Source organism: Streptomyces sp. NPDC051322 (assembly GCF_040689485.1).
GTDB lineage: Bacteria > Actinomycetota > Actinomycetes > Streptomycetales > Streptomycetaceae > Streptomyces.
In genome coordinates this window covers 111,052-225,502 of sequence record NZ_JBFBAK010000002.1, presented here as the reverse complement: position 1 = coordinate 225,502, position 114,451 = coordinate 111,052, and the positions used below count along the sequence as shown (strand labels likewise).

98 protein-coding genes, 1 tRNA gene and 5 pseudogenes (1 of these 104 cut by a window edge) are annotated in these 114,451 nt (G+C 69.3%); 59 read left to right on the top strand and 45 right to left on the bottom strand.

The genetic code is table 11. From position 1 onward, the window contains the following. Window positions 1-56 precede the first annotated feature (56 nt). The 6 genes from AB0436_RS05255 to AB0436_RS05230 all read left to right on the top strand — a co-directional run bounded on the left by AB0436_RS05255 (window position 57) and on the right by AB0436_RS05230 (window position 10,286). On the top strand, window positions 57-1,298 hold the full coding sequence (locus AB0436_RS05255) for an FAD-binding protein (protein WP_366466356.1): 1,242 nt from the start codon (window positions 57-59) through the stop codon (window positions 1,296-1,298). A gap of 139 nt (window positions 1,299-1,437) precedes the next feature. Further along, entirely contained in the window at window positions 1,438-2,685 is a 1,248-nt protein-coding gene (locus AB0436_RS05250; RefSeq protein WP_366466355.1) for an ROK family protein, read from the top strand. 39 nt (window positions 2,686-2,724) lie between these two features. Beyond that, complete coding sequence (locus AB0436_RS05245; protein ID WP_366466354.1) at window positions 2,725-5,574, top strand: glycoside hydrolase family 2 TIM barrel-domain containing protein; 2,850 nt, start codon at window positions 2,725-2,727, stop codon at window positions 5,572-5,574. Further along, a complete protein-coding gene (locus AB0436_RS05240) occupies window positions 5,571-6,791 on the top strand; it encodes an MFS transporter (protein WP_366466353.1) in 1,221 nt (406 codons plus the stop codon). The genes AB0436_RS05245 and AB0436_RS05240 overlap by 4 nt, the downstream gene beginning before the upstream one ends. A gap of 238 nt (window positions 6,792-7,029) precedes the next feature. Next, window positions 7,030-8,520, top strand: coding sequence for a cellulose binding domain-containing protein (locus AB0436_RS05235; RefSeq protein WP_366466352.1), 1,491 nt, complete (start codon window positions 7,030-7,032; stop codon window positions 8,518-8,520). 14 nt (window positions 8,521-8,534) lie between these two features. Continuing rightward, window positions 8,535-10,286: a glycoside hydrolase family 6 protein gene (locus AB0436_RS05230; protein ID WP_366466351.1), complete on the top strand. Its 1,752-nt coding sequence runs from the start codon at window positions 8,535-8,537 to the stop codon at window positions 10,284-10,286. A 334-nt stretch (window positions 10,287-10,620) separates the two neighbouring features. Here the strand turns inward: AB0436_RS05230 and AB0436_RS05225 are convergent, their stop codons facing one another. Together AB0436_RS05225 and AB0436_RS05220 are read right to left on the bottom strand one after the other, a co-directional pair. Next, window positions 10,621-12,255, bottom strand: a complete 1,635-nt coding sequence (locus AB0436_RS05225) for a fucose isomerase (protein WP_366466350.1) — start codon at window positions 12,253-12,255, stop codon at window positions 10,621-10,623. Window positions 12,256-12,326: 71 nt separating this feature from the next. Continuing rightward, on the bottom strand, window positions 12,327-13,805 hold the full coding sequence (locus tag AB0436_RS05220; protein ID WP_366466349.1) for an FGGY family carbohydrate kinase: 1,479 nt from the start codon (window positions 13,803-13,805) through the stop codon (window positions 12,327-12,329). A gap of 168 nt (window positions 13,806-13,973) precedes the next feature. Between AB0436_RS05220 and AB0436_RS05215 the strand changes: the two genes are divergently transcribed. Continuing rightward, window positions 13,974-14,288 carry a hypothetical protein gene (locus tag AB0436_RS05215; protein WP_366466347.1) on the top strand — a complete coding sequence of 105 codons (315 nt, stop codon included), beginning with the start codon at window positions 13,974-13,976 and terminating at the stop codon, window positions 14,286-14,288. 61 nt (window positions 14,289-14,349) lie between these two features. Here the strand turns inward: AB0436_RS05215 and AB0436_RS05210 are convergent, their stop codons facing one another. The 4 genes from AB0436_RS05210 to tdh all read right to left on the bottom strand — a co-directional run bounded on the left by AB0436_RS05210 (window position 14,350) and on the right by tdh (window position 18,703). Then, a complete protein-coding gene (locus AB0436_RS05210) occupies window positions 14,350-15,375 on the bottom strand; it encodes a LacI family DNA-binding transcriptional regulator (RefSeq protein WP_366466345.1) in 1,026 nt (341 codons plus the stop codon). 174 nt (window positions 15,376-15,549) lie between these two features. Continuing rightward, the gene (locus AB0436_RS05205; protein WP_366466344.1) at window positions 15,550-16,464 is read right to left on the bottom strand and encodes a LysR family transcriptional regulator; all 915 of its coding nucleotides are present in this window, start codon (window positions 16,462-16,464) and stop codon (window positions 15,550-15,552) included. After that, window positions 16,461-17,648, bottom strand: a complete 1,188-nt coding sequence (locus AB0436_RS05200) for a glycine C-acetyltransferase (protein WP_366466343.1) — start codon at window positions 17,646-17,648, stop codon at window positions 16,461-16,463. The genes AB0436_RS05205 and AB0436_RS05200 overlap by 4 nt, the downstream gene beginning before the upstream one ends. Before the next feature lie 26 nt (window positions 17,649-17,674). Then, on the bottom strand, window positions 17,675-18,703 hold the full coding sequence (tdh, locus tag AB0436_RS05195; RefSeq protein WP_366466342.1) for an L-threonine 3-dehydrogenase: 1,029 nt from the start codon (window positions 18,701-18,703) through the stop codon (window positions 17,675-17,677). Window positions 18,704-18,981: 278 nt separating this feature from the next. Here tdh and AB0436_RS05190 point away from each other — a divergent pair, with 278 nt between their 5' ends. Further along, complete coding sequence (locus AB0436_RS05190) at window positions 18,982-19,860, top strand: RNase H family protein (protein WP_366466341.1); 879 nt, start codon at window positions 18,982-18,984, stop codon at window positions 19,858-19,860. A 17-nt stretch (window positions 19,861-19,877) separates the two neighbouring features. Here AB0436_RS05190 and AB0436_RS05185 read toward each other — a convergent pair whose 3' ends face one another. Further along, entirely contained in the window at window positions 19,878-20,339 is a 462-nt protein-coding gene (locus AB0436_RS05185) for a YchJ family metal-binding protein (RefSeq protein WP_366466339.1), read from the bottom strand. Window positions 20,340-20,456: 117 nt separating this feature from the next. Here AB0436_RS05185 and AB0436_RS05180 point away from each other — a divergent pair, with 117 nt between their 5' ends. The 4 genes from AB0436_RS05180 to AB0436_RS05165 are packed head-to-tail and all read left to right on the top strand — an operon-like array spanning window position 20,457 to window position 25,523. Continuing rightward, entirely contained in the window at window positions 20,457-22,319 is a 1,863-nt protein-coding gene (locus tag AB0436_RS05180) for a sugar-binding domain-containing protein (RefSeq protein ID WP_366466338.1), read from the top strand. After that, window positions 22,316-23,614, top strand: a complete 1,299-nt coding sequence (locus AB0436_RS05175; protein WP_366466337.1) for an extracellular solute-binding protein — start codon at window positions 22,316-22,318, stop codon at window positions 23,612-23,614. Before AB0436_RS05180 ends, AB0436_RS05175 begins: the two co-directional genes overlap by 4 nt. 25 nt (window positions 23,615-23,639) lie before the next feature. Next, window positions 23,640-24,581 (top strand): sugar ABC transporter permease, encoded by a 942-nt coding sequence (locus AB0436_RS05170; protein WP_366466336.1) that lies wholly within the window; start codon window positions 23,640-23,642, stop codon window positions 24,579-24,581. A gap of 6 nt (window positions 24,582-24,587) precedes the next feature. Beyond that, complete coding sequence (locus AB0436_RS05165) at window positions 24,588-25,523, top strand: carbohydrate ABC transporter permease (protein WP_366466335.1); 936 nt, start codon at window positions 24,588-24,590, stop codon at window positions 25,521-25,523. A 155-nt stretch (window positions 25,524-25,678) separates the two neighbouring features. Here the strand turns inward: AB0436_RS05165 and AB0436_RS05160 are convergent, their stop codons facing one another. From AB0436_RS05160 to AB0436_RS05145, 4 genes are all read right to left on the bottom strand, one after another. Then, window positions 25,679-26,755, bottom strand: a complete 1,077-nt coding sequence (locus AB0436_RS05160) for a LacI family DNA-binding transcriptional regulator (RefSeq protein WP_366466334.1) — start codon at window positions 26,753-26,755, stop codon at window positions 25,679-25,681. Window positions 26,756-26,838: 83 nt separating this feature from the next. Beyond that, window positions 26,839-27,921: a Gfo/Idh/MocA family oxidoreductase gene (locus AB0436_RS05155; RefSeq protein WP_366466333.1), complete on the bottom strand. Its 1,083-nt coding sequence runs from the start codon at window positions 27,919-27,921 to the stop codon at window positions 26,839-26,841. Next, window positions 27,906-28,574 carry a ThuA domain-containing protein gene (locus tag AB0436_RS05150; protein ID WP_366466332.1) on the bottom strand — a complete coding sequence of 223 codons (669 nt, stop codon included), beginning with the start codon at window positions 28,572-28,574 and terminating at the stop codon, window positions 27,906-27,908. Before AB0436_RS05150 ends, AB0436_RS05155 begins: the two co-directional genes overlap by 16 nt. A gap of 267 nt (window positions 28,575-28,841) precedes the next feature. Further along, on the bottom strand, window positions 28,842-29,447 hold the full coding sequence (locus AB0436_RS05145) for a TetR/AcrR family transcriptional regulator (RefSeq protein ID WP_366466331.1): 606 nt from the start codon (window positions 29,445-29,447) through the stop codon (window positions 28,842-28,844). Window positions 29,448-29,646: 199 nt separating this feature from the next. Here AB0436_RS05145 and AB0436_RS05140 point away from each other — a divergent pair, with 199 nt between their 5' ends. Together AB0436_RS05140 and AB0436_RS05135 are read left to right on the top strand one after the other, a co-directional pair. Next, complete coding sequence (locus AB0436_RS05140) at window positions 29,647-30,504, top strand: phosphatase PAP2 family protein (RefSeq protein ID WP_366466330.1); 858 nt, start codon at window positions 29,647-29,649, stop codon at window positions 30,502-30,504. After that, complete coding sequence (locus AB0436_RS05135) at window positions 30,501-31,451, top strand: DMT family transporter (RefSeq protein WP_366466328.1); 951 nt, start codon at window positions 30,501-30,503, stop codon at window positions 31,449-31,451. Before AB0436_RS05140 ends, AB0436_RS05135 begins: the two co-directional genes overlap by 4 nt. On the opposite strand, the gene AB0436_RS05130 is transcribed toward AB0436_RS05135, so the two are convergent. The 6 genes from AB0436_RS05130 to AB0436_RS05105 all read right to left on the bottom strand — a co-directional run bounded on the left by AB0436_RS05130 (window position 31,445) and on the right by AB0436_RS05105 (window position 38,906). Then, window positions 31,445-32,971: a cytochrome P450 gene (locus AB0436_RS05130; protein WP_366466327.1), complete on the bottom strand. Its 1,527-nt coding sequence runs from the start codon at window positions 32,969-32,971 to the stop codon at window positions 31,445-31,447. The genes AB0436_RS05135 and AB0436_RS05130 overlap by 7 nt on opposite strands. Window positions 32,972-33,041: 70 nt before the next feature. Next, a complete protein-coding gene (locus AB0436_RS05125; protein ID WP_366466326.1) occupies window positions 33,042-33,656 on the bottom strand; it encodes an ATP/GTP-binding protein in 615 nt (204 codons plus the stop codon). Beyond that, window positions 33,637-34,011, bottom strand: a complete 375-nt coding sequence (locus tag AB0436_RS05120; RefSeq protein ID WP_366466325.1) for a DUF742 domain-containing protein — start codon at window positions 34,009-34,011, stop codon at window positions 33,637-33,639. Before AB0436_RS05120 ends, AB0436_RS05125 begins: the two co-directional genes overlap by 20 nt. Next, window positions 34,008-34,415, bottom strand: coding sequence for a roadblock/LC7 domain-containing protein (locus AB0436_RS05115; protein WP_365855155.1), 408 nt, complete (start codon window positions 34,413-34,415; stop codon window positions 34,008-34,010). Before AB0436_RS05115 ends, AB0436_RS05120 begins: the two co-directional genes overlap by 4 nt. Beyond that, the gene (locus AB0436_RS05110; RefSeq protein ID WP_366466324.1) at window positions 34,412-35,989 is read right to left on the bottom strand and encodes an ATP-binding protein; all 1,578 of its coding nucleotides are present in this window, start codon (window positions 35,987-35,989) and stop codon (window positions 34,412-34,414) included. The genes AB0436_RS05115 and AB0436_RS05110 overlap by 4 nt, the downstream gene beginning before the upstream one ends. 280 nt (window positions 35,990-36,269) lie before the next feature. Then, a complete protein-coding gene (locus tag AB0436_RS05105) occupies window positions 36,270-38,906 on the bottom strand; it encodes an AAA family ATPase (RefSeq protein WP_366466323.1) in 2,637 nt (878 codons plus the stop codon). A 228-nt stretch (window positions 38,907-39,134) separates the two neighbouring features. On the opposite strand from AB0436_RS05105, the gene AB0436_RS05100 reads away from it, so the two are divergent. Continuing rightward, a complete protein-coding gene (locus tag AB0436_RS05100; RefSeq protein WP_366466322.1) occupies window positions 39,135-39,908 on the top strand; it encodes a DUF2127 domain-containing protein in 774 nt (257 codons plus the stop codon). Here the strand turns inward: AB0436_RS05100 and AB0436_RS05095 are convergent. Both AB0436_RS05095 and AB0436_RS05090 read right to left on the bottom strand, forming a co-directional pair. Continuing rightward, window positions 39,898-40,518: a histidine phosphatase family protein gene (locus AB0436_RS05095; protein ID WP_366466321.1), complete on the bottom strand. Its 621-nt coding sequence runs from the start codon at window positions 40,516-40,518 to the stop codon at window positions 39,898-39,900. The two genes, AB0436_RS05100 and AB0436_RS05095, sit on opposite strands and share 11 nt — an antisense overlap. Before the next feature lie 149 nt (window positions 40,519-40,667). After that, on the bottom strand, window positions 40,668-41,006 hold the full coding sequence (locus AB0436_RS05090) for a hypothetical protein (RefSeq protein WP_366466319.1): 339 nt from the start codon (window positions 41,004-41,006) through the stop codon (window positions 40,668-40,670). Between the two features lie 159 nt (window positions 41,007-41,165). Here AB0436_RS05090 and AB0436_RS05085 point away from each other — a divergent pair, with 159 nt between their 5' ends. The 7 genes from AB0436_RS05085 to AB0436_RS05055 all read left to right on the top strand — a co-directional run bounded on the left by AB0436_RS05085 (window position 41,166) and on the right by AB0436_RS05055 (window position 49,057). After that, on the top strand, window positions 41,166-43,319 hold the full coding sequence (locus AB0436_RS05085; protein ID WP_366466317.1) for an N-6 DNA methylase: 2,154 nt from the start codon (window positions 41,166-41,168) through the stop codon (window positions 43,317-43,319). A gap of 57 nt (window positions 43,320-43,376) precedes the next feature. Further along, complete coding sequence (locus AB0436_RS05080; protein ID WP_366466316.1) at window positions 43,377-44,114, top strand: response regulator transcription factor; 738 nt, start codon at window positions 43,377-43,379, stop codon at window positions 44,112-44,114. Next, window positions 44,101-46,083, top strand: coding sequence for a HAMP domain-containing sensor histidine kinase (locus AB0436_RS05075; RefSeq protein ID WP_366466315.1), 1,983 nt, complete (start codon window positions 44,101-44,103; stop codon window positions 46,081-46,083). The genes AB0436_RS05080 and AB0436_RS05075 overlap by 14 nt, the downstream gene beginning before the upstream one ends. 125 nt (window positions 46,084-46,208) lie before the next feature. Next, window positions 46,209-46,673 carry a hypothetical protein gene (locus tag AB0436_RS05070; RefSeq protein ID WP_366466314.1) on the top strand — a complete coding sequence of 155 codons (465 nt, stop codon included), beginning with the start codon at window positions 46,209-46,211 and terminating at the stop codon, window positions 46,671-46,673. Between the two features lie 83 nt (window positions 46,674-46,756). Further along, window positions 46,757-47,425 (top strand): class F sortase, encoded by a 669-nt coding sequence (locus AB0436_RS05065; protein WP_366466313.1) that lies wholly within the window; start codon window positions 46,757-46,759, stop codon window positions 47,423-47,425. Further along, window positions 47,422-47,988: a hypothetical protein gene (locus AB0436_RS05060; protein ID WP_366466312.1), complete on the top strand. Its 567-nt coding sequence runs from the start codon at window positions 47,422-47,424 to the stop codon at window positions 47,986-47,988. The genes AB0436_RS05065 and AB0436_RS05060 overlap by 4 nt, the downstream gene beginning before the upstream one ends. 280 nt (window positions 47,989-48,268) lie before the next feature. Beyond that, complete coding sequence (locus tag AB0436_RS05055; RefSeq protein ID WP_366466311.1) at window positions 48,269-49,057, top strand: SDR family oxidoreductase; 789 nt, start codon at window positions 48,269-48,271, stop codon at window positions 49,055-49,057. 56 nt (window positions 49,058-49,113) lie between these two features. Here the strand turns inward: AB0436_RS05055 and AB0436_RS05050 are convergent, their stop codons facing one another. From AB0436_RS05050 to AB0436_RS05040, 3 genes are all read right to left on the bottom strand, one after another. Further along, on the bottom strand, window positions 49,114-49,992 hold the full coding sequence (locus tag AB0436_RS05050) for a LysR family transcriptional regulator (protein ID WP_366466310.1): 879 nt from the start codon (window positions 49,990-49,992) through the stop codon (window positions 49,114-49,116). 153 nt (window positions 49,993-50,145) lie between these two features. Then, on the bottom strand, window positions 50,146-50,403 hold the full coding sequence (locus AB0436_RS05045; protein ID WP_366466309.1) for a DUF5133 domain-containing protein: 258 nt from the start codon (window positions 50,401-50,403) through the stop codon (window positions 50,146-50,148). A gap of 66 nt (window positions 50,404-50,469) precedes the next feature. Then, entirely contained in the window at window positions 50,470-50,964 is a 495-nt protein-coding gene (locus AB0436_RS05040) for an STAS domain-containing protein (RefSeq protein WP_366466308.1), read from the bottom strand. A gap of 312 nt (window positions 50,965-51,276) precedes the next feature. Between AB0436_RS05040 and AB0436_RS05035 the strand changes: the two genes are divergently transcribed. The 3 genes and pseudogenes from AB0436_RS05035 to AB0436_RS05025 form a co-directional block, all read left to right on the top strand. Beyond that, window positions 51,277-52,020: a GAF and ANTAR domain-containing protein gene (locus AB0436_RS05035; protein ID WP_366466307.1), complete on the top strand. Its 744-nt coding sequence runs from the start codon at window positions 51,277-51,279 to the stop codon at window positions 52,018-52,020. Between the two features lie 336 nt (window positions 52,021-52,356). Then, window positions 52,357-52,857 (top strand): GNAT family N-acetyltransferase, encoded by a 501-nt coding sequence (locus AB0436_RS05030; protein WP_366466306.1) that lies wholly within the window; start codon window positions 52,357-52,359, stop codon window positions 52,855-52,857. 113 nt (window positions 52,858-52,970) lie between these two features. Further along, a pseudogene (locus AB0436_RS05025) lies at window positions 52,971-53,296 on the top strand (short-chain dehydrogenase); the annotation flags it as partial. 59 nt (window positions 53,297-53,355) lie between these two features. Here the strand turns inward: AB0436_RS05025 and AB0436_RS05020 are convergent. After that, window positions 53,356-53,712, bottom strand: a complete 357-nt coding sequence (locus AB0436_RS05020; protein ID WP_366466305.1) for an SH3 domain-containing protein — start codon at window positions 53,710-53,712, stop codon at window positions 53,356-53,358. A gap of 332 nt (window positions 53,713-54,044) precedes the next feature. Here AB0436_RS05020 and AB0436_RS05015 point away from each other — a divergent pair, with 332 nt between their 5' ends. Next, complete coding sequence (locus tag AB0436_RS05015; protein ID WP_366466304.1) at window positions 54,045-54,779, top strand: DUF4232 domain-containing protein; 735 nt, start codon at window positions 54,045-54,047, stop codon at window positions 54,777-54,779. A 119-nt stretch (window positions 54,780-54,898) separates the two neighbouring features. Here the strand turns inward: AB0436_RS05015 and AB0436_RS05010 are convergent, their stop codons facing one another. Further along, window positions 54,899-56,056, bottom strand: coding sequence for an FAD-dependent monooxygenase (locus AB0436_RS05010; protein ID WP_366466303.1), 1,158 nt, complete (start codon window positions 56,054-56,056; stop codon window positions 54,899-54,901). An 84-nt stretch (window positions 56,057-56,140) separates the two neighbouring features. On the opposite strand from AB0436_RS05010, the gene AB0436_RS05005 reads away from it, so the two are divergent. The 4 genes from AB0436_RS05005 to AB0436_RS04990 all read left to right on the top strand — a co-directional run bounded on the left by AB0436_RS05005 (window position 56,141) and on the right by AB0436_RS04990 (window position 58,000). Continuing rightward, on the top strand, window positions 56,141-56,713 hold the full coding sequence (locus tag AB0436_RS05005) for a TetR family transcriptional regulator C-terminal domain-containing protein (protein WP_366466302.1): 573 nt from the start codon (window positions 56,141-56,143) through the stop codon (window positions 56,711-56,713). Window positions 56,714-56,980: 267 nt separating this feature from the next. Continuing rightward, window positions 56,981-57,478, top strand: a complete 498-nt coding sequence (locus tag AB0436_RS05000; protein ID WP_366466301.1) for an ATPase — start codon at window positions 56,981-56,983, stop codon at window positions 57,476-57,478. Then, complete coding sequence (locus AB0436_RS04995; RefSeq protein WP_366466300.1) at window positions 57,475-57,816, top strand: metalloregulator ArsR/SmtB family transcription factor; 342 nt, start codon at window positions 57,475-57,477, stop codon at window positions 57,814-57,816. Before AB0436_RS05000 ends, AB0436_RS04995 begins: the two co-directional genes overlap by 4 nt. Before the next feature lie 10 nt (window positions 57,817-57,826). Then, window positions 57,827-58,000 carry a hypothetical protein gene (locus tag AB0436_RS04990; protein WP_366466299.1) on the top strand — a complete coding sequence of 58 codons (174 nt, stop codon included), beginning with the start codon at window positions 57,827-57,829 and terminating at the stop codon, window positions 57,998-58,000. A 219-nt stretch (window positions 58,001-58,219) separates the two neighbouring features. Here AB0436_RS04990 and AB0436_RS04985 read toward each other — a convergent pair whose 3' ends face one another. Next, on the bottom strand, window positions 58,220-58,528 hold the full coding sequence (locus AB0436_RS04985) for a hypothetical protein (RefSeq protein WP_366466297.1): 309 nt from the start codon (window positions 58,526-58,528) through the stop codon (window positions 58,220-58,222). A 902-nt stretch (window positions 58,529-59,430) separates the two neighbouring features. On the opposite strand from AB0436_RS04985, the gene AB0436_RS04980 reads away from it, so the two are divergent. From AB0436_RS04980 to AB0436_RS04965, 4 genes are all read left to right on the top strand, one after another. Further along, window positions 59,431-59,640 carry a hypothetical protein gene (locus AB0436_RS04980; RefSeq protein WP_366466296.1) on the top strand — a complete coding sequence of 70 codons (210 nt, stop codon included), beginning with the start codon at window positions 59,431-59,433 and terminating at the stop codon, window positions 59,638-59,640. An 885-nt stretch (window positions 59,641-60,525) separates the two neighbouring features. After that, the gene (locus AB0436_RS04975; protein ID WP_366466295.1) at window positions 60,526-61,476 is read left to right on the top strand and encodes an SDR family NAD(P)-dependent oxidoreductase; all 951 of its coding nucleotides are present in this window, start codon (window positions 60,526-60,528) and stop codon (window positions 61,474-61,476) included. Window positions 61,477-61,702: 226 nt separating this feature from the next. Continuing rightward, window positions 61,703-61,915, top strand: a complete 213-nt coding sequence (locus AB0436_RS04970) for a hypothetical protein (protein ID WP_366466294.1) — start codon at window positions 61,703-61,705, stop codon at window positions 61,913-61,915. Between the two features lie 52 nt (window positions 61,916-61,967). Then, on the top strand, window positions 61,968-62,489 hold the full coding sequence (locus tag AB0436_RS04965; protein WP_366466292.1) for a hypothetical protein: 522 nt from the start codon (window positions 61,968-61,970) through the stop codon (window positions 62,487-62,489). A gap of 310 nt (window positions 62,490-62,799) precedes the next feature. Here AB0436_RS04965 and AB0436_RS04960 read toward each other — a convergent pair whose 3' ends face one another. Both AB0436_RS04960 and AB0436_RS04955 read right to left on the bottom strand, forming a co-directional pair. Continuing rightward, entirely contained in the window at window positions 62,800-63,375 is a 576-nt protein-coding gene (locus tag AB0436_RS04960; RefSeq protein WP_366466291.1) for a hypothetical protein, read from the bottom strand. Window positions 63,376-63,461: 86 nt separating this feature from the next. Further along, a complete protein-coding gene (locus AB0436_RS04955) occupies window positions 63,462-64,688 on the bottom strand; it encodes a DNA sulfur modification protein DndB (protein ID WP_366466289.1) in 1,227 nt (408 codons plus the stop codon). 399 nt (window positions 64,689-65,087) lie between these two features. On the opposite strand from AB0436_RS04955, the gene AB0436_RS04950 reads away from it, so the two are divergent. Genes AB0436_RS04950 through AB0436_RS04940 form a run of 3 tightly spaced genes read left to right on the top strand, consistent with a single transcriptional unit; the run spans window position 65,088 to window position 71,703 of the window. Then, on the top strand, window positions 65,088-67,202 hold the full coding sequence (locus AB0436_RS04950; RefSeq protein ID WP_366466874.1) for a class I SAM-dependent DNA methyltransferase: 2,115 nt from the start codon (window positions 65,088-65,090) through the stop codon (window positions 67,200-67,202). Beyond that, window positions 67,199-68,527 (top strand): restriction endonuclease subunit S, encoded by a 1,329-nt coding sequence (locus AB0436_RS04945; protein WP_366466288.1) that lies wholly within the window; start codon window positions 67,199-67,201, stop codon window positions 68,525-68,527. The genes AB0436_RS04950 and AB0436_RS04945 overlap by 4 nt, the downstream gene beginning before the upstream one ends. Continuing rightward, window positions 68,524-71,703, top strand: coding sequence for a type I restriction endonuclease (locus AB0436_RS04940; protein ID WP_366466287.1), 3,180 nt, complete (start codon window positions 68,524-68,526; stop codon window positions 71,701-71,703). The genes AB0436_RS04945 and AB0436_RS04940 overlap by 4 nt, the downstream gene beginning before the upstream one ends. A gap of 72 nt (window positions 71,704-71,775) precedes the next feature. Here the strand turns inward: AB0436_RS04940 and AB0436_RS04935 are convergent, their stop codons facing one another. Next, window positions 71,776-72,030: a DUF397 domain-containing protein gene (locus tag AB0436_RS04935; protein WP_366466286.1), complete on the bottom strand. Its 255-nt coding sequence runs from the start codon at window positions 72,028-72,030 to the stop codon at window positions 71,776-71,778. Further along, window positions 72,027-72,905 (bottom strand): helix-turn-helix transcriptional regulator, encoded by an 879-nt coding sequence (locus AB0436_RS04930; RefSeq protein WP_366466285.1) that lies wholly within the window; start codon window positions 72,903-72,905, stop codon window positions 72,027-72,029. The genes AB0436_RS04935 and AB0436_RS04930 overlap by 4 nt, the downstream gene beginning before the upstream one ends. Window positions 72,906-73,018: 113 nt before the next feature. On the opposite strand from AB0436_RS04930, the gene AB0436_RS04925 reads away from it, so the two are divergent. Next, a complete protein-coding gene (locus AB0436_RS04925; RefSeq protein ID WP_366466283.1) occupies window positions 73,019-73,483 on the top strand; it encodes an ATP-binding protein in 465 nt (154 codons plus the stop codon). 75 nt (window positions 73,484-73,558) lie between these two features. Then, window positions 73,559-74,203 (top strand): annotated as a pseudogene (locus tag AB0436_RS04920) (transposase); the annotation flags it as partial. Between the two features lie 57 nt (window positions 74,204-74,260). Here the strand turns inward: AB0436_RS04920 and AB0436_RS04915 are convergent. Further along, window positions 74,261-74,806, bottom strand: a complete 546-nt coding sequence (locus tag AB0436_RS04915) for a GNAT family N-acetyltransferase (protein WP_366466282.1) — start codon at window positions 74,804-74,806, stop codon at window positions 74,261-74,263. A 656-nt stretch (window positions 74,807-75,462) separates the two neighbouring features. Between AB0436_RS04915 and AB0436_RS04910 the strand changes: the two genes are divergently transcribed. Continuing rightward, entirely contained in the window at window positions 75,463-75,924 is a 462-nt protein-coding gene (locus tag AB0436_RS04910; protein ID WP_366466281.1) for a hypothetical protein, read from the top strand. Window positions 75,925-75,946: 22 nt separating this feature from the next. On the opposite strand, the gene AB0436_RS04905 is transcribed toward AB0436_RS04910, so the two are convergent. The 3 genes and pseudogenes from AB0436_RS04905 to AB0436_RS04895 all read right to left on the bottom strand — a co-directional run. Next, window positions 75,947-76,192, bottom strand: coding sequence for a hypothetical protein (locus AB0436_RS04905; protein WP_366466280.1), 246 nt, complete (start codon window positions 76,190-76,192; stop codon window positions 75,947-75,949). Window positions 76,193-76,497: 305 nt separating this feature from the next. After that, window positions 76,498-76,926, bottom strand: a complete 429-nt coding sequence (locus tag AB0436_RS04900; RefSeq protein ID WP_366466279.1) for a VOC family protein — start codon at window positions 76,924-76,926, stop codon at window positions 76,498-76,500. Window positions 76,927-77,119: 193 nt separating this feature from the next. Beyond that, a pseudogene (locus AB0436_RS04895) lies at window positions 77,120-77,317 on the bottom strand (IS982 family transposase); the annotation flags it as partial. Window positions 77,318-77,382: 65 nt separating this feature from the next. Between AB0436_RS04895 and AB0436_RS04890 the strand changes: the two are divergent. Beyond that, window positions 77,383-78,156, top strand: coding sequence for a hypothetical protein (locus AB0436_RS04890; protein WP_366466278.1), 774 nt, complete (start codon window positions 77,383-77,385; stop codon window positions 78,154-78,156). 153 nt (window positions 78,157-78,309) lie between these two features. Here AB0436_RS04890 and AB0436_RS04885 read toward each other — a convergent pair. Then, window positions 78,310-78,760, bottom strand: a pseudogene (locus AB0436_RS04885) (GNAT family N-acetyltransferase). Between the two features lie 47 nt (window positions 78,761-78,807). Continuing rightward, window positions 78,808-79,065, bottom strand: coding sequence for a hypothetical protein (locus tag AB0436_RS04880; RefSeq protein WP_366466277.1), 258 nt, complete (start codon window positions 79,063-79,065; stop codon window positions 78,808-78,810). Between the two features lie 455 nt (window positions 79,066-79,520). Between AB0436_RS04880 and AB0436_RS04875 the strand changes: the two genes are divergently transcribed. Then, a complete protein-coding gene (locus AB0436_RS04875) occupies window positions 79,521-81,125 on the top strand; it encodes a serine/threonine-protein kinase (RefSeq protein WP_366466276.1) in 1,605 nt (534 codons plus the stop codon). Window positions 81,126-81,167: 42 nt separating this feature from the next. Continuing rightward, window positions 81,168-83,303, top strand: coding sequence for a UvrD-helicase domain-containing protein (locus tag AB0436_RS04870; protein WP_366466274.1), 2,136 nt, complete (start codon window positions 81,168-81,170; stop codon window positions 83,301-83,303). 142 nt (window positions 83,304-83,445) lie between these two features. Here AB0436_RS04870 and AB0436_RS04865 read toward each other — a convergent pair whose 3' ends face one another. Next, window positions 83,446-84,990: an FMN-binding glutamate synthase family protein gene (locus AB0436_RS04865; RefSeq protein ID WP_366466272.1), complete on the bottom strand. Its 1,545-nt coding sequence runs from the start codon at window positions 84,988-84,990 to the stop codon at window positions 83,446-83,448. A 431-nt stretch (window positions 84,991-85,421) separates the two neighbouring features. Next, window positions 85,422-86,855: a ferredoxin reductase family protein gene (locus AB0436_RS04860; protein WP_366466270.1), complete on the bottom strand. Its 1,434-nt coding sequence runs from the start codon at window positions 86,853-86,855 to the stop codon at window positions 85,422-85,424. A gap of 206 nt (window positions 86,856-87,061) precedes the next feature. Here AB0436_RS04860 and AB0436_RS04855 point away from each other — a divergent pair. The 3 genes and pseudogenes from AB0436_RS04855 to AB0436_RS04845 all read left to right on the top strand — a co-directional run. Continuing rightward, window positions 87,062-87,302: pseudogene (locus tag AB0436_RS04855) on the top strand (maleylpyruvate isomerase N-terminal domain-containing protein); the annotation flags it as partial. 85 nt (window positions 87,303-87,387) lie between these two features. After that, window positions 87,388-88,308 carry a GNAT family N-acetyltransferase gene (locus AB0436_RS04850; RefSeq protein ID WP_366466268.1) on the top strand — a complete coding sequence of 307 codons (921 nt, stop codon included), beginning with the start codon at window positions 87,388-87,390 and terminating at the stop codon, window positions 88,306-88,308. A gap of 102 nt (window positions 88,309-88,410) precedes the next feature. After that, the gene (locus tag AB0436_RS04845; RefSeq protein ID WP_366466267.1) at window positions 88,411-88,920 is read left to right on the top strand and encodes a DinB family protein; all 510 of its coding nucleotides are present in this window, start codon (window positions 88,411-88,413) and stop codon (window positions 88,918-88,920) included. 108 nt (window positions 88,921-89,028) lie between these two features. Here AB0436_RS04845 and AB0436_RS04840 read toward each other — a convergent pair whose 3' ends face one another. Continuing rightward, window positions 89,029-89,652, bottom strand: a complete 624-nt coding sequence (locus AB0436_RS04840) for a TetR family transcriptional regulator (protein ID WP_366466266.1) — start codon at window positions 89,650-89,652, stop codon at window positions 89,029-89,031. An 80-nt stretch (window positions 89,653-89,732) separates the two neighbouring features. On the opposite strand from AB0436_RS04840, the gene AB0436_RS04835 reads away from it, so the two are divergent. Continuing rightward, window positions 89,733-90,710 (top strand): oxidoreductase, encoded by a 978-nt coding sequence (locus tag AB0436_RS04835; RefSeq protein ID WP_366466265.1) that lies wholly within the window; start codon window positions 89,733-89,735, stop codon window positions 90,708-90,710. Window positions 90,711-90,737: 27 nt separating this feature from the next. Here the strand turns inward: AB0436_RS04835 and AB0436_RS04830 are convergent, their stop codons facing one another. Beyond that, entirely contained in the window at window positions 90,738-91,709 is a 972-nt protein-coding gene (locus tag AB0436_RS04830) for an aldo/keto reductase (RefSeq protein WP_366466873.1), read from the bottom strand. Window positions 91,710-92,058: 349 nt separating this feature from the next. On the opposite strand from AB0436_RS04830, the gene AB0436_RS04825 reads away from it, so the two are divergent. Both AB0436_RS04825 and AB0436_RS04820 read left to right on the top strand, forming a co-directional pair. Further along, entirely contained in the window at window positions 92,059-93,567 is a 1,509-nt protein-coding gene (locus AB0436_RS04825) for a family 43 glycosylhydrolase (RefSeq protein ID WP_366466264.1), read from the top strand. Window positions 93,568-93,833: 266 nt separating this feature from the next. After that, a complete protein-coding gene (locus AB0436_RS04820) occupies window positions 93,834-94,310 on the top strand; it encodes an SPW repeat protein (RefSeq protein WP_366466263.1) in 477 nt (158 codons plus the stop codon). 190 nt (window positions 94,311-94,500) lie between these two features. Here the strand turns inward: AB0436_RS04820 and AB0436_RS04815 are convergent. The 4 genes from AB0436_RS04815 to sucC form a co-directional block, all read right to left on the bottom strand. Then, window positions 94,501-94,588 (bottom strand) — tRNA-Leu (locus AB0436_RS04815). Window positions 94,589-94,807: 219 nt separating this feature from the next. Next, window positions 94,808-96,349, bottom strand: a complete 1,542-nt coding sequence (locus AB0436_RS04810) for an aldehyde dehydrogenase family protein (RefSeq protein WP_366466262.1) — start codon at window positions 96,347-96,349, stop codon at window positions 94,808-94,810. 149 nt (window positions 96,350-96,498) lie between these two features. Further along, a complete protein-coding gene (gene sucD, locus AB0436_RS04805; RefSeq protein WP_366466261.1) occupies window positions 96,499-97,407 on the bottom strand; it encodes a succinate--CoA ligase subunit alpha in 909 nt (302 codons plus the stop codon). 1 nt (window position 97,408) lies between these two features. Then, window positions 97,409-98,545, bottom strand: coding sequence for an ADP-forming succinate--CoA ligase subunit beta (gene sucC / locus AB0436_RS04800; RefSeq protein WP_366466260.1), 1,137 nt, complete (start codon window positions 98,543-98,545; stop codon window positions 97,409-97,411). A 152-nt stretch (window positions 98,546-98,697) separates the two neighbouring features. Here sucC and AB0436_RS04795 point away from each other — a divergent pair, with 152 nt between their 5' ends. The 4 genes from AB0436_RS04795 (at window position 98,698) to AB0436_RS04780 (ending at window position 105,245) form a co-directional block, all read left to right on the top strand. Next, window positions 98,698-100,380, top strand: a complete 1,683-nt coding sequence (locus AB0436_RS04795; protein ID WP_366466259.1) for a thiamine pyrophosphate-binding protein — start codon at window positions 98,698-98,700, stop codon at window positions 100,378-100,380. A gap of 12 nt (window positions 100,381-100,392) precedes the next feature. Next, window positions 100,393-101,640: a formyl-CoA transferase gene (gene frc, locus AB0436_RS04790; protein WP_366466258.1), complete on the top strand. Its 1,248-nt coding sequence runs from the start codon at window positions 100,393-100,395 to the stop codon at window positions 101,638-101,640. Further along, on the top strand, window positions 101,640-103,775 hold the full coding sequence (locus tag AB0436_RS04785) for an acetate--CoA ligase family protein (RefSeq protein ID WP_366466257.1): 2,136 nt from the start codon (window positions 101,640-101,642) through the stop codon (window positions 103,773-103,775). Before frc ends, AB0436_RS04785 begins: the two co-directional genes overlap by 1 nt. 72 nt (window positions 103,776-103,847) lie before the next feature. After that, on the top strand, window positions 103,848-105,245 hold the full coding sequence (locus AB0436_RS04780; RefSeq protein ID WP_366466256.1) for an OFA family MFS transporter: 1,398 nt from the start codon (window positions 103,848-103,850) through the stop codon (window positions 105,243-105,245). A 128-nt stretch (window positions 105,246-105,373) separates the two neighbouring features. Here the strand turns inward: AB0436_RS04780 and AB0436_RS04775 are convergent, their stop codons facing one another. Continuing rightward, window positions 105,374-106,051: a GntR family transcriptional regulator gene (locus AB0436_RS04775; RefSeq protein ID WP_366466255.1), complete on the bottom strand. Its 678-nt coding sequence runs from the start codon at window positions 106,049-106,051 to the stop codon at window positions 105,374-105,376. A gap of 176 nt (window positions 106,052-106,227) precedes the next feature. Further along, entirely contained in the window at window positions 106,228-107,166 is a 939-nt protein-coding gene (locus tag AB0436_RS04770) for a beta-ketoacyl-ACP synthase III (protein WP_366466254.1), read from the bottom strand. Window positions 107,167-107,475: 309 nt separating this feature from the next. On the opposite strand from AB0436_RS04770, the gene AB0436_RS04765 reads away from it, so the two are divergent. The 6 genes from AB0436_RS04765 to AB0436_RS04740 all read left to right on the top strand — a co-directional run. Next, window positions 107,476-108,453 (top strand): 2-dehydropantoate 2-reductase, encoded by a 978-nt coding sequence (locus AB0436_RS04765; protein ID WP_366466253.1) that lies wholly within the window; start codon window positions 107,476-107,478, stop codon window positions 108,451-108,453. Window positions 108,454-108,558: 105 nt separating this feature from the next. Beyond that, a complete protein-coding gene (locus AB0436_RS04760; RefSeq protein ID WP_366466252.1) occupies window positions 108,559-110,496 on the top strand; it encodes a molybdopterin-dependent oxidoreductase in 1,938 nt (645 codons plus the stop codon). A gap of 4 nt (window positions 110,497-110,500) precedes the next feature. Continuing rightward, window positions 110,501-112,540 carry an NAD(P)H-dependent oxidoreductase subunit E gene (locus AB0436_RS04755; protein ID WP_366466251.1) on the top strand — a complete coding sequence of 680 codons (2,040 nt, stop codon included), beginning with the start codon at window positions 110,501-110,503 and terminating at the stop codon, window positions 112,538-112,540. Continuing rightward, on the top strand, window positions 112,537-113,394 hold the full coding sequence (locus AB0436_RS04750) for a 2Fe-2S iron-sulfur cluster-binding protein (RefSeq protein ID WP_366466250.1): 858 nt from the start codon (window positions 112,537-112,539) through the stop codon (window positions 113,392-113,394). Before AB0436_RS04755 ends, AB0436_RS04750 begins: the two co-directional genes overlap by 4 nt. 22 nt (window positions 113,395-113,416) lie before the next feature. Then, window positions 113,417-114,256, top strand: coding sequence for a formate dehydrogenase accessory sulfurtransferase FdhD (gene fdhD / locus AB0436_RS04745; protein WP_366466249.1), 840 nt, complete (start codon window positions 113,417-113,419; stop codon window positions 114,254-114,256). Window positions 114,257-114,388: 132 nt separating this feature from the next. Next, window positions 114,389-114,451: the beginning of a hypothetical protein gene (locus tag AB0436_RS04740; RefSeq protein ID WP_366466248.1), read on the top strand. Its footprint extends 561 nt past the window's final position; the window shows 63 of its 624 coding nt (coding positions 1-63); its start codon is at window positions 114,389-114,391; the stop codon falls past the right edge of the window.

Sequence of the window (114,451 nt, the reverse complement as noted above, 5' to 3'; positions counted from 1 at the left end):
CTCGGCGGCGCCGACCGCTCCGAGTGCCGCCGGAGGCTGCGGATAGCATTCCCAGGATGTTGACGAACTGGGCGGGGAACATCGCCTTCAGAGCACAGCGGATAGACCGGCCCACCACCATCGACGAGCTGCGGCAGCTCGTCACCGCCGGGGCGCGGGTGCGAGCGCTGGGCAGCGGACACTCGTTCAACGAGATCGCCGACACGGACGGCACCCTGGTCACGGTGGCCGGCCTGCCGCCGGTGATCGAGGTGGACCGGGCCGCCTCGACGGTCAAGGTCGCGGCCGGCGTGCGGTACGCCGAACTGGCCCGCGAGGTGCACGCGCAGGGGCTGGCGCTGCACAACATGGCGTCACTGCCGCACATCTCCGTCGCCGGATCGGTCGCCACCGGCACCCATGGCTCCGGGGTGACCCACGGGAGTCTCGCCACCGCGGTGCGGGAGCTGGAACTGGTCACCTCCGACGGTGAACTGCTGACGCTGAGCCGGGACCGGGACGGTGATCGCTTCGCGGGCACGGTGGTCTCACTCGGTGCGCTGGGTGTGGTCACCACGCTCACGCTGGATCTGGTGCCCGGCTTCGAGCTGGGTCAGCGGGCCTACACCGGACTGCCGCTGGCGCTGCTCGACGAGCACTTCGACACGGTGGCCTCGGCCGCGTACAGCGTCAGCCTCTTCACCGACTGGCGCGGTCCCCGCTTCGGGCAGGTCTGGCTGAAGTACGCCGCCGGGCAGGAACCCGCGTTTCCGTGGGCTCCCGAAGCGTCCGGCCCACTGCATCCGGTACCCGGGATGTCACCCGTGCACTGCACGCAGCAGCAGGGGGTGCCCGGCCCCTGGCACGAGCGGTTGCCGCACTTCCGGGCGGAATTCACCCCGAGCGCCGGTGCGGAGCTGCAGTCCGAGTACCTGATGGACCGCCGGCACGCGGTCGCCGCACTGCATGCCGTGGACGCGATCCGGGACGCCGTCGCCCCGGTGCTGCAGGTCTGTGAGGTACGGACGGTCGCCGCCGACGACTTGTGGCTCAGCCCGTCCTACGGGCACGACTCGGTCGCGTTCCACTTCACCTGGGTCAAGGACACCGAGGCGGTGCTGCCGGTGGTACGGCTGCTCGAGCAGCAGCTCGAACCGTTCGCGGCGCGCCCGCACTGGGGCAAGGTGTACACCGTGGGGGCGGACCGGCTGCCGGATCTCTATCCGAAGCTGACGGACTTCCGAAGCCTGGCACGGGAGCTGGATCCGAAGGGCAAGTTCACCAATGCGTTCCTGGCCCCGGTGCTCGACGGCAGCTGAGGCGGTCGGCCGTCACAGGCCGGGTTGCCCCGGCCCCCGGCACAGCGGCCCGCCGCTTTTCACAACCCATTTATTAACCCTTGCGATCGCCGGGTGGGCCCTTTAGCCTGGCGTTCCGTCCCGAAGCTGGAGTGCGGTCATGCTCGGTCCTGTCAACAAACGCACGTCCCGCGACATCCGCACCGCCAACCGGTACGAGGTGCTGCGGCAGATCATCGCCGGGTCTCCGCTGTCCCGCCAGGAACTGGCGGCGGCCACCGGGCTCAGCCTGGCGACCGTGGCCTCGCTCGTCGGGGAACTGCTGGAGCTCGGCCTGCTCACCGAGGTCGGCTTCGAGGACTCGGACGGCGGCCGCCCCCGCGGGCTCGTCGCGATCGCCCCGACCCGGGGTGCCCTGATCGGCGTCGACGTGGCGGAGACCTACGTGCATGTCGAGCTCTTCGATCTGTCGCTCACCTCGCTGGCCCACACGGCGGTGGAACTGCGGCCCGGCGATCAGCAGCCGGACCGGGTGGTCGCCCACATCGCCGCCGGGGTCGCTTCGGTGGTGGAACAGTCGGGGACGGACCCGGGCCGGGTGCTGGGCGCCGGTGTCAGCATGCCCGGCCAGGTGGACCGGGCCTCCGGCTCGGTGGTGTACGCCGCCAACTGGGGCTGGCACCAGGTCCCGTTGCTGAGCCTGCTGGCCGAGCACATCCCGTATCCGCTGTACCTCGACAACCCGCTGCGCGCCTGCACGGTCACCGAACTGTGGTTCGGTGCGGCGCGTGGACGTTCCGACGCGGTCGTCATCAACCTCGGTACCGGGGTGGGCGCCGGGATCGCGCTGGGCGGTGCGCTGCACCGGGGCGCGACCAACACGGCAGGCGAGTGGGGGCACACCACCCTGGTGCTCGACGGCCGGCTCTGCCACTGCGGCAATCACGGCTGCGTCGAGGCGTACGTGGGCGCGCCGGGCATCATGCAGCAGTTGCGCGAACTCGGCGCGGAGAGTCCCCTGTTGCGCCCCGACGACCAGACGGCGACCATCCGGGCGCTGGGGTCCGCGCTGGCCGCCGGGGATCCGGTGGCGGTCCGGGTGGTGCGCGAGACGGCCCGCTACCTGGGTGCGGCCGTCGCCGATCTGATCCAGCTGCTCAATCCGGAAGTGATCGTGCTCAGCAGCTGGGTCGCCGCGACGCTCGGCAAGCCGCTGCTCGACGAGGTGCGCGAGGCGGTGGCCGCGCGAGCACCGGCCGGGCCGCTCGCCGCCACCGAGATCGTGCTGAGCCCGGTCCCCTCCGACCCGGTGAGTCTGGGCGCGGCGACCTTCGCGCTCGAAGGGGCGGTCGCATCATCCGCACAGCAGGCGGCACGGAAGAAGACCAGCAGAACGGTCCGGCGCTGACCGCGCGCCGCCCCCTACCGGACTTGCCCGAGGAGACCGATGAGCACGACGTACTACGAAGATGCGGCACCCGGCAGCGGCGCGTTGCCGCCGCGCGCCCAGTACCCGGATTCGGATGCCGCCACCCTGTCGCTGAACGGCAGTTGGCGCTTCCGGCTGTCCCCGACCGCCGACGCCGAGGACACGTCGTTCGCTGCCCAGGGGTACGACGCGGAGGCCTGGCAGGAGATCGCCGTCCCCGGCCACTGGGTCCTGCAGGGCCATGGCGCGCCGATCTACACCAACCACCTCTATCCCTTCCCGGTGGACCCGCCGCGGGTGCCGACCGAGAATCCGACCGGTGACCACCTGCGCACCTTCGATCTGCCGCAGCAGTGGCCGGCGGCCGGCGACACCGTGCTGCGCTTCGACGGAGTCGAGTCCTGCGCCCGGGTCTGGCTGAACGGCGTCGAACTCGGTGAGTTCAAGGGCAGCAGGCTGCCGCACGAGTTCGCGGTCGGCGCGCTGCTGCGGCCCGCGGGCAATGTGCTGGCCGTTCGGGTCCATCAGTGGTCGTCGGGCTCCTACCTGGAGGACCAGGACCAGTGGTGGCTGCCGGGCATCTTCCGGGACGTCACCCTGCTGCACCGCCCGGAGGGCGCGGCCGGGGACTTCTTCGTCCACGCCGGATTCGACCACCGCACCGGCGAGGGCACCCTGCGGGTCGACAGCATGGTGCCGGGCCGGGTGACCGTACCGGGGCTCGGACTCGACCTGGCCACCGGGGCCTCAGTGACCGTACCGGTCGAGGCGTGGACCGCCGAGACCCCTGTGCTGTACGAGGCCGAGCTGGCCACCGACGGTGAGCGGATACCGCTGCGCATCGGGTTCCGTACCGTCGCCGTCGAGGACGGTGTCATCAAGGTCAACGGAGAGCGGATCCTCTTCCGCGGGGTCAACCGCCACGAGTTCCATCCGGACACCGGCCGGACCGTGGACCTGGAGACCATGCGGGCCGATGTGCTGCTGATGAAGCAGCACAACATCAACGCCGTACGCACCAGCCATTACCCGCCGCACCCCGCCTTTCTGGAACTCTGCGACGAGTTCGGCCTCTGGGTGATCGACGAGTGCGATCTGGAGACCCACGGTTTCGTCGAGCAGGAGTGGCGGGACAACCCGGTCGACGACGAGCGGTGGACGCCGGCCCTGCTGGACCGCGCGGCCCGGATGGTCGAGCGCGACAAGAACCATCCGTCCGTCGTCATCTGGTCGCTGGGCAACGAATGCGGGGTCGGACGCGGTCTCACCGCGATGGCCGAGTGGATCCGTGATCGGGACCCCGACCGCCTGATCCACTACGAGGGCGACCCGTCCTGCGCCGACACCGACATGTACTCCCGGATGTACGCCTCGCACGCCGAGGTCGACACCATCGGCCGCCACGCGGACCAGGACGGCCCCCGGGAGCGGCGGCGGCTGCCCTTCATTCTCTGCGAGTACGGGCACGCCATGGGCAACGGCCCGGGCGGCCTGACCGAGTACCAGCAGCTCTTCGAGGCGCACCCGCGCAACCAGGGCGGTTTCATCTGGGAATGGATCGACCACGGCCTGGCCCATCCGACGCTCGGCTACGCCTACGGAGGCGACTTCGGCGAGGAACTGCACGACGGCAACTTCGTCTGCGACGGGCTGCTCTTCCCCGACCGCACCCCGTCCCCCGGCCTCGTCGAGTACAAGAAGGTCATCGAGCCGGTGCGGATCGAAGGCTCCGGCCGGGCCGGCACGGTCCGTGTCACCAACCAGTACGACTTCGTGGACCTGTCCCACCTGGTCTTCGAGTGGTCCTATCAGGTGGACGGCGAGACGGCCGGAGAGGGACTGCTCGATGTGCCGGCGCTGCTGCCGGGCGAGCACGCCGAGCTGAAGCTCCCGGATCCGCCGGTCGACCGGGCGGACGCCGAGTCGCAGTGGACCGTCCGGGCGCTGCTCGTCGACGGCACCCGGCACGAGGTCGCCTGGGGGCAGCTGCCGGACATGGCCGCGTCACCCGTTCCGGTGGCCGCCGGGAGCCGGCCGCACCGTGGCGAGCAGCTGATCACCCTCGGTCCGGCCTCCTTCGACGCCGGCACCGGTGACCTGCGGGCGATCGGCCGGATCGGCATCGAGCAGCTGCGGCTGGACGTCTGGCGGGCACCCACCGACAACGACGACGGAGCGGCCTGGCAGACCGACATCCGCTACGGCACCCTCTGGCGGAAGTACGGCCTGGACCGGATGCGCCACCGGCTGGACGCGGTGGAGCTGACGGACACCGGGCTGACCGTACGGACCCGGGTGGCTCCGGCTGCCCGGAACCTGGGGCTGGTGACGGCCTACCGGTGGACCGCCGACGAGAGCCGGCTCCGGCTGACCGTCTCGGTCGTGCCCGAGGGCGACTGGCAGGTACCGCTCCCCCGGCTCGGCATCCGCTTCGCCGTGCCGGGCGCCGACGACGCGGTCAGCTGGTTCGGCGGCGGCCCCGGCGAGGCGTATCCGGACACCCGGGCGGCCTCCAGGATCGGCCGGTGGAGCGCTTCGGTCACCGATCTCCAGACGCCGTACGTCCGGCCGCAGGAGAACGGCGCCCGGGCAGCCGTCCGCTGGGCCGAGGTCGGCGGTCTCCGGGTGGAGGGCGATCCGCAGTTCTGGTTGACCGCCCGGCACTGGACGACCGAGCACCTCGACGCGGCGGACCACCTGACGGACCTCGTCCCCGACGGACTGCTGCGGGTCAACCTCGACCACGCCCAGCAGGGCATCGGTTCGCAGTCCTGCGGCCCCGGGGTGCTCCCGCAGCATCAACTCCTCGCGGCTCCGGCGGAGTTCTCCTTCACCTTCTGCGCGCAGACCGCACCGGGAGCCCGGTGACGCAGCCCGAGACGCGGCGCGTGCCACCGCACCCGACGCCACGCGCCGCCGGACGGCTCTTCAGCCGTCCGGCGGCGGTCGCCTCCTGCGTGGCCTTCGTGCTCATCGGCATGCTCCAGGCGCTGTACGGACCCGCCGTGCCCGGCCTGCGCACCGAGTACGGTCTCTCTCCGTCGGCGGCGGGCCTCGGCCTCTCCCTGCACTTCACCGGCGGGGTGGCCGGGGTGCTCGTCTTCAACGCGGTGCACTCACGGATCAGCAACCGGCTGCTGCTGGGATCCGGTTACGCGCTGATGGCGGTCGGCAGTCTCGGCTTCGCGTTGTCTCCGGACTGGCCGCTCGCCCTGTCATCGGCCTTTCTGGGCGGGCTCGGCTTCGGCGGTATCGACTACGGCCTCAACCAGCTGTTCGCCGTCGGGTTCGGTGACCGTTCCACGGCGATGCTGAACATCCTCAACGCCCACTTCGGTATCGGCGCGGTGCTCGGCCCCGCGTTGATCGCGGCGCTCGGCCCGGACGGCTATCCGTACGCTTTCGGCGCCTGCGCCGTGCTGGCCGCCTCACTGATCCTCTGCACCAAGGGCGTCGGCACGGCGGAGCCCGCGCCGGTCCACACGGCCGAAACGCCCCGCCCCCGGCTGCTCTCCCGGGTGCTGGTCGGATTTCTGGCCCTGTACATCCTGAACGTCGCCGTGGAGGCCGGTGTCGGCGGCTGGGAGCCGTCGCATCTGGAGGCCATCGGCTACCCGGCCACCCTCGCGGCCTCCGCCACCTCCGCGTACTGGCTGATGATGACCGTCGGCCGCTTCCTGGTCGTACCGCTGACGCACCGTCACTCCGCCGAGCGCATTCTCACGGTCTGCGCCGCCGGGATGACGGCCTGTCTGCTGCTGGCCCTGATTCCGGGCGCCGCCCCGTACGCCTACGCCGGCGTCGGACTCTTCATCGCGCCGGTCTTCCCCACCGGTCTGCCGTGGCTGAACCGGGCGCTGCCACACGCCCGGCGGGCGGGCGCCTGGGTCATCGCCGCGTCGATGATCGGCGGTGTCGCGGCGCCGCCCTTGCTGGGCAAGGGTATTGAGACGTCAGGCATGCGCGCGGTGCCGGCGCTGCTCACCGCACTGTCGGCGGCATCGCTGCTGGCGACGCTCACGACCGGATGGTCGACACGGAACGCGCGGGCCGGAGCCAGGCGCCGTGCGCATTCGAAAGTTTGACAGGTACCGCCAGAACGACTCCTGAACCAGTGGGAGCGCTCCCAAGGTGACGGGGACATGGCAGTGCTGTCAAGAGGAGGCGCCGAATGCGGGCCGGCGGCGCTCTTTCCCGGCCGAATTGGCCCGCCGTCTTGTCATGGACAGAGAGTAGTGGTTAACCTCCCGGGCAACCAGTGGGAGCGCTTCCACTCATGACATGTGATGCATATGTCGCATGACGGACGTGAGGACGCGCTCCATGAGCCCACCACGATTGCCTGTCATCGCTGCCGCCGGCGCCTTCGCCGTCGCAGCGGCCGCCCTACTGCTTCCGCCGCTCACCGCATCCGGGGCCACCCCCGCCTGCTCGGTCGAATACACGGTCACCAACCCCTGGGACACCGGATTCCAGGGCAGCGTGAAGATCCTCAACAACGGTGCGCCCGTCACGAGTTGGTCGCTGACGTTCGACTTCCCCGGCACCCAGAAGGTGACCCAGGGCTGGAACGCCGCATGGTCCCAGTCGGGCAGGACCGTCACCGCCTCCAACGAGAGCTGGAACGGCAAGCTGGCGTCCGGCGGCAGTATCGATGCCGGCTTCATCGCCTCCTCCACGGGTTCCAATCCGGCACCCACCGCCTTCGCCCTGAACGGCGTCACCTGCGACCAGGACCCGGGCAGCTCCCCCAGCCCGAGCACCGGCCCCACCGGCCCGTCGCAGCCGCCGACCGACCCGGGGAAGGTGCCCGCGCTGCACGCGTCCGGCAACAAGCTGGTGGACGCGAACGGCACCGAACGCCATCTGTACGGGGTCAACCGCTCCGGCGCCGAGTTCATGTGCGTCCAGGGGCGCGGCATCTTCGACGGGCCGGTCGACGACGCCTCCGTGGCGGCCATCGCGAGCTGGCAGGTCAACACCGTCCGCGTTCCGCTGAACGAGGAGTGCTGGCTCGGCGCCGCCAACATCGACCCCGCCTATGCGGGCACCAACTACATCGACGCGGTCAAGGAGTACGTCGCCCGACTGGAGGCGCACGGGATCACCCCGCTGGTCGAACTGCACTGGTCCTACGGTGAGTACACCGGCAATTCGTCCGGTTGCTCCGATGTCCACGCGAGCTGCCAGAAGCCGATGCCGGACGCGCAGTACGGCCCGTCCTTCTGGAAGTCGGTGGCCGGCACCTTCAAGAACGACCCCACGGTGGCGTTCGACCTGTTCAACGAGCCCTATCCGGACCGCGCCACCAGCACGCTCGACCAGGCGTGGACCTGCTGGCGGGACGGCGGGACGTGCCCCGGCATCACCTACGAGGTCGCCGGCATGCAGGACCTGGTGGACGCGGTACGCGGGACGGGCGCCCAGAACCTCATCCTGGCCGGCGGCATCGCCTACTCCAACGACCTGCGGCAATGGCTCTCCCACGAGCCCACCGACCCGGCGGGCAACATCGCCGCCGCCTGGCACTCGTACAACTTCAACACCTGTTCATCGGCGAGCTGCTGGGACGAACAGCTGGCGCCGGTGATCTCCAAAGTTCCGTTCGTGGCAGGTGAGATCGGCGAGAACACCTGTTCGCACGGTTATGTCGACCAGGTCATGTCCTGGCTCGACGCGCACGACGCCTCGTATCTGGGCTGGACCTGGAACACCTGGGACTGCTCCACCGGCCCTTCGCTGATCAGTAGTTACGACGGCACTCCCACCCCCTACGGCACCGGACTGCGCGATCACCTGCGCTCCCTCGGATGAGAGGTTTCCCTTCGATGAGCCGCACCACTGCTCCACCCCGCCGTACGCGTACGGCCTTACTGTCCGCAGCCGCCATGGTGGCCGCAGGCCTGGCCACCGCCACCGGGATGAGCGGCACCGCCCATGCCGCATCCGTGGCCTGCAATGTCACCTACACCACCAACGACTGGGGCTCCGGGTTCACCGCGAACGTCTCGGTGGCCAACGTCGGTTCGGCAGCGCTCGACAGCTGGACCCTGACCTACTCCTACACCGGCAACCAGAAGCTGGCCAACGGGTGGAACGCCGCCTGGTCGCAGTCGGGCTCGACGGTCACCGTGAAGGGGACCGACTGGAACAAGTCGATCGCCGCGGGCGCGACGGCCAGTGCGGGCGCCCAGTTCGCCTACAGCGGCTCCAACGCCGCTCCGACCTCGTACGCCGTCAACGGCACCACCTGCAACGGCGCGACCGACCCCACGGACCCGCCGACCGACCCGCCCACCGACCCGCCGACCGATCCGCCCGCCACGGGTGATTTGGTCGACAACCCTTATGCGGGGGCCGGGGTCTACGTGAACCCCGAGTGGTCGGCGCTCGCGGCGGCCGAGCCGGGCGGCAGCAAGATATCCAGCCAGCCGACGGCGGTCTGGCTGGACCGCATCGCCGCGATCAACGGCGTGAACGGCGGCATGGGCCTGCGCGACCACCTCGACGCGGCGGTGAAGCAAGCGGCCGGCAAACCGTTCGTCGTCCAGCTCGTGATCTACGATCTGCCGGGCCGGGACTGCGCGGCGCTCGCCTCCAACGGTGAGCTCGGCCCGACCGAGATCGGCCGTTACGAGAGCGACTACATCGACCCGATCGCCACCATCCTCAAGGACCCGGCGTACGCCAACCTCAGGATCGTCACGACCATCGAGCCCGACTCGCTGCCCAACCTGGTGACCAACACCAGTGACCGCCCGACCGGCACCCCCCAGTGCGACACCATGAAGGCGAACGGCAACTACATCACCGGTGTCGGTTATGCCCTGAACAAGCTGGGCGCCGTCGGAAACGTCTACAACTATCTCGATGTCGGCCACCACGGCTGGATCGGCTGGGACGACAACTTCAACGCCACCGCCCAGGTACTGCACCAGGCGGCCACCTCGTCCGGCGCCACGGTCGCCGATGTCCAGGGCATCATCGCCAACACCGCCAACTACGGCGCCACCACGGAGCCGTACTTCACCATCAGCGACGCGGTGAACGGCACCTCGGTGCGTCAGTCCAAGTGGGTCGACTGGAACCGTTATGTCGACGAGCAGTCCTTCGCCCAGGCCTTCCGCACCGAGATGGTCAGCGTCGGCTTCGATTCCAGGATCGGCGCACTGATCGACACCTCCCGCAACGGCTGGGGCGGATCCGCCCGTCCCACCGGGCCGGCCGCCAAGACCACTCTGGACGGGTACGTCGACGGCAGCCGCACCGACAAGCGCATCCACCTCGGCAACTGGTGCAACCAGTCGGGTGCCGGCATCGGCGAGCGGCCGCAGGCGGCTCCCGCCGCCGGTATCGACGCCTACGTGTGGGTCAAGCCGCCGGGTGAGTCCGACGGCGCGAGTTCTGCCATCGACAACGACGAGGGCAAGGGCTTCGACCGGATGTGCGACCCGACGTACACCGGTAACGCACGCAACGGCAACAGCATGTCCGGTGCGCTGCCCAACGCACCGCTGGCGGGCCACTGGTTCTCCGCACAGTTCCAGCAGCTCCTGAAGAACGCCTACCCGGCGCTCTGATCTCCCCCGGCACGAACGACGGCGCGGACGCCCCTGACGGTGTCCGCGCCGTTTCGTGTCCACCACGGACGGCGGGGACCGGTGAGGTTTCGTACCTTGCTGCCTGTGAGGGCGGCGGCGCTTGCCCGCGGTGCTCCGACGGTCAGCCCGGCCACCGCTGGCGCGGTCCCGAGACCGGCCGTCAGCAGTAGTCGGCGACTGCGGCCGTCCGTCGCGGTGCCGGGCCGCGGCTTGGGTGCATCGGTCATCTGGACTGCTAGCAGACACTCGGAAACAGTGGGAAGTTCCTTGTTGTTCACTTGCCCGCGCCGCCGCCCGGCGTCTGCCGGCGCGCCTACAGCGTGACGTCTCCGCACAGGTGGACGGAAACGCCCAGCTCGGCGAAGAGCGCGGCCTTCGCGCGCAGCGCCTTGTCCGCGGTGGCCGCGTCCGGCGCGTACGCCACGTTCAGGTGGTTGGCGCGGTGCCGTGCCATGAACTGGTCGCGGCTCACGCCGTGCAGTTCGGCGTGCATGATCGGCCACTGCGGGTTGGTGGCGTCCAGCCGGCGCTGTGTCTCCTCCTGCGGCAGTTGCACCGCGGTCGCCCTGCCCAGGTCGACATGGAGTGTGCCGTCCATCAGGAACACCCTCGACCAGACGAGTTCGCCGGGCTTGGAGACACCGCTGAGGGTGCCACCGCCCAGCGGGAAGAACATCGGCGGCTGGCGCATGCTCCACGACTTGTCGTAACCACCGTGGTGCGAGGCGGGTACCGCGCCGGAAATCTCGAAGACCCAGACGAAGCGGCCTTCGTACTCCTCGCCCCAGCGGATGTCGTGCAGGGTGGTGGCGGGGTCGAGACCCATCGCCGTCCAGATGCGGTTGGTGACCAGGGAGTCGACGGCCACGCCCTCGTCCACTTCGTTGAAGTGGGGCAGCGGAGCGCCGGCGTACAGCTCGCGGGCACCGTCACGGCTGCGCACGGGCGGCCGCTGGACGTTGTTGAGCAGGCCTTCGGCCAGGTCGCTGGCCGGGACCGTGTCCTTGAGGCCCTGCTGGTACTGGATACCGACGGCATCGAGCCCGAAGTCGTCGGAGATGCGGAGCGCAGCTATGTACATCTTGAACTGGCTGTGCAGCTGGGTGTCGGTGAGCTCGGTGGCTTCGTCGGTGCCGGTGTGGAAGGTCAGGCCGGCGTCGTCGAGCCAGCTGCGCACCGCACGTGCCTCCTCGTCGGAGACCTTCGCCATCTCGGCGACCAGGGCGCTCTGCGAGAGGCGCTCCTTGTAGATGCCGAGGGGGTTGAGCAGCTCGTCGTCGATGATCGCGTTGTACATGCCCATGCAGCCCTCGTCGAAGACACCGATGATCGCCTTCTCCTCGCGCAGCTGCCGGGCCAGCGCCGTGCCCAGTTCCGTCTCGGTGTCCTGTGGCAGGGCGGGCAGATCGCGGACATGGCCGGTGTCGTGAGTCAGGGCGCCGGTCTCCAGCCAGGTACGCAGCCCGCTCCTGGCCCACTCGTCGGTGAAGTCCAGGCTCCACAGTACGGAGTAGTCCCGGCCGGCCTTGGTGAGGCTGCCTGCGAGGTTCAACAGGCCGACCAGGCCGGGGAATTCGCCGTTCCAGTTGGCGACGACGAGGATGGGCCCGCGGTGGCTGCGCAGACCGGCCAGGACGTGGTGGCTGTACTGCCAGACGCCTTCGACGACGATGAGCGGCGCGTCCTTGGGCAGGTTCTTGAACACCTCGATACCGGCCCGCTGACTGTCGATGAAGCCGTGCCCCTTCGCCGGGTCGACATCGTGGCCACGGTGGACCTTCCAGCCGAGGTCGGTGAGCGCCGCGGAGAGGTCGTTCTCCAGCTTTTCCTGGGTCGGCCAGCAGGTGGTGTTGGCTGCGGGGCGCAGGTCGCCGCTGGCGACCGTGTAGACGGTGCCGGGCTCGGCGGCGGCCGTGCGGTGAACTCCGGGCAGGACGTAGGGGGTCATGCGGGTCTCCGTTGGGTGTGCGACCGGCCCTGCTGGGCCGGGGAGGGACGCGGCGTTCGCGGGACCCGTGGTCAGCGGTCCTGTGTTGCCGCGAGGGAGTGGACGACGCTCGAGGTGTCGGGGTAGAGGCGCCGGTAGAGGGCGTACAGCTCGTCGTAACGCCGGGCGTGTTCGGTCCGGGGCGTCACCGTTTCGCGCACCGGGTTCCAGTCGTCGATGGACACGTCCGCCACCAGCTGCGCCGCGAGGAGTGCGCCGCCGTAACTGGCGCCGATGGTGGTGGATCTCAGTTCCTGGTCGCGACCGGTGATGTCGGAGACGATCCGGGTCCAGAGGGAGCCCTGGGTGCCACCGCCGACGGCCACCACCCGGCGGACGTCACCACCGGCGTTCTCGATGACCTCGATGTTGTGGCGGACCCCGAATCCGGTGGCCTCCAGCGCCGCGCGGTAGAGGTCACCGCGGGTGTGGGACAGGGTGAGACCCGCGATCACCCCCCTGGCGTCCGGGTCCATGACCGGGGTGCGCTCTCCGGAGAAGTACGGCAGCATCAGCAGGCCGTTCGCTCCGGGTCCCGACTCGTCCGCCAGACGCAGCAGTTCGGTGTGGCCGCGCTCGCCGAACAGATCGCGCAGCCAATTGGTCACCGCGCCCGTGGTGGCCATGCCGCCGGCCAGGTTGCGGGTGCCGGGCAGCGCACCGACGGTGCCCCAGAGGGATGCGCTGGTGAGCGGCTTGGGCACGGTGTGGATCAGGAACATGGTGGTGCCATACATCAGCATCAGGTCGCCGTTGTGCTGCGCGCCGACGCTCAGGGCCTCGGCCCAGGCGTCGATGGTGCCGGTGATGACGGGGATTCCGGCCGGCAGGTTCGCCTCGCGCGCCGCGTCGGCGGTGACCGCGCCCGCGGCCTCGCCCGACCAGCGCAGCGGCGGGAGGTCGATGCCGGGGGCCGCGGCCGCTGCCCAGGGGGCGTACCAGTCACGGGCTCCGGTGTCGTACAGCGGGGTGCACTGACTGGCCGAGTGGTGGTCGAGGACGTAGGCGCCGGTCAGCTTGCGGGTCAGCCAGGAACTCGGCATGTAGAGGCGGCGTGCACTGGCGTAGAGCTCGGGTTCCTCCTCCGCGATCCAGGCGATCTTCGGCCCGGCGGCCTGGGTGGTCAGCGCCGATCCGGTCCGGCTGATGATCTCTTCGGCTCCGAGCTGCCGTTCCAGCCGCTCCATCTGCCGGACGGAGCGGGTGTCGACGCCATAGAGGATGGCGGGGCGCAGCGGGGTGTCGTGTTCGTCGGTCAGCAGGACGCAGGGGCCCATTCCGCTGACGCCGACCGCCACCACGGCGGCATCGCCTGCAGCGGTCAACTCCTGTGCCAGTTCGGTGAATTCCCGCCACCAGATGGCCGCGCTCATTTCGAAGCGGCCGGGGCCCGGGCGGGATGGGGTGTGTTCACGGACGGCCGAGCGGAGCACCGCACCGTCGAGGCCGACGAGTACGCCCTTGCTGCTCGAGGTGCCGATGTCCACACCGATGACTGCGTTGCGAGGCATGCGCCCTACGCTGACAGAAATCGATTTCACGGTCAAGAGAGCGAGACCTCTGCTACGGCTCCGACTCCTGTATTCGCTGCACACAAGGTGTTTGCCTCGTCGGACTCGACGCCGGAATGTCTCATATCTTGACACCCCGACAGCACAGCCTTACGGGGCCGTGGTGAAATGGTTTTCAAGTGGCCCACTGAGCAGCGGCGCCCCACCATTCACCGCGCTCATGCCGCCGGTTCGCCGCGCGGCACGCATCCCGTTTCCGATGTCGCGTCCGGTGCTCCCCGCGCTGGCGGTGTTCTTCTTCCTCGCCAACTGGAACGCCTTCGTCTGGCCGCTGGTCGCGACCAACGACGAGAGTCTGACCGTCGCCAGTCGGGCATCGTCTCGTTCCAGACGCAGTACGGATCGAACCGGAACTACATCCTCGCCGCGGCGACGGTGGCGGCGCTGCCGATGCTTGCGCTGTTTCCAGCGGCGGATCGTTGAGCCGATCAAGACATCCGGGCCCAAGTAACAGCCTGCACGCAACAACCCGAGCACCGCGGGATCAGGCCTCGACCGGTCCCGCGGTGCTCGCACGTGCCTCGAGCTTTGTGCGCAGTACCACCGTCTGCAGCGTTGCCGTGCTGCCCGACATGCGCTGCAGCAACAGCTCGGCCGCGGTGCGGCCCAGGTCGTACGAAGGCAGCTCGACGGTCGTCAGCGCCGGCCGGGCCAGCGAAGCCCACGGCACGCCTCCGAACGAGAGGACGCCCACGCCGGGCGGCTCCTTGCCTGCCTCACGCAGCGCTTCCAGCACTCCGACCGTCATGAGGTTGTTCGCGACGAACACCGCGTCCGGCGGCTCGGACATCGCGAGCAGATCGCGCATCGCGAGCCGTCCCCCACCCACCCTGAAGTCGGCGTGCCGGACGTAGGCCTGAAGGATCGCGGGGTCGAAGCGCTCGCCCGCGCTGCGGGCCTCCGAGCTCATCGCGGAGCGGAAACCGGCGAGGCGCTCCTCGGAGGTGGAGGCACCCTCCGGCCCGGTGATACAGGCGATCCTGTGGTACCCGGCCCCCAGCAGATGGCGGGTGGCGACCTCGCCGCCGTGCTGGTTGTCCACCATGACCGCGTCCACATCGGCGTCATGCGGTCTGCGGTCGACGGCGACCACCGGGACGCCCCGCGCGATCAGCGGCTGCAGATCCGTCGAGTCCCGCGAAGCCGCGGCGACGATCACACCGGCCATCTGCTCGCCGAGTGCGATCTCCAGGTAGCGGCGCTCCTTACCGGTGTCCTCGTCGGAGTTGCACAGGACGACCGAGAGGCTGGTGCGCTGCGCCGCGTCCTCGACGCCGCGGGCGAGCGAGGTGAAGAACGGGTTCTCGATGTCGGGGATGATCAGTCCGATCACGCTCGACTGCTGCTTGCGCAGCGATCGCGCCACCCGGTTCGGCGCGAAACCCAGGGCCGCGGCTGCCTGTTGTACGGAGCGCACGCGTGCGGCCGTGACATTGCCGCCGTTGAAGACCCGGGAGACGGTTGCCGGCGATACTCCGGCGGCCTTTGCCACGTCGTGGATCGTCGCCACTGGTTCCGTATCCTTTCGTCGTCCACGCCGCTTCACTGTCCGGGCCCGGGACTCCGACAGACCACCGGCGTGTCTACCGCTCAGCCTACCTTGTGGTTGAAAAGGATTTCATACGGGTGTGACAAGGGCATCGTCATTCTTCGGCGTCGTGTTCGGTGATGCGGGCTCGGCGGCTCAGCCGGTGGGGAGTCCGGCCGCCGACCCGGCGAGCGCGTCGAGCACCGGCCGGATCAACGGGTGCCGCTCGGCCCCGCGGCGTACGGCGGCAAACACCCGCCGCGTCGCGGCCGGGCCCTCCACCGGGCGTACCACGGTGTCCTTCAGCTCCATGCCGCGCAGCGCCGACCTCGGGACCAGGGCGACTCCGGCGCCCGCCCCGGCGAGGGCCACGACCGCCCGGAAGTCGTCCGACGAGTGCACCAGGCGCGGTTCGAAACCCGCCTGTTCGCAGGCGAGCAGCACCACGTCGTGGCAGGGGTTGCCGGGGTAGGGGCCGATCCAGTCGTCGGCCGCGAGGTCGGCGAGTGCCAGGTGCGGGTCCTGGCCCAGCGGGTGCCCGCCGGGGAGTACGGCGTCGAAGGGCTCCGCGTACAGCGGCACCCTGGCCAGCCGCACGTCGTCCGCGCGGGGTGCTCCCCGGTACTCGACGGCCAGCGCCAGGTCGGCTTCGCCGTCCAGTACCAGGGTGAGACTCTCGTCGCCCTCGGAGTCCCTGACCCGTACCCGGATGCCCGGACTACGGTCCGCGAGGTCCCGGATGGCGGGGGCCAGTACCTCGGCGATGCCCGTCGCGAAGGCGGCCACGGTGACCTCGCCGGCGGCGCCGCCGGCGTAGTCCGCGAGCTCGGACTCGGCGCGCTCCAGCTGGGCGAGCACGGCGTGCGCGTGGGTGAGGAGGATCTCACCGGCAGCGGTCAGCCGAACGCCCCGGCCGCTGCGGGTCAGCAGGGAGTGCCCGGTCTCCTGCTCCAGTGCGGCGAGCTGCTGGGAGACGGCCGAGGGGGTCAGATAGAGCGCTGCGGCCGCCGCGGTCACCGTCCGGTGGTCCGCCACGGCCCGCAGAATGCGCAGACGGCGAGGGTCGATCACGCTGCCATTGTCGCCCGTGCGTCGATGAAGGCCGCCACCGCCCGCTGCACGTCGGCCGTGGAGTGCGCGGCGGAGAGCTGGACGCGGATCCGGGCCCGGCCCATCGGGACCACCGGATAGGAGAAGCCGATCACATAGACCCCGCGATCCAGGAGCAGCTCCGCCATCCGTCCCGCCTCGGCGGCGTCGCCGATCATCACAGGGGCGATGGCGTGGTCGCCGGGCAGGATCTCGAAGCCGGCCTCGGTCATCCCGGTGCGGAAGAGCCGGGTGTTCGCGTCCAGCCGCTCCCGCAGCTCGGCCGCGGACTCGATGAGGTCGAGCACCTTGAGGGAGGCGGCGGCGATCACCGGGGCGAGCGAGTTCGAAAAGAGGTACGGGCGCGAGCGCTGACGCAGCAGGGCGACGATCTCGGCGCGGGCGGCGACATAGCCGCCGGACGCGCCGCCGAGCGCCTTGCCGAGGGTGCCGGTGATGATGTCAACCCGGTCCATGACGCCGTGCAGTTCGGGGGTTCCGCGGCCGCCCGGGCCGACGAAGCCGACGGCGTGCGAGTCGTCGACCATGACCATCGCGTCGTAGCGGTCCGCCAGATCGCAGATCTCGCCGAGCGGGGCGACGTAACCGTCCATCGAGAAGACACCGTCGGTGACGATCAGCCGGCGGTGGGCGCCGGCCTCGGTGGCTTCCTTCAGCTGCCGCTCCAGGTCGGCCATGTCGCGGTTGGCGTAGCGGTACCGGCGGGCCTTGGAGAGGCGGATGCCGTCGATGATCGACGCGTGGTTGAGCGCGTCGGAGATGACCGCGTCGCCGTCGCCGAGCAGGGTCTCGAAGACGCCGCCGTTGGCGTCGAAGCAGGAGGAGTAGAGGATCGTGTCCTGCTGGCCGAGGAAGGCGGCCAGGCGCTGCTCGAGCTGCTTGTGGACGTCCTGGGTGCCGCAGATGAAGCGCACGGATGCCATGCCGTAGCCCCAGCGGTCCAGGGCGTCCTTGGCCGCGGCGACGACCTCCGGGTGGTCGGCGAGGCCGAGGTAGTTGTTGGCGCAGAAGTTCAGCACCTCGCCGGAGGTCACGCCGACGGAGGCGCTCTGCGGGGTGGAGATGACGCGCTCCGGCTTGAAGAGGCCGGCGTCGCGGATCTCGTCGAGGGTGGTGCGCAGCTCGTCACGGACGGACTCGTACATCGGGGCTCCTATGCAGGGGGTGGGGGTCAGGCCGTCCAGTCGAGGATGATCTTGCCGCAGTGCCCGCCGGCGGCTTCGTCGAAAGCGGCGTCGAAGTCCTGGTAGGCGTACTTGCCGGTGATCACCGGGGTGAGGTCCAGGCCGCCTTCGAGCAGCACCGTCATCGCGTACCAGGTCTCGAACATCTCCCGCCCGTAGATGCCCTTGACGGTGATCATCGAGGTGACGATCTTCGCCCAGTCGACGGCGAACTCCTCGGCGGGCAGGCCCAGCATGGCGATCCGGCCGCCGTGGGTCATGTTGTCCACCATGTCGCGCATGGCCTCCGGCCGGCCGGACATCTCCAGGCCGATGTCGAAGCCCTCCTTGAGGCCGAGACGGCGCTGGGCCTCGGCGATGGGCTGCTCTGCGACGTTGAGCGCGAGGGTGGCCCCCGCCTTGCGTGCCAGTTCGAGGCGGTACGGACTTACATCGGTGATCACCACGTTGCGTGCGCCCGCGTGCTTGGCCACGGCTGCCGCCATGATCCCGATCGGGCCGGCGCCGGTGATCAGTACGTCCTCGCCGACGAGCGGGAAGGAGAGCGCGGTGTGCACCGCGTTGCCGAACGGATCGAAGATCGCGGCGACGTCCGGGTCGACCTTGGCACGGTGCACCCAGACGTTCGACGCCGGCAGCGCCACATACTCGGCGAACGCGCCGTCGCGGCCCACCCCGAGCCCGACCGTGGAGCGGCACAGGTGCCGGCGACCGGCCAGACAGTTGCGGCACTTTCCGCAGACCAGGTGCCCCTCGCCGCTGACCAGGTCGCCGACCGCGATGCCGGTGACATCGGCGCCGACGGCGGCCACCTCGCCGACGAACTCGTGGCCGAGGACCAGCGGTGTGCTGATGGTCTGCTGGGCCCAGCCGTCCCAGGACCGGATGTGCAGATCGGTGCCGCAGATACCGGTGCGGGCCACCTTGATCAGCACATCGCCGGGGCCGGTCTGCGGCTCGGGTACGTCCATGAGCCACAGCCCCGGCTCGGCGTGCTGCTTGACAAGGGCCTTCATCGCGGCGGCTCCCGGTGACGGTGGTGCGCGTGGTGGTGCGTGGACAGCCCCAATCTGCCGAGCGGTGGCCGCTCAAGTCCATCGAGGATTTCTTAAGCGGGGTCGCAGCGGAGCTTCACGCGGCGTTGTGCGACGGCGGCCCTCGGCTTTCTGCTCGGGAATCCTCCTCCTCGGGAACCCTCCGCCTCGGGAACCTTTCTTCTCGGGAACCTGTGAGGCCGCTCGTACGTCAGGGAAGACAGCAAGCATTCGTGTCCGTACCGGACCGGAGGTCTGCAGTGACCGCACCCTCGCTGACCGCACTCGTCGTCGCCAAACGCTCCGGGCGCCGCGCCTGGGCGCTCGCCGAGCACACCGGTTGGAGCGCCGAAGCAGTCTGCCCGCGCGGCACGACGCACGCCCAGGCGCTGCTCGCCGCCGTGGAAGTGCTGCTGCTGCGCCCGCCTGCCGTGCAGGCGCGCCCGGTCGCGCTGCTCTGCGACGATCAGAAGCTCGCCCTGGCGCTGGGCGAACTCGGCCCGCGTCTCCCCTACCTGACGGTCTGTGCGCCGCGCAGCGTGATCGGCGGCAGCCTGCTGCACAACCGGGCATCGGAGACCGTACGCCGGATCCTCAGGGACGCCACGGGGGGCCGGCTGACGCTGACCGCGGCCAGCGACGGTTCGCACGCCTCCCACACCCGCCGGGGCAGCTGGGCCTGGCTGGCGGAGGACGGCACCTTCGGTTTCGGGCATGCCCGGTGCACCGAGCCGCTCGAGGCCGAACTGCACGGCGTCCACGAGCTGTTGAAGGGCGCGCCGACCACCCATGACCTCACGGTGCTGTGCGACAGCCGGGCTGCCATCCGGCTGGTCAACAGCCTTTTCCCAGCCCGGCCCGGCGGGCCCTGGCGTGCACCGGAGGCCCGCAGCGCCCGGGTCCACGGCACCCTGCACGCCATCCGTCAACAGCTGGCGGCGCGCCCGCCGGTACTGCTCCGCTGGGTGCGCGGCCATGACGGCCATCCGCTCAACGAGGGCGCCGACCGGCTTGCCCTGCATGCGAGGCGCGCGGTCGCGGGCCATGTCGACCCGGGCACGGCGCGGGCGACCGCGGCCGCCATCGCGACCGAAGCCGTCTCCCGCTGGCAGGTCACGGGCGCGCGCGCCCGCTCATAGCGCCGCGACCGGCGACCTCATCCGCTGATGCCGTCCACGTAGACCCAGGCACCGTCGTGGCGCTCGAAGGTGCTGCGCTCCTCGAGTTCTCCGGGCTCGCCCCGGTAGGTGTAGTGGGCGCGGAAGGTGACCGTACCCCTGGTGTGGAAGGCACTGCCGTCGGTGGTTTCGAGGATCTCCAGCCGCTGCCAGTGCTGCCCCGGATCGCATGCGACGCGGGGTGGCCGGGTGTCCGGATGCCAGCTGCGCAGCAGGTACGCCTCGTCGCCGACGGCGAAGGCGCTGAAACGGGAGCGCATCAGCGCTTCGGCCGTGGGCGCGGCGGCCCGCCCGGCGTGGAAGCGTCCACAGCACTCGCCGTAGCGGGCCGGCAGGCCGCACGGGCAAGGCGCATCCGCGGTGATCGGGCGAGGGCGCCGGTCCTGCCGAGGGTGCGGGGGCTGCTGGGGCCGTCGCGGCCGGGAAGTACGTCGGGACATGACCAGCATTGTGCCCGCAGGCCGCCACCTTGGCGGAATCCACCGCTCCCAGGGCTTTACATCGATGTAATCCAGTGCTGACATGTGACCACTCACCCCTCCCGTACCGGAGATGCGATGTCCCTGTCTTACGCCGCCCCCCTGTCCGGATCGCCGGACGGAGTCCCGCGACCCGAGTATCCGCGCCCCGGTTTCGTCCGTCAGGACTGGCTGAATCTCAACGGCACCTGGCAGTTCGCCTTCGACCCGGGCGACAGCGGGCTGGAGCGCGGGTTGGTCCACGCGGAGCTGGACCGCGAGATCCAGGTGCCCTTCTGCCCGGAGTCCGAGCTCTCGGGCATCGGCGAGACGGATTTCCACGCCGCCGTCTGGTACCGGCGTACGGTCCAGGTGCCCGCCGACTGGGCCGGACGCACTGTGCTGCTGCATTTCGGTGCCGTCGACCACGACGCGACCGTCTGGGTCAACGGCACCGAGGCAGGACGGCACAGCGGCGGCTTCACCTCCTTCGCCGTAGAACTGGGCGATCTCGCGGCGCAGCGGAACGGCGAAGCGGTGATCGTCGTACGAGCCAGGGACGCGCGGCACGGGCCGCAGGCTCGCGGCAAGCAGTCGGTCGAGTACGCCAACAGCGCCTGTCACTACACCCGGACGACCGGGATCTGGCAGACGGTCTGGATGGAGCCGGTCGCCGCGACACACCTTCGCCGGCCCCGTATCACCCCGGACCTGGGCTCGGGCAGCTTCCATCTGGAGCTCCCGCTCACCGCGAACCGTCCCGGCCACCGCATCGGCGCGCGGCTCACGGACGCCGACGGCACTGCGGTCGAGGCCTCGGTCCCGGCCGATCTCGACCTGGCACCCCGGATCGTCCTGACCGTGCCCGAGGACCGGCGCCGGCCATGGTCCCCCGAGGATCCGCACCTCTACGCCGTGGACCTGGAGCTGCGGGACGCGGCAGGCACCGTGGTCGACTCGGCGGTCTGCAGCGCGGGGCTGCGCTCGGTCGCGGTGGACGGCAAGCGGCTGCTGCTCAACGGGCGTCCGGTCTTCCAGCGCCTGGTCCTCGACCAGGGCTGGTACCCGGACGGGCTGATGACCGCCCCGGACGACGCCGCGCTGGTTCGGGACATCGAGCTGTCGATGGCCGCCGGGTTCAACGGTGCACGGCTGCACCAGAAGGTCTTCGAGGAGCGGTTTCTGCACCACGCGGACCGGCTCGGGTACCTTGTGTGGGGCGAGTTCGGCGACTGGGGATGCAGCGAGGGACGCACCACCGGGGACAATCAGCAGCCGACCGCCGGGTACACCGCGCAGTGGCTGGAAGCCGTGGAGCGCGACTACTCGCACCCGTCGATCGTCGGCTGGTGCCCGCTCAACGAGACCCACCAGGAGCTGCGCGACCGGCCCACCGTGCTGGACGAGGTCACCCGTGCGATGTTCCTGGCCACCAAGGCAGCCGACACCTCCAGGCCGGTGATCGACGCGTCCGGTTATGCGCATCGAGTGGCGGAGACGGACGTCTACGACTCGCACAACTACGAACAGGACCCGGCGGCGTTCCGGGCTCAGATGGCCGGTCTGGAGAAGAACGAGCCGTTCGTCAATCCGCAGGACCAGGGGCCGGACGCGCCGGCCTGGTCGCTGCCATACCGCGGACAGCCTTATTTCTGCAGTGAGTTCGGCGGGATCTGGTGGAACCCGGCTGAGGCGGCGGCCTCTTCGGGTGACGACCGCGGGACCTCCTGGGGATACGGGCAACGCCCGCGCACCGAGGCGGAGTTCCAGGAGCGCTTCGCCGGCCTGACCGGGGTCCTGCTCGACGACCCGGACATGTTCGGCTACTGCTACACCCAGCTCACCGACGTCTTCCAGGAGCAGAACGGCGTCTACCACTTCGACCGCACCGCCAAGCTGGACACCGGGCGGCTGCGCGCGGCCCAGCAGCGGCCCGCGGTGTACGAGGAGCCGCAGCGATGAGTCCGCTGTCGCGGCGCGCGCTGCTGCGCGGGGCCGGCGCGGGTGCGCTGCTGCCGGCGATCGGCGCCTGCGGTTCGGTGGCCGGGAGCGTGGCGAGCGCCGACGAGATCCAGTACTGGAATCTCTTCTCGGGCCCGGACGGCAACTTGATGAAGGACATGACCCGGAAGATCGAGGACCGGGTGCCCGGTCTGAAGGTCAAGACCACGGTTCTCGACTGGGGAGCGCCCTACTACACCAAGCTCGCGATGGCTTCGGTCGGCGGGCGGGCCCCCGACATCGCCGTCATGCACCTCACCCGATTGCCCGGGTACGCACCCGGCGGTCTGCTCGATCCCTGGGACATGGATCTGCTGGCCGAGTTCGGGGTGCGACGCCAGGACATCAACCCGACGGTGCTCAAGCGCTGTCAGTACGAGGGGAAGCCGTTCGCCGTACCACTCGACACGCACCCCTTCATCATGTTCTACGACCACGACATGATGGATAGATCCGGCCTGCTGAGGAGCGACGGCCGGCCCTTGCCATTCGAGTCGCCCGCACATTACCTGGAAGTGGCCGAGAAGCTCCGGAAGGACAACGGCAAACTCGGCCCGGTGTTCGGGCACGTCAACGACGGCGCCAACGCCTGGCGGATGTTCTGGACCCTGTTCAGCCAGACCGGTGGCGTCTTCGATCTCACCGGCGCGCGCGCCGACATCGACATCGACCGCTCGGTCGAGGTGGTGCGCTTCATGGCGCAAGTCATCCGCCCCGACTGCCGCACCATGGATCTCCCCACCGCCATCGCCGACTTCGCCAACGGACAGTCCCCGCTGATCTTCAACGGCGAATGGGACCTCAACACCTTCCGTACCGCGAAGAAGGACAAGCTCGGCGCCGCTCCCTTCCCGACCATCTTCGACAAGCCGGCGGGGGCGGCCGACAGTCACTCGCTGGTGCTGCCCCGGCAGAACCACGTGGACCCGGCGAAGCGGCGGCACGCGCACCGGTTCGCCGCCGAACTGCTCAAATCAAGCCTGGCCTGGGCGGGCGGCGGCCACATCCCGGCCTATCTGCCGGTCACCGCGTCGAAGGCCTACGGGCAGCTGCATCCGCAGCACGAGTACGCGGCGGCGGCGAACCATCCGGCGCTCGACCCGCAGGCGTGGTTCACCGGTTCCGGGTCCGACTTCCAGAACCGGATGTGCCAGGCCCTGCAACTGACGCTGATCTCCGGCGCGGCCCCGGAAAAAGCCGTGCAGAAGATGGTCTCCGAGATCAACGACCTGCTGTCCAAGCCGAATCCGGCCTGACCGCGCGCGACAAGGAGCGATTGCCATGAGTTCGCTGCGCACTCCGCTGCGCATCCCCCGGCGCGCCACCGCACGGTCCGGCCCGGCCGGCCGGTCCCGCCGCGGTGCCACCGGCCCCTCCGGCTGGCCGTTCGCCCTTCCCTTCCTGGCCTTCTTCCTGCTCTTCCTGGTCGTACCGATCGGCTACGGCCTGTGGATGAGCTTCACCGACTCCAGCCTGACCGGACACGGTGACGGCACCTTCGCGGGACTCAACAACTACGCCGAGGCGCTGACCGATCCGGAGGTGTGGACGAGTCTCGGGAACACCGTCTGGTTCACCGTGCTGACCTCGGTACCGCTCGTCGTGGTGGCGCTGGTGATGGCGCTGCTCGTCCACACCGGCATGCCGGGTCAGTGGGTATGGCGGCTGTCGTTCTTCGCGCCGTATCTGCTGCCGGTGGCGGTGGTCACCCAGGTGTGGTCCCTGCTGTTCCAACCGGACCTGGGTCTCTTCAACTCGATGCTCAGGGCGGTGGGCATCGACGGGATCGGGTGGCTGGTCGACGAGAAGTACGCAATGTGGTCGATCGCGCTGCTCACGCTCTGGTGGACGGTCGGTTTCAACTTCCTGCTGTATCTGGCCGCTCTCCAGGCCGTGCCGGACCATCTCTACGAAGCGGCGGCGATCGACGGGGCCGGCGCCTGGCGCCGGCTGTGGTCGATCACTCTTCCCCAGTTGCGCCGGACGACCGCGCTGATCGCGGTGCTGCAGGTGCTGGCCTCGCTGAAGGTCTTCGACCAGATCTATCTGCTCACCAAGGGCGGCCCGAACAACTCCACCAAGCCGATCCTCGAGTACATCTACGACACCGGCTTCGCCAACTACCGCCTGGGCTACGCGTCAGCGGTGTCCTATGTCTTCTTCGCGATCGTCGTCATCCTCTCGATCGCCCAACTCAAGATCTTTTCGCGCAGGGAGGACTGACGGGTCATGGCACCGGACACACTCGCACCCACGAGCGGGAAGCCACCGCGAAGCCCCATGCCGCGCGAGGTCGCCCGCCGCCGCGCCGGTGGCAGCCAGGGCTGGCATCCCACCCTGGGCACCGGGCCTGCCGCCCGCGTGCTGTCGTCGCTGGCGCTGGTCGTGATGGCAGCCGCCTGGTTGCTGCCGTTCGCCTGGACCATCGACACCTCGCTGAAGACCGAGGTCGACGCCAGCACGGACAGCGGCTGGTTCCCCGGCGGCGGCTTCAACCTGGACGCGTACCGGAAGATCTTCGATCAGGGCAACATCCCGGTCTGGGCACTGAACAGCCTGCTGATCGCCGCCGCTGTGACGGCGCTGACCGTGCTGGTTTCCGCGATGGCCGCGTATGCCTTCTCCCGCACGCTCTTCCGCGGACGGCGGGTGTTCTTCGCGGTGACGCTGGCCTCGATCATGGTTCCGCCGCAGATCCTGATCGTGCCGCTGTTCCGGCAGATGCTGTCGATGAATCTGGTCGACACCTATGCGGCGGTGATCCTCCCCCAGGTGGTGGCGCCCGCGATGGTGTACATCCTCAAGAAGTTCTTCGATTCCGTGCCGCGCGAGCTGGAGGAGGCGGCACGTATCGACGGGGCCGGGAGCTGGCGGGTGTTCGCCAATGTCGTGCTGCCGCTGTCCCGGCCGATCCTGGCGGCGGTCGCGATCTTCGTCTTCATCACCACCTGGAACAACTTCCTCTGGCCGTTCATCAGCACCAGCGACCCCGGCCTGATGACGCTGCCGGTGGGCCTCTCGACGATCAAGGACTCCTCCGGCCTGATGTACGCGCAGACGTCCGCGGCCTCGATCCTGGCAGGGATCCCGCTGCTGATCGTCTTCATGCTCTTCCAGCGGCAGATCGTGAAGTCGGTGGCGACCACCGGGCTCGGCGGTCAGTAGCACCGATATCCGGTTGCGCGCCAGCCCGGCGGCTGACCGACTTCGCCGGGCCGTCCGCCGCCTCCCGATGGAGCCACCTTGCCGCTGCACATCACCGCACTGACCGACCCCGTACGCAGCTCGATCTGGAGCCGGGCCGGCCGTGGTGTCCTGAGTCAGCGGGTGATCGCCGAGCTCTCCCGGACCCGCAGCTGATGCCCGATGACGATCTCGCGCGCGGCGGTGTCCGGCGCTTCGATGCGGTCCAGCAGCAGCTGGACCGCCTGCCGGGCGACGGCCGCCTTGTCGGGGGCGACGCTGCTCAGACTGGGGATCGCGTAACGGCCGGCGTCCACATCGTCGAAGCCCATGACCGCGATGTCCTGCGGCACCCGCACCCGCCGCTCGTACAGGGTGCGCAGCGCCCCGAGAGCCAGCGCGTCGTTGAAGCAGAACACCGCGTCCGGCGGGTCGCCCGCGTCCAGCAGCGTGCGCATCGCCTCGGCGCCGTCCGCCAGGTGGTAGCGGGCCGTCTCGATCTCCAGCCGTTCGTCGACGGGCAACCCGGCGTCGCGCAGCGCCTGGTGGTATCCGGCCATCCGCAGCAGCGGGGTGCCGACGTCGGGTTCGAGCTGGGCACCGATGGCCGCGATCCGCCGGCGGCCGCCCGCGATGAGGTGGGCCACGGCCTCCCGAGCGGCGGACACATTGTCGATCGCCACATGGTCGGTGAGTCCGCCGCTGGGACGCTCCCCGATGAGCACCAGCGGCATCGCGTCGACCCGTTCGGCGAGCGCCTGGCCGTGCAGGCCCAGCGGGCTCAGCACGATCCCGTCGACGACCTGGTCGCCGAGGCCGTCGATCACTGCCGCCTCCCGGGCGCGGTCACCCAGGGTCTGCTCGATGAGCAGAGTCCTGCCGTGTTCCTCGGCGACGGCGAGGAACTGCTCGGCCAACTCGGTGAAGTACGGAATGTTCAGTTCCGGCAGAACCAGACCGATCATCCCGGTGCGACCGCGGCGGAGATTGCGGGCGCTGACGTTGGGACGGTAGCCCAGGGTTCGGATGGCCTGCTCGACCCGCTCGCGGGTCCCCGGTGCGACATGCACGAAGCCGTTGATGACATTGGAGACGGTCTTCGGCGACACCCCCGCGAGCGCGGCCACATCTTTCATCTTGGCGTTCTTCACCGCGCCGCCGCGCCCGCCGGGCCTGTTCGCGCCGATTGCGTCGTGCTCGTTCCCCGTGACCATCGACCGATCCTAGAGCGCGACGGAACTCGGGGCGCGCCGTCCCTCCCCCCGTACCAGCGGCCGCACCCGTACCGGGGGCCGGTTCACCGCAGGCACACGGCTTCGGGACGGGCGCAGCTGCTCGCGACGGGCAGTGCGGAGCCCCGGTGCGCGGAGTCGAGCAGGGTGAGCATCACATCGAGGACGTGCCGGGAGAGCTCGGCCGATGCCCGGTGCGGCCTGCCGTCGGCCAGCGCCTCCGCCAGATCGGCGAGCCCGGTGCCGCGCCCGGCCCCTGAACGGCCCGCCGATACCGGCAGCGTCTCCCACTCCCCACCCGGCCTGTGCAGCTCCACCGGCCCCTCGAATCCATTGGGGTCGGGGACCGAGAGGGATCCCTCGGTGCCGTGCACCTCGATGCGCGGCAGTCTCGCCGCCTGGATGTCGAAGCTCATGACGAGAGTGGTGAGTGCGCCGCCCGCATGCTCCAGCACGCCGGTGACATGGGTGTCCACCTCGACCGGAAAGCGAGCCCCGGCGCGCGGCCCGCTGCCGATCAGCCGCTCGTGACGCGGCCGGGACGCCGCGCCGGTGACCCGGACGACCGGGCCGAGCAGGTGGACCAGGGCGGACAGGTAGTACGGACCCATGTCGAGCAGCGGCCCGCCGCCGGGCCGGTAGTAGAACTCCGGGTCCGGGTGCCAGCGTTCGTGCCCGGCGGTGGTCATGAAGGCGGTGGCGGCGACGGGGGTGCCGATCAGCCCGTCGTCCACGGCCTTGCGCGCGGTCTGGGTCCCGGTGCCGAGTACGGTGTCGGGCGCGCAGCCCACCCGCAGCCCGGCGGCCCGCGCGGCGGCGACGACCGCGTCAGCCTCTTCGCGGGTCGCGGCGAGTGGCTTCTCGCCGTACACGTGCTTGCCTGCGGCGAGTGCGGCCAGGGCCACCTCGGCGTGCATCGCGGGGACGGTGAGGTTGAGTACGGCGTCGACATCCGCCCTGGCGACCAGTTCGGCGGCCGAGCCGACGACCTCGGCGCCCGGTATCCGCGCGGCCGCGGTCCCGGCTCGGCGGGTGTCGAGGTCGGTGACCGCGGTCAGCCGTATGCGGTCGAGGTGTTCCAGTGTGTCCAGATAGGCGCCGCTGATCCGTCCCGCGCCGACCAGGCCGATCCTCAGCGGCTCGCCCACAGCAGCCCCCTCTCGGTGAGCGTCCGCACCTCGGGCACGTCGAAGTCGTCCGGCTTGTGCCCGATGGTGGAGACGAACACCCGGCCCGCGCCCCAGTTCCTGGTCCAGACGGCGGGCATGGTGACGGCCCGGTCGCGCTCGCCGCCTGCCGGAAAGACGGTGGTGGCCAGCACGTCGACCAGCGGGTCCGTCGACATCCAGTACTGCTCGGTGTCGACCCGGAAGTCACCGAGCCCGGCGATCACCGGGTGGTCGGACCGCTCCGGCACCGGGTTGACCGCGTGATCGACGAAGCCGGGCGGGTGCATCAGGAACTGACCCCCGGTCAGCTGGTGATAGCCGACATCGCCGCGGAAGGCATCGACGATGCCGCCGTGCCAGCCGGCCAGTCCGGTTCCGTCGCGTACGGCGGCGGCCAGCCCCTCGCTCTGCTCTCCGGTGATCTCGCCCATCGTCCAGCACTGCACCACCAGGTCGGTGGCCGCCAGCCGTTCGGCGTCGGTGTACACCTCGAGTGTCTCGCTGACATCGATGTCGAATCCGCGATCGCGGAGGAAGGGCAGGAAGAGTTCGGTGGTCTTCACCGGCTGATGGCCCTCCCAACCGCCGCGGACGACGAGGGCCTTGCGGGTGGCGGACGTCTCGGATGTCATGGTCGTCGGACACTCCCGTCGGTGGTGCGCGGCACGGTCCGGCGAGGGACCGGAGCTTCGTGAGCGCGCGAGTCCCCCGGCCAACGAGGGGCCGCGCTGCGGAGTTCCTTCCCGACGGCTGATACGTCGCCGCCCGGAGCCGGCGGGCGGGCCGGTTCCGGGCGGCGGCACGCGCCGCCCCCGTCCCCACGGTGCGGCGCGGGCGTACCGTCGTCATCCCGGGACGACGGTCGCCGGTCTTGAGATATCAGGCCGGGTGACGGGCCATCAGGTCCTGGCCAGCCCGAGGCCGGGGAGCACCGCGCCCTCGACGAAACGGACCAGGTAGTCAGCGTCGACGTACTCGCCCTCCAGCATCGGGCGTACCCGCAGCGCCCCGATCAACTGCGCTGCGACGAACTCCAGCGCCGGATGGCCGGCGGGCACCTCGCCGCGTGCCACGGCTCGGGCGATCATGGCGTCGATCGCTGCCGCGGCCGGTTCGAGAAGCCCCTCCCGGAGCGCTTCGAGCAGTTCCCGGTTCTGCAGAGCCGCGTGACTGATGGCGTGCATCAGCGGGGTGTCGCGCCCGGAGTGTGCGCCCAGCGCCTTCGCGGCCTCGCGCAGATCATCTGCGAGGTTGCCGGTGTCGATGGCGGTGAGGGCTCCGCCACGGGTCCCGCGCAAGGCGCAGGCCACCAGCTGGGGCTTGCTGCCCCACTGCCGGTAGAGCGTGGATTTGCCGCAGCGGGAGCGCGATGCGACGCCTTCCATCGTCAGCGCGTCGTAGCCGCTCTCCCGGAGGAGCTGCAGCACTGCCTGGTAGAACTCCTGCTCGCGCTCCGGCGTGATCTTGGAGCGCGAGGACGGTGTCGCGGAGTCCTGGGGCGGCATGAGCTCTCCCTTTCGGCGTGGCCGTCGGTGGTGGCCGTCGGTGTGACGAGCAACATCGGAAATCAAGTGTACCGATACGCCAGCGTACCGATACGCTGCTGTTCCGATACGTCGGCGTATCGGTACACTTTCGTTTCGATGCGCCGCGGTCGGACCACGGCACGGACCCACTGGTGACCAACGTGAAGGGGCGCGGGAGATGGATGCCCGAACCGATCCTGCCGAACGGGAGCCGGACGCTGCTGCCCGCCCGCCCCTCGTCCGTGAGCTGCTGCTCGTCGTCGGACTCTTCCTCGTGTACAAGCTCGGCCGGCAGATCGCGAACGGCCATGTCGCCGAGGCGTACCGCAACGCCGGTGACGTGTGGAACGTCGAGCGGGCGCTGCATCTGCCCGGCGAGGGCACCGTGCAGCGCGCGCTGCTGCACAGCGACACGCTCATACACATCGCGAACACCTATTACGCGGCCGTGCACTTCCCGGCCACCATCCTCTTCCTGGCCTGGATGTACTGGCGCCGGCCACGCCACTACCGGTGGGCGCGGTGGGTTCTCGCCGCAGTGACCGGCGCCGCGCTGGCGCTGCATCTGCTCCTCCCGCTGGCCCCGCCGCGGATGCTGCATGCGGCACATCTGGTGGACACCGGGCAGGTGTACGGGCCGACGGTCTACGGATCGTCGCCCGCCACCGACTCGATGGCCAACCAGTTCGCCGCGATGCCCTCGCTGCACTTCGGCTGGGCACTGATGATCGCCATCGGCCTGATCGCCGCGACCCGCTCGCGGTGGCGCTGGCTGTGGCTGCTGCACCCCTTGGTCACCCTCGGGGTGATCGTGGGCACCGCGAATCACTACTGGCTCGACTCGATCGCGGCCGGTGTGCTGCTGGCGCTCGCGCTGGCCGTCATCCGGGTGCCCGACCGGGTGGCGGCCGGGGTGGCGGCCGGTGCGCACGCCGGTCCGCCGGTCGGTCCGCCCGCTGGTCCGCCCGGTGGCCAACCCGTCGATGCCGTCGGTGAACCTGCCCGTGAACTCGCAGCGGGGGGAGCTCGCCGATGAGCGCGACCGTCCTGGCCGTCGGTCTCTCGCTGCTGTCCGCCGTCGGCTACGCCACGGCCGCCGTCGCGCAGGAACGTCTCGCCGCCCGCACCCTGCCGAAGGCCGGGCTGCTGCGGTTGCTCGGCCGCGGCGCCTGGTGGTGGTCGGTCGGTCTCAACGCCGCCGGGGCGTTGTTGCATGTGGCGGCGCTGAAGTACGGCTCGCTCACTCTGGTACAACCGCTCGGCGCGCTCACCCTGGTCGCGGCGGTGCCGCTCGGTGCCCGCCTCGCGGGACGACGGGTCGCCCGGGTCGAGTGGCGCGGCACGGTGCTCACCCTGCTGGGCCTCGGCGCCCTGCTGCTGACCACCGGCGGCTCCGCCCCGCACGAGACGCTCGCGCTGCCCGACGTCCTCGGGATCGCCGTGGTGTCACTGGTCCTGGTGGGCGTGCTGGTCCGGCGCGCGGGACGGCCGGGCGGCCGACCGGGTCTGCGGTTCGCCGCCGCGTCCGGCATCGTCTCGGGAATCGCGTCGGCGCTCACCCAGACCGTGACCGTCTCGATGACCGACCGCGCCACGGGCCCGCTGCTCGACTGGCGCACCGCCGTGGTGGCCCTGCTGGTCGCGGCCTTCGCCGTCGGCGGGCTGCTGCTCTCCCAGACCGCCTACCGGGACGGGCTCGGCGCACCCCTCGCCATGGTCACGCTCGCCAACCCGGTCGCCGCGTCGGCGATCGGCCTGGCCCTGCTCGGCGAGCGCCTGCAGGGCGGCGCGACCGGGGTGCTGCTCGCCCTGGTGGGCGCGGTCGCTGCCGCCCGCGGGGTGGTGCTGCTCACCCGGACGACCGTCACCACAGCACCGGCCACGAATCTGCCGGCGATGCCGCCGCAGGACCGGGCAGGGGCACGGACACCGGCAGCCGCACCGGCGCCCACGCCTGCACCCGTCCTGAGCTCCCGTCAGTAGCCGCGCCACCAGCTGGTCAGCGCGCCCCACAGCCGCTTGGGAGCCGAGCCCCTGCGCTGCGCGGGGATCGGGGCCGCGGTGGGCGGGGGCGGTGCCTGGACCGCGGGGGCCGGCTGCGGCGCCGGAGCGGCGTGGGGACCGGGTCCGCCGGGTGCGGGGGTGGTCACCTCCCAGTCGGCACGCGGGACCGGCATCGCCGCCGGAGACGGTGCCACCATGATGTCCTGCGGCGGCCGCGGCGCGAAATACACCGGCAGTTCCCTCAGGTGACGGGACATGAGCGAGCTGGTCCAGCGCAGCTCGTGCTCCTCGACGGCGAGCTGCACGTCCGGCAGTCGCATCAGCAGCGCGTCGACGCCCACATCGGCCATGGCCCGTCCGATGTCCTGGCCCGGGCATTCGTGGGCGCCGCCGCTGAAGGCCAGATGGGCGCGATTGCCCTGCATGGAGGCGTGCGGGTCGGGGCGTACCACCGGGTCGATGTTGCCGGGGGCGATCCCGACGATGAGTGCGTCACCGGCCTTGATCCGCTGGCCGCCGAGTTCGGTGTCGCCGACCGCCCAGCGGCCGAAGATCGTGGTGAACGGGGGCTCGTCCCAGAGGGTCTGTTCCACTGCCTCGGGCACCGTCATGTGGCCGCCGCTGAGCTGGGCCCTGAAGCGGGGGTCGGTGAGCACCATGCGGAGCACGTTGGCGATCAGGTTGGCGGTGGTCTCGTAGGCGGCGATGAGCACCAGACGCAGGTGCTGACCCACCTCGTCGTCGCTGAGCCCGGCCGGGTGCTCGATCAGGCGGGAGGCGAAGTCGTCCTGGGGCGCGGTGCGCCGCGCCGCCACCAGCCGGGTGATCGCGGACATCACGAAGGCGTTGCTCGCGATGGCGGTCTCGGTGCCCTTGATCATGTCGCGGGCCGCCTGCACCAGGTCTTCGCTGTACGCCTCCGGCATCCCGATGAGCTGGCACATCACCATCATCGGCAGGTGCTCGGCGAACCGGCTGACCAGGTCGGCCCTGCCGTCCTGGCAGAAGTCGTTCACCAGCCGGTTGCTGAAGCGGTTGATGAACCGGCGGGTGCTTCGGCTGTCGATGCGCGCGATGGCATCGGTGACCGCGCTGCGCAGCCGCTCGTGGTCGGCGCCGTCGGCGAAGGAGCAGATCGGCTGCCAGGTGAAGACCGGCGCCAGCGGGTGATCGGGGGGCGCGGTGCCGTCCTGCAGGGCCCGCCAGCGACGTGAGTCGCGGGAGAAGAGGGAGGGGGTCCGGGTCATGTACAGGTTCTCGCTGTGGCCGAGCACCAGCCAGGCCGGTACATCGCCGTGCAGCAGCACGGGCGCCACCGGGCCGTGTTCGGCGCGCAGCTTCTCGTACAGGCCCATCGGGTCGTTCTCGGCCTCGGCTCCGTACAGCCGGCGCAGCCCGCCGGCACCGATACCGCCGTTGCCGAGCGCGTGGGCCGGGCACTGCGGTGGTGGTACGGCCGCGCCGCCGGGGCCGAGCTGAGGATCGAAGGGGGATGTCACGGGTCACTCCAATTACGTACGGACAGGGGGACGGCCCGGCGTGTCCGGAGCGCCAACCCCGGACACCCGCTCAGGCACGTCGCGTGGCGAGGGAGTGCAGGTAGCGCATGAGGGTCATCAGGGTGTCGCGGCTGGACGCGCGCTGCCGGGCGTCGCAGTCCACGATCGGGACCTCCTCCGGCAGGTCGAGTGCGACCCGCAGGGCCTCGAGCCGGTGGCGGGGGGCGTCGGGGAAGGTGTTGATGGCGACGATGAACGGCACTCCGCGCTCCTCCAGGCGGCCGATGACGTCGAAGCTGACCTCGAGCCGTCGGGTGTCGACCAGCACGACGGCTCCCAGCGCACCCTCGAACAGGCCGTTCCACAGGAACCAGAAACGTTCCTGGCCGGGAGTGCCGAAGAGATAGAGCACCAGTTCTTCGCTGATGCTGATCCGGCCGAAGTCCATCGCCACGGTGGTGGCGGTCTTGCTCTCCACGCCGGAGTTGTCGTCGACGCCGACCCCCGCCTGGGTCATCGTCTCCTCGGTGGTCAGCGGACGGATCTCGCTCACCGAACGCACCATCGTCGTCTTGCCGACACCGAAGCCGCCGACGATCACGATCTTGACCGCGGCTTTGGCCGTGTCGGGCAGAACGTCTTCGCTCCGGGGGCCGGCGATCGTGTCAGAGCTTCTGGAGTCCATGCATCACCGCTTCGAGAAGGGCCCGGTCGGGAAGTGTGGCGCGGACGATGGGCGCGCGCGACTCGACCAGTTCGGCCGCGAGGAGATCGGTCAGCAGCGCGGTCACCACGCTGAACGGCAGGCGCAGGTAGGCGGAGATCTCGGCCACGGACAACGGCGACTTGCACAGCCGTACGATCGCGGCCTGCTCCGGCTGCACGGTGGGGGACGGGTCGGCGCGGGCGACCACGATGGTGACCAGGTCGAGCGCCGCCCGCTCGGTGCCGTCCGGGCCGCCGGTGAGCACGTAGAGCCGTTCGGGGTCTCCGGCATCCTGGTCGGCCGTACGGCGTTCTCGTCGGGGCGGGGACGTCATCCGGCCTTCCCGTCCTGCCGCGGCGGGCTGGCCAGATGGGCTCCGATCCGTACGACCATGTCCCGCATCTGGGCGCCGACCAGACCGGCCTCCACCCGCTCGTCGGTAAGGACCGCGAGGTACGAGCCGGGGCCCGCCGCCATGAGGTAGAAGAACCCACCGGTGATCTCGATGACGACCAGCCGCATCCTGCCGTCGCTGCCCGGGATCTCGGTGGCGACGGCGGCGGCGAGACTCTGAAGCCCGGCGCAGGCGGCCGCCAGACGGTCGGCGCCGTCCGGGTCGCCCCCGTGCCGTGCGATGCGCAGGCCGTCCGCCGAGAGCACCACGATCTGCTGGATTCCGGGGACGCTGGTGGCGAGCTCCTTGAGCATCCAGTCCATGTTGCCCAGCTGCTGAATCACGTCAGGTCCCCCTTGTCCCGCGCGTCGCCGGACTCTCCGACCGCCGAAGGCTCTTGCGGCACGCCGTTGGCCGCCTTGGTGAAGGCTTCGAGCCAGATTCCGGGCTGCGGCTCCTCCTTCTCCTCGATGTGCTCCGCTTCCGGCGCCGGGTACGGGTCGGGCTCGGGCGCCTGCGCGGGCACCAGCGGGCCCGTTTCCCCGGCCCCGAACGAGGACCGCATGCGGCTGCGCCGCTGCGGGAGCCCGTTCGCGGTCCACTCGGTCACCACCGGTACGTCGTCTTCCATCGAAAGCGCCATGGGCAGCGGCTTCTTCGGCGCCTTGGCCTTGCGCGGAGCCCGCGAAGGAAGACGGTCCGCGAAGGCGCCGATACCGGTGTCCCCGGTGCGGGGCTCGCCCGCCGCGCCGATCCCGTGGGCGATACCGGGGGCCGGGCCCGTGGTGATCACCTCGCGGGGCACGATCAGCACGGCGCGGACGCCGCCGTAGGCGGACTGGCGCAGCGCGACCTTGAGGTTGTACATCCGGCTGAGCCGGCCGACCACGGCCAGGCCCAGGCGGGGCGACTCCCCCAGGTCGTTGAGGTCGACCCCGGCCTGCGCCTTGGCGAGCATGCCCTCGGCCCGCTTGTGGGCCTCCTCGCTGAGGCTGACGCCACCGTCCTCGATCTCGATGGCGACACCGGTCTGCACCTCGACCGCGGTGACATGGACCCGGGTCTGCGGCGGCGAGTACCGGGTGGCGTTGTCGAGGAGTTCGGCGCAGGCGTGGATGAGCGGCTCGACGGCGGTCCCCACGATGGCGACCTTGGCGATGGAGTGCAGTTCCACCCGGGGGTACTCCAGGATGCGCGACATGGCGCCGCGCAACACGCTGAACAGCGGGACCGCCTTGGGCCACTGACGTCCGGGGCGGGCGCCGCCGAGCACCGAGATGCTGTCGGCGAGGCGGCCGATCAGGGCGTTGCCGTGGTCGAGGCGGAGCAGGTCGTCGAAGACCTCCGGCTGCCGGCCGTGGTCCTCCTCCATCAGCCGCAGCTCCGCGGCCTGCTGGTGGACGATGGCCTGGACCCTTCGGGCGATGCCGACGAAGGCGAACTGGGCTCCCTCACGCTGGGATTCCTCGTCGTCGACGATCTTCAGCAGGGAGGCGAGGATCTCGCGCTGCGCGGACGGCAGGTCGCGGTACACCTCACTGTTGTCGACCAGGACCCGCATGACCTCCAGCGGCGACTCACCGTGCTTGAGCCGGTGGATCGCAGCGGGCATGAGTTCCTTGGCGAGCCGTACGGTTTCCGCGTCGTGCGCGGCGAGCCGGTGTTCCAGAAACGCCAGCCGCTCGCCGTACACCCGGTGCAGGGTGCGGGACGCGGCGGCGCGGCGGACGAGTTCGGCGACGAGCAGGGCGACGACGACGGTTGCCACCGCACCGGCCCACACAAGTGGTATCCGGGCGGCTCGGTTCACCGCGACCGCGCCGACGGCGGTGGCTGCCGACGTCAATACGACGGAGAGCAGCAGCGCACGAACCAGCGGCGCTGTCCGATCGGTTGGAGGCGCCTCAACGCGAACCATGTGATCCCTCTGGCAGTTGACGGTGGGGAGAATCGAACTATCAAGACATGTGGGAACAAACGCATGAATACATGTCATCTCAACTCACAGTGAGCGAGCGTAGCCCGATCAGATCACCGCGACGGCATATTCTTCCAACCTTGTGCGGTCGGCACCCGAGAGGAATAGACTCGCCGGTTTTACACAGTCAGCTCTCGTTCAAACACGCGGAGTAGCCGAACAATTGTGGCAATGTCCGGCGAACGGTGGCGAGTTGACGCCGGAGTCACCATCGACCGGCTCAGCGGCCGCGGCCGGCCCGGGACACCAGACCGTCGGCACCGCAGGCCTCGGCGAGCGTCAGTCCGCGCTGCAGATCGGCTTCCGACCCGGTCGCCATCGCGAAGTCCACCCGAGCGAGCGCGTGTTCGTAGGCGCAGGGTGATGCCTCGAGATAGGCGACCGCACCGCCGAGCAGCTCGACCGCCCGCCGACCGGTTTCGAGCGTGGCGGCGATCCGCATCGACTCGCCGATGGCGGTGTCCGTCCCGATGCGCTCGGCCCGGTCCCGTACATAGGCGGCGAGCCGCACCGCTCTGGGGCGGTCCTCGGTGGCCAGCGCGCACACCAGATCGCCGGCCCAGGGCGCCATGATGCCGTTGTGCCGGCCCCGCAACCGCAACGCCTCCCCGACCGCCTCGAGTTCGGCCACTGCCTCCTTGACGCGTCCCTGGGCCAGCAACAGTCGGCCGCGCACCGACGGCGCGTCCGGAATCACCATCGGCGCCGGGTACGGCGGGGCGAAGCCGTAGCGGTCGGCGACCTCGACGGCCTCTTCGACATGACCCCTGGCGAGCAGGGTGTCGATGAGCATGCTGGCGGCATCCCAGTTCAGCGGCATGCCGTTGCCCACCCGCTCGGCCAGGCGCAGGCTCTCGCGGAGATAGCTCTCCGCCTCCGCCAGCCGTCCACGCCTGCGCTGTACATAGCCGATCAGCGCATGGGCGAACGACAGGTGGCCGCCGCTCCAGCCGGCCGCCTCGAAAGCGCGCAGGGCTTCGGCGAAGAGGCTCTCGGCCCGGTCGAGCCGGTCGGCGAAGGCATACGAGAGGCCGAGCAGCGCCGCAGGCTCGAAGCCCCACTCCGCGCTGGTCCAGCCGATTCCGGGCGCCAGCCGGCCGTTGATCAGGGCGCGGTCGCAGATCTCGACGACCTCCTCGGCGCTCTCGCCGCGTGCCGTGCCGTCGAACGCCCGCAGTATCAGCAGGATCCGCTCGGAGTTGTCCGAGCCGCTGAGGCCGTCGGCCATCGCAGCGAGGCGGCGGGAGCGTGCCGGGCCGTCGTCCTCGACGGCCTGCACGCCCTCCCAGAGGAACTGCGCGCTCTGCAACCGCCGCCTCGCCGGGCCCGGTTCGGTCCGCTCCGCCTCGGTGGCCGCGACCTGTGCGGCTTCGGCCGGCTGGTTGTTGTGGGTCAGGGCCTGGGAGAGCCGGAAGACGGCGTCGACCCGGGTGTCCGCGTCGAGACCCGGCTGCGCGAGCGCCTCCCGCAGATGACCGACCGTGGTGGCGGGGGATGACAGCAGCGTCGCGCAGCCCAGTTCGTACAGCACCCGGGCTCGCACCGTGGGCAGCGGCGGTTCGGCCAGTGCGCGCTCCAGGCAGCGCCTCGCCGCGTCCGGCGCGCCGACGGCGAGGTGCTCGGCGGCCGCCTCCCGTAACTGCTGAACCAGTTCGGGATCCTCGTCCGGATGGACCTCGAGGAGGTGGCGGGCGGCTGCCGCCGGTCCCCTTCCCGCCTCGGTGACCGCCCAGGCCGCCCGGCCGTGCATGGCGGTCCGGGCGGCGGCGGGCACCGCCCGGTAGACGGCTCCCGCGATCAGCGGGTGCACGAACTCCATCGGGTCGCCGCCGGTCAGGATGCGGGCCTCCCGGAGCCGAGCGGCACAGGTGGCAGCCTCGGCGGGCCCCAGGCCGGCCAGCGACGCCGCCAGCTCGAGCGAGATGTCGGTGCCCAGGATCCCGGCCGCCCAGGCGAACCGGGTGGCGGCCGTGCCCAGCCGTTCCAGCCGCGCGATCAGCCCCGATCCGCGGGCCGAGGCACCGAGCGCCCGCAGCGCGCCGGCCGAGTCCTCCACCGGCTCCAGCGCGTCGTCCCGCACCCTGGCCAGCAGCTCCACGGTTTCGTACGCGTTGCCGCCGGTGACGGCCCAGACCTCGCGGCAGAACGGGTCGTCCGCGTGTTCGCCGAGCGCCGTCCTGGAGAGCTGGGCGATGGCGTCGGGGGTGAGCGCCCGCAGCCGTACGCACGCCGTGGCAGCGGACTCCAGCCTGCGGAGGTACTCCGCGGTGTCGCCGACTGCTTCCCCGGTCCGATAGGCGAGGACGACCAGGACCGGAAGTCCGCCGGGGCGCTGAGCGAAGGCAGCCAGCCAGGCCAGCGTCTCCAGGTCGCACCAGTGTGCGTCGTCCACCAGCAGCACCAGCGGGCGGTGCAGCGCGGCGAGCCGCTCGACCAGCGAGTCCAGCCCGTCGCGCACGCCCTGCGGGTCGGTCCGGTGGGCGTTCGGCGGCGCTATGCCGAGGGCGGGTCCCACGATGTCGTAACGGTCGCCGAGCAGGTCCCTGGCCTCACCGCCGGGGACGCCCACCGTCAGCGCGGGCTGCAGGAGCCGGCGCACGGCATGGAAGGGGACGGAGGTCAGCACCTCACCGCAGCGGGCGGACCACACCGTGCAGCGGTCCGCCGCCAGCTCGCGCACCGCTTCGAGGATCGCTGTCTTGCCGAAGCCTGCCTCACCGCTGTAGATGAGGAGCCCGCCGGTGGACCCCTCCGCCGGCTCCGAGCAGAGCGCTGTCACGCCTCGCGCGGCGGCGGCCAGCTCGCTCTCCCGCTCCAGCAGCGGCGCAGCAGCCGGGCGTGCTGTCCGGGACCCCATCGTTCCTCCCCTGCCACCTACGGATTTCGAGAGTATCCCGGTGGCTCCGCACCGCGTGCGGTGCGGAGCCACCGGTTCGCCGTTCAGCGGAACTCCGTATGTCCGGCGGGAGTTCCCGATACCCTCCCTCTCCCGTCCGCCGTGCGTCGTGCGTCGTCGCGGCGCATACGATGCCTTACGGCGATGCGCCACGACCGATCAACCGAGCAGTCACAGGGGAACCGACGGATGAAGATCGACTGGGACCGGCGCACCTGCGCACGGCGCGGGCATGTCACCTACGCCCCGCAGGAGCCGGAACTGCGGGAGCGACTGCATGCCTCGACGGGGCTGGGCGAAGCCTGGCGCTGTCTGCGGTGCGGCGACTTCGCCCTGGGTGCTCCGCACGGCTCGGGGCCGGCCGACCAGGCACCGCTGGTGCCCCGGGGCAAGGTGCTGCGCGACATCTTCATCCTGCGGTTCCTCGCCGTGGAACGGGCGGTGCGCGGGGTGTTCATCGTGCTGGTCGCGGTCGCCGTGTGGAAGTTCAGCAACAGCCAGGACGCGGTGCGCCGGCTGTTCGACGAATATCTCAACGTGCTGCGCCCGGTGTTCCGCCACTTCCATTACGACCTCGACCACTCGCCGGTGGTCGGGACCATTCAGAAGACGTTCGGGTACAAGCACTCCACCCTGGTGCTGGTGGCCGTCCTGCTGCTGGTCTACGCCCTGATCGAGATCATCGAGGGCGTCGGGCTGTGGCGCGCCAAGCGCTGGGCCGAGTATCTGACCGTGGTGGCGACCGCGATCTTCCTGCCGCTGGAGATCTACGAGCTGACCGAGAAGATCAGCTGGCTGAAGATCGCCACCCTGGCGATCAACATTCTGGCGGTGCTGTACATCCTGCTCGGCAAGCGGCTTTTCGGGCTGCGCGGAGGCCATGCGGCCTTCGAGGCCGAGCGGCAGAGCGCCTCGCTGCTCGAAGTGGAGACCACGGCCGGGGTGGGCGCCCTCACGCCGTGACGGCGGGGGTCTCGTTCCAGGCGGCGATGACCGGGCGGTCGTGCTCGGTGCCGAGCCGGCTCACCGACGCGGTGTCCAGCCGGAAGAGCGCCCCGGCCGATGCCGGGAGGCCGAGTCGCCGCGCGGTCAGCACCCGCAGGAAATGCGCGTGGCCCACCAGCACCACATCGCCGCCCCGACCGTCGAGGTCGGCGTCGCGCAGTGCGGCGTCGACGGTCTTCAGCACCCGGTCTGCGCGCTCGCCGACCTCCTGAGGCGTCTCGCCCGGGTGCTCGGGCGGCCCCGGCACCACACCATCGGTCCACAGATCCCACTCCGGCCGGTCCCGGTGGATCTCCGCCGTGGTGATCCCCTCGTATCCGCCGTAGTCCCATTCGTGCAGGTCGGAGTCCAGGAACGCGGTACCGAGCCCGGCCAGCTCGGCAGTCCGCCGGGCCCGGCTGAGTCCACTGGTCAGGGTCAGCGCGACACGCCGCTCGGCCAGCAGCGGAGCGACCGCCCGGGCCTGGTCCTCGCCGAAACCGGTGAGCGGGAGATCCGTCCAGCTGGTGTGTTTCCCCGTGCGGCTCCAGCTCGTCTCTCCGTGCCGGACGAGAATCAGCTCACCCATGACCATCCTGCCCTCTGCTTCGTTCGACGCACTGCCGGCGCCTGACGCCCCGCGACGCCGTGTTGATGTTGTACGACGTCTTCAGCCTGTCACGAACAGCGATAATTCCCGCAGCGGCGACCGGACCGGCGTGATGCCGTGCGCACCGCTCAGCCGTCTTTCCACGACCGCAACGGACTCCGCACCGGCCGGACACCGTCGTACACCGTCAGGAAGAGTTCCAGGTCCTTACGCTCCGCCTCGCCCGCGCCTCCGGCGGCGAGACGGTCACGTGCTTCCGTCCACGCCCGCTCCATGTGGCCGGTGCGCTGGAGGTGGCTCCACAGCAGGCGGAAGGCCTGCTGGTGGTCGTACAGGTTCGTCTCGTACGAGCGGGTGGTGATATGCCGGGCCTGGGCCATCAGGGCCTGGAAGTTCTCCCGGTCGCCCCGGCCCAGCAGCTCCGTCAGATGACGGTCGTACACAGTCGGTTCCAGCTCATCAGTCATGGCGGCCAAGACCCTTCCCCCGTCGAGTACTTCGACTCGATCGCTGCATCCAGAAGCAATTCCAGATAATCATATAAGTGAAAGCACTGTCAATCTCCCATCGCCGCTTGACGTGCGCTGTAGTCTGTTTGCTGACCACTTCCGAGAGCCGAGGAATCCATGCCGCAGCCTTCAGCCCAGGTGACCGCAGCCGAGATCTCCCGCATCGCGGGCGTCACGCGTGCCACCGTCAGCAACTGGCGGCGCCGGCACGACGATTTCCCGGTACCGTCCGGCGGCACCGAGGCCAGCCCCCTCTACGACCTGGAAGCGGTGCGTGGCTGGCTGCAGGGGCGCGGTCACACCTCGGCGGCCACGCCCTCCGAGGAGCTGCGCACCGTGCTGCGGCTGCAGGCGTCGGAGTCCGGCGCAGCGGCTCGGCTGCTGCCCCTGGTCCTCGCCACCTCCCGGCGCGGCAAGGAGGAGTTGGCCGCCGTGGCCGACCTGCCGGACGCCGGGCTGATCGCGCATGCGGACCGGGCAGCGGCGGAGCTCGCCGATGCGGTGCCGGAGGCGGAGGCCGTGCGCTTTCGAGCCGAGGACGCGAACGCGCTGCGCAGCCTGGTCCGGTGTGTCCGGGACGAGGGCTCGGGAGCCGCGCTCGATGTCCTCGCCGAGCGAGAGCTCGACGACACCTCGTCGGGCAGCGGCACCTACCGGACACCGCGCGGACTCGCCGACCTCATGGCCCAACTCCTGCCGGGTGCGCCGTCGCGGGTGCTGGATCCGGCGTGCGGCAGCGGCACCCTCCTCGCGGCCGCGGCCCGGCACGGCGCACGTGAGCTGTACGGCCAGGACAGCCTGGTCGTACAGGCCCAGCGGAGCGCGGTGCACCTGCTGGTGTCGGCTCCTGAGGCACAGGTGACGGTGCGCGCCGGGGACACCCTGCGCGCAGACGCCTTCCCGGGGCTGACGGTCGGCGGCGTGCTGTGCAATCCGCCCTACGGCGACCGCGACTGGGGACACGACGAACTCGCCTACGACCAGCGGTGGGCCTATGGCGTACCACCCCGTATCGAATCCGAACTGGCCTGGATCCAGCACACGCTGGCACACCTGGACTCCGGTTCCTACGCTGTGCTGCTGCTCCCGCCGGCCACCGCGTCCCGTACCTCGGGGCGCCGGATCCGTGCCGAACTCGTGCGCAGTGGCGCCCTGCGTGCCGTGATCGGCCTGCCCGTCGGCGCCTCGGCGCCCCTGCACATCGGGCTCCATCTCTGGGTCCTCCAGCGCCCCGAGCCGGGCGGCGCGCCGCGCACGTCCGTACTGTTCGTGGATACCGGCGGGAACCGGCACACCGGGTCCCCGAGTTCCTCGCGTGACGCTTCCGCCCGGCCGAAGCAGCGTCGTACCGGCCTGGACTGGGACATGCTGTCCGGCGAAGTCCTCGGCGCCTGGCGGGCGTTCGCCACCGGGGCCGACTCGTTCGCCGACACGCCGGGCACCGCCCGGGCCGTACCGACCATCGACCTGGTCGACGACCTCGTGGACCTCACCCCGAGCCGTCAGGTACGCGCCGCGCCGGCCGATATGGACCCTGCCCTGGTCGCCCGCGGAGTCGACGCGCTGAGCGGGCAACTGGCGGATTCCCTGGGCGCTTTGCAGCGGGCCGCGACGTTCGGGCCCTGGCAGGCAGCCGCCGGCGCCGCCCGCGCCTGGCGCACCGCCACCGTCTCCGACCTGGCCCGCGGCGGTGCGCTCACCCTGCTGCGGGCGGCGGCTCCGGCCGGCCGCAAGGACTCCGTACCGGCAGACCCCTCCCCCGAGGCCGGCGAACGCCCGGTGCTCACCGCATCGGACATCGGCGCGGGCACCCGCCCTTCGGGCACGGCGGAGCACCTGCGCGCCGGTGCGGCACACGCCGTCGCCAGCGGCGACGTTCTGCTCCGTGGTGTGGCGGACAGCAGCGGTGCGATGACTCGCGTCGCCGACGAGGAGGACGCCGGAGCCCTGCTCGGACGGCACATCCATCTGCTGCGGCCGGACCCCGCACGCCTCGACCCGTGGTTCCTCGCCGGCTTCCTGGGTTCCGGGGACAACATCGCGGGCGCTTCCGTCGGCAGCACCATTCTGCAGGTCTCACCGGGCCGGCTCCGCGTACCGCTGCTGCCGCTGGACGAGCAACGGCGTTACGGCGAGGCGTTCCGACGCGTCCACGAACTGCGGGCTTGCGCCCGGCAGGCGGCTTCGCTCGCCGAGGAGACGGCGAACGAAGCGCTCGGCGGGCTCACCGCGGGTGCGCTGCTCCCGCCGGCCGAGGGCCCGTCGGCCTGATCCGACGCCGGTCCGCCGCCGATCGCCGCCGAGGGGAACTCCTCTACGATCGGCGGCGTGTGCGCAAACGTCATCGTCGCGGAAGACGACGCAAAGCAAGCCGAGCTGGTCCGCCGCTACCTGGAGCGTGAGGGGCACGGAGTGACGGTCGTGGGGGACGGCCTTGCCGCGCTCGAGGAGGTGCGGCAGCGGACGCCCGACCTGCTCGTGCTCGACGTGATGATGCCGCGCGCCGACGGCCTGGATGTGGTTCGTGCGCTGCGCGCCGAGGCCCGGGCCGAGTCGCGGGAACTGCCGGTGCTGATGCTGACGGCCCGTTCCACCGAGGACGATCTGCTGCTCGGCCTGGATCTCGGCGCCGACGACTACATGACCAAGCCGTACAGCCCGCGCGAGTTGATGGCCCGCGTTCGTACGCTGTTGCGCCGCACCCAGCGGTCCGCAGGCACGACGCCCGTCGCCGCACCGCTGTTGTCGGTGGGTGCGCTGGTCGTCGACGAGGCACGGCACGAGGTATCCGTCGACGGCGAGCAGGTCGACTGCACACCCGGTGAGTTCCGGGTCCTCGCCGCGATGGCGGCCGCGCCCGACCGGGTGTTCACCCGGCAGCAACTGCTGGACGAACTGCACGGCTTCGACCGGTACATCAGCGACCGCACGGTCGACGTGCACATCATGAACCTGCGCAAGAAGATCGAGGTCACCCCACGGCGGCCGGTCCGGTTGCGCACCGTCTTCGGCGTCGGCTACAAGCTGACGGATCCCGCAAAGGGTGCTTGGCTTGCTTCGTCGTAGAACCCGTGACCCCGGTGGAGCTCGGCCGTCCCGGCTGCCGCTCCGCAAGAGCCTGCTGGGCCGGCTGCTCGCGGTGTCCGCGCTGGTGGCGGCGTGTTCGGTGGCGGCGACCGCCTGGCTCGCCGTGCAGACCACCTCGGGTGCGATCAAGCAGGAACAGGGCCAGAACCTCACGGCCGACACCCGCATCTACAACACCCTGCTCGGCTACGCGGCCGGTCACCCACGCTGGGACGCTGTCGGCGACACCGTACGGGACTTGGCGCGGCAGTCCGGCCGCCGGGTCGCGCTGACCACCCAGGCCGGCCAGCCCATCGCCGATTCGGTGACCGGCGCGTCGCCGCCCGCGCTGCCGCCGCAGGCGTCCGCGGTCGTCGACCCGCTCTCGGTGGACACCACCCTCTCGGTCGGAACCACCGACTCGGCCGCGCCCGGGGCCGGTCCCGCGGCCACCACCGACCGCGTCGACCCGCGAGCTGTCGGACCGTTCAGGCTGCCCGTGGCAGAACGCCGGAGCCTGCGGAAGGCCGCGGAGCGGAGTGCGGCGTGCCTCAACGCGTCGGGGGTCGCTTCGGACGTCGTGGTGGGACCGAGCGGGCGGCCCCGCATCCAGGTGGTGGGCAATGACCCGGAGCGAACGCAGGGCACCAGATGCTCGACCGAGGCGCTGGACGACCCGACCAGCACCGAGAAGAAGGCGCTGCACGCGCTCAATCAGCTGGCCGACTCCTGCCTGAAGCGCCAGGGCCGCCCGGGTGTCGAACTGGCCCTGGACCTCTCCTGGAACCGGGGCTCCGCACCGGAGCCGAGCGCGGTACCGCAGCCCACGGCCGCCCCGAGGGCGCCTCACCCGACCGCCACGGTGGCACCGGGCGTCCTCAGCAGCGATGACGACCGCGCCATCGCCTCCTGCGTGGGCACCGCCCGCCGGGAACAGCTCAGCTCCTATGTCGCCTCCCCCGCGCTGCTGTTCATCGGCGATCCGGGTGGCGCCACCGTCCCGGGCTTCAACCTCTCACCGGCGAACACCGCCCGCATCGCGGGCGTCGCGGCCCTGGTCCTCGCCCTCACGGTGGGCGCGTCGATCCTCGCGGGCACCCGTCTCGTACGGCCGCTCCACGCGCTCACCAGCGCGGCGCAACGGATGCGGGACGGTGAGACGTCGGAGCCCGTGCAGGTCGCTTCGGACAACGAGATCGGACGGCTGGCCGCCACCTTCAACGACATGTCGGCGCACCGGGCGCGCCTTGAGCAACAGCGCAAGGCGATGGTCAGCGACGTCGCGCACGAACTGCGCACCCCGCTGAGCAATATCCGCGGCTGGCTGGAGGCCGCGCAGGACGGCCTCGCCGACCCGGACCCGGCCTTCGTCTCCTCGCTGCTCGAGGAGGCGGTGCAGCTGCAGCACATCATCGACGACCTGCAGGACCTCGCGGCGGCCGACGCGGGCGCGTTGCGGCTGCACCTGGAGCCGGTACGGATCGACGGCCTGCTGGGTCAGGTCGCCGCGGCGCACCAGGCCCGGGCCGAAACCGCGGGCGTCACGCTGACGGTGACGGGTACGCAGGCGCTCGTACTGACCGCCGACCCGGTGCGGCTGCGGCAGGCGGTCGGCAACCTGGTGTCCAACGCGCTGCGCCACACACCGGCGAACGGGCGGGTGTCCCTGCGGGCGTACGGGAGTTCGGAGCCCGGCGAGGTCATGGTGGAGATCGCCGACACCGGCACCGGCATCCCGGCCGACGCGCTGCCGTACGTCTTCGACCGCTTCTGGCGCGCCGAGAAGTCCCGCAGCCGCCGCACCGGCGGCAGCGGCCTCGGCCTGGCGATCGTCCGCAAGCTCGCGGAGGCCCACGGCGGCACGGTGAGCGCGGTGAGCACGGAGGGTCAGGGCTCCGTCTTCACGTTGCGGCTGCCCTCCGATGCGGCTCCGCCGGCGCCGAGCGGGACGACTGCGCCGCAGCCCTGATCCGATGACCACAGCGTCCTGACAGCTTCCTCATAAGTGGTTGCCAGTCTTCCGGCATGCCCGGCACGCCTGGTGCGAACCGGCACCCAGGCGTCATCAAGACCGAGCTGGAACTGGAGCCATCTATGTCCCCCCGTTCTTCCCTGCGCGCCGCTGTGCTCGCCGCTGTCGCGGTCGGCGCGGTGCTCGCGCCGACCACCGGGGCCTTCGCGTCCACCCACCCCCGGCCGACGCCCGCCGAGCGCGCAGCGTCCGCTGCCAGGGAGGCCGCTGTCGCACGCGCCAAGACTCCCCGACCGGTGCCGACAACCGCGCCCCGGGGCAGCGCACCGACCACCGCGGTGCCCCGGGGCGCAGTCGCCGCCGGCACCAAGCCCACCCCGTCGCCGGTCCCCGCAGGCACCAAGGCGCCGGCCCGCACGGCCCGCCCGGCTGCGGCCCCCCGGGGCGCCGTCGCCGCCGGTGAGAAGCCCGCCGGAAACGGCAGCGACACCGCGGCACTCATCGGTTCGGCCGCCGGTGCCGTCCTCCTGGCCGGGGCGGGCACCGTCGTACTGCGCCGCCGCTCCGCGGCACGCGGCAACAACTGACCCACCTGCTCGCCGTGGCGCCGCCTCCGTCTCACCGGGGCGGCGCCACTGCCGCTCGCACCGACCCCGACCAGGAGCCCTTCGTGTCCGGTACACCCTTTGAGACCCGTCCATCCCGCCCGACGCGGCGATCGGCCGCCTTGCTGCCGGCCCTGCTCTGCCTGGCCCTCGCCGCCCTGACCGGCTGCACGTCCGACCCGGCAAAGGCGTCCGCCTCCACCGACGGGGCCGCTGCCTCGGGCAGTTCGTCCGCGGACTCGGCCCACGCTTCATCGAAGCCGCCCGCCGGCACCGCCCCCTCGAAACACCCCGCGGCCCCGGCCCGGGTGAGTATCCCCTCGATCGGCGTGTCCAGCTCCCTCTTGCGGCTCGGCCTGAACGCAGACGGCACGGTCGAGGTGCCACCGGCCGACAAGGGCATGACCGCCGGCTGGTACACCGGGAGCACCGCACCCGGCGAGCGCGGAGCCGCCGTCATCATCGGCCACAACGACACCCGCTTCGGCAAGGCCGTCTTCCACGACCTCAAGAAGCTCGACAAGGGCGCCGACATCGCCGTCCTCAACACACTCGGAAAGAGCGTCCACTTCACCGTCACCGGGACCGACAGCGTCAGTAAGAAGGCGTTCCCCACCGACAAGGTCTACGACAAGACCCCCAACGCCACCCTGCGCCTCATCACCTGCGACGGATCCTTCGACGCCCAGGGACACCCGGTGAACAACCTGATCGTGTACGCGAGGCTGCGTTGAGGGTTCTCGCCCTCCCGGCCAACTGCAACGACCGGCCGCTCCGAACTACTTGGACTCGACCGCCCGAGCGGGTCGGCACCGGACGTCAGTGCGTCACACGCCGCCTGCCACGCTGGCGCGCCTCGCTCGCCCGGCGACTGACACTGATCGCAGCCGCCGGAGCGGCCTGCTTCGCCCTGCCCGCACTGGCTCCGTTCATCCCGGTGGCCGCCGTCGCCCTGCTGGGCGCCGGGGCGTGCGGGGACACCGTGCTGATCACCTCGTACCTGCTGGTGGACTCGATGGTCACGGGGGACACACAGATGGAGGCGGGTGCGTGGGTCAACACCGCGTACAACCTGGGTGTCGGCGCGGGTTCGGCCGTCGCAGGTGTGGTGCTGGACCGGTCGGGGGCGGCCGCGGTGTTCGCGCTCGCCGCCGGTACGGCCGGGGCCGGAACGCTGGCAGCCGTGGCGTGCGGACGGGGAATCACCCGCACGACGCCACCATCGCTGCGGGGTGGCTCAGGCGCCGACGAAGACGATCCCACCGAGCCGGAGGTCCTTCAGTGGCCCGTCAACTGATGCCGCGTCACTGCTTGATCGTCGTCCCGTCGCACCGGTGGTGGCCGCCGTGAAAACAGGGACAGCCGCGTGGAAATCGCTCACCGGCGGAGGATAGGCGCGACATAGGAGTTCCCTATAGCCGCTGCTGATAATTCGTCTTTGCCCCTCGTTCTTTTCCGGCCGTACCGTGAAACAACTCGACGAGGTGCTCACCGCGATTTCTCCGAGAATTCGCGCTCTGCGCACGCCGATCCTTATGCCGTCGAGCGGACAAACACCAATCGAGAGGACCGGTGGCATGCCCACAATCGAGAACGGATCGGAAACACGCGAACTCGCGGGAAAGCGGGCCCTGGTCACGGGCGGTTTTCGCGGGATCGGAGCGGCCGTCGTACGCCAACTCCTGGACGCGGGCGCCGAGGTGCTCACGACCGCCAGGTCGGCGACGAGCACCGTGCCGGCGGGAGCCACCTTCGTGGAGGCCGACGTGCGGACGCGGGCCGGAGCGGAGGCGCTCGCGGCAGCGGTGCAGGAGGTGCTCGGCGGGGTGGACATCGTGGTCCACAACGCGGGTGGTGCGCGACCGCACGAGGGCGTCTCGGCCATCCCCGACGAGGAGTGGCAGGACGCACTTGACCTCAACTTCCTGTCGGCGGTGCGGCTGAACTCGCTGCTGGTACCGGGGATGCGGGAACGGCGTTCGGGGATGATCGTGCACGTCTCGTCGGCCGCGGTCCTCACCCCGGTAGGACCGTTCCTGCACTACACCACGGCGAAGGCGGCGCTGGAGAATTACAGCCGAGGACTGGCCTCGGAGCTGGCCCCCCTCGGAATCCGGGTCAACACCGTGTCTCCCGGCAGAACCGCCACCCCTGGCGGCGAAGCAACGCGGGAGCAGTGGGCGGAGGTGTCCGCGCGCATGGACGCGGGGCCGGCCGAGACCAACGCCGGTGACACCCCGCCGCTGGGGCGCGATGGTCAGCCCGACGACATCGCCGACGCGGTGCTGTTCCTCGTGTCCGGCCGAGCCAGCTGGCTGACCGGGAGGAATCTCATCGTGGACGGCGGCGAATTCCCCATGGGCTGACGCCGAAGGCGTTCCCGAACGCCGGCTCCGACAGACGCCGGTTCCGGCAGAGGGAGTTAAGCGGGCTCGGACCAGTTCTCCTGACGCAGAAGTTCGAGCAGGGCCGTCTCCGCCGGGCCCGCGCTCTGCCGGATCACGGCGATGACGGGCTGGGACACGGCCGGGGATACCGGGCGAACGAGGTACTCGTGCCCGTGGGGCACCGCGGAGGCCGGGACCAGCGTCACTCCCAGTCCGTGGGCGGCCCAGCGCGCGGCCGTCGCCGTCTGGGACACGCGGGCGGCCGTGGTCGGGGTCAGATCGTTGTCCCGCAGCACGTTCAGCAGCACGCCGTCGAGTGCGCTGTCACGGTCGAACCTCATCCACGGCTCCCCCGCCAGTTCCCGCAGCTCGACCCGGTCCGCGGCGAGCAGCCGGTGCCCGGGGGCGAGGACCACGACGAACTCCTCGTCGCCGAGGTGGTGGGCGTCGGCGGGGCTGCGTTCGCACGCCGCCATCAGGGCGAGGTCGAGAACGCCCCGGCGGCACAGCCGCTCCAGCTCGGCGGAGCTCGGCTCCTCGAAGACGGTGACCTCCAGCCGCGGGTAGCGGCGGCGCAGCGCGCCCAGCGCACCCGGCAGCTGCCGGGTGCCGAAGCCCATCTGCACCGCGACCACCAGCTCGCCCACCAGCTCATCGGCGCCGGCCCGCGCCGTGGCCCTCGCCCGCCGCGAGGCGCTCACCGCGATCTCCGCCTCCCGCAGGAACGCGCGGCCGACCACGGTGGGCACCAGTCCGGTCGGCGTGCGGGCGAACAGTTCCACGCCGAGCTCCCGCTCCAGGCCGCGGATCTGCTGGGACACCGACGGTTGAGCGACGCGCAGCAGCTCCGCCGCCGCCGTCACCGAGCCCTCCTCGGCAACGGCCAGGGCGTACTCGTACTGACGCAGGCTCATCGGCTTACGTCCCCTCCTTGCGGTCCACCCCGTTGCCATCGCTGTAGCCGTAAGTAACTCAGTTCGGCGGGTTGAGATTCCCGGGGTCCCGGCCGGGGCCGGTCTGCTCCGCACACCGAGGCTGCCGAGTCCCGTAACGGCCCACCCTGGTGCTCACCCCACGCCGGCTCCCGGTCGGCACGGGCCGGAGCGACCGGGCAGGCGTGCGGCGGAGGGCGCGCTGTCCTGCGCCAGTCGACGGCGTGCGGCGGCCAGTGCGGGGCCGATGTCGCGAGTACCGGTGGAGACACACAGGGTGTAGATGACGTCTTCCATACGGCGACGGGCGTCGTCCGTGTCGCCATGATCGGCGTGCAGGGCCTCGTACTGGTCGAGGAGGTTTTCCAGCACGGCGGGGTGTGCCATCAGCATGAGCTCTCTCCTTATACGTCCGTGGTGGTCGCGGCTGTTTCTGCAGGGACGGTCTCCGTGCCAGCGTCAGGTCGCCTCGCTCGCCTGCCCCCGGTGGTCACCGGGCTGGCGCCGACCGGTGCGGACGATCTCGTGGAGGTGTGCCTTGAACCGGGTCCACGGCACCGCGGGAACAGGCGTGCGCCGTCGTGGGCAAGCCGGTATCTGCGGTGCTGCGACGCACGCAGCGGCCATGGCCTTGGCGCCGGCCAGGGTGGCGGTGACCCGCAGGATGTCCTGCATGCCGACGATGTGCAGGATCCTGGCGGCCTGGGGATGCCGGGCGGTGACGCAGAGGACGATGCCGTACTGGTCAGCGGCCTGGCGCAGGCGTAGCAGCAGACGCAGGGTCGCAGTGGTGACGATGGGCGTGTGGAGATCCACGATGACGGCACGAGCCGGGGAGCAGGCGAGGAGCAGGCACAGTTCCCGCTCGATCGGGGGCTCGTCGTCGATGTCGATGACATCGCGCAGCTCGATCACTTGATGCCGCGCGTCGAGGTGGTAGCTCGCAGAAGTCAAGACTCACTCCAGGGAGGCACGGTGACAACCGGGCCGCTTCCTGACCGCAGAGAACAGTCTGCCCCTCATCCGCCGGGGCACACAACCCGGCAGCCCGACCGCGCGTACCACGTCCCACAGGCCTCAGGACCGGAGGCTCACGCCGGCGGTCGGCAGGGTGCATAGTGGAAAGCGGCGGCTGGTCGTCTGCTCCTCCCGGGCGGAGCGCCGCCCGCGCTGGAGATGTCCCTTCGGGCTGGAGTCCGCGGTCCCTGGCGGCATATCGATGCCTGCCACACACGGGCCCTCAGGCTGCCCGGAACGGAAACCACCATGTCTTCCCAGCCCCCCGGCATGCCCCCCGCCCCCGGTATGCCCGATATTTCCTCTCTTCTGCTCGACACCGACACCCTGAACGGCTTTCTGCAGGCCCTGGCGGAAGCCGCCCTCGCCCATGCCCCGGCCGCCGACGGATGCGGCATCACCCTGGAGCGGGAACGCAGGCCTCTGACGGTGGCCAGCGCCGGCGCCAGCGCCTCGGCTCTCGATGAGGCCCAGTACGGCCAGGACGACGGTCCGTGCCTGCAGGCCCTGCGCAGCGGCGAAGAGATCAGCGTGCCGGACATGCTCAGCGAAGAACGCTGGGGCCCGTATCCCGCCTACGCCGCCGCCTGCGGAGCCCGCTCCTCGCTGTCCCTCCCGATCGCCGCTCACACCCACACCACCGGCGCCCTCAACCTCTACGCGCCCAAACCCGGCGCATTCGCCGATGCGGACCTCACCGGGCTGCGCTCCCTGGCCGCGCAGGCCACCGGCGCCATCGCGCTGGCCCAACGCATCAGCGACGCCCAGGAGTTCGCCGCCGACCTGCAGACCGCACTGCAGTCCCGGGCGGTCATCGACCAGGCCATCGGCGTCATCGTGGGCCAGCAACGGTGCACCCCGGACGCGGCCTTCCAGATCCTGCGTACCGCGTCCCAGCACCGCAACATCAAACTCCGCGACCTGTGCACCGAGCTCATCACGAACATCGCCGGACAGCCCCCCACTGAGGAACAGCTACACGCCCGCCCCTGACCTCCGACTCATCCCCCGCCCAACCGTTGGGTGCCGCGCGAAGCGCGCTTGCTTCAAGTGCACTTGAAGGTTCTAACGTGGCAGCCATGACGGCGATCGACAGCTCCCCCGTGAAGGCCCCGCCGCCCGTGGACGTCTGCGTGTCCGTAGGGCCGGCTCATCCGCGACCCGACGGCCAGGACGGCGATCGAGGCCCCGATCGGGACCGCACTGTCCGGTGACTACAAGCAGCTCGCCGAGCGGTTCGGGCACGGTGCGTTCGACGGCTACCCTCTGCCTGCACGCACCTGACGCCGGCCCGGTGGCCTCAGCGCGGCGCCTGGGTAGAGTTGGGCGGTGCCCGAGCTGAAGCGGCTGAATGCCGGCCATGCCCCGGCGGTCCTGGCCTTCGAGCTGGCGAACCGCGCCTACTTCGCGGCCTCGATCTCCGACCGCGGCGATGAGTTCTTCCGTCAGTTCGCCGACCGGCACAGCGCCTCGCTGGCTGAGCAAGAGGCCGGGATCAGCGCTTTCTACGTGCTGGTCGCTGAGGACGGCTCGGTTCTGGGCCGGTTCAACCTGTACCGCTTCGAGGACGGCGCCGCCGACCTTGGCTACCGGGTCGCGCAGCACGTCACCGGCCGCGGCGTGGCGACCGCAGCCGTCCGGGAGCTGTGCCGGCTGGCGGTGGCGCGGCACGGGCTGCGCGCACTGCGGGCGGCCACCTCCCGTAACAATGCCGCGTCCCAGAGGGTGCTGACCAAGGCCGGGTTCGTCCCGGTCGGCCCGGCAGACCCGGCCGACCTCGGCGGTAAGCCGGGCACCTGGTATCAACGCGACCTGCTGCTCCAGCCGTAGAGGAATGGCGCCCGAATGTGGGCCGGACCGCCAGGGCCGCGCACCCCTGCTTGCTCTCGGCGTTCCTCCGGCCGGCTGTCGGACGTTCGCGCTCACCCAGTGGCTGGCCCTGTGTGGTGGCCCACCCCGGCGGCGCACTGGATTGCCTCACCCCGTCCCGCCCGCCGGTACGCGTGGCAACGGCGGGCGAGCGGCTACGAGCCCTGCCCGCCGGGCTCCTGCTGCAGGGCAAGGACGCCGGAGCATGGCCCATCGTCCGTACTGTCCTCGACCCGGAGGTACCGGGCGGACAGATGTGGCGGCCGAGGGTCTTCGGCCTGCGTGGCACACCACGGTGTGAGCCCGCACCTCTCACATGGCCGACCCGGCCGTCGCCGCTCGCCTGTGGGCCGCCGGCGGTGAACTGGCCGGCACCGATCCGCACCTCGGCTTTCGGTAGGCGCGGTGCCGGGCCCGGGGCGGCCATCCGCCCCGGGCCCCTTCACAGGCTGGCGAGGATTAGGCCTTCTTCAGGTAATCAGCGCTGACCCAGCCCCACTTGCCGGAGTTGGCACCGCTCGTCACCTTGCCGTAGGTCCAGACGTTGTAGGGGACGCCGACGCCGTAGGACGTGTCGTATTTGCACGTACCGTAGAAATGGGTCCCGGTAGCGAGAATGCCCTGGGAGGTGTACCCGGCTCCCGGGCCGGTGCGCAGGTTGACCGAAGTGGTCGTCTTGTAGGTGGCGTTGGCGATGTCCACGGTGCAGGTAGAGGATCCTGCGGCACTCGCGGTAGGAGCGATGGCGACCACACCGCCGAAGGCTGCCGCGCCGGCGACGACCGTCGCTATGGCGCCCCTCTTCAACTTGTTCAATGCACTTCCCAGCACTCGGTTCGGACGTTCCGGAAGGGAATCTAGCATTTACCTTGATCGTTCAGCGGGGTCGCTGACCCCCTGGATGCGGTGACTTCGACCCCGCCTCGACCCAAGGGCGGTGAGCCGGCTCCAGGCGAGGACGTAGGCCTCGGCTCAGGGCTGCCAGGTGCAGAAGAGCGGGCGTTGCGGCAGGTGACGGGACAGGTGTTGTTACGGGTTCCGGACAATTTCCCGTGAACTCTCCCCGGACGGCGGCCATCTCACCTTCCGTAAGACGCACTCGATACGGGGAGCGCCGGGCGGAAGCCCGGCGCCGGAAAAGAGGAACCATGTCCGCCAAGCTCCACCGCGCCGTTCGCTGCGCCGCCGCCGTGCTGGCCGTCATCGCGGTCGGCGCCGGCGCCACCGCATGCGACTCGTCCGGGCCATCCTCTTCTGCCAAGGCCGCCGCACCCTCCAATGCCGCGAAGGACTCGACCTCGGACCAGGCGAAGGACTCGTCCTCGAACACCCAGGGCGGCTCGCAGGACGCGGCACAGCAGTCGGGGAACGGCGTGAAGAAAACGGCCGAGAAGGGCTCGCGCACCGACGCCGTGAACGTCGCTGCCACCACCGCCGAGGAGACCAAGCGCTGCCACACCGGCGAACTGCGCTACAGCTGGGGCGGCCCCCATGGCGGCGCCCCGGACATGGAAGCCGACTACCAGCAGATCGCCTCGATCCGGCTCACCAACAGCGGCGGACGCACCTGCACCCTGCACGGCTTCCCCGGCGTCCGCCTGATCAGCACGTCCGGCACGGCCTGGGACCTGCACCGCTCCTCGGTCAAGCCCAGCACCATCACCCTGCACCCCGGCGACGACACCGCCATGGTCGCCATGGACATCCTGCCGCTCCCCAGCACGATGAAGGGCCCCAAGCCCTTCCGGGTGAGCACGGTCCTGCTCACCCCGCCCGACGAGACCACCCACGTCACCCTCAAGTGGCCCTACGGCGGCGCCATCCTGGACCAGTCCGGCGCCACCCGCCCCGGCACCTTCATCGACCCCATCGTCATCGGCTGACCCACCCAGGCCCCGCACAACTCCTTCATCCGGGCCGTGCTGGACGTAGGGCCGGCGTAGGCCGTCGTGACGGCATGTCGCCTCAGCGTGACGTGTCGGCTCCAACTGTCACTGGCGGCTCAGCCCAGCCGTGGCGGCGCCCAGTTGGCATGGCGGAGGATCATCCGGGCCGCGGCTCGGGGCGGGGTCAGTCGAAGTGCCGTGTTGCGCAGGGTGATGGCGAGCGGGTGGGTCAGCTGCTGGCCGATCCGGCCGGCCTGGCGGGCCGCCCGGGCGACCGCCTGGCTGCGCGGGCGGCGTTCGGTGTCATAGCGGGTGAGGGCGGATTCGACGGTGGGTTCAGCGTTGAGGGCGGCAGCCAGCGTGACCGCGTCCTCCAGTGCCTGGCAGGCTCCCTGGCCGAGGTTCGGGGTCATGGCGTGGGCTGCGTCGCCGAGGAGGGCGACGCGGCCCACGGTGTAGGAGGGCAGCGGGGTGACCAGTTCGTTGACGTCGTGGTGCAGGACCGCGTCGGGCGCGGTCGCCTCCAGCAGCGCCGGGATGGGGGCGTGCCAGCCGTGGAATCTGCGATGGACCTCGGCCAGCGGGTCACGGTGGCGCACCCCGGCGGGCGAGTTGAGTACCGCATGCCACTCCGCCCGCCCGTCGGCGAAGGCGATGTGGCCGAACTCGGCTCCCGGGCCCCAGGTCAACTCGAAGTCCGTGCCCGGATCGATCGGCCGGCTGGTGATGGCGCGGAGCACGGTCGACCCGCTGTAGGCAGGGCCGGGATGATCGGGGAAGAGCAAGGTGCGCACGTGGCTACCGACGCCGTCGGCGGCCACCACCAGATCGGCATCCAGGACGGCAGCGTCACAGGTCACCCGCACCAGCGCGGGTCGGGAGCGGTCGAGGGACGTCACCTCGGCCCCGGTGACCAGGCACTCGGGAGGCAGGGCCGCCCGTAGCAACCGGTGCAGGGTGGCGCGTGGGATCCCGAGCATGGGTGTGCCCAGTGCGCGCTCCAGCGCGGTGCCGTCCATGCGGGCCAGCCAGCGGCCGTCCGGCGTTCGGGTGCCACCGCTGTACTGGCCTCGCGAGAGCTTGCGCACCGCCTCGCCGACCCCCAGGGCGTCCAAGGCGCGCATGCCGTTGGCCGCCAGGGAGATGCCCGCACCGGCGTCGTCGAGCACAGGGGCACGTTCGACGACCGTCACCTCCCAGCCGATCAGACGAAGCCCGATCGCAGCGGCCAATCCCCCGATGCCGCCGCCGACGACCACCGCAGTGCTACCCATGCCAGGCTCACCTTCTGCCACCGTATGATTTTCTACATCTGTAGAAGATCATACGGGCATCACCTCCAGGTGTAGAAAGGGATCGTGACCACAGACCGACGCGCCCTCCTCGCCGACGCGGCTATCGCGGTGCTCGCCGACGAGGGGATGCGAGGCCTGACCCACCGTGCCGTCGACCGCGCGGCCGCCGTGCCGCCCGGCACCACCTCTGCGTACCTCCGCACCAGGAAGGCCCTGCTCACGGCACTGGTCGGCCGGCTCGTCGAGCTCGACCAGGCCGAACTCCAGGCGTTGGGCGAAGCGACACCGCTGCCGCGCAGCACCGAGGAGCTGACACACCAGATCGCCGCGTTCACCCGGTTGCGGCTCACGGGAGAGGGCCGACGGCGTTCGCTCGCCCGCTATGCGTGCACGGTCGAAAGCGCCCGTGACCCGGAGCTGCGGGCGATCCTCGTACCCCGGGCGAACGCGGGACGCGACGCCGTGGAGATGTTCCTGGCCGCCCATGGGGTGGCCGATGTCGAAGGGCGCACGCTCACACTGCTGGCATGTATCGACGGTCTCGTCTTCGACCGACTGGTGGCCGGCGGGGAGGTGCCCAGGGGGGACATCCGGGGTCTGGTCACAGCGGCCCTGCGGAAACCGCCCCACGACTGAACACGGGCGCCACGTACGAGCGGCGCCGTCGAAAAACGCGTGCACGACCCCACACAGTTTTCGCTGCCTTCGTCGCCATCGCGTCAACTGCCGGGCGCAGCGCGGAAAGTGCAGGGTCCGCCCGCGGGACGCCGGCCGCCGAGGCTGGGCGCAGAACAGCTCTCGACCCGCGACGCAACACTACTGCAACCGATAGGTTGCAATAGCCGCCCTGACGTGCAACCCTTGAGTTGCAGATCGTTACGTGGGAACACCCGGGAGGATGCCATGAACGACACCACCTACACCGACACCGAACTCGCCGAGCTCGACCGGATCGCCCGGCAGATCGACATCGACGCCCCGGTCGAGCGGGTCTGGGAGCTGATCTCGCGCCCCGGCTGGTACGTCAACGACGGCGCCGTCGATGCCGACCCGGACCTGCGCTACGAAGGCGAGGTGGCCGTGGTACGCCATCCGACGCTGGGCGAGTTCCGGTTCCGGACGGTGAAGCTGGACAAGCCGCGCTATGCAGCGTTCCGCTGGATCGGCACCCCGTCCCGCAATGAGTCGACCCCCTCGACCCTCGTCGAATTCTGGGTCGACGAACGGGACGGCGGCGGGGTGACGTTGCGCGTCGTCGAGAGCGGCTTCTCCGGCCTCCACGACGACCCGGCCATGTGGCTGAAGGAGCGTGAGGGCAACGACAAGGGGTGGTTCGCCGAACTGAAGGCCGCGAAGGCGTTCGCCGAAAAGTCCGCGCCGGCCTCGACGATGCAACCGTGACCGTCGCCCTCCCCGTCGTGTGTGCCGCGCTCGGCGATCCGATGCGCTGGGAGATCCTCACCCGGCTCGGCAAGGGCCCGATGTCGGCGTCTGCTCTGGCCAGAGTGTTGCCGGTGAGCCGTCAAGCGATCGGCAAGCATCTGGAGGTGCTGCGCGAGGTCGGTCTGGTCGAGTCCGAGCAGCGTGGGCGCGAGGTCGTCTACCTCGCCGTCGGCGCCCGGCTCGGCGCGCTGGCCCGGGAACTGGACCGGATCGGCCACTCCTGGGAGACCCGTCTCTTGCGCATCAAGGAACTGGCGGAGCGTCCCGGCCCGGATGCCCCGGAGGCCTCCGACTGACGGAGTCGAGGTGGCCGACGTCCTCGAACTGACCGGGCCGGACCGGCCGGTCGCCCTGCTCGACGCGTTCGAAGGGCGTCGGCAGCCCATCCGCCTGCGAAGTAATGGGCGCACCATCCCCAGTGGTCCGGCATCGAGGCCGGGCGCTCCGACGATCTCACGCCTCGACCATGCCGAACTCTGAGCCCCGCACGGTCCTGAGACCCGAGGACCGAGTTCCGGGACCGGTCGGTTCACCCTTCCGTGGGAACGCGGAGGGGCCCCGGGCCGATGCTTGAGCTTCGGGATTCCGGCGCCGGGATCCGGGGCCCGGCGTTCGAGCGCTCTCGGTCAACCGGCAGGTAGAAAAGGGGTGGGGAAAACCTTCCCACCCCTCCCAGACCCGTCACGGCCAGCAAAATGACTAATCGTGACAGCTTGCGGCGCGGCCCGGCGGCTGCTTACGGTGCCACCAACGAATCGACCCCGACGCGGTGTTGGAAGCACCAAGCCGGGGGCCGTAGCCGCCCTTCCCCGCCCTGGCGACACCCTCCAGTCCCGACGTGTCGACGACGACCTTGACGTTGCGGGCCGGGCCGCCGGCGCCGGGCTTGACGGCGACTGGCACGACGAAGTCACTGTTCGCGGCGTCGGCGCCCTCGTCGGCGTTGTACATGCGGAAGGTCGCCGGGGCTTGGATCCGCAACGTGACCTCGTGGGATCCTTCGGCCACCGCGGCGCCGAGGCTGTGGCGAGGACGGCCGCGAGAGTTGCGGCCAGGGCGGCCGGGCGTCTGGTGATCCGTATCCGTCGGAGCATGCGGGGCACTATGCCAGCGGGCAACGGCGGCCGCCTATGGAAGCGCATGCGGCCGCGTTATCACTATCGCAACAGGCGCCCACGCATGTGCTACTTCGACGGCTTTGCGAGCGATACTCCTCCGGGTTCACCACCACAACGACATCGACGCAGCACACGAGAACGATCCCAACTATGTCCCGGACGCGCCGCCCGGGTGGGCACCGGCGGTCGTCATCGGTCGGCTCCCGGTGCTCGGTGAGCCACTGGAGCCTCCACACGCTCGGCGCGGCGGCCACCCCTGGCGCCACGGCGGCCAGCAGGCGGCCCTGGGGCCTCCACCAGCACACGGATCCGCTGTCCCGTGAGGGATGTTGGGCACTTTTCGTTCCAATTCAATATCGAGATGACGATCACACAATAACTGTTTGTGCAGAGTTCGTTGACTGTGCGTAGATGTGTAGGCCGAGACCATCCAATAGAAATCGCGGGGGTTCCATGACGAAGGCACGTACGGCAATCGTGGCGACTCTGACAGCCATTGCACTGTCGTTAGCAGTCGCGCCGTCCTGGGCAACGGACAGTTCAACCGGAGACCCGGACTCTGCAGTTGTCACCAAGGTCACGGAAAACACACAGGTTAAGGACGCCGTCAAGGGCGCCGCGTCGGCTACGACATGGCCGATCAGTAACCACACGTTCAACCCCGGCCATCCGTCTTTCACTAACAACGCGGCCTACGGGAAGTTCACAGGTCAAGTGCATTACGGGTCCCCTCAGACGTTCGCATGGGGATTGAAGCTGAAGGCGGCCACGATAGCTCCTGCCACTGGGGCTATGTCTGAGACCGCGACTGCGACCAAAAACGGGAAGAAGGTCAACTACCACGACCGGCATGTGGGTGTGTCGCCGGCCTACCTGGTGCACTCGTCGTTCAAGACGAGCACTGGCGGGCCTTACGTCCTCACGATCCGCGAGTCGTTCCCCATCAGGGGCGGGACTCGTACCATCACCACCACCTTCACTTTCACCATCACGCTGACCTGACCGAGAGTTGATCAACTCGTTGGGGCGTGAAGTTCGCTAAAATGTCATGCCCCAACGGGTCACCTGGGAGTTAGGAAATTGGATGCTTCGAGTCCAGCGGTTCGCCGAAGTCGTACTCCGCGACCTACGGGCGCAACGCCCCGACCTGAATCCCAGCGTGACCTATACGGTCATGGGCGATCCGCCGGAACGAGTGGACCTTCTTCTTACCGATGGTTCCGGGATGGGCTGTGGATTTTCAGTGGGCCTCTCGGAGGCCGACGAGGAAATCATCTATGCGCTCGCCGATCGAATCCCTACAGCATTCGTCGAACTCTTCCAGGTGGGGCTTCCGGTAGTTCCGGGAACTCAACGACCGGCTGTGCCGGTTACCGAAGGGGGTGTTGTAGCATGGCGAGATCCGAAACACCTGACGAATTGGTCATGTCCTGTGGGGCAGCTGTAGAGGCTGTCTCGTGTGGTGCGCCTTTTTAGCAGAATCGGCCTGCACGCGACGCCGAAGAAAGCAAGGAAGTGCTTCCCTGAAGAGGCAGCCTCCCGTCAACCAAGGCGGGGTCGGCCGAGATACGGCGGAATTGTGAGTCGGGTACCGGATCAAGCGTTCAGGAACGGCACTGCAGGTCGCCCACTCTGCCGACACCGAAAGGACAGCAGCGCCGTTGGCAGGGCGAACACCGCAGTGGTGCTTCACCTGTCTGCGCTCACGCTCAGTTCTGCGCCGGTCGTGGTGTAGTGGCCTCCTTGCTCTCGGCGTTTTCCGGAGAAGTCGGAAGTCTGTCGGCGGTGTCCGTGATCTGTCGGCGTTATGTCGGCGGAGGTTGAGACCTTGGGCGGGTTGGTGCTCCCCATGAGCACACTGCCCGAGAGCGCAAGGAGCCCGTCATCGTGTCTTCCGCATTCCAGAGCCGACCGTGGGACGTTCACCGGCTGCCGTCCGCCCGGGGCAGGACCTTCCTGGTCACCGGTGGCAACGCCGGGATCGGCTACTTCGCCGCGGAGCAGCTCGCCGCCGCCGGCGCCATCGTCGTACTCGGCAGCCGGGACGCCGCGAAGGCCGAGGCCGCCATTGCCTCGATCCGCTCGCGCGTCCCCGGCGCGCACGTGCGGCACCTTCAACTGGACCTTGCCGACCTGTCGTCCCTGAAGAACGCCGTGGACAGGTTGGATGTCGATCACCTCGACGCGGTGGTCCACAACGCGGGGGTCGCGCTCGACGACCCGCCGCGTCGGGAGACCGAGGACGGCCACGAGTTGATGTTCGGCACCAACCACCTCGGCCACTTCGCGCTCACCCAGTGGCTGGCTCCCCTGCTGTCCGCGGCGCCGGCGGGCCGCATCGTGACGGTGGGAAGCTTCGCGGCACGGTCCGAGCGGCTGGACCTGCGCGATCTGCAGTCGACCAGGGACTACCGGCCCAAGCGCACCTACGGCCGGTCGAAGCTGGCGCAGATGTGTTTCGGCTTCGAACTCGATCGCCACCTGCGGGCCGTCGGCAGCACGGTGCTCAGTGTGGTGGCCCATCCCGGCGGCGCACTGGACTCCCTCACCCCGTCCCGCCCGCCGGTACGCGTGACAACCCCCGGCGAGCGACTGCGAGCCCTGCCCGCCGGGCTCCTGGTGCAGGGCAAGGACGCCGGAGCATGGCCCGTCGTCCGTGCCGTTCTCGACCCGGACGTACAGGGAGGACAGCTGTGGGGGCCGAGAGTCTTCGGCCTGCGTGGCACACCACGGCGGGAGCCCGTCCCCTCCCACATGGCCGACCCGGCCGTCGCCGCTCGCCTGTGGGCCGCCAGCTGTGAACTGGCCCGCACCGATCCGCATCTCGGCTTTCGGTAGGCACGGAGCCGCGCCCGGGTTCGGCAGGCGCGGGCGGTCACCCACTTGATCACACCGTCACACATGCTCCCGCTGTATTGATCACGGGCGACGCTCACAGCCTCACCATCCGGATGACCGTCCGCGACTTCCCCGGACGGCCAACTCGGCACGCCGGCAACGCCCCACGCCCGGCCTGCGCGCTCACTCACCGTCCATGTCAGTCGCATCCACTTCAATGCCTGCCATGGACGAACAGGAAGAACTCCTCTCGGCTGTCCACCACCTGGCCTGGCCAGGCACGGGCGATCTGGAGTGTGACGAGGCAGGACACCCCACGGGACACGTACGCCTGGCGCTGTCGGAGGACAACAATCTCTCCGCGCTCCAGGAGGCACTCAGCGGACAGTACGGGCGGCCGCGCACCTCGCCATGGGCGGGTTCGCGGATCCGACCGTGAACAGCCGGACGGGGCTTCGCTCTTGGCCCCGTTCGGCGATCGGATCGTGGAGATGACGTCCTGGGTGGACGGGGTCGTCGCCGTCACGGGATGGGACACCACGCGTGCGCGTACGATCGACTGGGCGCCGATCGAGACCCGGATCGGGACCGCACTGCCCGCTGACTACAAGCGGCTCGCCGCGTTGTTCGGGCACGGCGCATTCGACGGCTACCTGCACCTACACGTAACCGATGCCGGTTTCGAGAGCGATGACATCGTCCTGCAGACCGCGTGGCTCGGCGAGTGGGCCAACACGCACGGCAGCAACCTGTGGAGGCCGTACGACGTGTACCCGGCCCCCGGCGGGCTGCCGGAGTGGGCGGGCTCCGAACAGGCCGACAGATTCTACTGGCTCACCGATCACCCGGACCCCGACAGGTGGCCCATCCTCGTGACAGAGGACATCCCCGACTCCTGGCAGCGGTTCGACGAGACGACCGCCGAGTTCATCTACCGCATGCTCACCGACCGGCAGCACCCGTTCTCAATGGCCCGCTACTTCGACGTTCACTGGTTCGACAGCTACGAGTAGGCCCGGGCCTGAACCTTGGCCCTGTGGGAGCCATCCGCCCGCCCCGGGAATCAGCGGGTCGGGCCGCGCACCAACTGCCGGCCGGCCTCGACCTGATCGCGCTCGGCGGAGACCCCGCCCGGCAAGCGGCCGGCCCGACAACGCCCGGCCCAGCCATGTGCTCGGCGCGGTGATCGCAGCCGTGGAGGAGGGCACGCCGTTCACCGCTTGGTGACCGCGCCGACCGGGCGACAGGCGTGAACGCTCGCGGTGAGCGGGCACGCGAACTGCTCGGCCAGTGGGCAGCACCGGGTTTCCCGGCTGTGGCCGGTCAGCCAACGCGCTTCCACTCCTGGCAGCGCTGCGTCTGGAAGTACTCGCCCTTGTTGAGCGTCACCCGCCCCGGGCCTGTCAGGTTGTCGTTGGCGATGATCGCGTCGAACTCACCGCTGGCATTCTTCAGCCGGGCCCAGTAGCACCCGAAGTCGTCGTCCGAGCCGGCGGACTTGTACGTACCGGCCTTGATGTCCTCGCCGACCAGGTACTCACCGTCACCGCTGAAGCTGTCGGCCGGGCCGGTCTCCGCCTTCTTCTTGGGCGCCTTCGGCTTCGCCGTCTTCGTCTTCGTCACGGTCGGCGCGGGACGGGCCTCGGCGGTCTCCGTGACGGTTACCTTCGGCTGCGGTCCTGTGGCGGCGCTTCCGTCGGCGTGAGTGTCCGCGTCGGCGTTGCCGCTGGAGCCGATACCCGTACCGATGAGCAGGGCGACGCAGGCAACAGCGCCGTGGGTGAGCAACGCCTTCTTACGTGAGGGCTTCCGCGTCGGCGAAGCGGGCGGCGGGGTGGGGAAACCGGGCTGGGGCTGGTGGTAGGGGCCGGGGTACTGGTACTGCGGGGTGTCGCTCATGGTGTGCTCCAAGTGGTCGTACTTCTGTATGAGTTCGGGGTACGGAGGGCGAGGAAGGGCCCAGACCTGATGCGTACGCGATCCAGCTACTGGCCGCGGATCTTGCGTCCCGCCTCGGTGCCCGGGTAGAGGATCGCGTCGGCGACGCGTCCGCCGGAGTCCTTGACGCCGCCGCTGAAGTTGAGGCGCCCGGAGGCGCTCGCCTTCGCTGCCACGCCGTCCCAGTAACGGGCCTCGCGCTCCCACCGGATGCCGGTGAGGAGCCGGCGCAGTTCGTCGGCGCTCAGCGCGTTCACGGATGCGGCCCACGGCATGGTGTGGTGCACGGCGATGCCCAGCCCCGCGAGCACAGCCGGTGCCGTGATGGCGCTGCGCGAGACGAAGTCCGCGCTGTGGTCGGAGATGAGGCGCGCCAGCAGCGGGACCACGTTCTGTTCCACCTGCTCGGCGCCGGTGCTGGCCGGCAGCTCGTCCTCGTGGACGGTCTCCGCCGAGCGGGACAGACCGTTCCGCCCGTAGATCGCCGTGATCACCAGGGCCCGCAGCGCGGAGAGGGTGATGACCTCGGAGTCGGTCTTCCCGACCTGCCGCTTACTGGCGTTGACGAGCTTGGTGAACGGGACGAGCTTGTCGTCGATGTCCACCTTCACCGCGTCGGCGACGCGGTGGGCGAGCCGGGTGGCGAAGTCACGCTGGTCCATGGACATGGCCAGGTTCTTCGCGACGACGACGCCCTGCACGTTCCGGTCGTAGAAGATCTGCCGCGCGTCGGCCACGGAGAGGTCCACGTACAGCTCGAACGGCACGCGCACCTGCGCGAGTTCGGTGTAGGTGAGGCCGAACCGCTCGGGGTCGTCGTACAGCTCGTGCCAGGCCGTCGTCTGCGTCTCGCCGTCGATGGCGACCACCGACGTGCCCGGAGTGATGGTCAGGGTGCGCAGCCCGGTGCCGGGGAGCAGTTCGTCGCTGAGCGCGGCGAGCGGCCCCTCGTGCCAGAAGGTGATCGGCGGGGTGGACCAGCCGGCCGCGAGCTCGCCCTGCACGCCGTCGGCGATGTACTCGGCGTACGAGCCGACGTTCTTCCCCTTCTGCGTGGACTTCAGCGCCCGCTGCACCAGCGACCGCAGCTCGGCGTGCCGCCGCACGGCGCCGGACGCGGCCTTGAGCGTCTTCGTGTCCTCCTCGCGGCGGGGCGAGGGCACGAGCTGGACCAGCGTCGGCACGGACATGGTCCCGATCACGGCGTCCGCACGGAACGGCATGACGGTGAGCTGGGTTCCTTCGATGACCGCGGTCGGCATGGTGATGCGCATGACGAATCCCCCCATGGGATCGGTGAAGCGAGTGCGGCGGCGGTGCCCGGTCCCACGTGTGGAGCCGGTCGGCGCGACGGCAGGTCGACCAGGCCGCAAGGGTGCTGCAACAACCTTTGATCGGAAGCAACAACAGATAAGCATGACAGTGAAAGCACTGTCAATCGACTTGACGCCTGCAACCTCAGCGCTAAGGTGATTGTTGTCCGCACCGAGGAAGTCGTGCCGAGGAACGCAGCCACGTCAACGCGCCCCTGAGCCGGGGTTTGTCGACCGACCTGGCCGCCTGCACGGCCCGGCAACCAACCCGTATCGGCCTGAACGGCTGCCTCGGCCTTCACACATCGACCACAATGGAACCCAGCGCCCTGGTCCGGGCGGTTCATCGAAGGGAACGTGTTGAACAGCAGCAAGCACACGGAGCTGGCGAATCACGCCTGGTCCGTCGCCGACCTTCTGCGCGGCGACTACAGGCAGTCCGACTACGGGAAGGTCATCCTTCCGTTCACGGTGTTGCGCCGCCTGGAATGTGTTCTGGAGCCGACGCGCGACAAGGTCGCCGAGACGGCGGGGCGCTTCGCGGGCCAGGACATCGACACGGACCACTTCCTGCGCCGGGCGTCGGGCCGCTCGTTCTACACCACGAGCCCGCTGACCCTGAAGATGATCGCCGCCGATCCGCAGAACGCGGCGCAGAACCTTCAGGTGTACGTCGGTTCCTTCTCGGACAACGCCCGCGAGGTCCTCGACAAGTACGAGTTCGCCCAGCAGATCCGCAAGCTCGACAGTGCGAACCTGCTCTACCAGGTCATCGGCAAGTTCACCGACCTGGACCTGCGCCCCGAGGTCGTACCCAACCACAACATGGGCTACATCTTCGAGGAACTGATCCGGCGCTTCGCCGAGCAGTCCAACGAGACGGCGGGCGAGCACTTCACGCCTCGCGAAGTCATCAAGCTGATGGTCAACCTGCTGATCGCCCCGGACGGCGACGCTCTCAGTGTCCCCGGTGTCGTACGTACGGTCATGGACCCGGCCTGCGGGACCGGCGGCATGCTCAGCGCGGCCGAGGATCACATCGCGGCCCTCAACCCGGACGCCACGGTGGAGGTGTACGGGCAGGAGCTCAACCCGGAGTCATGGGCGATCTGCCGGTCTGACCTCATGATCAAGGGGCAGGATCCGGAGAACGTTGCCTTCGGTAACTCCTTTTCCAACGACGGCCACGCTCGGGAGAAGTTCGACTACCTGCTGGCGAACCCGCCGTTCGGCGTGGAGTGGAAGAAGGTCAAGGAGGACGTCGAGTACGAGTACAAGAACCTCGGCGACTCCGGCCGCTTCGGCGCGGGCCTGCCCCGCATCAATGACGGCTCGCTGCTCTTCCTCCAGCACATGATCTCGAAGATGAAGCCGGTGGACGTGCACGGCGGGGGCGGCTCGCGCATCGCGATCGTCTTCAACGGTTCGCCGCTGTTCACGGGCGCGGCCGGCTCGGGCGAGTCGGAGATCCGTCGGTGGATCCTGGAGAACGACTGGCTGGAGGCGATCGTCGCCCTGCCGGACCAGCTCTTCTACAACACCGGCATCTCGACGTACTTCTGGATCCTGACGAACCGAAAGGATGCCCAGCACAAGGGCAAGGTTGTTCTGCTGGACGCGCGCGACCAGTGGGTGAAGATGCGAAAGTCGCTGGGCGACAAGCGCAAGGAGTTGGGCGACGGCACGAGTGGCAAGCCGAACCACATCGCCGACATCACGCGCCTGTACGGGGACGCGGTGGCGGCTGCGGCGGACGCGGAACACCCGTTGCACGGCAAGGTGAAGATGTTCGACAACTCGGCGTTCGGGTACCAGCGGATCACGGTGGAGCGGCCGTTGAAGCTGCGGTTCGAGCTGACGGAGGAGACGCTTGCGGCGCTGCTGTCGTCCAAGCCAGTGCAGAAGTGGGCGGAGGAACGGTTCCTGCCGCGTGAGCCGGAGCTGGCAGCGAAGGCGAAGGCGCGCCGGAAGCTGACGGACGAGGAGGACGCGCGGTTCCGGGAATTGGCGGAGGCCGAGACCGCGCTGCTCGCGGACGCGCTGCATCCGCTGAAGGACTCGACCTGGGCAACCAAGTCCGAGGCACAGATGGCCGTGCGGGACGCGATCGCTGAAGCCGGGCTGCAGGGGCCGACCGGAGCACCATTCGCGAAGGCGCTGCGGGACACGGTGGGTGTACGGGACCCGGAGGGCGAGGCCCAGAAGATCAAGAGCGAGTCGGAACCGGACGGCGACTTGCGGGACTACGAGAACGTGCCGCTGGGCGAGGGCGTGGACGAGTACCTGAAGCGCGAAGTACACCCGCACGTGCCGGATGCGTGGATCGACCACTCGAAGACGAAGGTGGGGTACGAGATTCCGTTCACGCGGCACTTCTACGTGTACGAGCCGCCGCGGCCGTTGGCGGAGATCGACGCGGAGTTGAAGACGCTGGAAGCGGAGATCCAGGCGTTGCTCGGAGAGGTCACGAAATGAGCGGAACTCGAATCGCCCCCTGGCTCGCCGAATCGCAATGGCCGACGGCACCCATTCGCCTCGTTGCCCGATTGGGATCTGGACATACTCCGAGCCGCAGTAAGCCCGAGTACTGGAATGACTGCACTAAGCCATGGATCACACTAGCTGATGTATGGCAATTGCGGAGCGGGCAGACGAGCGTCATCACGGAGACGAAGGAAAAGATCAGCCAGCTGGGGCTGGCGAACTCATCAGCCGTCCTTCATCCTGCTGGCACTGTAATTCTTTCTCGTACGGCATCGGTCGGATTCTCGGCCATCATGGGTTGCGATATGGCCACAAGCCAGGATTTCGCGACTTGGACTTGCGGACCCCAGTTGGACTCTCGCTACCTTCTTCACGCTCTACGGGGAATGGCCCCGGATCTCAAGCGTGTTGCTACCGGTTCGACTCACAAGACCATCTACATGCCAGAAATTGAACAACTGAGGGTTCCTTTGCCTCCGGTGGAGGAGCAGTGCCGCATCGCAGACTTCCTCGACGCTGAGACCGCCCGCATCGACACCCTGAGGCAGAGTCGGCGCCGTCAAGCGATCCTGTTGGAGGAACGCTCAAGCAGCCTGGTATACGACATCGTACGCGGCAAGGAGGAGCCGGGGCTGCGCAGAGCAAGTGGTATCGACTGGCTCGGCAGCGTTCCAGCCCACTGGCCCGTCATGCCTGTCAGCTATCAGTTCGAAGTACTCCTGGGCAAGATGCTCAATCAAGAGAACGTCCTCGGCTCGCATCCGGCGCCCTACCTCAGAAATACGAACGTGCAGTGGGACCGAATTACAACCGACGACCTACTACTTATGGACTTCCCTCCCCAGGAGCGTCAGCGCTACGCCGTGCGCCCAGGCGACCTCCTAGTGTGTGAGGGGGGCGAGCCAGGCCGTGCGGCCATCTGGGATGGGCAGGCGGACAACATCTATTACCAAAAGGCCCTGCACCGAATTCGGGCGAGGGGCTACACGTCACCACGGTGGCTCTTCTACTGTTTGCGCGCGGCCACTGCTCAGAATGTCTTCGCCGTAGAAAGCAACGCCACAACGATCTCTCACCTGACAGGTGAGCAGCTACGTGCACACAGGTTTCCCTTCCCCGAACGAGACGTCCAAGACCGTCTGGCGGCCCGCCTTGATGTGGCTTCACTCCGCCAGAAGGCCTTGGCAGACTCGCTTCGCACTCAATCTGCCGTGCTCACCGAACGTCGCCAAGCCCTCATCACCGCCGCCGTAACCGGCCAGTTCGACGTCTCCACCGCCAGCGGCCGCAACGTAACGGACGGAGTGCAGGCATGAGTCCCATCCACGACGAGGGCGCCTTCGGCGAGGCCATCGTCGCCTCCATGACCGAGCGCGGTTGGCGCGAAGCACGGCCCGAGGACTACCAGGCGGACCTCGGCCTGGACACCAACGAGTTGTTCACCTTCCTCGGCGAGAGCCAGATCCACGAGTGGAACGAACTCCTCGCCGTCTACGGCAACGACGTCAACGCCGCCCAGCGCGGCTTCGCCCAGCGCCTGGACAAGGCGATCAGCGACGACGGCCTCCTGAACGTCCTCCGTAACGGCGTGAAGGACCGGGGTGTCCGTCTCCGCGTGGCCTACTTCAAGCCGAATCTGGTCGCCGACGACGCCGTCCTCGACGGCTACCGTGCCAACCGTCTCACCGTTGTACGCGAACTCGCCTACGCCACCAAGCAGGCCGACTGGAACAACCGCCTCGACCTGACCCTGTTCATCAACGGAATCCCCGTCGCCACCGCCGAGTTGAAGAACCCACTCACCCGGCAGGGCGTCGAGCACGCCAAGGAGCAGTACCGCACCGACCGCGACCCCACCGAGCTGATCTTCACCCGCCGCGTCATCGCGAACTTCGCGGTCGACCCGGACCTCGTCTTCGTCGCGACGCAACTCCGGGGCAAGAACACCCGCTTCCTTCCCTTCAACACCGGCTCCAACGGCGCCGGCCTGCCCGGCGGGGCGGGAAACCCTGCCCCGACCGCGTACGGCAGGTACGCCACCTCCTACCTGTGGGAACAGGTCTGGGCGCGGGACAACTGGCTCGACCTGCTCCAGCGCTACGTGCACCAGCAGAAGACCAAGACCCCCGGCGGCGGCACCACGAAGTCGACGATCTTCCCGCGCTTCCACCAGTGGGACGTGGTCAAAAAGCTGACCACCCACGCCGCAACCCACGGCGTCGGCCAGAACTACCTTGTCATGGCCTCGGCCGGTTCCGGCAAGTCGAACACCATCGGCTGGCTCGCTCACCGCCTGAGCGACCTCCACGCCGACATCGACCCCCGCGCTCTCGACACCGACGCCCTGTCCGCCGGACGGATCAAGCCGGGCGCGCCGGTCTTCGACAAGGTCATCGTCATCACGGACCGCCGCAACCTCGACGCCCAGCTCCGGGAAACGGTCGGCAGCTTCTCGCTGACCGAGGGCCTGGTCGTGAAGGTGGACGAGAAGCACGGTTCGAAGAGCGAGCAGCTCGCCCGGGCGCTGTCCCGCGACACCGGCAAGATCGTCACCGTCACCTTGCACTCGTTCCCGGCGCTGCTGGACTACATCCAGCGGAACCCGACCGAGATAAAGGGCACCAGCTTCGCGATCATCGTCGACGAGGCCCACTCCTCCCAGTCCGGCGACGCTGCCACCGCCGTACGCGCGGCCCTCCGCGACCTCGGACTGGACTCCGATTCGGAAGACCAGGGCGCGACGGCCGTCACGGTCGACGAGAAGTTGAAGAAGAAGGCCGCGGAACGCTCACAGGCCGCGAACCTCTCGTACTTCGCGTTCACCGCCACCCCGAAGGCCAAGACACTCGAACTCTTCGGCACCGAAGACACCGTGGACGGCAAGGCGGCCTACCGACCCTTCCACACGTACTCCATGCGGCAGGCCATCGAGGAAGGTTTTATCCTCGACCCGCTGCGTAACTACGTCACGTACAACACGTACTGGAAGCTGGTGAACCAGAACCCGGACGAGCGTGAGGTGGACCCCTCCAAGGGAAACAGCCTGCTCGCCCGGTACGCCCTCACTCACGAGTACACCGTCTCCCAGCACGCCCAGGTGATCGTCGAGCACTTCCTCGCGCACTCCCGGGGCCGGCTCGGCGGGCGCGCCAAGTCCATGGTGGTGACGGCCTCGCGGCAGTCCGCCGTTCAGATGGCACGGGCGATCAAGAGCTACATCAAGGACCGGGAGTACGACACCAAGTACCCGGATCTCGGTGTCCTGGTCGCCTTCTCCGGCTCGCTCACCATCGACGACGAGGAGACGACCGAGCCCAAGGAGAACGCCGGGATCGCGGAGAGCGCGCTGCCGAAGGCGTTCGCGTACACCCGAGCCGACGACAAGGCGGTCAACGCAGGCGGCCGGGGTCAGCAGGAGTACAAGATCCTGGTCGTTGCGGAGAAGTACCAGACCGGCTTCGACCAGCCACTCCTGACGACCATGTACGTCAACAAGAAGCTCACCGGCATCTCCGCCGTGCAGACCCTCTCCCGCCTCAACCGCACCGCCGACCGCAAGAACCAGGCCGACCTGGCGGTCCTGGACTTCACAAACGAGGCCGAGGACATCCGGGACGCGTTCCGCCCGTACTTCGAGGAGGCCAACACCCTCCCCTCCGACCCGAACCTGCTCTACACCGCGCAGAGCGCGGTCATGTCGGCGCCGATCATCTCCGAGTCCGAGATGGACGAGTTCACCGCCGCGTACTTCGCGGCGAAGGAGAAGGCGGCCGGCTCGCAGGCCAAGTGGGAGAAACTGCACGCCGAGCTGTACCGGCTCCTCTCCCCCGCCGTTGCCCGCTTCACGCCCCTCCTGCAGAGCGAGGAGGAGGACGACGTGGAGACGGCTGAGGAGTTCCGCTCGAACCTCAACGACTACGTACGCAAGTACGGCTTCCTCGCGCAGATCGTGCCCTACCGCGACGTCGAGCTGGAACGGCTCCACCTCTACGGCCGCTACCTCCTCATCCGGCTTCCCCGCCGCGCTGACGGTGGCGTCGACATAGGGGAGATCGACCTCAGTCACCTGCGGGTGGAGAAGACGGGCGAGGTGGACATCTCCCTCTCCCCCGAGGGCGCGGCCGAGCTCCGGGGCTTCGGCGAGGGTGCGGGCGGCGCGGCCGAGGCGGAGAAGTCACTGCTGTCGGAGCTGATCGACCAGTTCAACGCCAAGTTCGGTACGGACTTCACCGAGGAAGACGTCCAGAAGCCGTTCAACAAGACCAAGGAGGACCCGAAGGTCCGGGCAGCGGCCGTCGTCAACGACGAAGCCAACTTCGGCAAGGTCTGGGACAGGGCGTTCGCCGACAACATGGCCGACCACATTGAGACGACTGCCGGCATAGGGCGCCAGTACTTCGGCCCCGACAAGAGCTTCCGGTCCAACCTGGACCGCAGTGCGCGTCGGGCGGCTTGGCGGATGATCCGCCGCGAAGAAGACGTGGACGAGTAGTCCCCGGCCATACGGAAGGGTCCCGCCGCAACGCCCGTTCGGCGCACGGCGGGACCCTCCCGTCTACGTTGCTCAGTTGGCGACGTGGCCGACAAACCCAGCCCACGCGCCGGGGCCAACGGTCATCACAGGGCCACTGACATTCTTCGAGTCGCGGATGTGCACGTGAGTGGCTGCGGCAGCGAACTCCACGCACTCACCGCCATCACCGGTGCTGTAGCTGCTCTTACGCCAGGCGACCTCGACGCACTCGCCGCCTTCAGCACCGCTGTAGCTGCTCTTGAACCAAGCCAGCTCCTGCGTGGCAGGAGCATCGGTGGTGTTCATAGCTCTCCCAGCAACTTCTCGACAAATTCCAGAGACTCCCGCGGAGTGAGAGCCTGCGAACGGATGATCCCATAGCGAGCCGCTACGGAGCGCACCTCATCGCGGTCGGTCAGCAGGATGCTGCGTCCCTGTACTTCCAAGTAGGCGATCTGCTCACCGCCCTTGCGCGTGATCATGGTGAAAGGCCCATCCAGTCCAGCATTATCTTCACGGTCTGTCGGCATGACCTGAACCTCAACACTGCGCTGACGGCCCACGAGAAGAATCTGCTCAAGCACACCTCGCAGTACGGCCCTTCCACCGAACGGTCGGCGCAGTACGGCTTCCTCGATCACGAAACTCATCAACGGAGTAGGCCACCGGTGCAAGACCTCCTGCCGAGCGATACGAGCCAACACTCGCTGTTCGATGGTGTCCTCGTCGAGAAGAGGTCGCCGCATCGCAAGCAGAGCGCGTGTGTACTCCTCCGTCTGTAGCAGTCCAGGTACAGCGCTCACTGCATATAGAAAGAGCTCCAGCGCCTCAGCCTCCAGCCGCGCAGCGTCCCGGAAGAACGCCGGGTACTGGGAGCGCGCCAACTCCTCCTTCACGGCAATCAGCAGCCCTCCGGCCTCCAGCACCTGATCCGCCTTGTCGATGAACCCCGGCTGCGGAACCCGCCTCCCCTGCTCGAACGACGCAACCGACTGCGCCGCGTACCCCACCCGCTTCCCGAACTCCGCTCGGTCCAGCCCCGCCCGCACCCGCAACAGCTTCAACTGCCGCCCGAACGCGACCGCAACCCCATTCTCCGACCTCCCGTCCGACGGTGTCTCGGATGAGGGCTCCACGCCTCCCCCCGTACCCGCGCCCGCAACCGCTTCGTCCTGCCTCATCGCCACCCCGCCTGTCCCACGTACGTACACGCCGAACGCCCGCCGCGTACAAGCAGCCCGCGACGGCGCGTCACCCCTGGTCACGCTACGCCACCAGACGTCACCGTGGAGCCATGACCAGTAAGCCACCACCCCCCGTACGTCCCATCCGCACCACCCAACCCCGCTTCCCCTGGCATCACTTCACGATGTGCTTCACCTCCACCCCACGCGGCGTCCGTCTCGCCCGCCGCCTGGCCGGCGAACGTCTCGACACCTGGGGCATCCCCTACGGCAGCGATGCCCACGACGCGTTGACGCTGGTCGTCTCGGAACTCGGCGCCAACGCCGTACGCCACGGCCTGGTCGCCGGACGTGACTTCCGCCTCCGCCTGTCCGCCGAAGGCACGACCGTACGCATTGAGGTCACCGACACCCGCGGCGAGAGCCTGCCCGCCCTGGCCGAACCGTCCGACGAACTGGAGGGAGGCCGCGGCCTGCTCCTGGTGGCCGCGCTCACGGACCGCTGGGGCTGGTATCCGTGCGAGGGCGGGCCGGGCAAGACCATCTGGGCCGTGCTGGAGGTGGGGCCGGCGTAGGTCCTCGTGACGCCAGGCATGGCGCCCGCGTGTGCCGTCCGCGCGGAAGCCCATCAGCACCAGCACGCACGACTTCGAGAGCTGATCGCCATGAACGATGGCTACCGCGAGTCCGCCGACTCCTGGGGCGACCTGCTGCGCGACTGCCGGCGGCGCGGGATGCGCGCTCCCGTCCTCGCGGTCGGCGACGGCGCACTCGGCTTCTGGAAGGCCCTGGCCGAAGTCCTCCCCGAGACCCGGCACCAGAGGTACGAGGTGCACAAGATCGCCAACGTAGCGAACGCCCTGCCGAAGTCCGCGCAGCCCGGCGCGAAGAAGGCCCTGCAGGAGATCTACAACGCCGAGGACCGCGACCACGCGCTCAAGGCCGTCGCCGCGTTCGCCAAGAGCTACGGCGCGAAGTTCCCCAGGGCTGTCAAGAAGATCACCGACGACGTCGACGAACTGCTGGCGTTCTACGACTTTCCCGCAGAGCACTGGATCCACTTGCGCACACCGAACCCGATTGAGTCGACCTTCACCACCGTCCGCTTGCGGACCAAGGTCACCCGAGGTGCCGGCGGCGCGGCCGCCGCCTTGGCCATGGTCTTCAAGATCGTCGAGTCCGCCCAGGCCCGCTGGCGGGCCGTGAACTCACCTCACCTCGTCGCCCTCGTCCGCGCCGGACCCCGCTTCGAACGCGGACAGCTCATCGAGCGCACCCAGCCTCTCTCGGCATGACAACCTTGCTGTCCCTGTCGCCGTGCCCTACCTGGGCCAAGATCAGGATGCTGGGTGTCACAAAGGCGACAACATCATGAGGACCTCATCGCGATCATCATCGGAGGCCAGCCGAAGAGCCCCGGGCCACCTGCCGATCTCCTTCCAGCCGAGTCGGCCATAGAACTCTTCGAGACCGACCCCACCGCGGGCGGCAAGGTGCAACTGCTCCAGGCCCATCTCGTCACGGGCGACCTCACGGACCCGGCTCATCAATGCTGCGCCGATCCCCTGGCCCCGGACGCCGAGACGGGTCTGCACGTGGTGAATCGTGCCCCAGTGCGCGACGGGCGGGTGGGGATCGCAGCGGATGTTCAGCCAGCCCGCGACGGTGCCATCGGCCAGGGCGATCAGAAGGCGGCTGGTCGTTGGGGCAAGCTTCTCGATGATGCGGTCAAGGGCAGCGGTGACCTCGGCGGCATTCACCGGCGGAAAGGGGAACCCGGCCGCCCCACCCGCATTACTCACCTCGGTCCAGCACTCCACGAGGGTCTGCTTCAGCTCGTCAGTGATCTCGTGCGGGTCAACGATCTGGGTGAAGCCAAGGGCGTTTCTGCTGGTCATGGGGACGAGTGTCACAAACGAGCCCCGCTCCTCGACACTCGGGGGCACCCACCCGAACTTCGCTGGCGCAGACAATGATCCACAGGATTGACAATTACTCGCGCTACTCCGTTCACCTGCCGAGTCTTGGACGGGAGGCCTCCACTCGTTGTCCGAGCCGGTCTCTAACCTGTGCACATGCGCTACTTGGCAGATAGATTCGCCCTCGACGCTCTGGGGCGCGGCCGTTCCGTCGAACAGTTCCTCGGACCGATCCGATCCATGCGGCGGAGCGGCCGGGAGTCCGCTACGTAGAGGTCAGGCCGAAGAACGGGCGATACGAGATCTTCCTGCACACAGTCGAGGATGTGGGCCACGAGACCTTCAGCGATCTGGTCGAGTTCCCACCGCTCGACCCGGATGACGAGGAGAAAGAGTGCGGCCGCCTGGTCGTAGTGGCTGGTGATCCACTCGCAGCCCTCAGTGCAGCCGAGGAGCACACCGGTGCCGTCCGCCACCGTTGGGTCAACGCAACGATGACGCAGGATGAGTACAACGACTTCGTCCAAGCCGGGCGCCCATCACACAGCTCGCCCGATGGACACCCTTGGCCGGCGCCCAGGGAGCAGCCCGAACGATGACGGCCGATGATTCACCGGCTCTGAGGAGTGCCCCGCATGTCGCACAAGCTCCCGATCAGCGCGGCCCTTCAATCCCTACGAGACGAGCTAGGAAGCAATCACCACGAGTTCGCTGAGTCGACCGCTCACGACGCCTGGCCAGCGTTTCTGCGCTTCGGACGGCAGCGCTTCGACACGCCTGCGGCCCCCGACTCCGACGGACTGCTCATCCAATACGGAACGCATGCCTTCGGCGGTCCACCGATGTTCACCCTGGACCTCTGCCGGCAGTTCGAGATCAACGATGTCGAGGGCGAGCACTACCACTACGTTCAGGTCCACTGCGAGCTCCGATACGCGCTCCAATCGTCGCTTCAGCATCTTGGAACCTTCGACTCGTGGTTCTTCCATGACGCAGGCAGCGACCTCGACACCTGGGCTGCTGGGCTCGGCATCCACCTGGAGCTGCTCCGGGGTCACAGGCCTGCCAAGATCCGCCTCTACGAGGAACTGCTGTAGACGAGGGCAACAACTGAGACGATCAAGTGTGGAAGGTGATGCCTCCGTGGCTGTCGCCGCCCTGGACGAGTGTCTTGACGTGTCCGCTGTTGGTGTTCTGCACAGCCGCGCCCTGGACCGGGTTCGTCGTGACGGCCGAGAGATCGTGCACGAGGCCGAGAAGGTCGGGGTGTTCGGCCAGGACAGCTGCCAGGTACCCGGACCAGTACGCCCGCAGAAGAGCCTCCCGACCCTCTCCGCCACGCGCGAACTCCTCGGATTGGCTCAAGGTGACGTTCAGACGGTGCTCTATCTCTGCCTGCGGCTCACTGGTCTGCCTGCTCCAGCGGCGAGCCATGGCTGTGCGGACGTGCGTCCAACCGTCAGCGAGAATCGCAGTCACCAAGGACTGCACGCCTGGAAGGATTGCCGTCGTTGTCGGGTCCCTAGAGCAATGACACACCTGCGAAAGCGAGTTGTCGACCGGGCGTCGCCGCGGGCCACGACCCGATGGCTTACGTATGTGCCGCGCCTCGGCAGCCCGGCGTGGAAGCCGGGGCGCAGAGTGGGGACACAGTGGGGCCGGCGTAGGTCCTATGGCCGGACGTAGGGCCGGGTCATGATCTCCATGTTGTGGCCGTCCGGGTCCTCGAAGTACGCGCCACGACCACCGAAGAGATGGTTGATCCGGCCGGCGTCAGTGTGGCTGGGGTCGGCGTAGTAGGTGACTCCGACCGCTTCCAGTCGGGAGATCATGGCGTCGAACTGCACCTCGGGCACGAGGAATGCGTAGTGCTGCGACTGGATCGGCTCGTCCCGCTTCTCGTAGTAGTCAAGCGTCACGCCGTTGCCGATGTCAACGGGCAGGAACGGCCCAAATGGAGCGCCGACCTGCAATCCCAGGATCGCGGCGAGGAACTCGGCCGACAGGTGCCGGTCACTGGCGTAGACGGCGGTGTGGTTCAGCTGGACGGTGGTGACGGTCAGTCCTGTTTCGGGCTGGTGCTGCTGTGCGTGCGGCATTGCTGGTACCTCTCCAGGTCTTGGATTCCGCGAGAATGCGGCGCCATGCGCCGGCGCCGGGCGGGAAGACATGGGAGGGGGCGGGGCTCTTGCCCGCCACGCGCTCACGCCGAGGCCGGGCGCCTCTCTCGTGCATGGCCCAAGGCCGACCCGGTAGTCACCCGGCCCATCCTAGTTGATGAATTCCAGGGGGTCAGTGATCGTAAGCGGTAAATGTGCGCAGGACAGGTTGCCCGGTGTGGTCGTTGTGCCAGATCGCAGCAGTCAGCGCGAGGATCCGCTGCATGACGCGGGCGATGACACCGCGGGGAGTGTTACCTCGATGCTGTTCGAGGTCGAGCTGTCCCTTGAAGGTCTCGTTGATCGACTCGATGATCTGCCGCAAGGCCTTGTCAGAGATCCTGAGACCTCAGAGCCCTTGGGCGGTGTCAGTGGTGGATGCCATCATCCCGAGACATGAGCAGAGACGACAGCGACGAAGCCTATGTGGTCGACCTATGCAACCAGATCCTTGAGGAAGCAGCACTCCCTCAGCACAAGTTCGACTGGCTGCTTGGTGACCCTGGCACGAGTGGCCGACAGGTCAAGTTGCCAGTCGATGCTTTCTGGCCTGGCCATCATCTGGTGGTCGAGTATCGGGAAGTCCAGCACGATCAGCCGGTACCGCACTTCGACAAGCCGCACATACTCACCGTCAGCGGCGTGCACCGGGGCGAACAACGAGCCATCTACGACGCCCGCCGCGACAGTCAGATTCCAGCGCGCGGACTGCGACTCGTGGTGATCCGGCCTGCGGATCTCGACGCCGACAGCCGAGGTCGACTGCGGCGCAACCGGGATTCCGACCTGGAGGCCGTGCATAAGCTCCTCGCCCGGACCAGCGAGGAAGACCGCGTGACCGGCGCGTTCCGGCGGTGGTTGATCTCCGAGGGGTGGACTCCAGTCACCCCCACCGACCGCTGGACAGACATCGAAGCCGTGCGCGGTGAAGAACGTTTGATCTGTGAGGCAAAGGGCCGCACCAGCGAGAAAGGCATCGACGCCGACATCGCCTACGGCCAGCTCCTGAGGAGAATGACGAACGAGGCCGCGGCCAGCCGGTTCGCCCTGGTCGTGCCGACGTCCTCTGTGAAAGCCGCCGAGCGGGTTCCGCCCCATATCCGCCGTGTGCTGCGGATAGACGTGTACGAGGTGACGGACAACGACCAGGTGCGACCCCGTCTGGCGTAGGTCACCCCCATTCCAAGGAATCGGCTGCGCGCAGGAGACGTGGGAGTCCAACGCCATTGTGTGGAGACAGAGTTGAACTCCCTCGGTCCACTTTGTCTTCACACCCGAAGAGCCACGTGCGGCAGCCTTCACGTCACGGGACCGGCGTCGGTGTTACAGCGGCAGCTTGAATCCGTCGTGGCTCGGGACGAAGTCGAGCGAGCCGTAGAAACGGTGTGCTTCGGCGCGCCGCTTGTTGCTGGTGAGCTGTACCAACATGCAGCCACGGCTGCGTGCCCGGTCGATAGCCCAGCCAGGTGAGCAGCTCACGGCCGAGACCAGCACCGCGCCGGTCAGCGCGCACCCGCACCGCCTCGATGAGTGCACGCTCCTGGCCGTGACGCCCCAGACCCGGGATATAGGTGAGCTGCAGGTAGCCGACGACCGTACCGTGGCCCTCGTCCAGGACCACCATCTCGTTACGTCCGTCAGCGTCCACGGCCTCGAAGGCTCGCGCGTACGCCTCGTCGACCTCGACAGTCCGGGGATCCGCCACGGTGTCCTCGTCGGACAGGAGCGCGATGATCGCGGGCAGGTCTCGCCGCGTCGCAGTACGGAAGATCACGCCGAAAAGAATGCCAGGAGCCCCGACTCCGGTGATCTACCGGGTCCTCAATTGCCGACACCGTCGTTAGGGGCCGCCGCGCGGAAGAGGGCCAGGAGGGCCTGAGCCGGCTGGGCGTCCGCGTCGAAGAACTGCGTGGTCAGTGCGGGTGGCACGGCCGTGCCGTGCATGCGGACCTCGTGGCACCTGAAACAGAACGCCGCCTCAAACAGCGTCAGGTCAAGAGAGTCCTCGTATGCCCGGATGCTCCAGCCCGGCGAGAAGCCGCAGCGGTGCTGTTCACTGCCGGGCAGGTTCTCGATCAAGGTCAGAGCGTCGGCGGCCTCGGCCCCGGCCCAGTGAGCGACCGCCCTGCCGGGGTATGAGTGGCCCCACTCAGTCGGGAGGGCGGAGATCCTTACTACCTCGATCAGCACGGTAGTGGCAACGGCTTCGGCGGGGAGCTGCATGTGCGCAGTCTGCCCGCGGCCGTCAGTTGAGGCACGGCCGAGAGGCAATCCGCCACGCGAAAGACCGAAGCACACCGTCAGCATTCGGAATGATTCGTCCAGTAGCCGTCGTGGCCTGGTGCATGCCAGATCTCGGCGCTCCTCCGGTAGGGGCCCTCGTGGGTGACTGGAAAGCGACGGACCCGACCCGCCCGGCGCGCCGCCGCTGGACTGGAGATCGCCGGACCGGAGAGACTTGGCCCCCAGTCAAACCGGGTCGACGCGCCGCAATACGCGTCGGCCAAGTACACGCACACACGCACGGGGGCAATGTGCCACAGCAGCCGCAGCCGATCGCCGGTCGTTACGAACTCCTGGAGGAGCTCAACAGCGGCGGCATGGGAGACGTGTGGCGTGGCTACGACGCGGTGCTCGACCGGCCCGTCGCCGTGAAGGTGATCCGGCAGCAGGCCGTCTCGGGTTCTCCGCAGCTGGCAGCGGAGTTCGCCAAGCGGTTCAAGCGGGAGGCGCGGATCACCGCGCGGATCCAGCACCCCGGGGTGCCGCAGGTGTACGACGCGGTTCTTGACGACGCCGACACAGCGTACGAGCGGCTGTTCCTCGTCATGGAGCTGGTCGACGGCGTTCCACTGTCCTCGTACATCCACCCGGAGCACCCGCTGCCGGTCAGCTGGGCGGTTGCCGTGGCGGCGCAGGTGGCCACCGTGCTGTCGTACGCGCACGATGTGCCGGTGATCCACCGGGATCTCAAGCCCAGCAACATCCTGGTCGCCCGCGACGGGACGGTGAAGGTCCTGGACTTCGGCATCGCGGCGATCCTGCGGACCGACGTCACCAAGCTGACCGCGACCGGCAGCCCCATCGGCACCTATCAGTACATGGCACCGGAGCAGGTGCGCGGCGGACGTACCACCCCGCAGACCGATCTGTACGCGCTCGGCTGCGTGCTGCACGAACTGCTCAGCGGGCGGCTGCTGTTCACGGCGGACAGCGAGTACATGGTGATGCACCAGCACGTCAACACAGCCCCCACCCCGCTGCGCGAACTGCGCCCCGACGTGCCGGCGGCGCTGGAAGAGCTCGTCCTGCACCTGCTTCTCAAGGCTCCGGAGTCGCGGCCCGCCGACGTGCAGGAGGTGTACGAGCGGCTGCGGCCGTTCCTGCCGCCGCCCGGGGACAAGGCGGTGCTCGGCGAGACGGGTCCGGAGGGGGCTCCCGACCCGACGGGGATCTTCCGCAATCCGTACGCGCCGCGTGCCCGGCCGGGGGCGGGCAGTGCCACTCCCCCTCCAGCCGGCCCCGGTGCCGTGCCCGTTGCGCCCGCTCCGGTACCCGCGCAGCTGCGCGAGGAGATCAACGAGGCATACGCGCACTCCGACGCGCTGCTGGCGGAGGAGCGGTTCGCGCAGGCCGTCGAGGTGCTCGGTGAGATCATCGAGCCGGCGGCACGCGCACTGGGCGCCGAGAACGTCAAGGTCCTGGAGCTGAGAACGCGGCGGGCGGCGATCCGGCTGCTCGGCGGTGACTACCGGGCCGCGCTGCCCGAGTTCGACGCCCTGGCCGACGCGTACGCGCGGACCGACGGGCCCACCGGCGAGGCCGCCCGCGCCTGCCACGCACAGGCCGCCCGCTGCCGCGCCGAACTCGGCCAGGTCACCGACGCGCTCGCCGCGCTGCGGGGTGTCCTGGACGTCGTACGGGCCGTGGACGGCGATGTGAGCGAGGAGGCCGTCGAGCTGCGACGGGACATCGGCATGCTGCTGCTCGCCCAGGGGCAGGCGGCGGAGGCCCACCGAGTCCTTGGGCCACTCCACGATGACCTGTGTCTGGTGTTCGGGCCCGATGACGAGATGACCGAGGAGGTCGCCGAAGCGCTGGCGCTGATCCGACTCGACCTCGACGGGCCGACATCCTGACGTCCACCCTCCCCATCGCCCGCTCACCGGAGAGTCCGATCCATGCCGCACCTCGCGTTCGACATCGCCTTCTGCGCCCAGCTCAGCAAACTCCAAGGCAGCATCAAACAGGGGGTGTTCGATGCCTGGGAGAAGTTCGAACGACTCACCCTGGACCAGCTGTTCAAGGACCCAGGACTGAAACTGGAGACGCTGAAGCGCGCCCGCGATCCGCACATCCGCACCATTCGCATCGACCAGGGGACGCGGGGCGTGGTCCTCGCGCCCGACAGCGGCGACACCTACGTACTGCTCCGGGTGATGCCGCACGACAAGGCGATCGACTGGGCGATCAAACAGAAGGCCAGCGTCAACGCGGTCACCCGGGCGGTGGAGATCCGGGACATCGCGATGCTCGACGAGCTCACCCCGGCGTACGAGCGCATCGCGCCCGCCCCCGACCAGCGGTTGTTCGCGCACGTCTCCGACGGTGACCTGTCCGCGCTCGGCATCGACGGGACCACCCTGCTCCAGGCCCGTGTCCTCACGGACCTCGAGCAGCTGGAGGTCTTCGCGCCGTACTTCCCGCAGGACCAGAGGGAAGTCCTCGAGTACCTGGCGGCGGGCTTCACCGTCGAGGAGGTGTGGCGGGACGTGGTGTCCGTCAGCCTCGCCAACGCGCCCGCCGAGGACGCACCGGTGGACACCACCGATTTCGCGACCGCCATCCAGCGCAGCCGTGCCCGGATCGCGCTCGTCACGGCGTCCGAGGAGCTGCGTGACATCCTCGACAAGCCGTTCGCGGCCTGGCGGGTGTTCCTCCATCCCTCGCAGCACAAGGTCGCCTACCGGGCCTCGTACTCCGGGCCCGCCCAGGTCACGGGAGGACCGGGCACGGGCAAGACAGTCGTCGCGCTGCACCGCGTACGCCATCTGCTGCGCTACCTGCGCGATGGTGAACGCATTCTGCTGACCACATACACCAACGCACTCGTAGCCGCTCTGCGCGCCGGACTTGCCGCGCTGGTCGAGGACGAGTCGCTGCGCGACCGGGTGGACATCATGACCGTCGACGCGTTCGCCGCCCGCGTCGTGTCGACCTCGCGGCGGCCGCTGCGCGGGGGCGAGGAGGAGGCGCGCTGGGTGCAGGCCGCGAAAGCCACCGGGTTCACCGGCACCCCGCAGTTCCTCGGCCAGGAGTACAAGCACGTCGTCCTCGCGCAGAACGTGCGGACCCTGGACACGTACAAGGAGTGCGAGCGGCGCGGACGCGGCAGCGCGCTGCCCGCATCGGGCCGCGAGTTGGTGTGGCGCACGATCAATGAGTTCACCGGTCGGCTCACGCAGGACGGACTCCGTACGTACCTCGGTACCTGCGCCGAAGCAGCGGATCTGCTGCAGGCCGCCGGCCCGCGCTACCGGCACGTCGTCGTCGACGAGGCACAGGACCTGCACCCCGCGCAGTGGCGGCTGTTGCGTACGGCCGCTCCGGTCCGCCCCGACGACCTCTTCATCGCGGGCGACCCGCACCAGCGCATCTACGACTCGAAGGTGTCGCTCAAGGCGGTCGGAATCAAGGTCGCCGGCCGCTCGACGAAGATGCGCAGGAACTACCGCTCCACGCACGAAATCCTCAGCTGGTCCACCGCACTCCTCGTCGGCCGCCCCTTCGAGCAACTCGCCGACGACACCCGCAACGAAACCTTGCTCGGCTACCGCTCGTCCCTGCACGGCAGCGGACCCGAGGCGTACGGCGCGGCCACCGAGGACGCTGAGCTGGACGCGCTCGTACAGCGGGTCCGCGACTGGCTCGACAGCGGCATAGCCCCGGGCGAGATCGGGGTGAGTGCCCGGTTCAACAACAACTGCGACCGCGCGGCGGAGCGGCTCAGGGCAGCGGGCATCCCGGCCGTCCGACTGCGCGGCGACACCCCCTCGGAGGAGGAGGCCGTGCAGGTCGGCACGATGCACTCCTTTAAAGGGCTGGAGTACCGGTGCGTCGCGGTCATCGGGGTGAACGACGGCGCCCTGCCGTACGCGAGAGCCGTCACCCCGGCCGATGTCGACCGCCTCCAGCACGAGGCGGATCTCCTGGCGGAACGCTGCCTGCTGTTCGTCGCTTGTACGCGGGCGCGGGACGGGCTGTACGTGTCGTGGTCGGGGCGGCCGAGTGAGTTCCTGGCGGAGGCGGGGATCTGAGGTCTCCTGAAGACGGCCCGACCGTCACCGGCCGGCCGAGCCCCGCCACCTCACCCCGGCCCGGGTCCGCCGGGGGGTCGGCACCTCCGTGAGAAGACCACGAGGCGGTAGCCGTGAGCGCGTGCTCACCCCTGTCGGCGCGTCAGGCGGCCGGCCTCGGCACGGTGGCCGGCTTGGTGGCGAGCAGCGTAGTGATCTCATCGGTGAGGTGCGGGCCGAGTTCGCCCCAGCCGTCCTTGTAGCCGTAGACGCCGCGCAGGGTGCGGGCCTCGTAGTCGCCGTTCAGGATCTCGATGTCGGTGGGCGTGATGAGTGCCGGGTGGGCGACGCCGACAGCCGCCGAGATCCTCATCAGCTCCTTGCGCAGGGTGCGCAGGTAGACAGCGGCCCGGGTGGCCTTCGAGGTCGGGTCGATGCCGCGGGCCAGCCGCGGGTTCTGGGTGGCGATGCCGGTAGGGCACTTGTCGGTGTGGCATTTCTGCGACTGGATGCAGCCGATCGACAGCATGGCCTCACGAGCCACGTTGATCATGTCGGCACCCAGTGCGAAGGCGACCGCGGCGTTCTCGGGCAGGCCGAGTTTGCCGGAGCCGATGAAAGTCAGGTCGTCGGTCAACCCCAGCTCGGCAAAGGTGCCGTAGACCCGGGAGAAGCCCATCCGGAACGGCAGGGACACCGAGTCGGCGAAGGTCAGTGGCGCCGCCCCGGTGCCGCCCTCGCCGCCGTCTATGGTCACGAAGTCGACACCACGGTCGCCCCGCGCCATCAGCGTGGCCAGCTCCTGCCAGAAGTCCAGCTCTCCCACCGCGCTCTTGACCCCGACCGGCAGACCGGTCTCGGTGGCGAGCAGTTCGACGAAGTCGAGCATCGAGTCGACATCGCTGAACGCGGTGTGCCGTGACGGGGAGGCGCAGTCCTTGCCGACCGGGATGCCGCGGATCTCGGCGATCTCCGGTGTCACCTTCGCGCCCGGCAGCATCCCGCCAAGACCTGGCTTGGCGCCCTGGGAGAGCTTGATCTCTATCGCCTTGACCGGGGCGCCGGCGACCACATCCTTGAGCTTGTCGATGTTGAAGCTGCCGTCCTCGTTGCGGCAGCCGAAGTACGCCGTACCGAGCTGAAGGATGAGGTCGCCGCCATTGCGGTGGTACGGCGAGAGGCCGCCCTCTCCCGTGTTCTGCATCGTGCCCGCCAGCGCCGCCCCTTTGTTGAGCGCGGTGATCGCCGCTCCGGAGAGGGATCCGAAGCTCATCGCCGAGATGTTCACCACGCTCGCCGGCCGGAACGCCTTGGCGCGCCCGCGTGGCCCGCCCAGCACCTTGGCCGAGGGCACCGGAGCCTGCGGGTCGTGCGTGTCGGGCAGCGTGCCGGCGAAGGTGCGCTGCTTCAGGTACGCGTGCCCCTGTATGTGCTCGACGTCATTGTCGGTACCGAACCCGAAGTAGTTGTTCTCCTCCTTCGATGACGCATAGATCCAGGTGCGCTGGTCGCGACTGAACGGGCGCTCCTCGTCGTTGGAGGTCACGATGTACTGCCGCAGCTCAGGCCCGATCGTCTCCAACAGGTACCGTGCGTGCCCGATCACCGGGAAGTTCCGGAGCAATGCGTGCTTCTTCTGAACGAGGTCGCGGGCTGCCACCAGCGCCAAGCCTGTTGCGGTGGCCGCGACGATGCTCCGGGCGCGCATGAACGTTCCTCTCCTCGATGCTCGACTCCATCGGCATGCGGTGGACGTCGTCGTGTCGGGCGTTGGGCGGCGGGCACGACCAAGTGGGCGTCAGCGTCCGGCGGAAAACGCGCGATTTGATACTAGAAGGCCGCGCGGATGGACGTGTGATCAGGGTCGTCGGGTGGGGCAGGTAACGAAGCGGTCGTACTCGGCTGGCCGCCGTCGGCGGGAAGTGTTGCTTCAGGGACTGGACGTGGCTCCCGCCGGATGGTTCGTTACCGGAGCCGGGGGCGTCTTACTGGCCGAGGGGGCCGCGCCGGGGGTGCGCCCAAGCGGGACGCCCTGATTTGCGCTGGTGGGATACGCGAGGACGAGGGCGACGGCGGCGGCTGTCGCGATGAGCCACAGGATGTTTCGAACCATGGGGCGTTGCCTCCGGGCGTTCGTACTCAGAACGCGAAGCGTTCGAGGTGGATGTGTGTGGCCGGGGCTCCCGCGCGGCGGGCGGCGTCGGCTGCGGACCGCCCCCAGGCGTCGGGGCCGCAGATATAGACGTCGTGCTCGCTGATGTCCGGCACAAGTTGCTGAAGCGCGATGTGGTCGTCCTCTGTGGCGTGCTCCGGCTGCCATGAGGCGCGTCCGCGGGCTCGATGCCCGGGGAGGTAGACGATGCGAACGCCGCGTCGCTGCGCCAGTTCGTCGAGCTCCCGCCGGAGGACGAAGTCGTTCTCACTGGAGGCTCGATACAGAAGCACCGCCTCACCTGCTGCGTAGTCGAGGTCCGTCAGGAGCGCGCACAACGGAGTGATACCGATCCCGGAGGCCATCGCAGTGAGCTTGCGTCCGTGCCTGGACTCTCCGGTGAACCTGCCATAGGGGCCTTCGAAAAGCACCCGGGTACCAGGCCGGAGCGTGCGCAGACGCCTGCTGTTGACGCCGACCTCCTTCGCGGTGATCCGCAGCACATCACCGTGCGGTGGAGCCGAAAGTGCATACGGATTCCCCCGGGTCCAGCCTCGTCCGTCGCGGAAGCGCCAGATGAAGAACTGACCCGCCTGTGCGCGGAGTTTGTCGAGACCACGGCCGCGGAGGTGCACCGACACATTGCCCGGGGCGTCCTCGACCACCCGCTCGACGACCACCCGGTGGCGCGCCGAGCGCAGCACAGGCATGGCCACGCGGAAGACCAGCAAACTGCCGAGCGTCACCACGTAGAGGCTGACGATGTACACCTGGGTCCATGGCTGCTTGAACTCGCTGCCGGCCCAGACCATGTGCGGAATGACCAGTCCGATGCCGAGAAAGGTGTACAGGTGCAGCAGATGCCACGAGTGGTACCGCAGGCGCTTGCGAGCGGCCCGGCTGGATGTGATGCCCACGATGACCAGCAGTACCGTGCCGAGAGTTGCGAGCATCATGCCTCGCCACTCCGCGACCATCCACCACAGTGCCCCGAGTGGGGAACGACCGTCGCGGACCACGTAACTGAACGCGAGCAGCACGATGTGTGCCAACATCAGGTTCAGCGAGGTGAAGCCACTCAACCGATGGATACGGACGAGCCGATCGCGGCCCATCGATCGTTCGATCCACGGTATGCGTGCCATCAGGACGACCTGAAGGAACATCAGGTCGGCGGAGATCAGGCCGGTGAGCGTGCCAGGGTATTTCAGTGGCCCCTCGGCCTTGGTCACCAGGTGCCCGATGGCGCCATCCTGAACCCACAGATAGACGAAGAACAGCAGGCTGGCGCAGAAGGCTGCCGCACAAAGGCGGCGCACCATGGCAGCGTTGAGTCTCTCTTTTTTGGACGGTGACCGGGAAGTCTTTTGTCGGCCGACTCCGAAGGCGGGCGATGAGATATCCGGGATCTGCTCGGTCATGCGGGAGCCTCCTCGCGGGGTATACACGAAGTGAGTGGGGATGCACGCCTGTTTACGTGGGCGCCTCCACGGGCCGTCATTGATGACTCCGGTATCCAGGCCAGGGAATTCAGGCCGCCTGTGGATGGAAGTTATAGACGGCAAGCGTGGCCGGGATACCCTCCTGCGCCTTCTGTTCATTTCGTTCGCAGGCTGAGAGACGAGCCCACTTGGGTGAGGGGCGCCGCTCCTGGGCCGGCACCGTCGCCGCCGGACCTGCCGTCGCCAAGTCCGCATCGGAGGACGCCCCGCCTGCGCCTCGCGAGCGCGATGCCCTGACGGCCTGGTCCGCCCCATCCACGCGGCAACTACTGGACGCACTGCGGGAAGCCGGCCCCGGATCGTGGCTTGGTCCCGGTGCACACGTACGACGCCCAACTCACCGTGGGCGCCCGGCGGGCGCTGCCGTCACTCCGCTCACAGCGGTAGCCAGAGCCCGTACGTCCCGCCCCTGAAGGGGCAGTCCGCAGCCTCGCGTGGTTAGTGTGACCAGGTGACGTACTTCAACTCGCTTGATGGCAGCGCCGAATGGCAGAAGAACTTCGAGCGGCGGCTTCGGACCCTGTACTCCGCCGGGCTCAGCGCCCTCGCCGTGGAGCGCAGGCTCCAGGAGATACGCGAAGAGATCAACGACTGGACCGTGGCCGAGATCAGGGACACCGGGGTTCGGGTGGGATACGTCGCCGTGGGCGTGGCCGAACGCAACGGCACGCTCGCGGGCCGAATCGGTGACCTGTGGGTCGAAGCGGACCATGCGGGGCGGGGGCATGAACAGGCCGCCCGCGCCTGGGCCGAGACGTGGTGCGAGGAGCGCGGCGCGCGTAGGCTGGACGTACAGGTCACCGACCCGGAGAGCGAGTTGTTCGCCGACTATGCCGTCCGCGGGCAGACCAGGACGCGTCTCATCGCGGGCCCGCCGGGGTCACTGGGGGGCGTCAGCGCACGGCCGATGACCGAGGCCGAATATCCAGGATGGCTCGCCTCCGAGAAGGCTGCCTACGTCGGCGACATCGTTCGGGCGGGCGCCCTGAGCCCCGAGGATGCCGCGCGCAAGTCCGACCGCGACTTCGACGAGCTGATCCCCGAGGGCCTGGCCACGCCGGACAACAGCTTCCTGGTCCTCGAAGCGGCGGGCGAGCGGGTCGGCACCGGCTGGCTGAAGCACGATTACCTCCCGGGGGTCAGCTACGGTTACTCCCTGCACGTCCACGAAGAGCACCGCGGCAAAGGCTACGGCCGGGCCGCGATGGTGACCGGTGAGCAGGCCGCGCTCGACGCCGGCGACTCGGCGCTGATGTTCACCGTGTGGGGCGGCAATGAGGTGGCGATGAGCCTGTACACGAGCGCGGGCTACCGGGTCCTGGAGGAGCACCGTTCCATCGAGCTTCCCCGCACGGCCGGCTCCGCGCCCTGACCGCACCCCACCGAGCCATCGAGTTCCATGTGCCTGACATGTGGGCAGTCAGTCGACGTACACAGTGGCCGTGGATGCACGGCATGAACGAGGAGTAAGAGCGTGACCGACGACCATCGCACGGGACCACCCAACTTCGGCAGTGAACGCGAGATGCTGCGGGCTTTCCTCGACTACCACCGAGCGACCCTCGCCATGAAGTGCGAAGGACTTACCGACGAGGAACTGCGGCAGCAGTCGATGCCGCCGTCGACGCTGTCGCTGCTCGGTCTGGTGCGGCACATGGCGGAGTTGGAGCGTACGTGGTTCCGCCGCGCGTTCGAGGACAACGACGCCCCGATGGTCTGGTCCGACAAGACCGACTTCCAGGCGGCGTACGACGCGAGTGCATCGACCAGGACGGAGGCGTTCACAGCCTGGGAGGCCGAGGTGGAGACGTCGCGCCGCATCGAACGGGAGGCCGACTCGCTGGACGTGGCCGGGTTCCAGCCCCGGTGGGACGAGGAGGTGTCGCTGCGGATGGTGATGGTGCACGTGCTCCTGGAGTACGGCCGCCACAACGGGCACGCGGACTTCCTGCGAGAGGGTGTCGACGGGACGGTGGGCGCCTGAGTCCGGGGCTGGGTTTTCCGGGAGCCTCTGCACCGGACGAGCCATAGGTCCCCACACCCGTCCGCCCAACGTAGGCCTCAGCGCGAAGCGCTTGCGGGAGAGACCCGGCTACGCGAGGGTCTCCAGGGCCGGGGCGATCACTGCGAAGGCCCGGTCGATCAGTGCGGCCGGGTCTTCGGCGCCGTCACCGGCGCTCCACCGGTGCAGCACTGCATCAAAAGCGGTGAGCGCCATCCCCGCGGCCATCCGGGGATACAGATCGGTCTCGGGGTCGAGGCCGAGTCGGCGCGCCAACTCCGCCGTCAGATCGTCGCGCCACTGAGCCTGCCGCTCCAGGAAGCGTGCGTGCAGGGCGGGTGTGCGCAGAATCAGCTGCACCACTCGCAGGGCCCTGGCCGGCTGCTCACCGTCGGATCGGTCTCCGCAGGCAGCCATGGCGGTCCAGACGGCATGCCGCAGGGCAGGCGAGGGTCGCTCGTCGGCGGGGCGGGCTGCCAGTTCTGCGTGCATACCGGCTCCCATGTCGGCCAGGAACCGGACGACCACGTCCTCCTTGGACGCGAAGTACCGGAAAAAGGTCCGTTTGGACACACCGGCGGTGGTCACGATCTCGTCGATGGTGACTACGTCGAACCCTTTGAGCGCCAGCAACTGCAGCGCCGCTTCGGTCAGTTCGTTCGCGACGAGCTGACGTTTGCGTTGGGCCAGGCTCGTTTCGGGTCGGGGACTCACCAGACAATCGTAGCGCGATGCCGCAGGTGGCACTCAGTAGCGTCTTGACACTGAGTGCCACACGCGGCACTGTTTGCCACATGACACAGGATCAGCGTTGGACTACCGAGCAGATCCCGGACCAAACCGGGCGAGTATGCGTCGTCACCGGAGCCAACAGCGGCCTCGGCCTGGCCACTACCCGGGCGCTCGCCCGTCGGGGCGGTCACGTGGTCCTTGCAGTACGCGACGAGGCAAAGGGCCAACGGGCGCTCTCCGAGGTCACTGCCGAACTGCCGGACGCGCACCTCGAGGTTCGGCGGCTGGACCTGGCCGATCTCGACTCGGTCCGGGAGTTCGCCGACCAGTTGCGCGCCGACCATCAACGGCTGGACGTACTCGTCAACAACGCCGGTGTGATGGCGCCGCCTCGATCGCTGAGCGCCCAGGGTCACGAGTTGCAGTTCGCCTGCAACCACCTCGGTCACTTCGCGCTGACCGGGTTGCTGCTCGATCTGCTGGCCTCCCCCAAGCCCTCGGCGTCGCTCGAGCAGAGCGGATCCCCGCGTCACGATCCCCGCGTGGTTACGGTGAGTTCGATCAATCACCGGCAGGGACGCATCCGCTTCGACGACCTCACGGGCGAGCGAGGTTACTCACCCATGGCCTTCTACAACCAGTCGAAATTCGCCAATGCGGTCTTCGGACGGGAACTCCACCGTCGGCTGACCGAGGCCGGCAGCCCGGTGCGCAGTGTGCTCGCCCACCCCGGCTATACCGCCACCAACCTGCAGATGAGTGCGCCGGTCGGCCTGTGGCGGGTGGTGCTGGGCCGCCTGGGGAACCCGCTGTTCGCTCAGCGCCCGGAAGGCGGTGCCATGCCACAGCTGTACGCGGCAACCGAGCCGGGGGTGGCGGGCGGTGAGTTCATCGGGCCGGACGGCCTGGCCGAATTGCGCGGCGGGCCGACACGGGTGCGGTTGTCGCCTGCGGCGGCCGACGCCGAGACGGGCCGACGCCTGTGGGAGTTGTCGGAGCGATTGACCGACCTGCGCTTTCTGCCTCCGGCATCCGCCTGACGACCGCCGCCGCGACGCCCGCGCGGCTCAGCTGTAGAAGTCCCGCTGCCACCGGTGCTTGGCCAGTACGGCGAGTTGGTCGGCGGTGAGCGGGCGTCCGTCGCTGAGGGCCGTGTTGCGCTCGACGTTGCGTACGGTGCGCATGCCGGGGATGACGGTGGAGACCGCCGGCGAACTCAGCACGAAGCGCAGGGCGGTCTCGGCCATCCGGTCGACGGTGATGCCGAGGTCGGCGACGATCGCGGAGACCCGTTGTTCGACCTGGGCCGGCCGGTCGTCACGGAAGTAGCGGTTGCGCCAGTCCCCCTCCGGGAACGTGGTGTCCGCGGTGATCCGACCGGTCAAGCCCCCTTCGTCGAGGGCCACCCGCACGATCACCCCGACGCCGTGCTCGACACAGGCCGGCAGCAGCTCATCGGCCGGCGCCTGGTCGAAGATGTTGTAGATGACCTGCACACTGTCCACGGCGCCGCTGCGTACGAGGGCGAGCGCGTTGTCCGGCTGGTGGTCGTTGACGGAGACGCCGAAGAGGCGGATCTTGCCCTCCCGCTTCAGGTCCGCGATCGTCTCCAGCCAGTCCCCGCGGCCGACCCAGTCATCGCTCCACACGTGGAACTGCAGTACGTCGAAGTGGTCCAGGCCGCTGACGCGCAGGCTGGTCTCGAGGGATTCGCGGATGTACCCGCCCAAGAACGCATCGGCCGGGTCCAGGCCGAAGGGTGGCGGCCACACGCCGTTCTTCGGCGGCACCTTGGTCGCGACGCGCACCTCGTCGCCGGCTGCGGCCCGCTCGCGTACGACCCGGCCGACGATGCGCTCGCTCTCGCCGTATCCACGGGCGGTGTCGATGAAGTTCACGCCGAGGTCGATGGCACGGTTCAGAGCCCGTACGGACTCGTCCTCGGTGGCGCCCACCCAGCTGGACTCGCCGATGCCCCAGGCGCCGTAACCGACCTCGGACACCGACAGTCCGCTGCGTCCCAGCTCGCGGTAGCGCACGATCATCCTCCACACGTCGTGATCTTCGGCCCGGCGGGGCCGAAGGACCCCGCCGGGAATCAGGTTGACGATAGGCGAACAGGGCGGTGGAGTCAGGCGGTTTCCCGGCGGCGGACCGTGCCGGGGGGCGGTCTACTGTCGCGCGTGGCCCATGGCCGCCCCGGCAGTCACCTGACGGAACATAGGGGCCGCAGCCGACCCGGGCAACGTCCGCGGTTCTCCGCCCCGTTCGGGCGAGCACGAGCGTTGACAGGGACACGTCGCGCCTTTACGGTGGCGGCGCCATTACATCGATGTAAACCGTTCGGCGTCCCCTCTCCTTCCTGGGCCACCACCCGAAGGGATCGCTATGCACCCCACCGAACCACACCCCGCCCGCCGGCCCGCACGTCTCACTGCGGTCATGGCCGCGGCCCTGCTGGGCCTGTTGCTCGCCGCTCTCCCGGCGACCGCGAGCACCGCTCCAGCCGCCGCGGGCCGTCACCCGGTCCTGCAGGTCGCACAGCGCGGGCCGACCACGGCCGCCGCCGGGACCACCTTTCGTAACCCGCTCAACACCGGTCCCGACCCGTTCATGACGCACTGGAACGGCAACTACTATCTGACCAGCACGCAGGGCGACCGCGTCGCCATGTGGCGGTCGCCCTCGCTGAGCACCCTGCTCGCGACGGACCCGGTCACCGTCTGGACCGACGGCGACAGCTCGCGCAACCAGCACATCTGGGCACCGGAGTTCTACCGATTCGGCGCGCACTGGTACCTCTACTACACGGCCGACGACGGCATCGACGACCACCACCGGATCTACGTACTGGAGTCCGACCGGGACGATCCGACCGGCCCGTACCACTTCAAGGCGAAGCTCGCCCCGCCCAACCACGCGAACGACTTCGCGATCGACGCGAGCATCCTCCAGCAGAACGGCAAGCTGTACCTCGCCTACAGCGGCATCAACCAGTACCAGCACAACGGCCTGAACCTGGCTCCGATGTCCAACCCGTACACGGTCTCCGGCAACGCGGTGGCCATCAACGCGGCCGGTGGGTGCCCCGAGGTGCGGGAGGGGCCGGAGTTCCTGTACCGCAACGGCCGTACCTGGCTGACCTACTCCACCTGCGACACGGGTAAACCGGACTACCAGCTATGGATGATGTCGCTGCCCGCAGCAGCGGATCCACTGGTGCCGGCCAACTGGACGCAGCACCAGGGCGCCGTGTTCTCGCGCGCCGACGACCACGGCGTGTTCGGGCCGGGTCATCACGCCTTCTTCCGTTCACCGGACGGCAGTGAGGACTGGATTCTCTACCACGCCAAGACCACCTCGGCGTACACCTACGGCAACCGGACCACCCGGGCACAGAAGTTCACCTGGCGGGCGGACGGCAGTCCGGACTTCGGGCGGCCGCTGGCCCTGGGTGCGACCCAGGACCTGCCGTCCGGCGACCCGGGGTCCGGCAACTACTGGATCAACGACGACGGACGGTCCTCCGGGCCCGGCGGCATCAGCTTCGGCGGCACCTGGAATTCCGGCACCGGTTGCGGGACCCAGTGCTTCTGGGGTGACGACCACTGGATCGACCAGGCCGGAGCAAGCGCCACCTTCTCCTTCACCGGCACCCGGATCGCCCTCCTCTCGGTACGCGATGTGGGCAACGGATACGCGGCGCTCAGCATCGACGGCGGGCCGGAGGTCCGGGTGGACTTCTACGGTTCCCCGCGGACCGGCGAGACCGTCCAGTACCTCAGCCCACGACTGCCGGCCGGCCCGCACACGCTGCGCGTCCGCGTCACCGGGGAACACGATGCGCAGTCCCAGGCGTCGTTCGTCAGCATCGACCGGGCGGAGGTGTACGGGTGATGCTGTGACCCGGCCCGAGGCGCTGCGCCCGGTCATCGACAGGCCCGGCGGGGCAGGAGAGGCCGTCGTGTGCGTCGGCGCCGGGCTCCGAGTCGGCGCCGACGCCCGGAGCTGCGAAAACGGCGTCCAGGGTCCCTCGTCGGCGGGTCCGGGAATTCATTAACATTTTCCCTACCCAATGGGTCGAAATGGGCGCAAACTGGTGGTGGCACGGCGATGAACCGTGCAGCGCGGTCTGACTCACACAAGAGAAGGAGGCGAGTCGTATGGCCGACGTCTCACGCCACAGGGGTGATCTGGGCAGTTCCCAGCACAGGCAGGATCTGGGCAGCCACCCCGACGTTCCGGAAATGCAGGCTCGGTACGCCCAGATGCTCGGGGGACGCAGGACGATGCCGATGGACGGGCCACTGTTCCTGGTCGGCCTGTACTGCGCCATATCGCCATGGGTGATCCACTTTTCGGCCACCCAGCCCTCGCTGATGATCATGAACCTCATCGCGGGTGTTGCGATCGGGCTGATGGCACTGGCGTTCACCATCGCCCCGGAGAGGACGTCCGGTCTGGGGTTGGCCATGTCCGCGCTCGGCGTATGGCTGATCATCGCCCCGTGGATCGTGGGCAGTCACCCGGACAAGGGGATCATCATCAGTAACGCCGTCATCGGCGGCCTCACGATCCTGCTCGGTATGGCCTGCGCAGGCATCGCCATGAAATCCATGCGACACAGTCGATCGACCTGAGCCGCATCCCCGGTCGGCGACGCTGCCACCAGGCGATCGCCGACCACCGAAAACCAGTCGGCGCCGTCTCCTGCCCGAGTCGGCGCCGGCTGGTGCGTGTGCGGGGAGGCCGGTTCATGTGCGGACGAACGACAAACGCCAGATGGGTGGCGCCGACCGGAATTCGGTCGGCGCCACCCATCTGTCGTGCTGGTGTCCGAGGGGGGACTTGAACCCCCACGCCCGATAAAGGGCACTAGCACCTCAAGCTAGCGCGTCTGCCATTCCGCCACCCGGACAAGGTGTCTGTCGGCCACGGCAGCGTTCCCCGCGGCGACAAGAACAACAATACCAGGGGTTCGAGGTGTCCCTCACCTGCGTTTCCCGTGGTCATGCCGGGTGGGCGGCGGGCGGGAGGGCTGTGTGCGACGGTCCGCGGACCGTCGCACGCGGCTCCTCTACCGAACGTTTGCGGACCGCTGCGCTGAGCGACGACGACGACCGGTGCCAGGCGGCGCTCACGGCATCAGGTGGTACTCCGGGAAGTTCCCCGGCAGCCGTTCGTCGTCCGGGCCGTCGGTCACCGCCCGGACGAGCAGCTCGCCGCCCACGAAGGCCCCGCGCCAGGATGCTCCGAAGCCGCCGAAGAGCTCGTCGCGGTCGCCGCGCGAGCGCGGCTTGGAGCGGCCGACCTTGAAGGCGCGGATCTGCGGAGCCAGCCGTTCGTACGTCGCCGGGTCGTCGGTCGACAAGGTGGCGACCAGCGCCCCGTTCGAGGCGTTCATGGCGGCCAGCAGTTCCGCCTCGGTGTCGACCAGGACGATGGTGTCGACCGGGCCGAAGGGTTCCGCGTGGTGCAGCGGGGACGACGGGGGCGGGTTGAGCAGGGTGACCGGCTGGAGATACGCGGAGGTGTCCTGGCCGGGAAGGAAACGGGCGTCGGCGACGGACCCGCGGTGCACCGGCACCGCGCCCCGGTCGATCGCCTCGGCCACCTGGTCGCCGAGTTCCTTGGCCTTGGCCGCGTTGATCAGCGGCCCGAAGTCCAGCTCGGGCAGCGGGTCCGACGGGTGCTCGACCGCCAGCGGGTGCCCGGTGCGCAGGGACCGCACTGCGGGCAGGTAGGCCGCCAGGAACGCGTCGAAGGCGCTGCGCTGGACGACGAAGCGCGGGTAGGCGGTGCAACGCTGCTTGCCGTAGTCGAAGAGTTTGGGGATGACCGCGGAGAGCGCCGCCCAGTCGGTGTAGTTCCAGATGCCCCAGGTGTTCAGACCTTCCTGTTCGAGGATGTGGCGCTTCCCGAGGTCGGCGACGGCGGTGGCGATCCGGGCTCCGGTGTCCCGTCCGCCGACGAAGGAGACGCAGCCGATCTCCGGGGAGCGGACCAGCGCCTCGGAGAGCTCGCCGCCGCTGCCGCTGACCAGGGTGACGGGGATGCCCTCGCGGGCGGCGAGGGCGGCGGCCAGCGTGAGGCAGGCGACGCCGCCGTCGGTGGGCGCCTTGGCGATGACCGCGTTTCCGGCGAGCGCCTGCACCAGCATCGCGTGGACCAGCACGGACATCGGGTAGTTCCAGCTGGCGATGTTGGAGACCGGTCCTGTGAGCGGGGTACGGCCTTCGGCCATCCGCTCGATGTGGTCGACGTACCAGCGGACTCCGTCGATCGCCCGGTCGACGTCGGCCTGGGCGAGCCGCCAGGGCTTGCCGATCTCCCAGACCAGCAGGAGGGCGAGCAGTTCACGGTGTTCGGTGAGCGCGTCCAGGGTGGCGGACACGCGGGCCCGGCGCTCGGGCAGCGGGATGTGCCGCCAGGCGTGGTGCTGGTCGAGCGAGGCCCGGACCGCCTGCTGGGCGGTGCGGGCGTCGAGGCGCGGCGGGCCGGCGATGGGACTGCCGTCGATCGGGCTGGTGGCGGGCAGGGCACGGCCGTCGTCCTGCCACCGGCCGTTCCAGAGGTTGCGGACCCGGTCGTCCGCGAAGGCTTCGGGGGCGACCGCCCGGCAGCGCTGCCAGGCGTCCGACCAGGAGGTTCCGGGCTTGAGAAGGAGGGTGGGTGCCATCGTTGAGTCTCCGCTCGGGTGGGGCGGGGCAGGTGGTGGCTTTCGTGGTGCACGACGGGCCGCCCTCGCACGGGGCGGCCCGCCGTACCGAGAAGGTAGTGAGGGTGGGGCGGTCCGCGATACGTACCGTCCGTGAAGTATGAGTGACGTCACGTAAGGCTGGGAGTGGTTTCCCGTGCTGCCGCGAGTCGCCCGAGGACGAGTTCCGCGGTCTCGGACGGCGTCGATCCGACGCTCACTCCGGCCGCTTCGAGTGCTTCCTTCTTGGCCTGCGCGGTGCCCGAGGAGCCGGAGACGATCGCTCCGGCGTGGCCCATGGTCTTGCCCTCGGGCGCGGTGAATCCGGCGATGTAGCCGACGACGGGTTTGGTGATGTGCTCGGCGATGTAGGCGGCGGCGCGTTCCTCGGCGTCGCCGCCGATCTCACCGATGAGGACGATGAGTTCGGTGTCGGGATCGTCCTGGAAGGCGGCGAGGCAGTCGATGTGCGTGGTGCCGACGACCGGGTCGCCGCCGATGCCGACCGCCGACGAGAAGCCGATGTCGCGCAGTTCGTACATCAGCTGGTAGGTGAGCGTGCCGGACTTGGACACCAGGCCGATCCGGCCCGGCTTGCCCGCGATGTCGGCGGGGATGATGCCGGCGTTGGACTGTCCGGGACTGATCAGGCCGGGGCAGTTGGGGCCGATGACGCGGGTGCCGCGGGCGGCCGCGTAGGCCTGGAAGACCACCGCGTCATGCACCGGGATGCCCTCGGTGATGACCACGGCAAGGCCGATACCGGCGTCCGCCGCCTCGATGACGGCGGCCTTGGCGAAGGGCGGCGGGACGAAGACGATCGTGACGTCGGCGCCGGTGGCCTCGATGCCTTCGCGGACCGAGCCGAAGACGGGGACGGTCCGGTCCTCGACGAGGACGCTGGTGCCTGCCTTGCGGGGGTTGACTCCGCCGACGATACGGGTGCCTGCGGCGAGCATCCGGCGGGTGTGTTTCATGCCTTCGCCGCCGGTCATGCCCTGGACGAGGATCTTGCTGTCCGCGGTGAGGAAGATGGCCATCTCAGACTCCCTGCTCGGCGAGGACCGCGGCCCGGCGGGCCGCGCCGTCCATGGTGGTGACCTGTTCGACGAGCGGATGCGCCCGGCCGTCGAGGATGGCGCGGCCGCGGGCGGCGTTGTTGCCGTCGAGGCGTACGACGAGGGGCTTGGTCAGGCGGACTGATTCGAGGGCCCGCACGATGCCGTCGGCCACCGCGTCGCAGGCGGTGATGCCGCCGAAGACGTTGACGAAGACCGAGGTGACGGCCGGGTCGGACAGGATGACGGAGAGACCGTCGGCCATCACCTGGGCCGACGCTCCTCCCCCGATGTCGAGGAAGTTGGCGGGTTTCGCGCCGCACCCCGCGACCACGTCGAGGGTGGACATCACCAGGCCCGCGCCGTTGCCGATGACACCCACCCGGCCGTCGAGCTTGACGTAGTTGAGCCCCTTGGCGGCGGCCGCGGCTTCGAGCGGGTCGCCGTGCGGGTCGGTGTGCTCGGCGCCCCAGCGGGCCTGCCGGAAGCGGGCGTTGTCGTCCAGGGTGACCTTGCCGTCCAGGGCGAGGATCCGGCCGTCGGTGGTGCGTACCAGTGGGTTGACCTCGACCAGCAGGGCGTCCTCGCGGGTCAGCACCTGCCAGAGCTGCTGGAGTACGGTCGCGGCCGCCGCCGGGAGGTGGGCGGCCGCCGCGATCTCAACTGCCTTCGCCTCGGTGACGCCTTCCGCGGGGTCGACGGGGATACGTGTCACCGCTTCGGGGCGGCTGGCGGCCACCTCCTCGATCTCCATGCCGCCCTCGGCCGACGCGATGGCGAGGAAGCCGCCGGCCGCGCGGTCCAGGACGTAACTGACGTAGTACTCGGCCTCGATGTCGACCGGCTGGGCCAGCATCACCGAGCGGACGACATGGCCCTTGATGTCCATGCCGAGGATCTGGCGGGCGGTGAGTTCCGCGGAGACCGGGTCGGCCGCCATCTTCACCCCGCCCGCCTTGCCCCGGCCGCCGGTCTTTACCTGAGCTTTGACAACCACTCGCCCGCCGAGAAGTTCGGCAGCCGCTCGGGCCTCGCGCGGGGCTTCGACCACTGCCGCGTCCGGCACCGGGATGCCGTGGGCCTTGAAGAGTTCCCTTGCCTGGTGCTCGTACAGATCCATGCCGGCTCCCTGTGCTGTGAAGGAAAGTGCCGCACGCCCCCTGGACACCACCCACCGGATGCGGGATAACAAGGTTCATACAGTATTCGTCGACTGTATGCAATCTACCGCGACGGAGCTTCACGACCCCTACGAAGGGAACGGACTTCGCTATGCCCGACCCCAGCCAGGACCTCATTTCCGGTGGGCACTTGGTCGCCAAGGCGCTCAAAGCCGAAGGGGTGGAAGTCGTCTACACCCTGTGCGGCGGCCACATCATCGATATTTACGACGGCTGCGTGGACGAGGGCATCGAAGTCGTCGATGTCCGCCATGAGCAGGTCGCCGCGCACGCGGCCGACGGCTATGCACGCATCACCGGCAAGCCCGGCTGCGCGGTGGTCACGGCCGGGCCCGGCACCACCGATGCGGTGACCGGCGTCGCCAACGCCTTCCGCGCCGAATCGCCGATGCTGCTGATCGGCGGACAGGGCGCGCTCAGCCAGCACAAGATGGGGTCCCTGCAGGACCTCCCGCACGTCGACATGATGACGCCGATCACCAAGTTCGCCGCCACCGTGCCGCACACCGCACGCGCCGCCGACCTGGTCTCGATGGCCTTCCGCGAGTGCTACAACGGCGCACCGGGCCCCTCCTTCCTGGAGATCCCACGCGATGTGCTGGACGCCAAGGTGCCCGTCGACCAGGCCCGCGTCCCGCAGGCAGGCCGGTACCGGGCGTCGACCCGCTCGGCCGGCGACCCGGCGTCCATCGAGAAGCTCGCCGATCTGCTGGTGCACGCGGAGAAGCCGGCCATCCTGCTCGGCAGCCAGGTATGGACGACCCGGGCCACCGACTCGGCGATCGAACTGGTGCGGACCCTCAACGTGCCCGCCTACATGAACGGCGCCGCCCGCGGCACCCTGCCGCCCGGCGACCCGCACCACTTCCAGCTCTCCCGGCGCTACGCCTTCTCCAACGCCGACCTGATCGTCATCGTCGGCACCCCCTTCGACTTCCGGATGGGATACGGGAAGCGGCTGTCGCCGGACGCGACCGTCGTGCAGATCGACCTCGACTACCGCACGGTCGGCAAGAACCGGGACATCGATCTCGGGCTCGTCGGCGACGCCGGACTGATCCTGAAGTCCGTCACCGAGGCGGCCAGTGGCCGGCTCAACGGTGGTGCGGTCAAGCGGAAGGCATGGCTGGACGAGCTGCGCACGGCCGAGCAGACCGCGATCGAGAAGCGGCTGCCGAACCTCACGTCGAACGCCTCGCCGATCCACCCCTACCGGCTGGTGAGCGAGATCAACGACTTCCTCACCGAGGATTCGGTCTACATCGGCGACGGCGGCGACATCGTCACGTTCTCCGGGCAGGTGGTGCAGCCCAAGTCGCCCGGCCACTGGATGGATCCGGGGCCGCTGGGCACCCTCGGCGTCGGCATCCCCTTCGTACTCGCCGCCAAGAAGGCACGGCCCGACAAGGAAGTGGTGGCGCTCTTCGGCGACGGCGCGTTCTCGCTCACCGGCTGGGACTTCGAAACGCTGGTGCGCTACAACCTCCCGTTCGTGGGGATCATCGGCAACAACTCCTCGATGAACCAGATCCGTTACGGCCAGGCCCAGAAGTACGGCCCGGAGCGGGAGCGGATCGGCAACACCCTCGGCGACGTCCACTACGACAAGTTCGCCCAGATGCTGGGCGGTTACGGCGAGGAAGTCCGCGACCCGGCCGATATCGCACCGGCCCTGCAGCGCGCCCGCGAGTCGGGCAAGCCCTCGCTGATCAACGTCTGGGTCGACCCGGACGCGTACGCCCCCGGAACCATGAACCAGACGATGTACAAGTAGGGAGCCCCCGCGATGACCCAAGCACTTGAGGCCCCGAAGGCTCTGGCCGGCATTCGTGTCCTCGACATGACCCATGTCCAGTCCGGGCCCTCCGCCACCCAGTTGCTGGCCTGGCTCGGCGCCGACGTCGTCAAGCTCGAAGCACCGCACGGCGACATCACCCGCAAGCAGCTGCGGGACCTGCCGGATGTCGACTCGCTCTACTTCACGATGCTCAACTGCAACAAGCGGAGCATCACCCTCAACACCAAGTCCGAGCGCGGCAAGGAGATCCTGACCGAACTGATCCGCCGCTCCGATGTGCTGGTGGAGAACTTCGGACCCGGCGCGGTCGACCGGATGGGCTTCACCTGGGAGAGGATCCAGGAGATCAACCCGCGGCTGGTGTACGCGTCCATCAAGGGCTTCGGGCCGGGCCCGTACACCAACTTCAAGGCGTACGAGGTCGTCGCCCAGGCGATGGGCGGCTCGATGACGTCGACCGGTTTCGAGGACGGACCGCCGCTCGCCACCGGCGCGCAGATCGGCGACTCGGGCACCGGGGTGCACCTGGTCGCCGGGATACTCGCCGCGCTCTTCCAGCGGGAGAGCACCGGCCGCGGTCAGCGCGTCAATGTGGCCATGCAGCACGCCGTGCTGAACCTCTGCCGGGTGAAGCTGCGTGACCAGCAGCGTCTGACCCACGGCCCGTTGGCGGAGTACCCCAACGAGGACTTCGGCGAGGAGGTGCCGCGCAGCGGCAACGCGAGCGGTGGCGGGCAGCCCGGCTGGGCGGTGAAGTGCGCCCCCGGCGGTCCCAACGACTACGTGTACGTCATCGTCCAGCCGGTCGGCTGGAAGCCGATCAGTGAGCTGATCGGACGCCCCGAGCTGGCCGGCGACCCCGACTGGGCGACCCCGGAGTCCCGGCTGCCCAAGCTGGGCAAGATGTTCCAGCTGATCGAGGAGTGGACGTCGACGCTGCCCAAGTGGGAGGTGCTGGAACAGCTCAACTCCCACAACGTGCCGTGCGGACCGATCCTCTCCACCAAGGAGATCATCGAGGACGCCTCGCTCGCCGCCAACGAGATCGTCGTCGAGGTCGAGCACCCGGAGCGCGGCACCTTCACCACCGTCGGCTCCCCGCTGAAGCTCTCCGACTCCCCGGTGGAGGTGCGCTCATCGCCGTTGCTCGGCGAGCACAACGCCGAGGTGTACGTCGGTGAGCTCGGTTTGGGCGACGAGGAACTGCGACTGCTGAAGACGAACGGAGTCATTTGATGACGCAGCAGGACAAGGCGGGCGTACGGGCGGTGCTCGACGCCGCTCTGGTCGAGGGCCGCAAGGCCCTGACCGCCCCCGAGGCCAAGCTGATCGCGGACGCCTACGGCATCCCGGTGCCGGCCGAGGCGCTGGCCGAGTGCGCCGACGAGGCGGTGGCCTTCGCCGACCGGGTCGGCTTCCCGGTGGCGCTGAAGATCGTCTCGCCGCAGATCGTGCACAAGACGGACGCGGGCGGTGTCCGCATCGGGCTGACCTCGGCCGCCGACGTGCGCGCCGCCTTCACCGCGATCGTCTCTAATGCCCGCGCCTATGATCCGGCAGCCGAGATCAAGGGGGTCCAGGTCCAGCAGATGGTGCCGGCCGGCACCGAGGTGCTGGTGGGCACGGTCACCGACCCGACGTTCGGCAAGGTGGTGGCCTTCGGGCTCGGTGGCGTACTGGTGGAGGTGCTGAAGGACATCACCTTCCGCCTGGCCCCCGCGTCGCCGGACGACGCGTTGTCGATGCTCGACTCGATCCGGGCGGCGGAGATCCTTCGCGGGGTGCGCGGCGGGGCCGCCGTGGACCGTACCGCGCTGGCCGAACTGATCGTCGGGGTGTCCCAGCTGGCCGGGGACTTCCCGGAGATCGCCGAGATCGACCTGAATCCGGTTTTCGCCTCGGCGGACGGGGTGATGGCCGCGGATGTCCGGATCCTGCTCGACCCGAAGATCGCGACGCCCCGGCGCCGCTACAGCCGGGACGAGATCCTCACCTCGATGCGGCGGCTGATGCAGCCCCGTTCGGTTGCCGTGATCGGTGCCTCCAGCGAGGAGGGGAAGATCGGCAACTCGGTGATGCGCAACCTCATCGACGGGGGTTTCCCCGGAGATATCCACCCGGTGAACCCCAAGGCCGATGACATACTCGGCCGTAAGGCGTACAAGAGCGTGATGGATGTTCCCGGTGAGCCGGATGTGGCGGTCTTCGCGATCCCCGCGAAGTTCGTGGCCGCCGCCCTCGAAGAGGTCGGCCGCAAGGGAATACCGAACGCCGTTCTGATCCCTTCCGGCTTTGCCGAGACCGGTGAACAGGCCCTGCAGGACGAGATCGTGCAGATCGCCGAACGGCACGGGGTGCGGCTGCTCGGCCCGAACATCTACGGCTACTACTCGACGTGGCAGGACCTGTGTGCCACCTTCTGCACGCCCTACGACGTCAAGGGCGGGGTGGCCCTGACCTCGCAGTCCGGCGGCATCGGGATGGCCATCCTCGGCTTCGCCCGTACGACGAAGACCGGGGTGTCGGCGATCGTCGGCCTCGGCAACAAGTCGGACCTCGACGAGGACGATCTCCTCACCTGGTTCGGTGAGGACCCCAACACCGAGTGCATCGCCATGCACCTGGAGGACCTGAAGGACGGCCGCGCCTTCGTCGACGCGGCGCGGGCGACGGTGCCGAAGAAGCCGGTCGTGGTGCTCAAGGCAGGGCGTACCAGCGCCGGCGCCAAGGCCGCGGGGTCGCACACCGGAGCGCTGGCCGGCGACGACGCGGTGTACGAGGACATCCTCAGGCAGGCCGGTGTGATCCGCGCACCGGGCCTGAACGACATGCTGGAGTACGCGCGAGCGCTGCCCGTACTGCCCACCCCGAAGGGCGACAACGTCGTCATCATCACCGGGGCCGGCGGGTCGGGGGTACTGCTCTCGGACGCCATCGTCGACAACGGGCTCTCGCTGATGGAGATCCCGGACGATCTGGACGCCGCCTTCAAGGCGTTCATCCCGCCCTTCGGAGCGGCGGGCAACCCCATCGACATCACCGGCGGCGAACCGCCGTCGACCTATGAGGCGACGATCCGCCTCGGCCTGGAGGACCCGCGGATCCATGCGCTGGTGCTGGGTTACTGGCACACGATCGTCACTCCCCCGATGGTCTTCGCGGAGCTGACCGCGCGGGTGGTCGCGGAGTTCCGCGAGCGTGGCATCGAGAAGCCGGTGGTGGCTTCGCTGGCAGGCGATGTGGAGGTGGAGGAGGCCTGCCAGTACCTCTACGAACGGGGCGTCGTCGCGTACCCGTACACGACGGAGAAGCCGGTGGAAGTGCTCGGCGCGAAGTACCGATGGGCTCGGGCCGCCGGGGTGCTCGACTGACCCCGGCTCCTCTGAGCGAAAGGTTTGGACAGGGGGCGCTGGCCAGTTCTTTCGAAACCAAGGGGACCACACATGAGTACAGAGAACGAACGGTCGGCGACCGGGTCGGTCGCGTACCGGGAAGTGACGGACAGCAAGGGCCGTGTCTACCGCGTCGGGGAAACGGACCGGGACATCCTGGGCCACTCCCGCAAGTGCATGGTGTACCTGCCGTGGGCCGCGATGATGGCCATCAGCGTGTCGGAGTACGCATACGGTTCGGCGGAGGACACCCTCTCCGCGGCTCACGGCTGGACGCAGAGCAACACCTTCTGGATCCTGAGTGTCTGGGTCTTCTTCCAGGCGGGCATCGCCTTCCCGGCCGGCTGGATGCGGGAGAGGGGGATCCTCACGGCCCGCCGGGCCATGTTCACCGGCTCGGCGCTCTGTTTCGTCGGTTTCCTCGCACTCGCGCATCTCGACAACGTGTTCCTGGCGATCTGCGGCTTCGGTGTCATCGGCGGCCTCGGCTCCGGCCTCATCTACGCGACCTGTATCAATATGGTCGGCAAATGGTTTCCGGAACGGCGCGGTGCGAAGACGGGCTTCGTCAACGGCGGCTTCGCGTACGGCTCGCTGCCGTTCATCTTCATCTTCAACTACGCCTTCGACACCGGTAACTTCGCTGAGGTGCTGGACCTGATCGGCGTGTACGTCCTGATCGCCGTGATCATCTGCGGCTGGTTCTTCAAGGACCCGCCGAAGAACTGGTGGCCGTCGGACGTCGACCCGCTGAGCTTCGCCGGCAACAAGAAGAGCGCCCAGAGTCTCGCCAAGAACCCTCCAGCGGTGAAGCAGTTCACGCCGAAGGAGGCCATCAGAAGCGGGATGCTCCCGCTGATGTGGATCACCGTGGTCATGACCGCCGGTGTCTCCATCTTCGGCATCTCCTTCCAGGTGGACTTCGCCAAGGAGGTCGGCTTCGGCCCGCTGGTGGCGGCCTCGTCGATGGGTGTGATGGCCGTCGTCAACGGCGTCGGAAGGGCCGTGGTGGGATGGCTGTCGGACCTGTGGGGCCGGAAGCTCACGCTGTTCTTCGTCATCCTGGTGCTGGGTCTTGCCCAGTTCGGGGTGATCTGGGCCGGTGACATGCGCAGCGAGTGGCTGTTCCTGTTCTTCGCCTTCCTCTCCGGATTCGGCGGCGGGGCCTTCTACCCGATGTTCGCCGCCCTGACGCCGGACTACTTCGGGGAGAACTACAACGCCACCAACTACGGGCTGGTCTACAGCGGAAAGCTCGTCAGTGGCCTGTTCGGCGGCGGTCTGGGATCGATGGTGGTCGACGCCTGGGGCTACAACGGCGCCTACGCGCTCGCCGGTGGTATCTCCATGGTGGCGGCGGCGCTCGCCCTGCTGCTGAGGCAGCCGGGCCGGCCCAGGGGCAGCGGCATCGTTCCCAACCCGATGCCGGTCAGCCGCGAAGCGGTCTGAACGGCCGCGCACCGTCCGGGCGACCGGAACCAGCAAGCGGCCCTCCCCACGGCTCTCGTCGAGCCGCGTGGAGGGCCGCTGCGGGGTTTCCGGCAAGCGTCGGGGGCCGGGCCGGGCAGCCTGCCCGGTCAGTCCTGCTCGCGCTGGTGGTAGGTGGTGCGGGTGTGCTCGGTGTGCTCGCGCATGATCGTCCCGGCGGCCTGCTCGTCGCGGGCCGAGATCGCCTTGATCAGCTCGCGGTGTTCGATCCACGACTGCCTGCCGCGCAGCCGGGCGACGGGCTGGTAGTACCAGCGCACCCGGCGGTCCACCTGAGCGGCCAGCTCCGCCAGCACCACGTTGCCGGCGAGTTCCATCACCTTGGCGTGGAACTCGGCGTTGGTCGCCACCGCCAAGTCCACATCGTCGTCCGACACGGCCTGCTCGCCCTGGGCGCAGAGCTTCTCCAGCGCCGCGATCCCCGCCGTGCCCGAGTTGGCCGCAGCCAGCCGGGCGGCCTCCGCCTCCAGAAGGGTCCGGACCGACAGGAGCTGGTCGGCCTCCTGACCGGTGGGCTCATGAACGAACGCGCCCTGAGCGGGTCGCAGATCGACCCAGCCCTCGGTGTTCAGCCGCTGCAGGGCCTCACGCACCGGCTGCCGCGACACCCCGAGATGGCCGGCGAGCTCGCTCTCGACCAGATGCTGGCCGGGCCTCAGGGCCCGGGTGGTGATGAGCTCGAGCAGAGCTTCGTACACCCGCTCGCGCAGCGGCCCCGGCCGCTCCAGCTTCGGTACGGTCCCTTGCGGCAGTCCTGCTGACAACATCACAGTCCCCCTCGTGGCCCCTCGGGAAGCCAACGGCACCTGGTCATAAGAGAGTAGAGCAATTGGCTATCGTCTACAGTTTACCGAGCACAATGGCCAGTATGCCGCAAGGTGATGTTGCACGCGTCACTTTCGGGAGCGCTTCGGGGGCTGGACTCCTCAAGAGGCTGTGCTCCTCAGGGGCAGCGGATGACCTGGCCGGCGTACGAGAGGTTTCCGCCGAACCCGAAGAGGAGCACCGGCGCCCCGGACGGGATCTCCCGGCGCTCCACCAGCTTGGAGAGCGCCATCGGAATGCTGGCGGCGGAGGTGTTGCCGGAATCGATGACATCACGGGCGATCACCGCGTTCACCGCGCCGATCTTCGCGGCGACCGGCTCGATGATCCGCAGATTCGCCTGGTGGAGCACGACGGCGGCCAGTTCCTCGGGGGTGACGCCCGCCTTCTCGCAGACCCGGCGGGCGATCGGCGGCAGTTGGGTGGTGGCCCAGCGATAGACGGACTGGCCTTCCTGGGCGAAGCGCGGAGGTGTGCCCTCGATCCGGACCGCGTGTCCCATGTCCGGTACGGAACCCCACAGCACCGGCCCGATGCCCTCCTCGTCGCCGGCCTCGACGACGGCGGCGCCCGCCCCGTCGCCCACGAGCACGCAGGTGGAGCGGTCGGTCCAGTCGGCGATCTCGGCCATCTTGTCGGCGCCGATGACCAGCGCACGCCCCGCGGACCCGGCCCGCACCGCGTGGTCGGCGATGGCCAGCGCGTGGGTGAAGCCGGAGCAGACCACATTGACGTCCATGGTGGCCGGCGAGCCCATGCCGAGCTTGGCGGCCACCCGGGCCGCCATGTTCGGGGACCGGTCGATCGCCGTGGAGGTGGCCACCAGCACGAGGTCCACGTCCAGCGGCGTTACGCCCGCCGAGGCCAGCGCCTTGGCTCCGGCCTGCGCGGCCAGCTCGTCCACCGGTTCCTCGGGGCCCGCGATATGCCGGGTCCTGATGCCCACCCGGGTTCGAATCCACTCGTCGCTGGTGTCCACCAGGGCGGCGAGATCCTCGTTGGTCAGCACCTGAGCAGGCTGGTAGTGGCCGAGTGCGGCGATGCGTGTACCGGTCATGCCAGGGGGCCCCTCTGCTGCTGATGGCTGGAGCTTTCCAGTCTCGTCAGCGACTGATCAGTACGACGGCACGTAAAGCGCCAAGATTCGGGCGTTCCTCTTGGAGGCTTTACATGACGGCCCGGTATGCCGAGCCAAGAAGTCCCCAAGGAGCCGGCGAGAACTGTGACAGCCCTTGTCGACGGACACTCCATACTGTAGACACTATTTTGTCGACATGGCGTGCAACAGGCGCGACCCCAGAGTCGGCCCACCACGGAGTTCGACCCCCGGTTTCCATCGGTACCCTCGACCGAACGGAGAGCCCTCGTGAGAGTCGCAGTTCTCGGCGCCGGAGCAATCGGCGCCTACGTCGGAGCCGCGCTGCACCGCGCAGGAGCCGACGTCCATCTGGTAGCCCGTGGACCGCATCTGGCGGCCATGAGGCAGCACGGAGTGCGGGTACTGAGCCCGCGCGGTGACTTCACTTCCCGGGTGCACGCGACGGACGACCCGGCCGACATCGGCCCGGTCGACTACGTGTTCCTGGGGCTGAAGGCCAACTCGTATGCGGCGTGCGGGCCGCTGGTCGAGCCCCTGCTCCAGCAGCACACCGCGGTGATCGCCGCACAGAACGGCATCCCGTGGTGGTACTTCCACCGGTACGGCGGCCCGCACGAGGGCCACCGCATCGAGAGCGTCGACCCCGGCGGCGCGGTCAGCGCCGTACTGCCGCCGGAGCGCGCCATCGGCTGTGTCGTCTACGCGGCGACGGAGCTGGCCGGACCAGGGGTGGTCCAGCACCTGGAAGGGACCCGGTTCTCCATCGGCGAACCGGACCGGACGGTGTCGGAGCGCTGCCTCGCGTTCAGCGAGGCCATGCGGACCGGTGGACTCAAATGCCCGGTCGAGGCCGATCTGCGCAACGACATCTGGATCAAACTGCTCGGCAACATCTCCTTCAACCCGTTGAGCGCGCTGACCCGGGCGACCATGCGGCAGATGTGCGTCCACCGCGACACCCGCCAGGTCATCGAAGTGATGATGGCCGAGACGCTGCAGGTCGCGACCGCGCTGGGCAGCCGCCCCGACATCTCGATCGAGAAGCGGCTGGCCGGCGCCGAACGGGTCGGCGACCACAAGACCTCGACGCTCCAGGACCTGGAGAAGGGCAAGCCGCTCGAACTCGACGTACTGCTCGCGGCGGTGGTGGAACTCGCCGATGTGACGCGGGTGCCGGTGCCGACGCTGCGCACAGTGCACGCCATCGCCGATCTGCTGGGCCGCTCGACGGCAGCGGCCGCCTGATGGGCGCGCCCCGATGCGGCACCCCCTCCACAAACGTGTTGCGCAAGGCTTCCGTTCAGCAGCGGCCTACAGAATACTGTATGCAATAGGGCGCTGATCATCACCATGAGGAGCGCAAGCGTGAAAAAGCGAGACCGAACGCCGAAGACGTACGCCCGGCTCACCCACCCCCTGGTGCGCGACGAACACGGTGAACTGCGCCGAGCGAGCTGGGAAGAGGCGCTGACCAGGGCCGTGGAGGGATTCCGTGCGGCGCGCGGAGCCTTCGGGTTGTTCTCCTGCTCCCGTGCCACCAATGAAATGAACTACGTGGCGCAGAAGTTCGCCCGCGTCGTGATGGGCACCAACAACGTCGACTCCTGCAACCGGACCTGCCACGCGCCCAGCGTCGCCGGACTGTCGGCGGCCTTCGGATCGGGCGGTGGCACATCCTCCTACGAAGAGGTCGAGCACACCGACCTGATCCTGATGTGGGGCTCCAACGCCCGGTTCGCCCACCCGATCTTCTTCCACCATGTACTGAAGGGGATCAGGAACGGCGCCCGGATGTACGCCGTCGATCCGCGCCGCACCTCCACTGCCGAATGGGCCGAGAGCTGGCTGGGGCTGAACGTCGGCACCGACATCGCGCTGGCGCACGCGGTCGGCCGCGAGATCATCCACTCCGGGCTGCACAACCGGCCGTTCATCGAACGGGCCACCACCGGCTTCGACGCGTACGCCGCCGAGGTGGAGCCGTGGACCCTGTCGGCCGCCGAGAAGGTCACCGGCGTACCCGCCGAGGCCATCCGCGATCTGGCACACACCTACGCGCGCGCCGAGCGGGCGCAGCTCTGCTGGACGCTCGGGATCACCGAGCACCACAACGGCACCGACAACGTGCGAGCGCTGATCAATCTGGCGCTGCTGACCGGCCACGTCGGGCGGTACGGCTCCGGGGTCCAGCCACTGCGCGGACAGAACAACGTGCAGGGCGGCGGCGACATGGGGGCCATCCCCGACCGCCTGCCCGGCTTCCAGGACCTGCTGGAGCCCGCGGTGCGCACCAGGTTCGAGGCCGCCTGGGACACCGTGATCCAGCCGGATTACGGACTCAATCTCACCCGCATGTTCGAGGCGATGGAGAGCGGCGATCTCCGGGCGGTCTACTGCATCGGCGAGAACCCGGCCCAGTCGGAGGCCGACAGCGAGCAGGCCATCGAGCGGCTGAAACGGCTCGACTGTCTGGTGGTCCAGGACATCTTCCTCACGAGGACCGCCGAACTGGCGGACGTGGTGCTGCCGGCGACCGCCGCCTGGTGCGAGACGGACGGCACCACGACCAGCAGCGAGCGACGGGTCCAGCGGGTCCGCAAGGCGGTCAGCCCGCCCGGCGAGGCGCGCGAGGACATCGAGATCATCTGCGATATCGCCGAGCGGCTCGGGCACGCCTGGAAGTACGCGGACGCCGAGTCCGTGTGGAACGAGCTGCGGTCGGTCTCCCCCGACCACTGGGGCATGACCTACGAGCGGCTCGAGGAACACCAGGGCATCCGCTGGCCGTGCCCCGACACCGAACGCATCGAACCGAGCTTCCTGCACGGCCGGTTGTGGGACGCCGACCCGGTGAGGCGCGGTCGGCTCGCCCCCTTCGGCATCGTGAAGCACGACCCACCGGTCGATCTGACGGACGAGGGGTTCCCGATCCGGCTCACCACGGGGCGGCGGCTCGACTCGTACAACACCGGTGTGCAGAGCGGCAGTTTCGCCTCGCCGCTGCGCCGCGGCGAGTACATCGAGCTCTCCCCCGAGGACGCGGCGGCCTACGGCGTGGAGGCCGACGAGGAAGTGCGGGTCGCCTCCCGGCGCGGGTCGGTGGTCGCTCCGGTCTGGATCGAACCGGGGCTGCGCCCCGGGCTCGCCTTCATGACCATGCACTTTCCCGACGAGGTCGACACCAACCAGCTGACGATCGAGGCGAACTGCCCGATCGCCGGGACCGCCGAGTTCAAGGCCTCCGCCATCCGGATCGACAAGCTGCCTGTCGCAGCCGTGAGGAGCTGACGCAGTGGACCTGCACTTCGGTGACAGCAAGCCGACGGACGAGGAACGGGCGGCGGTCGACGCGCTGCTCGGTCCGGCCCCGTCGGCATGGGAAGGCGCGGAGGATCGTAGCGACGCGGATCTGCGCTGGGCCCGTGGCGGGCGAGAGGCGCGCGAGCGGCGCGACCAGCTGTTGCCGGGGCTGCACGCGATCAACGACCGGGTGGGATGGATCAGCGAGGGGGCCCTGGACTACCTCTGCCGCCGGCTGACCGTTCCGCCCGCGGAGGCGTACGGGGTCGCGACGTTCTACGCGATGTTCGCGGTGAAGCCACGGCCGGCCAAGGTGGTGCACGTCTGCACGGACCTGGCCTGCGCGGCGCAGGGATCGGCGGCCTTGTGCGCGGGGGTGGAGGAGCGGCTCGGCACCGCCGGTTCATCGCTGAACGGCGCGACCTGGCAGCCGAGCCCCTGCCTGGGCCTCTGCGAGCGCGCTCCCGCAGCCCTCGTACTCCAGGCAGGCGAGCGACCCCCCACCGCCGGACCGGCCGTAAATCAAGCCCCTCCGGCCGCACCTCACCTCCCACCGGGGCCACATGAAGCCCCTCCTGGGGGTCCCCCCGGACGAAGTCTGGGGGAGATTGAGGAGCGGGGTCCGGGGCAGAGCCCCGAAGTCCCCAGCGGCAGCGGGGTCGTGCGGCGCCAGGCCTCCGCCGTAGTCGCCCCCGCCACCGCAGAGGCGATCGCCCTCGCCACCGCGGCCCCCGAAACCGCCCCCGCCGAACCCCCCGCAGCCATGGCCGTACCCCAGGCCGGCCGGCAGGGCCTGACCCTGCTGCCCAGGGTCGGCGTCGTCGACCCCGCGTCGCTCGACGACTACCGCGCCCACGGCGGCTACTCCGCACTCCGGCGCGCCTTCGACATCGGCCCCGCCGCCGTGATCCGGGAGGTGACCGACGCCGGTCTGGTCGGGCGCGGCGGTGCGGCGTTCCCGACCGGGCGCAAGTGGCAGGCCACCGCGTCGCAGCCGGACCACCCGCACTACCTGGTCTGCAACGCGGACGAGTCGGAGCCCGGCACCTTCAAGGACCGCGTGGTGATGGAGGGCGACCCCTACTCGCTGGTCGAGTCGATGACCATCGCCGGATACGCCACGGGTGCGCACCGTGGGTACCTCTACATCCGGGGCGAGTACCCGCGCGCGGTGGCCAGGATGGAACACGCCATCGACCAGGCCCGGTCCCGCGGTCTGCTCGGTGCGAACGTGCTGGGCCACGGGTACGCCTTCGACATCGAGGTGCGGCGCGGCGCGGGCGCCTACATCTGCGGCGAGGAGACGGCCCTCTTCAACTCGATCGAGGGCTACCGCGGCGAGCCCCGTTCCAAGCCGCCCTTCCCGGTGGAGAAGGGACTCTTCGGGAAGCCGACCGCGGCCAACAACGTCGAGACGCTGATCAATGTGCTGCCCATTCTGGCGATGGGCGCCGCAGCCTACGCCGCCATCGGTACGGCGACGTCCACCGGGCCGAAACTGTTCTGCGTCTCGGGCAGCGTGCGACGGCCGGGGATCTACGAGCTGCCGTTCGGCGCGACCCTCGGCGAGCTGCTCGAACTGGCCGGCCCGCCGACGACCCTGCGGGCCGTACTGCTGGGCGGGGCCGCCGGCGGCTTCGTACGACCCGACGAGCTGGACATCCCGCTCACCTTCGAAGGGACCCGGGCGGCCGGTACGACCCTCGGCTCGGGCGTCGTCCTGGTCATCGACGACAGTGTCGAACTGCCCAGGATTCTGCTGCGGATCGCCGAGTTCTTCCGCGACGAGTCCTGCGGCCAGTGCGTACCCTGCCGGATCGGGACCGTACGCCAGGAGGAGGCGCTGCACCGGATCCTGGACCGCAGCGGCGCCGATGCCGCCGCCGACATCACGCTGCTGCGCGAGGTCGGCAGGGCCATGAAGGACGCCTCGATCTGCGGTCTGGGACAGACCGCCTGGAATGCCGTGGAGTCGGCCATCGACCGGCTGGGTGTCTACGCGCCGGCCGGGCCCGAGAGGAGTGCCCAGTGACCGCGATACCCCTTCAGCCGCCTCGGCGGCTGATTGCATTCACGCTCGACGGCCAAGAGACCAGGGTCCCCGAGGGCTCGACGATCCTCGACGCGTGCCGGGCGGCCGGCACGGACGTACCGACCCTCTGCGAGGGCGACACCCTCACGCCGAAGAACGCCTGCCGGGTGTGTGTCGTGGAGGTCGAGGGCGCCCGTACGCTGGCGCCCGCCTGTTCGCGCCGCGCCGAAGCGGGCATGGAGGTGCGGACCGACACCGAGCGCGCCCGGCACAGCCGGAAGATCGTCCTTGAGCTGCTCGCCTCGTCGACGGATCTCTCCACCACCCCGCGGGCCGCCGAGTGGATCAAGGAATACGCGGCCGAGCCGGGCCGCTTCGGAGCCGATGCGGCGCGACTGAACGAAGAGCCGAAGGTCGACAACGACCTGTACGTCCGTGACTATGACAAGTGCATCCAGTGCTACAAATGCGTGGACGCCTGCGGCGAGCAGTGGCAGAACACTTTCGCCATCTCGGTGGCGGGCCGCGGCTTCGACGCCCGGATCTCCACCGAGCACGACGCCCCGCTCACCGACTCGGCGTGCGTCTACTGCGGCAACTGCATCGAGGTGTGCCCGACCGGAGCACTCAGCTTCAAGTCGGAGTTCGACATGCGGGAGGCGGGTACCTGGAACGAGTCGGCGCAGACCGAGACGACCACGACCTGCGCCTACTGCGGGGTGGGCTGCAACGTCACCCTCCATGTCCAGGACAATGAGATCGTCAAGGTCACCTCGCCGCACGACAACCCGGTGACCCACGGCAATCTCTGCATCAAGGGCCGTTTCGGCTTCCAGCACGTACAGCAGCACTGATCGAGGAGTGGGACGGATTCCTATGGGACGGGTCACCGAACGCCGCCGCGTCGTCCGTATCAGGGACGGGGCGGTGACGGCCCGCCCGGACACTCTGGTGGCCGAGGAGCCGCTGGAGATCCGGCTGGGCGGCAAGGCGCTGGCCATCACCATGCGTACCCCGGGAGACGACTTCGCGCTGGCGGCCGGCTTTCTGGTCAGCGAGGGCGTACTGGGCTCGGCGGACGAACTGCAGTCGATCGTCTACTGCGCGGGGGCGACCTCCGAGGGCGTCAACACCTACAACGTGGTGGATGTGCAACTCGCGCCGGGCGTCGCGCTGCCGGACATCACGCTGGAGCGCAACGTCTATACGACGTCCTCGTGCGGTCTGTGCGGAAAAGCCAGTCTGGACGCGGTCCGTACCACCGCTCGTTTCCCGATCGCCGACACTCCCCCGGTCCGGGTCGAGCCGGAGTTGCTCGCCCTTCTCCCCGACCGGTTGCGGGCCGCGCAGCAGGTCTTCGACCGGACCGGGGGTCTGCACGCGGCGGCGCTCTTCTCGCCGGAGGGCGAACTGCTCGACATCCGGGAGGACGTCGGCAGGCACAATGCCGTGGACAAGCTGGTCGGCCGGGCCCTGCAGAACGACCGGCTCCCGCTCTCGCAGGCCATCCTGCTCGTTTCCGGCCGGGCTTCGTTCGAGCTCGCCCAGAAAGCGGTGATGGCGGGCATTCCGGTGCTGGCCGCCGTCTCGGCTCCGTCCTCACTCGCCGTCGATCTGGCCGCCGAGACCGGTCTCACCTTGATCGGGTTCCTGCGCGGCTCCTCCATGAACGTGTACGCGGGCGACGAGCGGGTCGCCCTGCACACCGGGGTCTGACACGCCCCGCGGCACGGGTCGGTGGACCGGCCGGCGGGGAGCGCCCCCTGCGCCGGCCGGTCCTGGGCCCGTGCCGGGTCACCGCTGCCCTTACGGCTCCGGGTACCGCCCAACGGCAGTACGGTCGGGGACATGACCCGTGAGCCGTCCGCATCCCAGCGCCGGGTGGTGCGTACCGCAGACCCGGAGTCCGGG

Excerpts from the sequence above, each read along its gene's own strand:
- AB0436_RS05015 (WP_366466304.1), top strand. The coding sequence starts at position 54,045 with ATGTCCGCCAAGCTCCACCGCGCCGTTCGCTGCGCCGCCGCCGTGCTG.
- sucC (WP_366466260.1), bottom strand. The coding sequence starts at position 98,545 with ATGGATCTGTACGAGCACCAGGCAAGGGAACTCTTCAAGGCCCACGGC.
- AB0436_RS05180 (WP_366466338.1), top strand. The coding sequence starts at position 20,457 with ATGTCCCTGTCTTACGCCGCCCCCCTGTCCGGATCGCCGGACGGAGTC.
- tdh (WP_366466342.1), bottom strand. The coding sequence starts at position 18,703 with ATGAAGGCCCTTGTCAAGCAGCACGCCGAGCCGGGGCTGTGGCTCATG.
- AB0436_RS05230 (WP_366466351.1), top strand. The coding sequence starts at position 8,535 with ATGAGCCGCACCACTGCTCCACCCCGCCGTACGCGTACGGCCTTACTG.
- frc (WP_366466258.1), top strand. The coding sequence starts at position 100,393 with ATGACCCAAGCACTTGAGGCCCCGAAGGCTCTGGCCGGCATTCGTGTC.
- AB0436_RS05215 (WP_366466347.1), top strand. The coding sequence starts at position 13,974 with ATGGTTTTCAAGTGGCCCACTGAGCAGCGGCGCCCCACCATTCACCGC.
- AB0436_RS04785 (WP_366466257.1), top strand. The coding sequence starts at position 101,640 with ATGACGCAGCAGGACAAGGCGGGCGTACGGGCGGTGCTCGACGCCGCT.
- AB0436_RS05160 (WP_366466334.1), bottom strand. The coding sequence starts at position 26,755 with ATGGTCACGGGGAACGAGCACGACGCAATCGGCGCGAACAGGCCCGGC.
- AB0436_RS05150 (WP_366466332.1), bottom strand. The coding sequence starts at position 28,574 with ATGACATCCGAGACGTCCGCCACCCGCAAGGCCCTCGTCGTCCGCGGC.
- AB0436_RS05105 (WP_366466323.1), bottom strand. The coding sequence starts at position 38,906 with ATGGGGTCCCGGACAGCACGCCCGGCTGCTGCGCCGCTGCTGGAGCGG.
- AB0436_RS05120 (WP_366466325.1), bottom strand. The coding sequence starts at position 34,011 with ATGACGTCCCCGCCCCGACGAGAACGCCGTACGGCCGACCAGGATGCC.
- AB0436_RS04970 (WP_366466294.1), top strand. The coding sequence starts at position 61,703 with ATGGACGAACAGGAAGAACTCCTCTCGGCTGTCCACCACCTGGCCTGG.
- AB0436_RS04780 (WP_366466256.1), top strand. The coding sequence starts at position 103,848 with ATGAGTACAGAGAACGAACGGTCGGCGACCGGGTCGGTCGCGTACCGG.
- AB0436_RS04940 (WP_366466287.1), top strand. The coding sequence starts at position 68,524 with ATGAGTCCCATCCACGACGAGGGCGCCTTCGGCGAGGCCATCGTCGCC.
- AB0436_RS05035 (WP_366466307.1), top strand. The coding sequence starts at position 51,277 with ATGTCTTCCCAGCCCCCCGGCATGCCCCCCGCCCCCGGTATGCCCGAT.
- AB0436_RS05165 (WP_366466335.1), top strand. The coding sequence starts at position 24,588 with ATGGCACCGGACACACTCGCACCCACGAGCGGGAAGCCACCGCGAAGC.
- AB0436_RS04890 (WP_366466278.1), top strand. The coding sequence starts at position 77,383 with ATGAGCAGAGACGACAGCGACGAAGCCTATGTGGTCGACCTATGCAAC.
- AB0436_RS04980 (WP_366466296.1), top strand. The coding sequence starts at position 59,431 with ATGTCTGAGACCGCGACTGCGACCAAAAACGGGAAGAAGGTCAACTAC.
- AB0436_RS05055 (WP_366466311.1), top strand. The coding sequence starts at position 48,269 with ATGCCCACAATCGAGAACGGATCGGAAACACGCGAACTCGCGGGAAAG.
- AB0436_RS05045 (WP_366466309.1), bottom strand. The coding sequence starts at position 50,403 with ATGCTGATGGCACACCCCGCCGTGCTGGAAAACCTCCTCGACCAGTAC.
- AB0436_RS04945 (WP_366466288.1), top strand. The coding sequence starts at position 67,199 with ATGAGCGGAACTCGAATCGCCCCCTGGCTCGCCGAATCGCAATGGCCG.
- AB0436_RS04820 (WP_366466263.1), top strand. The coding sequence starts at position 93,834 with ATGGCCGACGTCTCACGCCACAGGGGTGATCTGGGCAGTTCCCAGCAC.
- AB0436_RS05070 (WP_366466314.1), top strand. The coding sequence starts at position 46,209 with ATGTCCCCCCGTTCTTCCCTGCGCGCCGCTGTGCTCGCCGCTGTCGCG.
- AB0436_RS05140 (WP_366466330.1), top strand. The coding sequence starts at position 29,647 with ATGGATGCCCGAACCGATCCTGCCGAACGGGAGCCGGACGCTGCTGCC.
- AB0436_RS04825 (WP_366466264.1), top strand. The coding sequence starts at position 92,059 with ATGCACCCCACCGAACCACACCCCGCCCGCCGGCCCGCACGTCTCACT.
- AB0436_RS05255 (WP_366466356.1), top strand. The coding sequence starts at position 57 with ATGTTGACGAACTGGGCGGGGAACATCGCCTTCAGAGCACAGCGGATA.
- AB0436_RS04795 (WP_366466259.1), top strand. The coding sequence starts at position 98,698 with ATGCCCGACCCCAGCCAGGACCTCATTTCCGGTGGGCACTTGGTCGCC.
- AB0436_RS05250 (WP_366466355.1), top strand. The coding sequence starts at position 1,438 with ATGCTCGGTCCTGTCAACAAACGCACGTCCCGCGACATCCGCACCGCC.
- AB0436_RS05225 (WP_366466350.1), bottom strand. The coding sequence starts at position 12,255 with ATGACCCCCTACGTCCTGCCCGGAGTTCACCGCACGGCCGCCGCCGAG.
- AB0436_RS04930 (WP_366466285.1), bottom strand. The coding sequence starts at position 72,905 with ATGAGGCAGGACGAAGCGGTTGCGGGCGCGGGTACGGGGGGAGGCGTG.
- AB0436_RS05135 (WP_366466328.1), top strand. The coding sequence starts at position 30,501 with ATGAGCGCGACCGTCCTGGCCGTCGGTCTCTCGCTGCTGTCCGCCGTC.
- AB0436_RS05145 (WP_366466331.1), bottom strand. The coding sequence starts at position 29,447 with ATGCCGCCCCAGGACTCCGCGACACCGTCCTCGCGCTCCAAGATCACG.
- AB0436_RS05185 (WP_366466339.1), bottom strand. The coding sequence starts at position 20,339 with ATGTCCCGACGTACTTCCCGGCCGCGACGGCCCCAGCAGCCCCCGCAC.
- AB0436_RS05100 (WP_366466322.1), top strand. The coding sequence starts at position 39,135 with ATGAAGATCGACTGGGACCGGCGCACCTGCGCACGGCGCGGGCATGTC.
- AB0436_RS04900 (WP_366466279.1), bottom strand. The coding sequence starts at position 76,926 with ATGCCGCACGCACAGCAGCACCAGCCCGAAACAGGACTGACCGTCACC.
- AB0436_RS04860 (WP_366466270.1), bottom strand. The coding sequence starts at position 86,855 with ATGACCGAGCAGATCCCGGATATCTCATCGCCCGCCTTCGGAGTCGGC.
- AB0436_RS04965 (WP_366466292.1), top strand. The coding sequence starts at position 61,968 with ATGACGTCCTGGGTGGACGGGGTCGTCGCCGTCACGGGATGGGACACC.
- fdhD (WP_366466249.1), top strand. The coding sequence starts at position 113,417 with ATGGGACGGGTCACCGAACGCCGCCGCGTCGTCCGTATCAGGGACGGG.
- AB0436_RS04960 (WP_366466291.1), bottom strand. The coding sequence starts at position 63,375 with ATGAGCGACACCCCGCAGTACCAGTACCCCGGCCCCTACCACCAGCCC.
- sucD (WP_366466261.1), bottom strand. The coding sequence starts at position 97,407 with ATGGCCATCTTCCTCACCGCGGACAGCAAGATCCTCGTCCAGGGCATG.
- AB0436_RS05245 (WP_366466354.1), top strand. The coding sequence starts at position 2,725 with ATGAGCACGACGTACTACGAAGATGCGGCACCCGGCAGCGGCGCGTTG.
- AB0436_RS05000 (WP_366466301.1), top strand. The coding sequence starts at position 56,981 with ATGAACGACACCACCTACACCGACACCGAACTCGCCGAGCTCGACCGG.
- AB0436_RS05050 (WP_366466310.1), bottom strand. The coding sequence starts at position 49,992 with ATGAGCCTGCGTCAGTACGAGTACGCCCTGGCCGTTGCCGAGGAGGGC.
- AB0436_RS04810 (WP_366466262.1), bottom strand. The coding sequence starts at position 96,349 with ATGGCACCCACCCTCCTTCTCAAGCCCGGAACCTCCTGGTCGGACGCC.
- AB0436_RS04935 (WP_366466286.1), bottom strand. The coding sequence starts at position 72,030 with ATGAACACCACCGATGCTCCTGCCACGCAGGAGCTGGCTTGGTTCAAG.
- AB0436_RS04865 (WP_366466272.1), bottom strand. The coding sequence starts at position 84,990 with ATGCGCGCCCGGAGCATCGTCGCGGCCACCGCAACAGGCTTGGCGCTG.
- AB0436_RS05090 (WP_366466319.1), bottom strand. The coding sequence starts at position 41,006 with ATGACTGATGAGCTGGAACCGACTGTGTACGACCGTCATCTGACGGAG.
- AB0436_RS05095 (WP_366466321.1), bottom strand. The coding sequence starts at position 40,518 with ATGGGTGAGCTGATTCTCGTCCGGCACGGAGAGACGAGCTGGAGCCGC.
- AB0436_RS05200 (WP_366466343.1), bottom strand. The coding sequence starts at position 17,648 with ATGTACGAGTCCGTCCGTGACGAGCTGCGCACCACCCTCGACGAGATC.
- AB0436_RS04775 (WP_366466255.1), bottom strand. The coding sequence starts at position 106,051 with ATGTTGTCAGCAGGACTGCCGCAAGGGACCGTACCGAAGCTGGAGCGG.
- AB0436_RS04925 (WP_366466283.1), top strand. The coding sequence starts at position 73,019 with ATGACCAGTAAGCCACCACCCCCCGTACGTCCCATCCGCACCACCCAA.
- AB0436_RS05175 (WP_366466337.1), top strand. The coding sequence starts at position 22,316 with ATGAGTCCGCTGTCGCGGCGCGCGCTGCTGCGCGGGGCCGGCGCGGGT.
- AB0436_RS05235 (WP_366466352.1), top strand. The coding sequence starts at position 7,030 with ATGAGCCCACCACGATTGCCTGTCATCGCTGCCGCCGGCGCCTTCGCC.
- AB0436_RS04910 (WP_366466281.1), top strand. The coding sequence starts at position 75,463 with ATGTCGCACAAGCTCCCGATCAGCGCGGCCCTTCAATCCCTACGAGAC.
- AB0436_RS04770 (WP_366466254.1), bottom strand. The coding sequence starts at position 107,166 with ATGACCGGTACACGCATCGCCGCACTCGGCCACTACCAGCCTGCTCAG.
- AB0436_RS05170 (WP_366466336.1), top strand. The coding sequence starts at position 23,640 with ATGAGTTCGCTGCGCACTCCGCTGCGCATCCCCCGGCGCGCCACCGCA.
- AB0436_RS04760 (WP_366466252.1), top strand. The coding sequence starts at position 108,559 with ATGAGGAGCGCAAGCGTGAAAAAGCGAGACCGAACGCCGAAGACGTAC.
- AB0436_RS04955 (WP_366466289.1), bottom strand. The coding sequence starts at position 64,688 with ATGCGCATCACCATGCCGACCGCGGTCATCGAAGGAACCCAGCTCACC.
- AB0436_RS05010 (WP_366466303.1), bottom strand. The coding sequence starts at position 56,056 with ATGGGTAGCACTGCGGTGGTCGTCGGCGGCGGCATCGGGGGATTGGCC.
- AB0436_RS04835 (WP_366466265.1), top strand. The coding sequence starts at position 89,733 with ATGACACAGGATCAGCGTTGGACTACCGAGCAGATCCCGGACCAAACC.
- AB0436_RS05085 (WP_366466317.1), top strand. The coding sequence starts at position 41,166 with ATGCCGCAGCCTTCAGCCCAGGTGACCGCAGCCGAGATCTCCCGCATC.
- AB0436_RS04870 (WP_366466274.1), top strand. The coding sequence starts at position 81,168 with ATGCCGCACCTCGCGTTCGACATCGCCTTCTGCGCCCAGCTCAGCAAA.
- AB0436_RS05110 (WP_366466324.1), bottom strand. The coding sequence starts at position 35,989 with ATGGTTCGCGTTGAGGCGCCTCCAACCGATCGGACAGCGCCGCTGGTT.
- AB0436_RS04915 (WP_366466282.1), bottom strand. The coding sequence starts at position 74,806 with ATGACCAGCAGAAACGCCCTTGGCTTCACCCAGATCGTTGACCCGCAC.
- AB0436_RS05125 (WP_366466326.1), bottom strand. The coding sequence starts at position 33,656 with ATGGACTCCAGAAGCTCTGACACGATCGCCGGCCCCCGGAGCGAAGAC.
- AB0436_RS05220 (WP_366466349.1), bottom strand. The coding sequence starts at position 13,805 with ATGCCTCGCAACGCAGTCATCGGTGTGGACATCGGCACCTCGAGCAGC.